The 112253-nt window shown below is 68.2% G+C and carries 100 protein-coding genes and 3 tRNA genes (2 of these 103 only partly in view); 55 read left to right on the top strand and 48 right to left on the bottom strand.

What is annotated here, in order from left to right; genetic code table 11:
- Positions 1-848: the 3' portion of a multicopper oxidase family protein gene (locus BOQ54_RS09075; RefSeq protein ID WP_186437971.1), read on the top strand. The gene continues 568 nt to the left of window position 1, outside the view; only the last 848 of its 1416 coding nucleotides appear in the window; its start codon lies beyond the left edge, outside the window; its stop codon occupies positions 846-848.
- A 43-nt stretch (positions 849-891) separates the two neighbouring features.
- Here BOQ54_RS09075 and BOQ54_RS09070 read toward each other — a convergent pair whose 3' ends face one another.
- A complete protein-coding gene (locus tag BOQ54_RS09070) occupies positions 892-2379 on the bottom strand; it encodes a bifunctional ADP-dependent NAD(P)H-hydrate dehydratase/NAD(P)H-hydrate epimerase (RefSeq protein ID WP_071923748.1) in 1488 nt (495 codons plus the stop codon).
- A gap of 205 nt (positions 2380-2584) precedes the next feature.
- Here BOQ54_RS09070 and BOQ54_RS09065 point away from each other — a divergent pair, with 205 nt between their 5' ends.
- The 3 genes from BOQ54_RS09065 to BOQ54_RS09055 all read left to right on the top strand — a co-directional run bounded on the left by BOQ54_RS09065 (position 2585) and on the right by BOQ54_RS09055 (position 6624).
- Complete coding sequence (locus tag BOQ54_RS09065; protein ID WP_019403288.1) at positions 2585-2923, top strand: P-II family nitrogen regulator; 339 nt, start codon at positions 2585-2587, stop codon at positions 2921-2923.
- Between the two features lie 58 nt (positions 2924-2981).
- On the top strand, positions 2982-4391 hold the full coding sequence (glnA, locus tag BOQ54_RS09060; protein ID WP_055458360.1) for a type I glutamate--ammonia ligase: 1410 nt from the start codon (positions 2982-2984) through the stop codon (positions 4389-4391).
- A gap of 244 nt (positions 4392-4635) precedes the next feature.
- Positions 4636-6624, top strand: coding sequence for a PhoX family protein (locus BOQ54_RS09055; protein ID WP_071923747.1), 1989 nt, complete (start codon positions 4636-4638; stop codon positions 6622-6624).
- Positions 6625-6693: 69 nt separating this feature from the next.
- On the opposite strand, the gene BOQ54_RS09050 is transcribed toward BOQ54_RS09055, so the two are convergent.
- The 5 genes from BOQ54_RS09050 to BOQ54_RS09030 all read right to left on the bottom strand — a co-directional run bounded on the left by BOQ54_RS09050 (position 6694) and on the right by BOQ54_RS09030 (position 12473).
- Complete coding sequence (locus tag BOQ54_RS09050; RefSeq protein WP_055458361.1) at positions 6694-7764, bottom strand: BMP family ABC transporter substrate-binding protein; 1071 nt, start codon at positions 7762-7764, stop codon at positions 6694-6696.
- Between the two features lie 105 nt (positions 7765-7869).
- Entirely contained in the window at positions 7870-8787 is a 918-nt protein-coding gene (locus BOQ54_RS09045) for an ABC transporter permease (protein WP_071923746.1), read from the bottom strand.
- Positions 8784-9878: an ABC transporter permease gene (locus BOQ54_RS09040; RefSeq protein WP_055458363.1), complete on the bottom strand. Its 1095-nt coding sequence runs from the start codon at positions 9876-9878 to the stop codon at positions 8784-8786. The genes BOQ54_RS09045 and BOQ54_RS09040 overlap by 4 nt, the downstream gene beginning before the upstream one ends.
- Positions 9868-11376, bottom strand: a complete 1509-nt coding sequence (locus tag BOQ54_RS09035; RefSeq protein WP_071924456.1) for an ABC transporter ATP-binding protein — start codon at positions 11374-11376, stop codon at positions 9868-9870. Before BOQ54_RS09035 ends, BOQ54_RS09040 begins: the two co-directional genes overlap by 11 nt.
- A 125-nt stretch (positions 11377-11501) precedes the next feature.
- Positions 11502-12473 carry a quinone oxidoreductase family protein gene (locus BOQ54_RS09030; protein WP_071924455.1) on the bottom strand — a complete coding sequence of 324 codons (972 nt, stop codon included), beginning with the start codon at positions 12471-12473 and terminating at the stop codon, positions 11502-11504.
- Positions 12474-12589: 116 nt separating this feature from the next.
- Here BOQ54_RS09030 and BOQ54_RS09025 point away from each other — a divergent pair, with 116 nt between their 5' ends.
- Positions 12590-14320, top strand: a complete 1731-nt coding sequence (locus tag BOQ54_RS09025) for a SulP family inorganic anion transporter (protein ID WP_071923745.1) — start codon at positions 12590-12592, stop codon at positions 14318-14320.
- Here BOQ54_RS09025 and BOQ54_RS09020 read toward each other — a convergent pair whose 3' ends face one another.
- Complete coding sequence (locus BOQ54_RS09020) at positions 14321-15061, bottom strand: TerC family protein (RefSeq protein ID WP_071924454.1); 741 nt, start codon at positions 15059-15061, stop codon at positions 14321-14323. It lies immediately after the preceding gene.
- A 172-nt stretch (positions 15062-15233) separates the two neighbouring features.
- Between BOQ54_RS09020 and BOQ54_RS09015 the strand changes: the two genes are divergently transcribed.
- Positions 15234-16469, top strand: a complete 1236-nt coding sequence (locus BOQ54_RS09015; RefSeq protein ID WP_071923744.1) for a UbiH/UbiF family hydroxylase — start codon at positions 15234-15236, stop codon at positions 16467-16469.
- Here the strand turns inward: BOQ54_RS09015 and BOQ54_RS09010 are convergent.
- Positions 16461-17570 (bottom strand): CaiB/BaiF CoA transferase family protein, encoded by a 1110-nt coding sequence (locus tag BOQ54_RS09010; protein ID WP_071923743.1) that lies wholly within the window; start codon positions 17568-17570, stop codon positions 16461-16463. The genes BOQ54_RS09015 and BOQ54_RS09010 overlap by 9 nt on opposite strands.
- Positions 17571-17580: 10 nt before the next feature.
- Positions 17581-18555: an AEC family transporter gene (locus BOQ54_RS09005; RefSeq protein WP_063186250.1), complete on the bottom strand. Its 975-nt coding sequence runs from the start codon at positions 18553-18555 to the stop codon at positions 17581-17583.
- A 247-nt stretch (positions 18556-18802) separates the two neighbouring features.
- Here BOQ54_RS09005 and BOQ54_RS09000 point away from each other — a divergent pair, with 247 nt between their 5' ends.
- Both BOQ54_RS09000 and hspQ read left to right on the top strand, forming a co-directional pair.
- The gene (locus BOQ54_RS09000) at positions 18803-19846 is read left to right on the top strand and encodes an HpcH/HpaI aldolase/citrate lyase family protein (protein WP_071923742.1); all 1044 of its coding nucleotides are present in this window, start codon (positions 18803-18805) and stop codon (positions 19844-19846) included.
- Positions 19847-19942: 96 nt separating this feature from the next.
- Positions 19943-20272, top strand: a complete 330-nt coding sequence (hspQ, locus tag BOQ54_RS08995; protein ID WP_055458369.1) for a heat shock protein HspQ — start codon at positions 19943-19945, stop codon at positions 20270-20272.
- Positions 20273-20366: 94 nt separating this feature from the next.
- Here hspQ and BOQ54_RS08990 read toward each other — a convergent pair whose 3' ends face one another.
- On the bottom strand, positions 20367-21101 hold the full coding sequence (locus BOQ54_RS08990; RefSeq protein ID WP_055458370.1) for an invasion associated locus B family protein: 735 nt from the start codon (positions 21099-21101) through the stop codon (positions 20367-20369).
- A gap of 135 nt (positions 21102-21236) precedes the next feature.
- On the opposite strand from BOQ54_RS08990, the gene BOQ54_RS19730 reads away from it, so the two are divergent.
- The 8 genes from BOQ54_RS19730 to BOQ54_RS08955 all read left to right on the top strand — a co-directional run bounded on the left by BOQ54_RS19730 (position 21237) and on the right by BOQ54_RS08955 (position 28623).
- Complete coding sequence (locus BOQ54_RS19730) at positions 21237-21431, top strand: hypothetical protein (RefSeq protein ID WP_141659657.1); 195 nt, start codon at positions 21237-21239, stop codon at positions 21429-21431.
- A 13-nt stretch (positions 21432-21444) separates the two neighbouring features.
- Entirely contained in the window at positions 21445-22707 is a 1263-nt protein-coding gene (locus BOQ54_RS08985) for an AMP-binding protein (RefSeq protein WP_055458371.1), read from the top strand.
- Positions 22708-22733: 26 nt separating this feature from the next.
- Complete coding sequence (locus BOQ54_RS08980) at positions 22734-23381, top strand: DsbA family oxidoreductase (protein ID WP_063186244.1); 648 nt, start codon at positions 22734-22736, stop codon at positions 23379-23381.
- 6 nt (positions 23382-23387) lie between these two features.
- Positions 23388-24878 carry a xylulokinase gene (locus BOQ54_RS08975; protein WP_071923741.1) on the top strand — a complete coding sequence of 497 codons (1491 nt, stop codon included), beginning with the start codon at positions 23388-23390 and terminating at the stop codon, positions 24876-24878.
- Positions 24879-25076: 198 nt separating this feature from the next.
- Positions 25077-26018, top strand: a complete 942-nt coding sequence (locus tag BOQ54_RS08970; RefSeq protein ID WP_071923740.1) for an ABC transporter permease — start codon at positions 25077-25079, stop codon at positions 26016-26018.
- Positions 26019-26074: 56 nt separating this feature from the next.
- Positions 26075-27019, top strand: a complete 945-nt coding sequence (locus tag BOQ54_RS08965) for a sugar ABC transporter substrate-binding protein (RefSeq protein ID WP_063186237.1) — start codon at positions 26075-26077, stop codon at positions 27017-27019.
- Between the two features lie 61 nt (positions 27020-27080).
- Positions 27081-27827 carry an ATP-binding cassette domain-containing protein gene (locus BOQ54_RS08960; RefSeq protein ID WP_071923739.1) on the top strand — a complete coding sequence of 249 codons (747 nt, stop codon included), beginning with the start codon at positions 27081-27083 and terminating at the stop codon, positions 27825-27827.
- A 136-nt stretch (positions 27828-27963) separates the two neighbouring features.
- Positions 27964-28623: a GntR family transcriptional regulator gene (locus BOQ54_RS08955; protein WP_063186233.1), complete on the top strand. Its 660-nt coding sequence runs from the start codon at positions 27964-27966 to the stop codon at positions 28621-28623.
- A gap of 31 nt (positions 28624-28654) precedes the next feature.
- Here the strand turns inward: BOQ54_RS08955 and BOQ54_RS08950 are convergent, their stop codons facing one another.
- Complete coding sequence (locus BOQ54_RS08950) at positions 28655-29815, bottom strand: pyridoxal phosphate-dependent aminotransferase (RefSeq protein ID WP_063186231.1); 1161 nt, start codon at positions 29813-29815, stop codon at positions 28655-28657.
- Between the two features lie 241 nt (positions 29816-30056).
- Between BOQ54_RS08950 and BOQ54_RS08945 the strand changes: the two genes are divergently transcribed.
- The 6 genes from BOQ54_RS08945 to BOQ54_RS08920 all read left to right on the top strand — a co-directional run bounded on the left by BOQ54_RS08945 (position 30057) and on the right by BOQ54_RS08920 (position 34586).
- On the top strand, positions 30057-30836 hold the full coding sequence (locus BOQ54_RS08945) for a DsbA family protein (protein ID WP_055458379.1): 780 nt from the start codon (positions 30057-30059) through the stop codon (positions 30834-30836).
- A gap of 136 nt (positions 30837-30972) precedes the next feature.
- Entirely contained in the window at positions 30973-31431 is a 459-nt protein-coding gene (gene aroQ, locus BOQ54_RS08940) for a type II 3-dehydroquinate dehydratase (RefSeq protein ID WP_055458380.1), read from the top strand.
- A gap of 19 nt (positions 31432-31450) precedes the next feature.
- Positions 31451-31936: an acetyl-CoA carboxylase biotin carboxyl carrier protein gene (gene accB, locus BOQ54_RS08935; RefSeq protein ID WP_055458381.1), complete on the top strand. Its 486-nt coding sequence runs from the start codon at positions 31451-31453 to the stop codon at positions 31934-31936.
- A 10-nt stretch (positions 31937-31946) separates the two neighbouring features.
- Complete coding sequence (gene accC, locus BOQ54_RS08930; RefSeq protein WP_055458382.1) at positions 31947-33329, top strand: acetyl-CoA carboxylase biotin carboxylase subunit; 1383 nt, start codon at positions 31947-31949, stop codon at positions 33327-33329.
- Positions 33330-33368: 39 nt separating this feature from the next.
- Positions 33369-33444, top strand: a tRNA-Lys gene (locus BOQ54_RS08925).
- Positions 33445-33476: 32 nt separating this feature from the next.
- Complete coding sequence (locus BOQ54_RS08920; protein ID WP_245316176.1) at positions 33477-34586, top strand: hypothetical protein; 1110 nt, start codon at positions 33477-33479, stop codon at positions 34584-34586.
- A 6-nt stretch (positions 34587-34592) separates the two neighbouring features.
- Here the strand turns inward: BOQ54_RS08920 and tgt are convergent, their stop codons facing one another.
- The 5 genes from tgt to coaD form a co-directional block, all read right to left on the bottom strand.
- Positions 34593-35732 (bottom strand): tRNA guanosine(34) transglycosylase Tgt, encoded by a 1140-nt coding sequence (gene tgt, locus BOQ54_RS08915; RefSeq protein ID WP_055458383.1) that lies wholly within the window; start codon positions 35730-35732, stop codon positions 34593-34595.
- Positions 35729-36826 carry a tRNA preQ1(34) S-adenosylmethionine ribosyltransferase-isomerase QueA gene (gene queA, locus BOQ54_RS08910; RefSeq protein WP_071923738.1) on the bottom strand — a complete coding sequence of 366 codons (1098 nt, stop codon included), beginning with the start codon at positions 36824-36826 and terminating at the stop codon, positions 35729-35731. Before queA ends, tgt begins: the two co-directional genes overlap by 4 nt.
- 229 nt (positions 36827-37055) lie before the next feature.
- Entirely contained in the window at positions 37056-37526 is a 471-nt protein-coding gene (locus BOQ54_RS08905; protein WP_055458385.1) for a peptidylprolyl isomerase, read from the bottom strand.
- Positions 37527-37593: 67 nt separating this feature from the next.
- Positions 37594-38160: a peptidylprolyl isomerase gene (locus BOQ54_RS08900; RefSeq protein WP_096335193.1), complete on the bottom strand. Its 567-nt coding sequence runs from the start codon at positions 38158-38160 to the stop codon at positions 37594-37596.
- A 24-nt stretch (positions 38161-38184) separates the two neighbouring features.
- Positions 38185-38688, bottom strand: coding sequence for a pantetheine-phosphate adenylyltransferase (coaD, locus tag BOQ54_RS08895; RefSeq protein ID WP_063186222.1), 504 nt, complete (start codon positions 38686-38688; stop codon positions 38185-38187).
- An 81-nt stretch (positions 38689-38769) separates the two neighbouring features.
- On the opposite strand from coaD, the gene BOQ54_RS08890 reads away from it, so the two are divergent.
- The 3 genes from BOQ54_RS08890 to BOQ54_RS19505 all read left to right on the top strand — a co-directional run bounded on the left by BOQ54_RS08890 (position 38770) and on the right by BOQ54_RS19505 (position 41632).
- On the top strand, positions 38770-39651 hold the full coding sequence (locus BOQ54_RS08890) for a polyphosphate kinase 2 family protein (protein ID WP_055458386.1): 882 nt from the start codon (positions 38770-38772) through the stop codon (positions 39649-39651).
- A 367-nt stretch (positions 39652-40018) separates the two neighbouring features.
- Positions 40019-40789, top strand: coding sequence for a hypothetical protein (locus tag BOQ54_RS08885; protein WP_145979751.1), 771 nt, complete (start codon positions 40019-40021; stop codon positions 40787-40789).
- A 76-nt stretch (positions 40790-40865) separates the two neighbouring features.
- Positions 40866-41632, top strand: a protein-coding gene (locus BOQ54_RS19505; RefSeq protein WP_145979701.1) for an IS5 family transposase whose coding sequence is annotated in 2 segments (ribosomal slippage) — positions 40866-41190 and positions 41190-41632 — 768 coding nt in all. Because the reading frame shifts where the segments join, the coding sequence is not laid out codon by codon here.
- Between the two features lie 105 nt (positions 41633-41737).
- Here BOQ54_RS19505 and gyrA read toward each other — a convergent pair.
- Positions 41738-44491 carry a DNA gyrase subunit A gene (gyrA, locus tag BOQ54_RS08870; RefSeq protein WP_055458388.1) on the bottom strand — a complete coding sequence of 918 codons (2754 nt, stop codon included), beginning with the start codon at positions 44489-44491 and terminating at the stop codon, positions 41738-41740.
- 279 nt (positions 44492-44770) lie between these two features.
- Between gyrA and BOQ54_RS08865 the strand changes: the two genes are divergently transcribed.
- Positions 44771-45403 carry a MarC family protein gene (locus BOQ54_RS08865; RefSeq protein ID WP_055458389.1) on the top strand — a complete coding sequence of 211 codons (633 nt, stop codon included), beginning with the start codon at positions 44771-44773 and terminating at the stop codon, positions 45401-45403.
- A 70-nt stretch (positions 45404-45473) separates the two neighbouring features.
- Positions 45474-45623 (top strand): hypothetical protein, encoded by a 150-nt coding sequence (locus BOQ54_RS20040; protein WP_096335192.1) that lies wholly within the window; start codon positions 45474-45476, stop codon positions 45621-45623.
- A 365-nt stretch (positions 45624-45988) separates the two neighbouring features.
- Here the strand turns inward: BOQ54_RS20040 and BOQ54_RS08860 are convergent, their stop codons facing one another.
- Positions 45989-46666 carry a ceramidase domain-containing protein gene (locus BOQ54_RS08860; protein ID WP_055458390.1) on the bottom strand — a complete coding sequence of 226 codons (678 nt, stop codon included), beginning with the start codon at positions 46664-46666 and terminating at the stop codon, positions 45989-45991.
- A 97-nt stretch (positions 46667-46763) separates the two neighbouring features.
- On the opposite strand from BOQ54_RS08860, the gene xth reads away from it, so the two are divergent.
- Positions 46764-47546, top strand: a complete 783-nt coding sequence (xth, locus tag BOQ54_RS08855) for an exodeoxyribonuclease III (protein WP_055458391.1) — start codon at positions 46764-46766, stop codon at positions 47544-47546.
- A gap of 10 nt (positions 47547-47556) precedes the next feature.
- Here xth and BOQ54_RS08850 read toward each other — a convergent pair whose 3' ends face one another.
- Positions 47557-48351, bottom strand: coding sequence for a FecR family protein (locus BOQ54_RS08850; RefSeq protein ID WP_071923736.1), 795 nt, complete (start codon positions 48349-48351; stop codon positions 47557-47559).
- 122 nt (positions 48352-48473) lie between these two features.
- On the opposite strand from BOQ54_RS08850, the gene BOQ54_RS08845 reads away from it, so the two are divergent.
- Positions 48474-50621 (top strand): CHASE2 domain-containing protein, encoded by a 2148-nt coding sequence (locus BOQ54_RS08845; protein WP_071923735.1) that lies wholly within the window; start codon positions 48474-48476, stop codon positions 50619-50621.
- Positions 50622-50635: 14 nt separating this feature from the next.
- Here the strand turns inward: BOQ54_RS08845 and BOQ54_RS08840 are convergent, their stop codons facing one another.
- From BOQ54_RS08840 to BOQ54_RS08810, 7 genes are all read right to left on the bottom strand, one after another.
- Positions 50636-51466, bottom strand: a complete 831-nt coding sequence (locus BOQ54_RS08840; protein WP_071923734.1) for a tetratricopeptide repeat protein — start codon at positions 51464-51466, stop codon at positions 50636-50638.
- Entirely contained in the window at positions 51453-53183 is a 1731-nt protein-coding gene (ilvD, locus tag BOQ54_RS08835; protein ID WP_071923733.1) for a dihydroxy-acid dehydratase, read from the bottom strand. Before ilvD ends, BOQ54_RS08840 begins: the two co-directional genes overlap by 14 nt.
- A 291-nt stretch (positions 53184-53474) precedes the next feature.
- Positions 53475-56180 carry a valine--tRNA ligase gene (locus tag BOQ54_RS08830; RefSeq protein ID WP_071923732.1) on the bottom strand — a complete coding sequence of 902 codons (2706 nt, stop codon included), beginning with the start codon at positions 56178-56180 and terminating at the stop codon, positions 53475-53477.
- Positions 56181-56308: 128 nt separating this feature from the next.
- The gene (locus tag BOQ54_RS08825) at positions 56309-57016 is read right to left on the bottom strand and encodes a PopZ family protein (protein ID WP_055458397.1); all 708 of its coding nucleotides are present in this window, start codon (positions 57014-57016) and stop codon (positions 56309-56311) included.
- A 142-nt stretch (positions 57017-57158) separates the two neighbouring features.
- The gene (locus tag BOQ54_RS08820) at positions 57159-58643 is read right to left on the bottom strand and encodes a TolC family outer membrane protein (RefSeq protein WP_245316175.1); all 1485 of its coding nucleotides are present in this window, start codon (positions 58641-58643) and stop codon (positions 57159-57161) included.
- A gap of 101 nt (positions 58644-58744) precedes the next feature.
- The gene (locus BOQ54_RS08815) at positions 58745-59410 is read right to left on the bottom strand and encodes a protein-L-isoaspartate O-methyltransferase family protein (RefSeq protein WP_071923731.1); all 666 of its coding nucleotides are present in this window, start codon (positions 59408-59410) and stop codon (positions 58745-58747) included.
- Positions 59411-59511: 101 nt separating this feature from the next.
- Positions 59512-59585: transfer RNA gene (locus tag BOQ54_RS08810), tRNA-Cys, on the bottom strand.
- 141 nt (positions 59586-59726) lie between these two features.
- On the opposite strand from BOQ54_RS08810, the gene BOQ54_RS08805 reads away from it, so the two are divergent.
- A tRNA-Asn gene (locus tag BOQ54_RS08805) sits at positions 59727-59802 on the top strand.
- A 255-nt stretch (positions 59803-60057) separates the two neighbouring features.
- On the opposite strand, the gene BOQ54_RS08800 is transcribed toward BOQ54_RS08805, so the two are convergent.
- The 3 genes from BOQ54_RS08800 to BOQ54_RS08790 are packed head-to-tail and all read right to left on the bottom strand — an operon-like array spanning position 60058 to position 64463.
- Positions 60058-61275, bottom strand: coding sequence for an acetate/propionate family kinase (locus BOQ54_RS08800; RefSeq protein WP_071923730.1), 1218 nt, complete (start codon positions 61273-61275; stop codon positions 60058-60060).
- On the bottom strand, positions 61272-62672 hold the full coding sequence (locus BOQ54_RS08795; protein ID WP_071923729.1) for a bifunctional enoyl-CoA hydratase/phosphate acetyltransferase: 1401 nt from the start codon (positions 62670-62672) through the stop codon (positions 61272-61274). The genes BOQ54_RS08800 and BOQ54_RS08795 overlap by 4 nt, the downstream gene beginning before the upstream one ends.
- A gap of 6 nt (positions 62673-62678) precedes the next feature.
- Positions 62679-64463: a PHA/PHB synthase family protein gene (locus BOQ54_RS08790; RefSeq protein ID WP_071923728.1), complete on the bottom strand. Its 1785-nt coding sequence runs from the start codon at positions 64461-64463 to the stop codon at positions 62679-62681.
- 253 nt (positions 64464-64716) lie between these two features.
- Here BOQ54_RS08790 and BOQ54_RS08785 point away from each other — a divergent pair, with 253 nt between their 5' ends.
- Positions 64717-65739: a zinc-dependent alcohol dehydrogenase gene (locus tag BOQ54_RS08785; RefSeq protein WP_055458402.1), complete on the top strand. Its 1023-nt coding sequence runs from the start codon at positions 64717-64719 to the stop codon at positions 65737-65739.
- A 54-nt stretch (positions 65740-65793) separates the two neighbouring features.
- Here the strand turns inward: BOQ54_RS08785 and BOQ54_RS08780 are convergent, their stop codons facing one another.
- From BOQ54_RS08780 to BOQ54_RS08770, 3 genes are read right to left on the bottom strand one after another with little or no spacing between them, the layout of a single operon-like run.
- Positions 65794-66963 carry an ABC transporter permease gene (locus BOQ54_RS08780; RefSeq protein WP_071923727.1) on the bottom strand — a complete coding sequence of 390 codons (1170 nt, stop codon included), beginning with the start codon at positions 66961-66963 and terminating at the stop codon, positions 65794-65796.
- 1 nt (position 66964) lies between these two features.
- Complete coding sequence (gene rbbA / locus BOQ54_RS08775) at positions 66965-69733, bottom strand: ribosome-associated ATPase/putative transporter RbbA (RefSeq protein ID WP_071923726.1); 2769 nt, start codon at positions 69731-69733, stop codon at positions 66965-66967.
- 17 nt (positions 69734-69750) lie between these two features.
- Positions 69751-70794 (bottom strand): HlyD family secretion protein, encoded by a 1044-nt coding sequence (locus BOQ54_RS08770; protein ID WP_063186193.1) that lies wholly within the window; start codon positions 70792-70794, stop codon positions 69751-69753.
- A 326-nt stretch (positions 70795-71120) separates the two neighbouring features.
- On the opposite strand from BOQ54_RS08770, the gene BOQ54_RS08765 reads away from it, so the two are divergent.
- Positions 71121-71837 carry an alanyl-tRNA editing protein gene (locus BOQ54_RS08765; protein ID WP_071923725.1) on the top strand — a complete coding sequence of 239 codons (717 nt, stop codon included), beginning with the start codon at positions 71121-71123 and terminating at the stop codon, positions 71835-71837.
- A gap of 28 nt (positions 71838-71865) precedes the next feature.
- The gene (sseA, locus tag BOQ54_RS08760) at positions 71866-72726 is read left to right on the top strand and encodes a 3-mercaptopyruvate sulfurtransferase (RefSeq protein ID WP_071923724.1); all 861 of its coding nucleotides are present in this window, start codon (positions 71866-71868) and stop codon (positions 72724-72726) included.
- Between the two features lie 26 nt (positions 72727-72752).
- On the opposite strand, the gene BOQ54_RS20035 is transcribed toward sseA, so the two are convergent.
- Positions 72753-73955 carry a hypothetical protein gene (locus BOQ54_RS20035; RefSeq protein ID WP_071923723.1) on the bottom strand — a complete coding sequence of 401 codons (1203 nt, stop codon included), beginning with the start codon at positions 73953-73955 and terminating at the stop codon, positions 72753-72755.
- A gap of 285 nt (positions 73956-74240) precedes the next feature.
- Here BOQ54_RS20035 and BOQ54_RS08750 point away from each other — a divergent pair, with 285 nt between their 5' ends.
- Positions 74241-74840 (top strand): superoxide dismutase, encoded by a 600-nt coding sequence (locus BOQ54_RS08750; RefSeq protein ID WP_055458507.1) that lies wholly within the window; start codon positions 74241-74243, stop codon positions 74838-74840.
- Positions 74841-74901: 61 nt separating this feature from the next.
- On the opposite strand, the gene BOQ54_RS08745 is transcribed toward BOQ54_RS08750, so the two are convergent.
- Positions 74902-75243 (bottom strand): hypothetical protein, encoded by a 342-nt coding sequence (locus tag BOQ54_RS08745; RefSeq protein WP_071923722.1) that lies wholly within the window; start codon positions 75241-75243, stop codon positions 74902-74904.
- Between the two features lie 179 nt (positions 75244-75422).
- Here BOQ54_RS08745 and BOQ54_RS08740 point away from each other — a divergent pair, with 179 nt between their 5' ends.
- Positions 75423-75941, top strand: a complete 519-nt coding sequence (locus BOQ54_RS08740) for a DUF3828 domain-containing protein (protein WP_245316173.1) — start codon at positions 75423-75425, stop codon at positions 75939-75941.
- Positions 75942-76197: 256 nt separating this feature from the next.
- Positions 76198-77724, top strand: coding sequence for a murein biosynthesis integral membrane protein MurJ (gene murJ / locus BOQ54_RS08735; RefSeq protein ID WP_071923721.1), 1527 nt, complete (start codon positions 76198-76200; stop codon positions 77722-77724).
- A gap of 4 nt (positions 77725-77728) precedes the next feature.
- Here the strand turns inward: murJ and BOQ54_RS08730 are convergent, their stop codons facing one another.
- On the bottom strand, positions 77729-78460 hold the full coding sequence (locus BOQ54_RS08730; protein ID WP_055458508.1) for a DUF1194 domain-containing protein: 732 nt from the start codon (positions 78458-78460) through the stop codon (positions 77729-77731).
- Between the two features lie 68 nt (positions 78461-78528).
- Entirely contained in the window at positions 78529-79422 is an 894-nt protein-coding gene (locus BOQ54_RS08725; protein WP_083585944.1) for a branched-chain amino acid aminotransferase, read from the bottom strand.
- Between the two features lie 174 nt (positions 79423-79596).
- Here BOQ54_RS08725 and BOQ54_RS08720 point away from each other — a divergent pair, with 174 nt between their 5' ends.
- A complete protein-coding gene (locus tag BOQ54_RS08720) occupies positions 79597-80274 on the top strand; it encodes a haloacid dehalogenase type II (RefSeq protein ID WP_071923720.1) in 678 nt (225 codons plus the stop codon).
- Positions 80275-80604: 330 nt separating this feature from the next.
- On the opposite strand, the gene BOQ54_RS08715 is transcribed toward BOQ54_RS08720, so the two are convergent.
- Positions 80605-81987: a dipeptidase gene (locus BOQ54_RS08715; protein ID WP_071923719.1), complete on the bottom strand. Its 1383-nt coding sequence runs from the start codon at positions 81985-81987 to the stop codon at positions 80605-80607.
- Positions 81988-82048: 61 nt separating this feature from the next.
- A complete protein-coding gene (locus BOQ54_RS08710; protein WP_071923718.1) occupies positions 82049-83590 on the bottom strand; it encodes a helicase HerA-like domain-containing protein in 1542 nt (513 codons plus the stop codon).
- Positions 83591-83805: 215 nt separating this feature from the next.
- On the opposite strand from BOQ54_RS08710, the gene BOQ54_RS08705 reads away from it, so the two are divergent.
- The 6 genes from BOQ54_RS08705 (at position 83806) to scpA (ending at position 90214) form a co-directional block, all read left to right on the top strand.
- The gene (locus BOQ54_RS08705; protein WP_055458510.1) at positions 83806-84189 is read left to right on the top strand and encodes a DUF2267 domain-containing protein; all 384 of its coding nucleotides are present in this window, start codon (positions 83806-83808) and stop codon (positions 84187-84189) included.
- A gap of 108 nt (positions 84190-84297) precedes the next feature.
- Positions 84298-85134: a dihydropteroate synthase gene (gene folP, locus BOQ54_RS08700; RefSeq protein ID WP_071923717.1), complete on the top strand. Its 837-nt coding sequence runs from the start codon at positions 84298-84300 to the stop codon at positions 85132-85134.
- A complete protein-coding gene (folB, locus tag BOQ54_RS08695; RefSeq protein ID WP_055458415.1) occupies positions 85131-85499 on the top strand; it encodes a dihydroneopterin aldolase in 369 nt (122 codons plus the stop codon). The genes folP and folB overlap by 4 nt, the downstream gene beginning before the upstream one ends.
- Entirely contained in the window at positions 85492-86013 is a 522-nt protein-coding gene (folK, locus tag BOQ54_RS08690) for a 2-amino-4-hydroxy-6-hydroxymethyldihydropteridine diphosphokinase (RefSeq protein ID WP_071923716.1), read from the top strand. Before folB ends, folK begins: the two co-directional genes overlap by 8 nt.
- 134 nt (positions 86014-86147) lie before the next feature.
- The gene (locus BOQ54_RS08685; protein WP_071924450.1) at positions 86148-88055 is read left to right on the top strand and encodes a methylmalonyl-CoA mutase subunit beta; all 1908 of its coding nucleotides are present in this window, start codon (positions 86148-86150) and stop codon (positions 88053-88055) included.
- Positions 88052-90214 carry a methylmalonyl-CoA mutase gene (scpA, locus tag BOQ54_RS08680; protein WP_071923715.1) on the top strand — a complete coding sequence of 721 codons (2163 nt, stop codon included), beginning with the start codon at positions 88052-88054 and terminating at the stop codon, positions 90212-90214. Before BOQ54_RS08685 ends, scpA begins: the two co-directional genes overlap by 4 nt.
- 184 nt (positions 90215-90398) lie before the next feature.
- Here the strand turns inward: scpA and BOQ54_RS08675 are convergent, their stop codons facing one another.
- The 4 genes from BOQ54_RS08675 to BOQ54_RS08660 form a co-directional block, all read right to left on the bottom strand.
- A complete protein-coding gene (locus BOQ54_RS08675; protein ID WP_145979750.1) occupies positions 90399-90851 on the bottom strand; it encodes a hypothetical protein in 453 nt (150 codons plus the stop codon).
- A gap of 183 nt (positions 90852-91034) precedes the next feature.
- On the bottom strand, positions 91035-91268 hold the full coding sequence (locus tag BOQ54_RS08670) for a helix-turn-helix domain-containing protein (protein ID WP_055458419.1): 234 nt from the start codon (positions 91266-91268) through the stop codon (positions 91035-91037).
- Positions 91269-91276: 8 nt separating this feature from the next.
- Positions 91277-91789: a DUF2975 domain-containing protein gene (locus BOQ54_RS08665; protein WP_186437970.1), complete on the bottom strand. Its 513-nt coding sequence runs from the start codon at positions 91787-91789 to the stop codon at positions 91277-91279.
- 67 nt (positions 91790-91856) lie between these two features.
- Positions 91857-92678: a lysophospholipid acyltransferase family protein gene (locus tag BOQ54_RS08660; protein ID WP_071923712.1), complete on the bottom strand. Its 822-nt coding sequence runs from the start codon at positions 92676-92678 to the stop codon at positions 91857-91859.
- A gap of 219 nt (positions 92679-92897) precedes the next feature.
- Between BOQ54_RS08660 and BOQ54_RS08655 the strand changes: the two genes are divergently transcribed.
- Entirely contained in the window at positions 92898-93638 is a 741-nt protein-coding gene (locus tag BOQ54_RS08655; protein ID WP_071924449.1) for a DUF3750 domain-containing protein, read from the top strand.
- Positions 93639-93650: 12 nt separating this feature from the next.
- Here BOQ54_RS08655 and BOQ54_RS08650 read toward each other — a convergent pair whose 3' ends face one another.
- Positions 93651-94688, bottom strand: coding sequence for an alpha/beta hydrolase (locus BOQ54_RS08650; RefSeq protein ID WP_071923711.1), 1038 nt, complete (start codon positions 94686-94688; stop codon positions 93651-93653).
- A 177-nt stretch (positions 94689-94865) separates the two neighbouring features.
- On the opposite strand from BOQ54_RS08650, the gene meaB reads away from it, so the two are divergent.
- The 3 genes from meaB to BOQ54_RS08635 are packed head-to-tail and all read left to right on the top strand — an operon-like array spanning position 94866 to position 98002.
- Positions 94866-95855, top strand: a complete 990-nt coding sequence (gene meaB / locus BOQ54_RS08645) for a methylmalonyl Co-A mutase-associated GTPase MeaB (RefSeq protein WP_071923710.1) — start codon at positions 94866-94868, stop codon at positions 95853-95855.
- A 14-nt stretch (positions 95856-95869) separates the two neighbouring features.
- Positions 95870-96574, top strand: coding sequence for a hypothetical protein (locus tag BOQ54_RS08640; RefSeq protein WP_055458425.1), 705 nt, complete (start codon positions 95870-95872; stop codon positions 96572-96574).
- 60 nt (positions 96575-96634) lie between these two features.
- Positions 96635-98002 carry a TIGR03808 family TAT-translocated repetitive protein gene (locus BOQ54_RS08635; RefSeq protein ID WP_055458426.1) on the top strand — a complete coding sequence of 456 codons (1368 nt, stop codon included), beginning with the start codon at positions 96635-96637 and terminating at the stop codon, positions 98000-98002.
- Between the two features lie 4 nt (positions 98003-98006).
- On the opposite strand, the gene BOQ54_RS08630 is transcribed toward BOQ54_RS08635, so the two are convergent.
- A complete protein-coding gene (locus BOQ54_RS08630; RefSeq protein WP_071924448.1) occupies positions 98007-99017 on the bottom strand; it encodes an asparaginase in 1011 nt (336 codons plus the stop codon).
- Between the two features lie 130 nt (positions 99018-99147).
- Here BOQ54_RS08630 and BOQ54_RS08625 point away from each other — a divergent pair, with 130 nt between their 5' ends.
- Both BOQ54_RS08625 and BOQ54_RS08620 read left to right on the top strand, forming a co-directional pair.
- Positions 99148-100482 carry a UDP-glucose dehydrogenase family protein gene (locus tag BOQ54_RS08625; RefSeq protein ID WP_071923709.1) on the top strand — a complete coding sequence of 445 codons (1335 nt, stop codon included), beginning with the start codon at positions 99148-99150 and terminating at the stop codon, positions 100480-100482.
- Between the two features lie 82 nt (positions 100483-100564).
- Entirely contained in the window at positions 100565-100915 is a 351-nt protein-coding gene (locus BOQ54_RS08620) for a GFA family protein (RefSeq protein WP_055458428.1), read from the top strand.
- Between the two features lie 170 nt (positions 100916-101085).
- Here BOQ54_RS08620 and argE read toward each other — a convergent pair whose 3' ends face one another.
- Together argE and BOQ54_RS08610 are read right to left on the bottom strand one after the other, a co-directional pair.
- Positions 101086-102255, bottom strand: a complete 1170-nt coding sequence (argE, locus tag BOQ54_RS08615) for an acetylornithine deacetylase (protein WP_071923708.1) — start codon at positions 102253-102255, stop codon at positions 101086-101088.
- Between the two features lie 20 nt (positions 102256-102275).
- Positions 102276-103217 (bottom strand): LysR family transcriptional regulator, encoded by a 942-nt coding sequence (locus BOQ54_RS08610; protein WP_055458430.1) that lies wholly within the window; start codon positions 103215-103217, stop codon positions 102276-102278.
- A gap of 155 nt (positions 103218-103372) precedes the next feature.
- On the opposite strand from BOQ54_RS08610, the gene BOQ54_RS08605 reads away from it, so the two are divergent.
- The 6 genes from BOQ54_RS08605 to BOQ54_RS08580 all read left to right on the top strand — a co-directional run bounded on the left by BOQ54_RS08605 (position 103373) and on the right by BOQ54_RS08580 (position 109707).
- Positions 103373-104986 (top strand): ABC transporter substrate-binding protein, encoded by a 1614-nt coding sequence (locus BOQ54_RS08605; protein ID WP_082831542.1) that lies wholly within the window; start codon positions 103373-103375, stop codon positions 104984-104986.
- An 87-nt stretch (positions 104987-105073) separates the two neighbouring features.
- Positions 105074-106051 carry an ABC transporter permease gene (locus BOQ54_RS08600; RefSeq protein WP_019401280.1) on the top strand — a complete coding sequence of 326 codons (978 nt, stop codon included), beginning with the start codon at positions 105074-105076 and terminating at the stop codon, positions 106049-106051.
- A complete protein-coding gene (locus tag BOQ54_RS08595; protein WP_055458431.1) occupies positions 106048-106977 on the top strand; it encodes an ABC transporter permease in 930 nt (309 codons plus the stop codon). Before BOQ54_RS08600 ends, BOQ54_RS08595 begins: the two co-directional genes overlap by 4 nt.
- Positions 106974-107957: an ABC transporter ATP-binding protein gene (locus BOQ54_RS08590; protein WP_071923707.1), complete on the top strand. Its 984-nt coding sequence runs from the start codon at positions 106974-106976 to the stop codon at positions 107955-107957. The genes BOQ54_RS08595 and BOQ54_RS08590 overlap by 4 nt, the downstream gene beginning before the upstream one ends.
- Positions 107954-108958 carry an ABC transporter ATP-binding protein gene (locus BOQ54_RS08585; RefSeq protein WP_096335330.1) on the top strand — a complete coding sequence of 335 codons (1005 nt, stop codon included), beginning with the start codon at positions 107954-107956 and terminating at the stop codon, positions 108956-108958. The genes BOQ54_RS08590 and BOQ54_RS08585 overlap by 4 nt, the downstream gene beginning before the upstream one ends.
- Positions 108955-109707, top strand: coding sequence for an FkbM family methyltransferase (locus BOQ54_RS08580; RefSeq protein WP_071923706.1), 753 nt, complete (start codon positions 108955-108957; stop codon positions 109705-109707). The genes BOQ54_RS08585 and BOQ54_RS08580 overlap by 4 nt, the downstream gene beginning before the upstream one ends.
- On the opposite strand, the gene BOQ54_RS08575 is transcribed toward BOQ54_RS08580, so the two are convergent.
- Complete coding sequence (locus BOQ54_RS08575) at positions 109697-111439, bottom strand: adenylate/guanylate cyclase domain-containing protein (RefSeq protein WP_083585939.1); 1743 nt, start codon at positions 111437-111439, stop codon at positions 109697-109699. The two genes, BOQ54_RS08580 and BOQ54_RS08575, sit on opposite strands and share 11 nt — an antisense overlap.
- Positions 111436-112253: the 3' portion of an adenylate/guanylate cyclase domain-containing protein gene (locus BOQ54_RS08570; RefSeq protein ID WP_083585938.1), read on the bottom strand. 583 nt of this gene lie beyond the right edge of the window; the window shows 818 of its 1401 coding nt (coding positions 584-1401); the start codon falls outside the window, past its right edge — the gene reads right to left on this strand; its stop codon occupies positions 111436-111438. Before BOQ54_RS08570 ends, BOQ54_RS08575 begins: the two co-directional genes overlap by 4 nt.

Genomic DNA, 112253 nt, shown 5'->3' with positions numbered 1-112253 from the left:
TCGAGAAGAGCGGCGCCCTGCGGGCGAGCTTCGGCACCGCGCAGGACGCGGGGCTCGCCGGCCGGCTCGGCAACTGGCTGACGGTGAACGGCGTGACGCCGCCGCAGGCGGTAAGGCTGCCGCAGCGCGGCCGTGCGCGGCTGCGCCTCGTCAATGCCGCGAACGCGCGCATCTTCACGCTGCGCTTCGACGCCATGGAGGCGGAGGTCATCGCCGTCGACAGCATCGCCGTCGAGCCCTTCGCTCCGGCCCGCGCGATGCTGACGCTGCTGCCCGGCGGGCGCCTCGACGTCGTCGTCACGCCGGGCGAAGGCGCGACCGTCAGCGGCCTGTTCGGCACGTCGACGGTGCCGCTCGTCACGTTCGCGGCGACCGGTGCCCCGTCGCCGCATGCCGATGAACCGCGGCCGGCATTGGCGGCACCGGATCTGCCGGCCGCCATCGACCTTGCCGCCGCCCTGCGCGCGGAGGCGGTGATCGGCGGCGGCCTCGACCCGAACCGGCCGGCGACCGATGCCGATGTCACGCGCCTCTGGCAGGTCAACGGCGCCGCCTTTACAGACCAGCGCGAGCCGCTGCTGCGCGTGCCGCGCGGCAAGCCAGCCGTGCTGGCCTTCACCAACCAGACCGCCTTCGTGCAGGCCCTGCACATCCACGGGCACCATGTGCGGCTGCTGCATCCGCTCGACGACGGCTGGGAGCCCTACTGGCTCGACACGTTCGCCGTGCCGCCCGGGCGCACGGTGCGGATCGCCTTCGTCGCCGACAATCCGGGCCGCTGGCTGATCGGCTCGGCCATCCTCGACCGGCTGCCGGCCGGCCTCGCCACCTGGTACGAGGTGACGTGAGGCGGTGATTCAAGAAGCCATCCCTTCCCGCTGAAAACGAAGGCTAATCCAGCAACGTCCGCCACACCTGCGGCAGCATCTCCGGCAGGTCCTCGGCGATGAGGCCCGGCCCGAAGGCAGCGGCCGCCGCTCCGTGCATCCACACGCCGGCGCAGGCGGCCACGAAGGTCGGCATCTCCTGAGCCATGAGGCCGCCGATGATGCCGGCGAGCACGTCGCCCGTCCCGGCCGTCGCGAGCCAAGGCGGTGCGTTTTCGTTGATGGCGGCGCGTCCGTCCGGCGCGGCGATGACCGTGTCGGGGCCCTTGAGCACGACAACGGCCCCGCTCGCCGCGGCGGCGGCCCGGGCCCGCTCCAGCTTGGATCGCGCCTGCGCGACACCCCCGGCCTCCCCGAACAGCCTTGCGAACTCGCCCTCGTGCGGCGTCAGCACGACGCCAGCCGGCGCAGCGGAGGTCACCACCTGCCACAGGCCGGCGAGATTGTTCGAAAAGCTCGTCAGCGCATCCGCATCGAGCACGAGGTGCCGGCGCGCGGCGGCGGCCACCTCGACCATACGGCGCGTCTCCTCGCCAATGCCCAGCGCCGGACCGAGAACGAGCGCCGAGAAGCGCGCATCTGTCAGCAGGTCGGCGAGCTGTTCGGCACCATCGACGGCGCGCACCATGATGGCGGTCAGATGCCCCGCATTGATGGCGACGGCCGCCGGCGGCGAGGCGACGGTCACGAGCCCGGCCCCGGCCCTCAGGCCGGCTCGCGCGGCAAGGCGCGCCGCGCCCGTCCGCGCCGGCCCGCCGGAGGCGACGACGAGATGGCCGCGCTTGTATTTATGACCCGCCGCATCCGGGCGCGGCAGCTTGTCCCGCCAGAGGCCGGGAGCGTTCGCGGCCGTCCGCACATCGAGCGCGGCCACCGTCGCGTCGGCGATGCCGATGTCCGCAACATGCACGCGGCCACAATGTTCGCGTCCCGGCAGCAGCAGATGGCCGGGCTTGCGCCGGGCGAAAGTCACCGTCTCGTCAGCCCTGACGGCGCAGCCCCGCACGGTGCCGGTGTCGCCGTCGATGCCGGAGGGCACGTCGACCGCGACGACCTGGGCGCTGGCGGCATTCACTGCCGCGATCACCGCATCGAGCGGCGCGGCGATATCGCGCGCGAGCCCGGCGCCGAAGATGGCGTCGACGATGATATCGACACCGTCGGCACGCCAGCCCGCGAGCGGCAGGACCTCGCCTTGCCAGCCGCGGGCCGCCTCGGCGGCGTCACCCGTCAGCCGGTCCGGCGGCACGAGGGCGTGGACGGCCACATCGTGGCCCGCCGCCGCGAGCAGGCGCGCGACGACGAAGCCGTCGCCGCCATTGTTGCCGGGCCCGCAGAGAACGGCGATGCGCTGGGGTCCTGCCACCCCGGCGAGCACCCGCTCGGCCACCGCCTGCCCCGCCCGTTCCATCAGCACGATGCCCGGCGTGCCACCGGCTATGGTGCGCCCATCCGCCGCAGCCATCTCGGCGCAGGTCATGAGCTCAAGCATCGGGCATTCTGCCGCTGCGATGGCAGCCCCCTCGCCGGGGTCGATGAAAAAAGTAGCATCTGCACAATTTTTAGCCTCCAAATGTCGTCTGGCTGCAACATTGCGTGGCAGGGAGCGGCCAATTCCCCGTGGCAGGCCGATCGGCTTTGATGGTAAGAGCCACACGAGCTGTTTGCACTGACTGATCCTGCGGAGGCTGCACGGCATGAAGAAGATCGAAGCGATCATCAAACCCTTCAAGCTCGACGAGGTGAAGGAGGCGCTTCAGGACGTCGGCCTGCAGGGTATCACCGTCATCGAAGCCAAGGGTTTCGGCCGCCAGAAGGGCCATACCGAGCTCTACCGCGGGGCGGAATACGTCGTCGACTTTCTGCCCAAGGTGAAGATCGAGATCGTTCTTGCCGACGAGATGGTCGACCGGGCGGTCGAGGCCATCCGCAAGGCGGCCCAGACGGGCCGGATCGGAGATGGCAAGATTTTTGTATCCACGGTCGAGGAGGTCATCCGCATCCGCACCGGCGAGACCGGCACGGACGCGATTTGATCCGACCTACGCCACCCCACGGGCCGCAGACGGCCAGTTCCACTAGAGGATGATAATGATGAAGAGCGCTAAGGACGTGCTCAAGCTGATCAAGGACGAAGACATCAAGTATGTCGACTTCCGCTTTACCGATCCGCGTGGCAAGTGGCAGCACGTCACCTTCGATGTGTCGATGATCGACGAAGACATCTTCGCCGAAGGCACGATGTTCGACGGCTCTTCGATCGCCGGCTGGAAGGCCATCAACGAATCCGACATGCTCCTCATGCCGGACCCGGCCACCGCCACCGTCGACCCATTCTTCTCGGCCGCGACGCTCTCCATCGTCTGCGACGTTCTCGAGCCGACCACGGGCGAGGCCTACAACCGCGACCCGCGCGGCATCGCCAAGAAGGCCGAGGCCTTCCTGCAGTCGACCGGCATCGGCGACACGATCTATGTCGGCCCCGAGGCGGAGTTCTTCGTCTTCGACGACGTCAAGTTCACGGCCACCCCTTATAACACGGGCTTCAAGCTCGATGCGGCGGAGCTGCCGATCAACGGCGACACGGACTATGAGGGCGGCAACCTCGGCCACCGCATCCCGACGAAGGGCGGCTACTTTCCCGTGCCGCCGCTCGATTCCGGACAGGACATGCGTGGCGAGATGCTCGCGGCCATGGCTGCCATGGGCGTCAAGGTCGAGAAGCACCACCATGAGGTCGCCTCGGCCCAGCACGAGCTCGGCATGAAGTTCGACACGCTGACGCTGATGGCCGACCAGATGCAGGTCTACAAGTACTGCATCCACAACGTGGCCCAGAGCTACGGCAAGTCGGCCACTTTCATGCCGAAGCCGGTCTATGGCGACAACGGCTCGGGCATGCACGTGCACCAGTCGATCTGGAAGGGCGGCAAGCCGCTGTTCGCCGGCAACAAGTATGCCGACCTCAGCCAGGAATGCCTGTGGTACATCGGCGGCATCATCAAGCACGCCAAGGCCATCAACGCCTTCACCAACCCGTCGACCAACTCCTACAAGCGTCTGGTCCCGGGCTTCGAGGCGCCGGTGCTGCTCGCCTACTCCTCGCGCAACCGCTCGGCCTCCTGCCGCATTCCGTGGACGAACTCGCCGAAGGCCAAGCGCGTCGAGGTGCGTTTCCCCGACCCGACGGCGAACCCCTACCTCGGTTTCGCGGCCCTGCTCATGGCCGGCCTCGACGGCATCCTGAACAAGATCGACCCCGGCTCGGCGATGGACAAGGATCTCTACGACCTGCCGCCGCGCGAGCTGAAGAAGATCCCGACCGTCTGCGCCAGCCTGCGCGAGGCCCTGCAGTCCCTCGACAAGGACCGCGCCTTCCTCAAGGCCGGCGGCGTGTTCAGCGACGACTTCATCGACGCCTATATCGAACTCAAGATGCAGGACGTCATCCGCTTCGAGCACACGCCGCACCCGGTCGAGTTCGACATGTACTACTCGGTCTGATGCAGCGCGGGGGGCCCTTCCGGCCGCCCGCACCGGAATATGGCAGCCGGGGTCTTCGGGCCCCGGCTGTTTCGTTTCAGGGTCCTTCTCCACCGTGGCCTGGGTCTCGCAGGCGCCATGGCCGATGGAGAAACGTCGTCTGCGGGCGTCGTCGGTTACAGTCGATCGCGGGACGTAGTGTCATCCGTCGGACATGCCCCGGCCCTAACTGTGAGCGGCTGATTTTCCATCGGGGGATCCCAGGATGACCGACGCTGAGCTGACTCGCTCCCAGGCTTACGAGGAATCAGAGAACCTCGGCCGCAACACGAGCGACAATCCCAGCATGGGCGAGATCATCGCCCGGCGCTTCAGCCGCCGCGACCTGATGCGCGGGGCGCTGGCCGTCACCGCCATTTCGGCCACCGTCTCGCCGCTGGCGCTCGCCACGGCCGAAAAGGCGCGCGCCGAGACCGACGCATCGGCCTTCCGCTTCAAGGAGCCGGCGGCGGGTGTCGACGAGCGGCATCATGTCGCCGAGGGCCATGACGCCGACATCCTCATCCGCTGGGGCGACCCCGTGCTGCCCGGCGCGCCGGCGTTCGATCCGAAGAGCCAGAGCGCCGAGGCGCAGGCCGGGCAGTTCGGCTACAATAACGACTTCCTCGGCTACATCCCCCTGCCCGGCGCCGCCGACCCGTCGGCGCACGGCCTCCTCGTCGTGAACCACGAATACACCAACGAGGAGCTGATGTTTCCGGGCATCCCGCCCCAGCACACCAAGGACGTCCGTTTCAAGGACATGACGAAGGCGCTCGTCGACATCGAGATGATGGCGCACGGCGGCTCGGTCATCGAAGTCCGCAAGGTGAACGGCAAGTGGCAGGTGGTGCCGGATTCGAAATATGCGCGCCGCATTACCGCCGAGACGGAAATGGAGATCACCGGCCCGGCCGCCGGCGCCGAGCGCATGAAGACCTCCTACGATGCCGAGGGGCGCAAGGTGCGCGGCATGCTCAACAACTGCGCCGGCGGCATCACGCCCTGGGGCACGTGGCTGACGTGCGAGGAGAACTTCAACGGCTACTTCTGGGGCAAGGCCGACGGCCACCCCGAGGAGGCGGCGCTGAAGCGCTACGGCGTGCCCGGCAATTCCTACAACTGGGGCCAGCACTACGACCGCTTCGACCTCGCCAAGGAGCCGAACGAATCGAACCGCTTCGGCTGGGTGGTGGAGATCGACCCGCTCGACCCCACCTCGGTGCCGAAGAAGCGCACGGCCATGGGCCGCTTCAAGCACGAGGGCGCGGCGAACATCGTCAACAAGGACCGACGCTTCGTCGTCTACCAGGGCGACGACGAGCGCTTCGACTACGTCTACAAGTTCGTCACCGAAGGCCGGGTCGATCCGGCCGACCGCGCCGCCAACATGGACCTGCTCGACAGGGGCACGCTGCATGTCGCCCGCTATGACGCCGACGGCACTGGCGAATGGCTGCCGCTCGTCTTCGGCGAGGGGCCGCTGACGGCGGCAAACGGCTTTGCCAGCCAGGCCGATGTCGTCATCGAGGCGCGCCGCGCCGCCGATCTCCTCGGCGCCACCAAGATGGACCGGCCGGAGGACGTCGAGGCCAATCCGCAGACCGACAAGGTCTATGTGATGCTGACCAACAACGCGCGCCGCAAGGCCGAACAGGTCGACGCCGCCAATCCGCGCGCCAACAACGAGTTCGGCCACATCATCGAGATGCTGCCGGAGGGCGGCGATCATGCGGCGCGCAAGTTCACCTGGGAAATCCTCGTCAAATGCGGCGACCCCTCGATCGCCGACGTCGGCGCCACATTCTCCTCGGCGACGAGCAAGGACGGCTGGTTCGGCATGCCGGACAACTGCGCCATCGACAGCGAGGGGCGCCTGTGGGTGTCGACGGACGGCATGTCCGAAAAGAGCACCGGCCGCACCGACGGGCTTTTCGCTCTCGACACGGAAGGCGCGGCGCGCGGCACCTCCAAGCTGTTCTTCCGTTGCCCGGCGGGTGCGGAGCTCTGCGGCCCCATGCCGACGCCGGACCTCACCACCTTCTTTGTCGCCGTGCAGCACCCCGGCGACGATGGCAAGGACTGGTCGGCCTTCGGCCGCATCTCGACCTTCGACGATCCGGCGACGCGGTGGCCGGATTTCCAGGACGGCATGCCGCCTCGCCCGTCGATTGTCGCCATCACGAAGCGGGGCGGCGGCAAGATCGCCGGCTGAGTGCTCCGTTAAGACGCAAACGGCCGGCGCCTTTGCGCCGGCCGTTCCGCCTGCAGTCCCGGCCGCCGTCTACTGCGGCAGCTTGTCCTCGATACCCTTCACATAGAAATTCATGCCGAGCACCTGCTCGTCTGATAGAGCCGCGCCACCCTTGCACTCCACCTCGCTGCCGTCCTGCCTGAATACGGGGCACTTGAAAGGATTGAGCTTGCCGGAACGGATCGCCTCCTCCGTCTCCTCGGCCATCTTCTTCACATCATCCGGCATGTTGGTGTAGGGTGCCATCTTCACCATGCCGCTGTCGAGGCCACCCCAGGTGTCCTCGGACTTCCAGGTGCCGTCGAGCACGGCCTTGGTGCGGGCGACGTAATAGTCGTTCCAGTTGTCGACGATCGCGGTCAGCTGCGTCTTGGGCGCGAAGCGAATCATGTCCGACGCCTGGCCGAAGCCGAAATGGCCGCGCGCCTCGGCCGCCTGCAGGGGCGCCGGGCTGTCGGTGTGCTGGGCCATCACGTCGACGCCCTGGTCGAGCAGCGCCTTGGCGGCGTCCGCCTCCTTGCCCGGATCATACCAGGAATTGGCCCAGACCACCTTGATCTTGATGTCCGGCCGCACCGACTGGGCGCCGAGGAAATAGGCGTTGATGCCGGCGACGACCTCGGGGATCGGATAGGCGCCGACATAGCCGATGACGCCCGTCTTCGACATCCTGGCCGCGATCTGGCCGATGACATAGCGGCCCTCATGGAACTTCGCCGCATAGGTGGACACATTGTCGGCGCGCTTGATGCCGGTGGCGTGCTCGAACTTCACGCCCGGATATTTCTTCGCCACCTTGAGCGTCGGCTCCATGTAGCCGAAGGAGGTGGTGAAGATGAGCTTGTGGCCGGTGCGGGCGAGCTGCTCGATGGCGCGCTCTGAATCGGCCTCCGGCACGCTCTCGACGTAGCTCGTCTCGACCTTGTCGCCGAGCGCCTTCTCGATGGCCTTGCGGCCGACATCGTGCTGGTAGCTCCAGCCGTGGTCACCGACCGGCCCCACATAGATGAAGCCGACCTTGAGCTTGTCCTGCGCGCTGGCAGCGCCGGCAACGAGCGCCATGGCCGCCGTCGCCAGAAGATGGGTGAATAGACGCTTCATCGTGGGTCCCTGTCACTCGAATGGGGGCTGGTCTTGTCCGCCCGCAGGACGCCGCCCCCTGCGACGTCCCCTCTCCGGCACGGCGGGACGGACGAACTTAGCAAGCTACCGGTCCGGCACGAAAGGTGCGCCGAGCGAACCCGGGGCACCGGTGTCACGCCGCCGGCCGAGCGAGAGGACGACGAGCGCGACGATCGTCGCAAGATAAGGCAAGGCTGACAGCGCCTGGGACGGGATGCCGATCGCCGCCGCCTGCGCATGGAGCTGCAGCACCGTCGCCGCCCCGAAGAGATAGGCGCCGAAGAAGGTCCAGCCGGGCCGCCAAACCGCAAAGACGACGAGCGCGACCGCGATCCAGCCGCGCCCGGAGGTCATGCCCGGCGACCAGAAGCGCGTATAGACGAGCGAGAGATAGGCCCCCGCGAGGCCCGCGCAGGCGCCGCCGAAGAGGATGGCGACGAAGCGCACGCGCAGCACCGGCAGGCCGAGAGAATGGGCCGAGGTCTGGTTCTCGCCCACCGCCCGCAGCAACAGGCCCTTGCGGGTGTGGAACAGGAACCAGCCGACGCCGAGACAAAGCAGGAGCGAGGCGTAGACGAAGGCATCCTGGCCGAAGAACAGACGCCCAACGAGAGGCAGGTCCGAGAGCCCCGGGATGTGGAGATGCGTGATGGGATCGCGCCGGGCGCCGATGAAGGGCGCGCCGATGAGCCCGGACAGGCCGAGGCCAAAGATGGTCAGCGCCAGGCCTGAGGCGACCTGATTGGCGGCGAGGCCGAGCACGGCGAAGGCGAAGAGCGCCGCCGTCAGCCCCCCGGCAAGAATGCCACAGAGGACGCCAAGAAGGGTCGAATCGAACAGGATGGCGCCAGCAAAGCCGCAGGCGGCGCCCATCGCCATCATACCCTCGACACCCAGGTTGAGAACGCCGGCCCGCTCGGTGACCAGCTCCCCGAGGGCGGCGATGAGGAGCGGCGTCGATGCCGTGACGATGGTGAGCAGAATGGCTTCGACAATGCTCATGCCGCTCTCCCTGCCGCCTGTGCCGGCGTGCCGCGCACGAGCCGCACACGGTAGGTGACGAGCGCGTCGGCCCCCAGGACACAGAACAGCAGGATGCCCTGGAAGGTGCGCGTCAGGTCGAATGGCAGGCGCAGCGTGATCTGCGCCGCCTCGCCGCCGATGAAGGTCAGCGCCATGACGAGGCCGGCGAGCAGGATGCCGAAGGGATTGAGGCGCCCGAGGAAGGCGACGATGATCGCCGTGAAGCCGTAGCCCGGCGAGATCGAGGGCTTCAGCTGACCGATCTGGCCCGCGACCTCGACGATGCCGGCGAGCCCGGCGAGGCCGCCGGAAATGGCGAAGACGATGAAGGTCGTGCGCGGCTCGCTGAAGCCGGAAAAGCGTGCGGCGCGAGGCGCTTCGCCCGTGACCCTGAGGCGATAGCCGAAGATGGTGTGCCCCATCACGACAAAGGCGACGATGACGGCGACGAGCGCCATGAGGATGCCGACATGCAGACGCCCGCCGTCCGTGAGGAAGGGCAGCGTCGCCGCCTCGTCGAAGGTGACGGATTGGGGGAAGTTGAAGCCCTTGGGATCGCGCCAGGGCCCGCGCACCAGATAATCGAGGATCAACTCGGCCACGTAGACGAGCATCAGGCTGGTCAGAATCTCGCTGACGCCGAAGCGGGCGCGCAGGAAGGCGGGCACGCCCGCCCAGGCCATGCCGCCGAGCGTGCCGAGCAGCAGCATGGCCGGCAGCACCCAGGCGCCCGCGGCTGTTCCGTGCGTGGCGAGCGCGACGGTGCTGCCGCAAATGGCGCCGACCACGAACTGTCCCTCGGCGCCGATGTTCCACAGGTTGGCCCGGAAGCAGAAGGACAGGCCGATGGCGATGAGCACGAGCGGTGTCGCCTTCACGACCATCTCCTGCAGCGCCCATGGGTCGGACAAGGGCTGCAGCACATAAACGTCGAGCGCGGCGAGCGGCGAGCGGCCCATGGCCGCAATGACGATACCGCCGAGGAGAAAGGCGGCAGCCAGCGCAAGCACGGGCGCAAGGAGCCGCGCGATGGCCGAGGGCGCCGTGCGTTGTTGCAGCTCAATGCGCAAGGACGGTCCCCTTCGGTGCCGCAGCGCCCGCCATCAGCAGGCCGACCGTCTCGCGGGTGAGGTCGCCCGTCGCCTCCGGCGCGCTCAGTTCACCGGCGTGGATGACGGCGATGCGGTCGGCGATCTCGAACAATTCGTCGAGGTCCTGGCTGATGACGAGGACGGCGCTGCCGCTGCGGGCAAGATCGACCAACGCTTGGCGGATGAGCGCGGCGGCGCCAGCATCCACGCCCCACGTGGGCTGATTGACGACGAGCACGCCCGGCTCGCGCAAGATCTCGCGGCCGACGACGAATTTTTGCAGATTGCCGCCGGAAAGGGTACGAGCGCGCGGGTCCGCACCCTCCTTGCGCACGTCGAAGGTCTCGATGATGCGCGTCGCCAGTGCCCGCGTCGCGTCGGCGAGCACGAAGCCGCGCGAGACGAGGCCGCCGGTGCCGTGGCGTGAAAGCAAGGTGTTCTCCGCGAGGCGGTGGTCCGGCACCGCACCGTGGCCGAGCCGCTCCTCCGGCACGAAGGCGGCGCCCAGCCGCCGCCGCTCGGTTACGCCGAGATGCCCGACGGGCTTACCATCGATGGTGACAACGTCCGGTGCAGCGGCGAGACGTTCGCCGGAGAGTGCGGCGAAAAGCTCCCCCTGGCCGTTGCCGGCAACCCCAGCGATGCCGAGGACCTCGCCCGCCCGCACGACGAGATCGATGTCCCGCAGCGCCTGGCCATGCGCCTTCTCAGGCGCGAGCGAGAGGCCGCGCACGACGAGCCGCGGGGCGCCGTCGGCGGCGGCACGGCCGGCGACCACGTCGTGCAGCGCCGCGCCCACCATCAGGCCCGCAATCTCACGGGCGCTGACGGCGCGCGGGTCGATGGTAGCGACGACGCGGCCGGCACGCAGGATCGTGGCCGAAGAGCACAGCCGTCGCACCTCCTCGAGGCGATGCGAGATATAAAGGATAGCGCAGCCCCTCGCGGCCAGGCGTTCGAGCGTCACGAAAAGCCGGTCTGCCTCCTGCGGCGTCAACACGGAGGTCGGCTCGTCGAGCACGATCAGCCGCGGGTCCTGCAGCAGGCAGCGGATGATCTCGATACGCTGGCGCTCGCCTGCCGAGAGCGTCCACACCGGCCGGTCGAGGTCGACGGACAGGCCGTACTGGCCCGACACGTCCCGCGCCTTCGCGGCAACCTCGGCGAGCGACAGGTCGGGCGGCATGGCGGCGGCGATGTTCTCCGCCACCGTCAGGTTCTCGAACAGCGAGAAATGCTGGAAGACCATGCCGATGCCGAGCGCGCGAGCCTCCTGCGGCCCGGCAAGGCGCACCGGCTCGCCCCGCCAGCGGATCTCGCCCTGCGTCGGCTCAAGCAGTCCGTAGAGGATCTTGACGAGCGTCGACTTGCCCGCACCGTTCTCGCCGAGCAGGGCATGAATCTCGCCCGCCCGGATGGCGAGATCGATATGATCGTTGGCGACGAGCGAGCCGAAGATCTTGGTGATGCCGTGCATGGCGATGAGCGGCGGCCCCGTCTCATCCGCGCCCGCGCCCGCTGCTGCGTCCAACTCCGTCACGCCGCCCCGCCCCGTGTCTCGCCCCGCCCGCCGAGGCAGGATCCGTGCCAATGAAAGGTTGCTCAGGGCAGCAGCACCGTCGACCCGGTCGTCTGCCGCGCCTCGAGGCGGCGGTGCGCCTCGGCTGCCTCGGCGAGCGGCATGCGGGCGTGGATCGGGATCTTGACGACACCGCTCTCGACCACATGGAAGAGATCGTTGCTCATCTCGACCACGTCCTCGTGCGTGGCCAGATGCGTGAACAGCGTCGGCCGGGTTGCGAAGAGCGAGCCCTTCTGCGCCAGGAGCAGAATGTCGAAGGCCTCGACGGGTCCCGAGGCGGAGCCGAAGCTGACAAAATAGCCGAAGCGGCGAAGACAGTCGAGCGAACCCGGGAAGGTGGCCTTGCCGACGCCGTCATAGACGACGTGGCACCCCTCGCCGCCCGTGATCTCCTTCACGCGGGCGACGAAGTCTTCCCTGCGGTAGTCGATGACGTGGTCGCAGCCATTGTGCCGTGCGAGCTCGGCCTTGTCCGGCGAGCCGACGGTGCCGATGACGGTGGCGCCAAGATGCTTCGCCCATTGGGTCAGGATGAGGCCGACGCCGCCCGCGGCTGCGTGGACGAGGATGGTGTGGCCAGCCTCGACGCGGAAGGTGCGGCGCAGCAGATATTGCGCCGTCAGGCCCTTCAGCATCATGGCCGCGCCCGTCTCGAAGTCGATGGCGCCGGGCAGGTGTACCAGGAATTGGGCCGGCACGATCCGCTCTTCGGCATAGGAGCCGAGCGTAGCAGCGTAGGCCACCCGGTCGCCGGGAGCGAAATCGCCGACGCCCTCGCCCACCGCCACAACCTCGCCGGCTCCTTCGTTGCCGGGCGTGAACGGCAGGCCCGGCGGCTTGTAGGCGCCGGTGCGGAAATAGACATCGATCAAATTGAGGCCGACTGCCATGTTGCGGACGCGGACCTCGCCGGGACCCGGCTGGCCGATGTCGACATCCTCATAGACCAGCACCTCTGGCCCGCCGTGGCGGTGAATGCGGATTGCTTTCACGGCTTCCATCCCTCGTGTTGCATTGCATGTTAGATATGCAATGCCGTCGTAGGCAATGCGGCTCCGGGTTTATATACTACAAATACATTTTGTAATTTGCGTCAGGATCAAACCCCATGCTTCAGCAGGCAAAGACGTCACCGAGACCTTCGCCGAAGCCGTCTCCCAGCCTGCGGGACCTGTTCACGCCCAAGCTCGTCACCGTCCTGCGCGAGGGCTATGGCCTGCCGCAGCTGCGCGCCGACGCGCTGGCGGGCCTGACCGTCGCCATCGTCGCCCTACCCCTGTCGATGGCGATTGCCATCGCCTGCGGGGTGAGCCCGGACAAGGGCCTCGCCACCGCCATCATCGGCGGCTTTCTCATCTCCGCCTTCGGTGGCAGCCGCTTTCAGATCGGCGGCCCGGCCGGCGCCTTCATCGTGCTCGTGGCCGCCACCATCGAGCGCCACGGCTATGACGGCTTCCTGCTCGCCACGATGATCGCCGGCCTCGTACTCGTCCTCATCGGCTTTCTTCGGCTCGGGACCTACATCAAGTACATCCCGCATCCGGTGACGGTCGGTTTCAGCGCCGGCATCGCCGTCATCATCCTGGCGAGCCAGTTCAAGGAGCTCCTCGGCCTGACGCTGGCCGGGCCCGAGCCTGCGGCCCTCCTGCCGAAGGTCGAGGCGCTGTGGCAGGTGCGCGAGACGGCGAACGGGGCGACCATCGCCCTCGCCGTCGCCTCGATCGGCCTCATCATCCTCGTGCGCCGCATCGATGCGCGGCTGCCGGCCTTCCTCATCGTGGTGCTTGCGGCCACCCTCGCCTCCTGGGCCTTCGGCCTGCCGGTCGAGACCATCGGCTCGCGCTTCGGCGAGGTGCCGCGCGGCCTGCCGGCACCGAGCATGCCGGCCCTGTCGCTCGACAAGGTGCTCACCGTCCTGCCGGATGCGCTGGCGCTCGCGCTGCTCGGCGGCATCGAATCGCTCCTGTCGGCGGTGGTCGCCGACGGCATGACGGGGCGGCGCCACCGCTCGAACTGCGAGCTCGTCGCGCAGGGGCTCGCCAATATCGCGTCTCCGCTTTTCGGCGGCCTGACTGCGACGGGCACCATCGCCCGCACGGCAACGAACGTCCGCGCCGGCGCCATCGGGCCCGTTTCCGGCATGCTACACGCGCTCTTCCTGCTCGTCTTCATGCTGGTGGCGGCGCCACTCGCGGCCTATGTGCCGCTGGCCGCGCTCGGGGCTGTGCTCGCCGTGGTCGCCTGGAACATGGCCGAGCGGCACGCCTTCGCGTCGATCCTCACGCGCTCGCGCGGCGAGGCCGCGGTGCTGCTCGCCACCTTCCTCCTCACCGTCTTCCGCGATCTGACAGAAGGCATCGCCGTCGGCGTCGTGCTCGGCAGCTTTCTCTTCATGCACCGCATGGGCGAGCTCGTCGCCGTGGAGCGGCACGCCTCGCTCGGCATGGAGGACGAGGCGGATGCGCCGGCCGGCGCGCGGGAGGCCTACGACAGCGGCCGCGTCGCCGATCCGGACATCGTCGTCTACGGCATCGCCGGTCCGCTCTTCTTCGGCGCCGCCGGCAATGTCGGCGCCATCCTCGAGCGCATCGGCAGCCGCCCCAAGGCGCTGGTGCTCGACCTGTCGGAGGTGCCCTTCGCCGATTCGACGGCGGCCCGCGCGCTCCTGTCGATCGCTCAGGAGACGACGCGGCGCGGGGCCCGGCTCTATATCGCCGGCGCGAGCTCCTCCGTCAGGAGGGTGTTGGCGCATGAGGGGCTGAAGGTGCCGCTCGTGCGCTATGCCGCCAGCGTTGCGGCGGCGCGCGACGCGGCGAGCCGGGCGCTCGCCACGCTCTGATCAGGCCTCCCCGCGCCCCCCAGCGTGCTTGCGCCGCTTGCGGCCGGCCATGACGTTGATCGCCTCGACCGCAGCGGCGAAGGCCATGGCCGAATAGATGTAGCCGCGCGGGATATGGATCTCGCCGCCCTCGGCCACCAGCGACACGCCGATGAGGATGAGGAAGGCCAGTGCCAGCATCTTCGTGGTGGGGTGGTGGGCGATGAAGCGGCTGACGGGCCCGGAGGCCGCATACATTACCGCCATGGCGATGACGACGGCGATGATCATGATCGATACGTCTTGGGCCATGCCGATGGCCGTGACGATGGAATCGACCGAGAAGACGAGATCGATGACCGTGATCTGCGCGACGGCCGCCGTGAAGGCGCCCGGTGCCGCACCGCGCCGCTCGCTCTCGCCCGGCCCCTCCATCTCGGCGTGAATTTCGTGTGTCGCCTTGGCGATCAGGAACGCCCCGCCGACGATGAGGATGATGTCGCGCCAAGAGAAGCCATTGCCGAAAATGGTGAAGACCGGCTCCGTCAGGCGCATGATGGCCGTGAGCGCAAAAAGCAGCAAAACACGAAAGACGAGCGCGAGCAGGAGGCCGATGCGGCGGGCCCGCTCCGCCTGGTCGCGCGGCAGCTTCGATACCAGCACGGAGATGAACACGACATTATCGATGCCTAGCACGATCTCCATGGCCGAGAGCGTGACGAGCGCGGCCCAGCCGGCGGGATTGGCCACCCATTCGAACATGCAGGAAAGCTCCGTCTCGAATCGCTCGGTCCGGCAGGAAAGCATGGCCCGGAAGCCGCGACAATCCGGCCATTGTGGCATGCGGTAGCCGGCCTCTGGCATCCGCGCCCAGCTTGCGGTAGCTCAGAGGTCGACGTGCGGCGCAAGGCGCGGCCGAGTTGGAGGACATGCGATGGCGAAGCGGAAAGTCCCGGCGGCGGACGCCGATGTCATCGTCGTCGGGCCCGGCCCAGCCGGCCTCGCCCTCGCCATCGCACTGGCTCAGGAAGGCCTCCGCACCACGCTCGTCGGGGAGGTGCGCACGGCGCGCGACGGGCGCACGGTGGCGCTGCTCGATGCCTCCATCCGCCTGCTCGATGCCATCGGCGCCTGGCACGGCCTGCAGATGCAGGCGGCCCCCATGGCGCACATGCGCCTCATCGATGCGACGGACAACCTCTTCCGCCCGCCGCCGGTGACCTTCAACGCCGGCGAGATCGGCCTCGACGCCTTCGGCTACAACATCGAGAACGCGACATTGGTCGCGGGCCTTGCTACCCTCGCGGACAATACGCGGGGCCTCGCGCGCGTGGCTGCGTCCGCCACTGCCTTCACGGCCGGCGCCGACTTCGCCGAAGCGAGCCTGGACGACGGCCGCATCCTCCGAGCGCCCCTCGTCGTGGCGGCCGACGGACGCAACTCGCGCATGCGGGCCGACGCGGGCATCGACATCCGCGAATGGTCCTACCCGCAGACGGCGCTGACAGCGATCCTCGCGCACAGCCGCGACCACCGCGACACGTCGACGGAGTTCCACACCCGCTCGGGGCCCTTCACGCTGGTGCCGCTGCCGGGGCTACGCTCCAGCCTCGTGTGGGTATGCAGCCCTGAGCAGGCGGAGACGCTCGCGGCGCGTGACGACGAAAGCTTCGCGCTTGCCGTCGAGCGGCAGGCGCGGTCCATGCTCGGGCGTATGCGCGTCGAGGGCGGACGCGGGCGCGTGCCGATGAGCGGCCTTTCGGTCGCGCGTTTCACCGCCGATCGCATCGCCGTCGCCGGCGAGGCGGCCCACGTCTTTCCGCCCATCGGCGCACAGGGCCTCAATCTCGGCATGCGCGACGTCGCCAACCTGCGCGATGCCGTGGTCGATGCGCGCACGCGCGGCCTCGACATCGGCAGCCCGGAAGCCCTCGGAGCCTACGAACGCGGCCGGCGGCTCGACGTGCGCCTCAGGACGACGGGCGTCGACGCGCTGAACCGGACGCTGCTCGCGCATTTTCTCCCGGCCGACCTCCTGCGCGGGGCCGGCCTCATCGCGCTCGATCTCATCGGGCCGCTGCGCCGCTTCGTCATGCGCGAGGGGCTCGCCCCGCACGCGCGACTGCCGCGGCTGATGTCCCGCGCCGGGGCCGCCGACCCGCTATTGTGACCCGGGCTCGAGCGCCGGCACCGGGCGCGCCTCGCCGCGGGCGCGGCGCAGCTGCGGGTCGATGGGCACGGCGGCGAGCGGAATGCGGCTGCCGTCGGGCGTCGCCGCGGTCGCTCCCATGAGCCCGCGAGCCGTGAAATGCGGGTCGCGCACCGCCTCGTCGAGACTGGCCACCACCGTGCAGCAGCAGTCGAGCGGGGTGAGGCGCCGGCGCCACTCGTCCGCGTCCTGCGCAGCGATACGTTCAGTGATCGCCGCACGCGTCGCCGCCGGATCGCGCCGGTCGTCCCGGAGGGCCTCCGGCAGGTCGAGCGCACCGCAGAAGGTGTCCCAAAACTTCTGCTCCAGCGCCCCCACGGCGAGGAAGCGCCCGTCGCGGGTGGCATAGAGGCCGTAGCGCGGCGAGCCGCCGGCAAGGACATTCTCCCCCGCTCCCGGGAAACGGCCGGTGGCGTGGCCCTGGGCGAGGCCATACCAGGCGAAGGTGAACATCGCGTCGCTCATGGCGATGTCGAGGTGCATGCCCTCGCCGGTGAGGTCGCGCCGGCGCAGGGCAAGAAGGATGTTGAGCACCGCCGGCAGCGAGCCGCCGCCGATGTCGGCCGCCAGCATCGGCGGCACCGTCGGGCTCCGCGTCGTGCCGGGGCTGAGCGACAGGAGCCCCGCCACGGCGGCATAGTTGAGGTCGTGGCCCGCCTCCTGCGCCCGCGGCCCCTCCTGCCCGAAGCCGGTGATGGAGCAGTAGACGAGGCGCGGGTTGATGACCTTCAGCGCCTCGTAGCCGAGGCCGAGCTTCGCCATGACGCCCGGGCGGAACTGCTCGACGAGAATATCCGCCCGCTCGACGAGGGGGCGCAGCGCCGCCCGCTGGTCCGGGTTCTTCAGGTCGAGGGCGATGCTGCGCTTGCCGGCGTTGAGGACGGCGAAGGGCGCCGAAGTCTCGCCGAGCTGCGGCGGGAAGTGCCGCATGTCGTCGCCCTGCGGCTTTTCCACCTTGATCACCTCGGCCCCGGCCTCGGCGAGCATAAGGGTCGCCAGCGGCCCCGGTAGCAGGGTCGAGAAATCGAGGACGACGAGGCCCTCGAGCGGCAGATGCGCCATGAATTACCCCTCACGACGGAAACAGATCGTGAGGCATCCTGCCCGTCTTGATGAGCCAGAGAAAGCCCGTCAGCGTCACCATGGAGGCGACGGTGCCGACGAGGATGGCCGCCGAGGCGCGTTCCAGGCCGATGCGATACTGCGTCGACAACACGAAGATATTGAGGGCCGGCGGCAGCGCCGCCATCAGCACCGCCGCGTAGACCCAGACGGGATCGAAATCGCCGAAGGCCGATAGAACCACCCAGACCAGCAGCGGATGGATGATGAGCTTGACGAAGACATGGGCCGGCACCTCGAGCGGCAGGCGCCCCAGCGGCCTGAGCGCCACCGTCACCCCGAGGATGAAGAGCGCGCACGGCGCGGCCGCCCCGGCGAGCCAGGTCACCATCTTATCGGCAAAGTCGGGCAGCGTGAGCCTGAAATAGCTCGCCGCGACGCCGGCGGCGGTGGCGAGGTTGAACGGGTGCGTCACCACCCGCCAGACCACGGCCCGCGTCGTCTCGGCGAAGCTGCGCTTGTCGGCGCCGCCGATGGTCATCAGGAACGGCACGAGCGTGAAGAGCAGGATGTTGTCGAAGACGAAGATCAGCGCCACCGGCGCGCTGGCCCCGCTGCCGAGGGCGGCGAGTACGAGCGGCGGCCCCATGTAGCCAATGTTGGAATAGGCGCCCGCGAGCCCGCGCAGGGTCGCCTGCGAGATGTCGCCGCGCGACGTCGCCATTCCCGTCGAGAACGAGATCGCAAAGGCGCTGAAGGTGCACAGGGTCGTCGCCGCGATGAAGGGCCAGTTGGCGAGTTCCTCGATCGGCGTGTTGACGATGAGCCGGTAGAACAGCGGCGGCAGCGCGACGTAGATGAGGAAGAACTGCATCCACGCGAGCCCGCCCTCGGGAATATGCACCCGCTTGCCGCAGTAGAAGCCGAGCGCGATGAGCCCGAAGAAGGGCGCAACGAGGCTGATCAGCGCGGCAAGGTCCGTCATCGAGGGCTCCCGGCGGGCGGCGTGGCGCCCGCGGCTCAAGGCATAACGTGCGGGGCCGGCAGCACAACCGCCGCAAGCGCAGGGGCCCCATGCACGGAAAGCCCCGCGCAACAGCATGCCCGGCGTGTGGAGCGCCTGGTCAGCCGTTGTCCCTTCGCCCTCCGGCCAATGGACGACGCGGCGCAACTGGTGTCTATTGCACTGCAGCATGAATGCCGGGAACCGGCGATCCGAGGGTGGAGACGACATGAAACTGCCGCGCAACTTCTATCGCCCGCTGGCGCTCGGCGCGCCGCAGCCCTTCCGGGAGCTGCCGACGCGGCTCGAGCGGATGATCCATTTCATCCCGCCGCACATCGAGAAGGTGCGCGCCAAGGTGGCCGATATCGTCGGCGAGGTGGACGTGCTGCTCGGCAATCTAGAGGATGCCATCCCCGCCGATGCCAAGGAGGCCGCACGCGCCGGCTTCATCGAAATGGCCGAAGGCTGCGATTTCGGGACGACGGGCCTGTGGGTGCGCATCAACGCCCTCAACAGCCCCTGGATGCTCGACGACGTCATGGCCATCGTCGCGGCCGTGGGGCACAAGCTCGACGTCGTGATGCTGCCGAAGGTGGAAGGCCCGTGGGACATCCACTACCTCGACCAGTTGCTCGCCCAGCTCGAGGCGCGGCACGGCATCGGCCGGCCCATCCTGATCCACGCGATCCTGGAGACGGCGGAAGGCGTCAAGAATGTCGACGACATCGCCGCTGCCTCCCCGCGCCTCCACGGCATGAGTCTCGGCCCGGCGGACCTTGCCGCCTCCCGCGGCATGAAGACCACGCGCGTCGGCGGCGGCCATCCGGACTATCGGGTGCTTGCGGACCGCAGCGCGGAGGGCATCGAGCGGGCCAGCGCCCAGCAGGACCCCTGGCACTACACCATCGCCCGCATGGTCGATGCCTGCCAGGCCAACGGGCTCAAGGCCTTCTACGGCCCCTTCGGCGACTTTTCAGACGAGGCGGCCTGCGAGAGCCAGTTCCGCAACGCCTTCCTGCTCGGCTGCGCGGGGGCATGGTCGCTGCACCCGTCGCAGATCGCCATCGCCAAGCGGGTGTTCAGCCCCGATGCGAAAGAAGTCGCCTTCGCGCAGCGCATCCTCGAGGCGATGCCGGACGGCACCGGCGCCGTGATGATCGACGGCAAGATGCAGGACGACGCCACCTGGAAGCAGGCCAAGGTGATCGTCGATCTCGCGCGTGCGGTCGCCGACAAGGACCCGGACCGGCGTGCGCTCTACAATTTGTGAAAAAACCGCAATGCTGCCGAAAGTTAGCTATTGTTGCACCGCGTTGACGGCGCCTGCCCCCCTCTATATGTCCTAGGAGACGGGACAGAAAGCACCATGAAGACGCGTTCAGCAAAGTTCGGCATCGGCCAGGTCGTGCGGCACCGGATCTATCCCTTCCGAGGCGTGGTCTTCGATGTCGACCCGACCTTCGACAATACCGAGGAATGGTGGCTCGCCATTCCCGAGGGGCAGCGTCCGGCCAAGGACCAGCCCTTCTATCACCTGTTCGCCGAGAACGACGAGACGGAATACATCGCCTACGTTTCGGAGCAGAACCTGGAGCCCGACCACTCGCAGGAGCCGATACGCCATCCGCAGGTCGATGAGATCTTCGAGCGCACGGCCGAAGGCAATTACCGGGTGCGGCACGGTTTCGACAATTAGGCCGACGCGTTTCCGCCCTCAAAGTCCAGACATAGGCCAAATGAAAAGGCGCCGGGAGACCGGCGCCTTTGTCTTGTGCGATCCGAGCGAGGCCTTACTGAGCCGGCTTCTGCCCGTTGGCCGGGGCGGCGCCGCTGGCGCCGGCCGCACCCTGCTGCTGCTCGAGACGCTTGCGCAGTTCCTCGGAGCGCTTCTGGAGCTCTTCCTGCAGCTTGCGCTGCTGCTCTTCGAGCACCTTCGGGTCGATCGGCGCGCCGTCATAGGCCTTGGTGAAGCCCGCGAGCGGAATGGCGAAGGTCACTTCGTTCGCCATCTGATTCTGCACGCTGACGTTGAGCGTGTTGCCCTTCTTCATCTGGCCGATGAAGTCGTCCTTCACCTGCGCTTCGGCGAAGCAGCCGTTGGGGAAGCAGATGGCGTACTGGCCGGGGGTCGCCTGGTTCTGGTCGACAGTAAAGCGCACACCCGGGCGCAAAAGCAGGCCGAGCGGCATCAGGAAGCGCACGATGCGCGTCGGGTCGCCCTTGACCTCATAAACCGCCACGGCCAGGACCGGCTGGCCCTGGTCGGACACGAAGTCGCGTGTCGTGTAGCAGACTTCCTTGTTGGCTGCTTGGTCCCGGCCGCAGACCTTCGTCCAGTCGGTCTGGGACGGCTCTGGCTTGACCTGCACGATCGTCGGCCCCTGCTGCTGTTGCTGGGGCTGCTGCGGCGCCGGCTGTTGCTGTGCATGGGCAAGACCCGGCAGAAGGCCAGTCGCTGCGGCTGCGACGACCGCAACCATCGCGAGCGGCGTGCGCTTCGCCGCGGTGTTCGTCATGAGGCCCATTAGAATTCCTCTTTCACGGTTCGACGGGCGCGGCGCCCGTTGGACTGGCTCGGTGGCGGAACGATCTCCGCTGCGGCCGGCGAAACGACCATCACGCGAGGAGACGCTGCATTCCGCGCCGAATGAGGCGATTGAATGACACGACTCGCGCACTCCTTTATCGTGTTCCGCCGCCGGGCGCCAGCAGGCTGGAAGGCGCTCTACGGACCTGAACGCGAGACAGGACACCGGCCGGTGACCTTTCGTTGGCAACAACCGGCCAAGATGCGCATGATGGAGCGCGCGATTCGTAGAAGGGAAACAAGGCTGGGTGACGGCAACACGCAGTGAAGCGCAGGAGCGAGTGGCTGCCCTCGATGACGAGATCTGGGCGCGCCTCAGCCTGACCCGTCTCCTCACCGGCTCGGCCCGCCGCTCGCCGGAGCGGCCGGCGTTCGCCTCCCTGCCCTCGGCGGAGCCGGTCGCGAGCCTGCTCGGCGCGGAGATGCGCCTCGCGCAAGCTGACACGATGTCGGCACGGCTCGCCACCGTTCTCGGCAACGTGCGGCTCGATCCAAAGGCCGCCGTCGGCATTCTGATGCCGTCCGGGCCGGAGGCATGTATCGCCATTCTCGCCACGATGCGCGCGGGTTTCTGCCCCACGCTGCTGCCGCTCGGCTGGGATGCGCCGCCCCTCGCCCAGGCCTGCGAGGCCGCCGGCGTCCAGGCGCTGCTCACCATCGGCAGGCTCGCCGGCATGCGGCCGGCTGACATGGCGCGGCACATTGCGGCGCGCTATTTCGGCCTGCGCTTCATCGCAGCCTTCGGCGACAAGGTGCCGGATGGCGTCGTCGCCCTCGACACGGTGCTGGCGGAGACGGAGGACCCGGTGCCTGCCCCGGCTGCGGCTTCACCCGGCGTCATCACCTTCAACCGTCCCGATCGGCCAACGCCCCTGTTGCGTAGCGAGGCCTCGCTGATCGCGAGCGCCTTGCCTTTCGTCCTCGCGGCGAAGCTGGGTGCGGGCCAGCAGATCATCTCACTGCTGGCGCCGGACGATCTCGCCGGCCTCAGCTGCGGCCTCGCCGCTGCGCTCATCAGCGGCGCGCCGCTGATCATGCAGGCGCTGTTCGACAGCCGCCCGCTCGCGGACCGGCTGGTCGCCGATCCGCAGGCGCTCCTCGTCGCGCCTGCTTGGCTCGAGCAGCCCTTGGCCGCAAGCGGCCTCTTGCGCGACCGGCGCCGGCGGGTCGCCTTCGTCCATCAGGTGCCGTTCCGTGCCGAGCCGTCCGATGCCGCCGGCGAAGCCCACATCGTCGATGTCCTCGACATCGGCGAGTTCGCACTTCTGTGCGCCGTGCGCGGCGGCAATGGCCAGCCGACCCTCATGCTCGGCCCGCAGCCGGCCCCCATGATGAACGGCCAGCCGCTGCTCGATACCCGACGCGGCATCGGCGGCCACCTCGAGGTGCGCGGCGGCGCGACCGAAATTGCGCCCGTCGGGCGGTTCGAGTGGCCGGGCGGTGCGCCCCTCGCCGACGGCTGGCGGCGCCTGCCCTACCGGGTCGACAGCCTCGACGCGCGCATTCTCGCCATCTCCGAAGCAGCGGAGCCGCCGGCCGCCTGAGCGGCCATCGCCGGAAAGGACAAGCCATGGCCGCGCCCTCCGCCAGCCTCGTCATCGACGTCGTCTCCGACGTGGTCTGCCCATGGTGCTTTATCGGCAAGCGGCGGCTCGCGGCGGCGCTGGCGCAGCGCCCGGATATCGCCGTGACCGTCAACTGGCGCCCGTTCCAGCTCGACCCGACAATCCCCTCAGGCGGCATCGACCGGAAGGATTATCTCAGGCGGAAGTTCGGCGACGACGAACGCATCGCCGCCCTGCATGACAACGTTCGCGCCGCCGCCGCGGACACGGGCATCGCCTTCCGCTTCGAGGCGATCGAGCGTTCGCCCAACACGCTCGACGCGCACCGACTGATCCGCTGGGCCCAGCCGCTCGGCCACCAGGACGCGGTCGTCGAACGCCTGTTCTCGGACTATTTCCTCGCCGGCCGCGACATCGGCGACCACGCCGTCCTCACGGAGGCCGCGGCGAGCGGCGGCCTCGATCCGGCGGAAGTCACCGCAAGGCTCGCGACGGAGGAGGACAAGGACGCGGTGCGGGAGGAGATCGCGACCGCCGCGCGGCTCGGCATCTCCGGCGTGCCGTTCTTCATCTTCGACGGGCGCTACGGGGTCTCCGGCGCCCAGGCTCCGGAAACGCTCGTCGAGGTCATCGACAAAACCCTCGCGGGCTGAGCCGCGATGCCCCTCGTCCTCGCCTGCGACATCGGCGGCTCGCATTTCCGTCTCGCCCTCGTCGACGAAGCCGGCGCCATCCGGCAGGACGTCACCCTCGCCTCGCCGGGCGAGCACGAGGACGGCGGTGGCGTTGCGCCTGAGGCCTGGTGGGACCTTTTCGCCGCGGCGGCCGAGCAGCTCGCGCGCGCGGCGCCGGAAGCCTTCGCCGGCGCGGCGGCCGTCGCCGTGTGCGGCATCACGCGCACGCAGGTCTTCCTAGACGGGGCCGGGGCGCCCGTCCACGCCGCCATCACGTGGCGGGACGCGCGCGCGGCCGAGATCGCGGAGGAGCTGCGCACGCGCCTCGATGCCGTCCATCCCGAGACGACGCACGTCAACGCCTTCCACCCGCTCGCCCGACTCGCCTGGCTGCAGCGTTATGCGCCGTCGGCCTACGGCCGCCTGGCGCACGTCGTCGACCCAAAGGATTTCATCAATGCCCGCCTGACCGGCATCGTGGCGAGCGATGCCATTTCCGCCGCGCGCCTCACTGCCTGTGCCGCAAATGCGGGCACGGCGAGCCTGTTCGCGGGCGCCGGCATCAGCGATGCGGTCCTGCCGCCGCTCCTGCCGCCGGGTGCGACGGTCGGCACGATCCGCGAGGATGCCAGCGGGGCGCTCGCCCGGCTCGCGGGACGGCCTGTCGTCTGCGGCTCGCACGATACGTGGGCGGCGGTCGTCGGCCTCGGCGCCATGCGGCCGGGCTTCGCCTACAACATCTCCGGCACCACCGAGGTGCTCGGCCTGATGAGCCCGGCGGACCGGACGGCCGAGGGGCTCCTGACGATCGACTGGGGCGACGGCCTCAACCAGATCGGCGGCCCCGGCCAGAATGGTGCCGACACGGCACGCTGGCTGGCGGAGCTGCTGGCCGGCTGGCGCGGCGAGGACGCCGATGTGCCCGCGGTGTTCGAGACGCTGCTTGCCCGGCCGCGGGATCGGGCGCCGGTGCTTTTCCTGCCCTTCCTGCAGGGCGAGCGAACGCCCTACTGGAACCCGGCCATGCGCGGCGCCTTCCTCGGCCTCAACCGCCGCCACGGGGCGGGCGACCTCGCCTGGGCGCTGATCGAGGGCATCGCCTTGCTCAACCGCGAGGTCCTGGCCCGTGCGGAGGCGGCGGCCGGCATCACCTGCAGCGAGATCCGCTTCGGCGGCGGCGCAGCGGCCAACCGGCTGTGGGCGCAGGTGAAGGCGGACGTCTGCGACCGGCCCGTGGTCGTCGGCGCGGCGGGCGAGCCCGGCCTCGTCGGCGCCGCCGCCCTCGCCCAGGTCGCCGCGGGCACCTATCCCGATCTTGCCGCGGCGCAGGCGGGCATGGCCCGGCCCGCCCGTCGCCACGTGCCGCGCGGCGACCGGCGCCCGTTCTATGACGCGCTCCATGCGCAGTTCCGGCGCGCCGTGCCGATGCTGGCGCCGCTGACGGCGGACCTCGCGCATCTCGAAACGCCGACGTAACGCCGGCTGGCCACACAATTCATGCGCGCGGCGCACACAATTCGTGCCCTTTCTGCTTGCGGGGCATCCCCAGTCTGCTAACGATGCCCGCTCCGCCAGCCTCAGCGCCCGCCGAGCCGCCGTCCGCCGAATGTCTCCCGCCTTCGCGCCCCTTCCCCGCCGCCGCCTTGCCGGCATCGCCCGCGCGATCGACCGCTGATGCGCTCCTTCCTCGAAACCTACGGCACCGCTTTCGCCGGCCTCACGCTCACGCTGTTCTTCGTCGCCTTTGCGCCAAGTTTCGCGGCGCCGATCAACCTTCTCAACGTGCTCAAGGAGACGAGCTTCCTCGCGATCCTCGCCATCGGCTTCACGCTGGCGCTGATCACGTCCGAGCTCGACCTGTCGGTGGCGGAGGTGGCGAGCCTCGCCGCGGTGGTGACGGGCGCATTGATCCAGGCTGGCCAGTCACCGCTCCTCGCCGTCGCGGCCGGCCTCGCGGTCGCCTTTGGCGCCGGTCTCTTCAACGGCATCGCCGTCACGCGGCTCAAGGTGCCCTCGCTCATCGCCACGCTCGGCACCGCGGCGATCGCCAAGGGCTTCGCTTTCATGATCACCCAAGGCGTCGCCTTCGTCGGGCGCTGGCCGGCGGAGTTCACGGGCATCGCGCGCGGCAGCATGCTCGGCGTCCCCAACCTCGTGATCTGGCTCGCCCTCGTCGCCGGCGGGGCACTGTTCCTCGTCAAATGCACGCGCACGGGCGTGCACATGACGGCGACGGGCGAAGCGGACGAGGCGGCCCGGCTCGCCGGCATCGCGACCGGGCGCATGAAACGCCTCGGTCTTGCCTTCTCGGGCCTTCTCGCCGGCGTCACCGCCGTGTTGCTCACGGCGAGCCTGTCCTCGGCCGCGCCGAACATGGCGGGGGACTATTTCCTCTATGCCATCGCCGCGGTGCTCCTCGGCATGACCATGTTCGAGCCGGGCCGGGCCAACGTGCCGGGCACGCTCGTGGCCGCGCTTACGCTCAAGGTTCTGGGCAACGGGCTCGTGCTGATGGGCGCCGCCTATTACGTCCAGGATATCGTGCTCGGGCTCATCATCATCGTTTCCGTTGCACTGTCTGCCACGGCGCTGAAGAAAGCTGCGTTTAAGCTGTAGGATCTTTGCGCCAAGATCAACTGATCGCAGATCGATCGGGGCTGGGGAGAGGAACCATGAAGAAGACGTCGCTCATCGCCGCCGCAGCCGGGGCGCTGCTGGCATTGTCCGCCAATGCCGCCATGGCTTTCGAGCTCGGCATCGTCGCCTTCCAGATGTCGTCGGAGACGCATGCGCGCGTCGCCAACGCCGCGGCGGAGGCCGCCAAGGCGAAGGGCTGGAACGTCACCCTGCTCAATTCCGAAGGCGCGCTGCCGAAACATGCCGAGCAGCTCGATGCGCTGATCGCGCGGAAGGTGGACGCCATCGTCATCGCCATGGGCAAGCCCGTGGAGGCGGACGCGCAGCTCGAAGCCGCCAGCAAGGCGGGCGTGCCCGTCATCACCGTCATGGCCGGCACGAGCCCGCACACGCTGATGGACGTGCAGGTGAACGAATATAAGGTCGGTGCCGACGCGGCGCTCTACCTGCTCGGCCAGATCGGCTACCGCGGCAACATTCTCACCCAGCGGTTCGAGGGCAATGTCGGCACGCGCATCCGCGGCAAGGTGCTCGACGTCGTCCTGTCCGAGAACACGGCGGTCAAGGAAATCGGCAAGCACAGCATGGCCCGCACGCAGAGCTGGCGCGACGACGTACGCAACGGCATGCAGGCGCTGCTCCTCAAGAACCAGGGCCAGATCAACGGCATCTGGGCCTCCTTCGACGGGCAGGCCTACATCATTGACGACCTGATGCAGGCCCAGGGCCTCAAGAAGGGCGACATTGTGCTCGTCTCCATCGATGGCGGGCCCGAGACCTACCGCCGCATCGCCGATCCGGAGAGCATGCTGATGGCGACCGTCGCCATTCCTTTCGAGGGCATGGGCCGCTCCGCCGTCGAGGCGATCGACACCATCGTCGTCAAGAAGCAGCCGAAGGACACGGTGACGGCGGGCCCCTATCTCTTCACCGACGCAACGCTCGTGGACGCCACGAACGTCAAGGAATTCATCAAGTAGGTCCGCAAGATGACCCACGCGGCCGCGACGCCGGCCGCGCCCCACCCAAACGGCAAGAACCATGGCGCCCGTCCTTTCCCTGCGCGGCATCGAGAAGTCCTACGGCGCGGTCGCCGCGCTCAAGGGCATCGACCTCGACATCGGACGGGGCGAAGTGCTCGCCATCTGCGGCGACAACGGCGCCGGCAAGTCCTCGCTGGTGCGCATCATCTCCGGCGCGCAGGAACCGTCCGCCGGCGCCATGATGCTCGACGGCAGGACGGTCAGCTTCCGCTCGCCGCAGGATGCGCTGGCGAAGGGCATCGCCACGATCTACCAGGACCTCGCCCTCGCCCCGCGCCTGTCGATCGTCCAGAACGTCTTCATGGGGGCGGAGCTGACGCGCCCGGTGCTGCCCTTCGTCCATATCCTGGACAAGCGACGCATGGAGGACCTGGCCAAGGGCTATCTCGGCCGCCTTTCGGTCGCGGTCGAGGACATGCACAGGCCGGTCGAGCGTCTGTCCGGCGGCCAGCGCCAGGCGGTCGCCATCTCGCGCGCTCTGCACTGGGACGCACAGGTCGTCATCATGGACGAGCCGACAGCCGCCCTCGGCGTAAAGGAAACGGCGCTGGTGCTCGACCTCATCCGCAAGCTCAATGCCGAAGGCCGCACCGTTGTGCTCATCAGCCACAACATGGCGGACGTGACCGCGGTCGCAACGCGGGTCGCCATCCTCAAGAGCGGCCGCAAGGTCATCGACCGGCCCGTCGCCGGGCTCGACGCCGACGGCCTCGCCCACATGGTCATGACCGGCAAGGAAAGCTGATATATCGATCCGGCGCGATCATGCATTCTTTGAGGTATTTTTGGCTGCAATCCAGCACAGACTGACGCGCCCGCGCCAATCCTGAATGCTATCTGAACAACCATTGGCAGCTTTTCGACGGCTGAATGGTGAATATATGCAGACCAACGAATCAAGTACAATTGCAGAGACCGACTCAAGCCTTTCATGCCTCGCACATCGCGCCGTTTCGGAGATGATTTATCAACATCGCCTGAAGGGTGGCGAGATCATCGTCGAGGCGCGCATCGCCGACATGCTTGGCATTTCACGCACGCCGCTCAGAGAGGCATTACAGCGTCTCGAGGGCGAGGGACTGGTGGCCAAGGCCTCCAACCGGTCGTTCGTCGTTCGCCAAGTGGATCTCATCGAATACCTCCAGAGCCTGAAGGTGCTCGAGTTCCTGGAGCCAGAGGCCGCCACCCTGTCGATCGGGCGCGTGCATCACGGGGCACTGCGTAGCGTCCGTGCGGAAATCGAGAGTGCCAGGGCGGAGCGCAAGGTCCCCCCGGATACGGTCCTGCACATCGACGAGGCCGTGCACGGCCTTTATACGGACCATTGCGGAAACAGCGCCCTGCGGCAGACGATCCGATCGCTGCGCATCGCCACGCGCCTGTTCGGCGAGATGCGCTGGAACGGCCGGCGCGAGAAATCCTTTGGCGACCATCTCGCCATCGTCGACGCGCTCGAAGCCGAGGATGTCAAACGCGCGCGCCGCGCGGTTCAGCAGCACATCCGGACACTGCACCGGCACGGCCTGTCGCTGATGAGCTGACCGCCACGAGCGCCAACGGCGGGCGAAGCCCCTAGCGCAACCAGGCGCGCAGCCTCGCCACCGTCTGGCGGCAATCCTCCATTGAACCGGCGAAGGAGAAACGGACGAAGCGCGCGCCCCTGTCCGGGTCGAAATCGAGCCCCGGCGTCGCCGCGACGCCCGTCTCATCCAGCATCCGGCGGCAGAAGGCGAGCGAATCGTTCGTGAAGCGCGCAACGTCGCGATAGATGTAGAACGCCCCGTCGACGGGCGGCCCCTCGCCGAGGCCGATCGCCGCCAGTTCCTGGAGCAGGAAGGCGCGATTGGCCGCATAGCCGGCCTTGATCGCCTCGAGTTCCTCCACAGCGTCGAAGGCAGCCTCGGCCGCCACCTGGCTCAGATAGGGCGGCGAGATGTAGAGGTTCTGCGCCAGCGTCTCGACCGGGCGCACGAGGGCATGAGGCACCACGAGCCAGCCGATGCGCCAGCCCGTCATGCAGTAATATTTGGAGAACGAGTTGACGATCAGGGCGTCGTCTTGGACGGCAAGCGCCGTTTCGGCCGGCGCGTCGTAGGTCAGCCCGTGATAGATCTCGTCGGAGATGAACCAGATGCCGGAGCGCCTGCAGGTCTCGGCGAGCCGGGCGAGCGCCTCGCGCCCCATCATGGTGCCCGAAGGGTTGGCCGGGCTCATCACCAGCGCACCGGCGAGCGGCGCCTCCCGGTGTGCCCGCTCCACCGCCTCGGCCGTCATCACCCAGCCGCTTGCGGCATCGACGGCGATGTCGACCGGCTCGATGCCGAGCGCGGCGAAGATGTTGCGATAGGCGGGATAGCCGGGTGCCGTGATGGCAACGCGCGCGCCTGGCTCGAACAGGGCAAGAAAGGCGAGCACGAAGCCCGCCGAAGAGCCGGTCGTCGCGACGACGCGCTCGGGCGCCACATCGACGCCATAGGCGTCGCGGTAGTGCCGGGCGATGCGCTCGCGCAGGGATGGCAGCCCGAGTGCCTCCGTGTAGCCGACCTGCCCGATGTCGAGCGCCGCGCGCGCGGCCTCCCGCACGCGACGCGGCGCCGGCGCGGACGGCTGCCCGACCTCCATATGCACCACGTCCCCGCCGGCGCGTTCCTTCGTCCTGGCGGCGGCGAGTACGTCCATGGCGAGGAACGACGACACGCGACTGAGACGGGCGGGCAAGGGAGGGAGCGGCATGAACAGGTTCTCGGATCAGGTCTCCCGCGGGATTAACCGCCCGCCGGGCCGATGGCAACGCCGCGGCCGGCATCGCGGCGCTCGCTGACGGAGGCTGCCTGCGGCCGTTTGCCCCCCGCCAGTCCCGATGCCCCAGAAATGACGCGGTGTTGGCGCACTGACGCGCTGGTGAATTGATCTTGGCGTCCTTCCGTGCTCCCTGAGCCGGAAAAGCTGCTCCATCCCGGTTCAGGAATCCAACATGATCGCTCTTCGCTCGTTCGCTCCCGTCCTCCTCGCCTGCGGGCTCGCCACCAGCCTCACGGCCTTCGGAGCCTCGGCGCAGTCGGACACCATTTCCACTCAGGATCGGGCGGGTATCGAGAAAATCATCCGCGAGTATCTCATCCAGAACCCGGAGGTCCTGCAGGAGGCGTTGGTCGAGCTCGAGCGCCGGCAGCAGCAGGCGCAGGAGGATGCGCAAAAGCAGGCGCTCGCCAGCCATTCCGAGGCGCTGACGCAGTCGCCGCACGGCATCGTCGTCGGCAATCCCGAGGGCGACGTCACGCTTGTCGAGTTCTTTGACTACAACTGCGGCTACTGCAAGCGGGCCGTAGGCGATGTCGTGGCCCTGACGAAGGCGGACCCCAAGCTGCGCGTCGTCCTGCGCGACCTGCCGATCCTCGGGGCCGATTCGGTCGATGCTTCCGTTGTCGCCCTCGCCGTCCGGGAGCAGCTCGACGGCGACAAGTACTTCGAGTTCCACACCCGTCTCATGAACTCGCGTGGCCGGGTGGGCAAGGATCGGGCGATGGCCGTCGCCAAAGAGATGGGCCTCGACCTCGCGCGCCTGCAGAAGGACATGGAGTCGCCGAAGATCCGCGAGGCGCTGGCCGAGACGCTGGAACTTGGCGATAAGCTGTCTCTGACCGGCACTCCCGCCTTCGTCATCGGCGATGCGATCATCCCTGGCGCGGTCGGCGCCGAACCGATCAAGCAGCGCATCGCAGCCATGCGCACGTGCGGCAAGAGCGAGTGCTGAGCACGGCGTCGCAAAGCAGCGTGCGCCGCGAGGCGGCTTTCGCGCGCAAAGTCTTCCTTTCCCACGCGCTTCGCGCTAAGAGGGCCGGGTTCGCGCGCCGTCCCGGCCGCGTCGTCCGCCACGGCATAGAGAGCCCATGGTCGCCGTTCACATCATCAACGGTCCCAATCTCAACCTTCTTGGCGTTCGCGAGCCACAGACCTACGGCTCCCTGACGCTGGCCGCGATCGAGCAGCGCCTGGTCGAACTCGGCGCTCGCCTCGGCGCTGATGTCACCTGCCGGCAGTCGAATGTCGAGGGCGAACTCGTCGAATTCATCCACGAGGCGGGCCTTGCCGGCGCCGGCATCGTGCTCAATGCCGCGGCCTATACCCACACCTCCATTGCCCTGCGCGATGCCATCAAGGCTGTCGATGCGGTGGCGATCGAGGTCCACCTGTCGAACGTGCACGCCCGAGAGGCCTTTCGACATCACTCCACCATCGCGCCCGTCTGCGCCGGCGTCATCTGCGGCTTCGGCCCGGTGAGCTACGAGCTCGCGCTTGATGCCATCGTGCGCATCCTGAGGCAGCGCCACGGTGCCGATGGCAACTGATCGAACGGACATTCAGACGATGGCCACCGCAAAACAGAACCCGATCGACCCGAGCCTCGTGCGCGAGCTCGCGCAGCTGATCGCCGACACCGATCTCTCCGAGATTGAGGTGGAAAAGGGCGATCTGCGCATCCGCGTCGCACGCCACCTGACGGCGAACGTGTCCGTTCCCGTGGCTGCCGCCCCGGTCGCTGCCGTCGCCCACAATCCCGCTCCGGCACCGGTCGCCGCCCCGCCGGCGCCGCCGGCCGGCAAGCCGGGCGCCGATCACCCCGGCGCCGTCACCTCGCCGATGGTCGGCACCGCCTATCGCCGCCCCTCGCCGGAGGCGAAGCCCTTCGTGGAGGTGGGTGCGCGCGTCGAGGCCGGCGACAAGCTGCTCCTCGTCGAGGCCATGAAGACCTTCAACGACATCCTGGCGCCACGCTCCGGCACGGTCACGGCGATCCTGGTCGAGGACGGGCAGCCGGTGGAGTATGGCGAGCCGCTCCTCGTCATCGAGTGAGGCTCTCCGCATGTTCGACAAGGTCCTCATCGCCAATCGCGGCGAAATCGCCCTGCGCATCCTTCGGGCCTGCAAGGAGCTCGGCATCGCCACTGTCGCCGTCCATTCGACAGCCGACGCCGATGCCATGCATGTGCGCCTCGCCGACGAGAGCGTGTGCATCGGCCCGCCCACCGCGCGCGACAGCTATCTCAACATGCCGGCGCTCATCTCGGCCTGCGAGATCACGGGCGCCGATGCGGTCCATCCCGGCTACGGCTTTCTGTCCGAGAACGCCCGCTTCGCCGAGATGCTGAGCGACCACAACATCACCTTCATCGGCCCCAAGGCCGAACACATCCGGCTTATGGGCGACAAGATCGAGGCCAAGCGCACGGCAAAGCGCCTCGGCATTCCCTGCGTGCCGGGCTCGGAGGGCGGCATCAGCGACGACGACGAGGCCCGGCGCGTCGCGGCCGAGATCGGCTTTCCCGTCCTCATCAAGGCGGCGGCCGGTGGCGGCGGGCGCGGCATGAAGGTGGCCCGCAACGCCGATGAGCTGCCGCACGCCTTGCAGACCGCGCGCGCGGAGGCGAAGGCGGCCTTTGGCGACGATGCCGTCTATATCGAGAAATATCTCGAGAAGCCGCGACACATCGAGCTGCAGGTGCTCGGTGACGGCCAGGGCGGCGCCATCCACCTCGGCGAGCGCGATTGCTCGCTGCAGCGGCGGCACCAGAAGGTGTGGGAGGAAGGTCCCTCGCCCGCCCTCAACCGCGCCGAGCGCGACCGGATCGGGTCCATCGTCGCCGACGCGATGAAGAAGCTCGGCTATCTCGGGGCTGGCACGGTCGAGTTTCTCTACGAGAACGGCGAGTTCTACTTCATCGAGATGAACACCCGTATCCAAGTGGAGCATCCGGTGACGGAGATGATCACCGGCATCGATCTCGTGATCGAGCAGATTCGCATCGCCGCCGGCCATCCCCTGTCCATCCGCCAAGAGGATGTGCAGATCGAGGGTCATGCCATCGAGTGCCGCATCAATGCCGAACATCCGGCGACCTTCCGTCCCTCGCCCGGCACGATCACCTATTATCATCCGCCCGGTGGCCTCGGCGTGCGCGTTGATTCGGCGGTCTACCAGGGCTACCGCATTCCGCCGCATTACGATTCGCTCGTCGGCAAGCTGATCGTGCACGGCCGCTCGCGCAACGAGTGCCTGATGCGCCTGCGCCGCGCGCTCGACGAGTTCGTCGTCGACGGCATCGACACGACGCTGCCGCTGTTCCGCACGCTGGTGCGCAACCAGGACATCCAGAACGGGCTTTACGACATCCACTGGCTCGAGGGCTTCCTGCGCAGCGGTGGACTCGATCTCGAAAGCTCCGCAGCACAGGGCCAAGGTGGTTGACCGCCCCCGGCGTTCCCCGTATCTGAGGCGGACCAGAGCGAGCGCGTAGCTCAGCCGGTAGAGCAACTGACTTTTAATCAGTAGGTCCTGGGTTCGAGCCCCAGCGCGCTCACCACCGCCAAGTCCCTGACCGGCAAGGGATTGCAGATGACATCAGGCGCAGGCATGCCGCCGGACAGGCCCGGCGGCCCCAAGGACGAGACGGTCGCGAGGCGCTTCAGCCTCACCTTCGTCCTCGCCACGCTCGCGTTCGCCGCGCTGACCTATGGCGTCATCGCCGGCTTCGATCCCTACGGCGTCAGGCGCGGCGCGGGCGAGCCGGGTCCGCTCATGGACATCAACCAGCGCTACGTCTATCCGCAAATCGTGCGCAGCGGACGTTATTCCTCCGCCGTCTTCGGGACTTCGACCGTACGTCTCCTCGATCCGCAGCGGCTCGATAAGCTCCTCGGCGGGCGCTTCGCCAATCTTGCGATGAATGCCGCCACGCCATGGGAACAGATGCAGATCGCCGACCTGTTCCTGCGCCATACGCCGGCGCCGGGGACGCTCGTCTTCGGCATCGACGCGCCCTGGTGCGACCGCGACGCCGACAGCGAGGCCAAGCGCCTGACGCCCCGCCCCTTCCCGCCCTGGCTCTACGACGACGACCGGCTCAACGACTGGGCCCATCTCTTCAATTCCAAGAATCTCGAGATCGCCCTGCGGGTGGCAGCCTATCGGCTCGGCCTCATGGACGAGCGCATCCGCGGCGACGGCTACGAGGTCTTCGTGCCGCCGGAGGACACCTACGACCTTTCCCGCGCGCGCATGCACATCTGGCAGGGGCATGCCCCCGAGGCCGTGACATCCGTCGTGCCCGCCGAGACGGTGAGCGAGGCGGAGCGTAAGAGCTGGCGCTTTCCGGCGCTCGCATGGCTCGATGCCATGCTCGCACGCGCACCGGCCACGACGCGCAAGATGATCCTGCTGCCGCCGGTGCATGTCGCCGTGCAGCCGCGACCAGGCAGCAAGGCCGTCATGCACGAGGAGGCCTGCAAGGCCATGCTTGCCGAGATTGCCCAGCGCCACGGCGCGCTGCTCCTCGATTTCCGCCGATCGTCGCCCGTGACGCGTGAGGACAGCAACTACTGGGATCCGATGCACTATCGCATCGGCATCGCGCGGCGCATCGAGGAGACGCTGGCGGCAGCCATGGGCGGGACGACGGAGGCTGACGACGGCTTCTTCGTTACCCCCGGCTCGCCCGTCTGGTGAGGCGGCTCAGGCGGTGGCGTCCCCGCCCTTCTCGCCGCGCGCCCAGGCTGCCTTCGTCTCGGCGATGAAGTCGTCGAGACGGTCGTCCGCAATGGCGCGGCGCAGGCCGGACATGAGATCCTGATAATAGGCGAGATTGTTCCACGTCAGCAGCATCATGCCGAGGATCTCGCCCGCCTTGACGAGGTGGTGCAGATACGCGCGGCTGTAGGTGTTCGAGGCCGGGCACTTGGAATCGGGGTCGAGCGGCCGTGAATCCTCGGCATGGCAGGCATTGCGCAGATTGATGCGGCCGAAGCGGGTATAGGCGAGGCCGTGCCGGCCAGCCCGCGTGGGCATGACGCAGTCGAACATGTCGATGCCGCGACGCACGGCTTCGACGATATCGTCCGGTGTACCGACGCCCATGAGATAGCGCGGCTTGCCGGCCGGGAGATGAGGCATCACGGTCTCGATCATGGCGAGCATGACAGGCTGCGGTTCGCCCACAGCAAGGCCGCCGATGGCATAGCCGTCGAGCCCCATGTCGACGAGTTCGCGCGCGCTCTCGATGCGCAGACGCGGGACCTCGCCGCCCTGCACGATGCCGAACAACGCCCGCTCGGGCTGCGTGCCGAAGGCGACCTTGCAGCGCTCGGCCCAGCGCAGGGAGAGGCGCATCGCCTTCTCCGCCACTGCCTCCTCGCACGGCAGCTTCACGCATTCGTCGAGCTGCATCTGGATGTCGGAGCCGAGCAGGCCCTGGATCTCGATGGAGCGTTCGGGCGTGAGAACATGCGTCGACCCGTCGAGATGGGACTGGAAGGTGACGCCGTTCTCATCGATCTTGCGCAGCTGTGCCAGCGACATGACCTGGAAACCACCGGAATCCGTCAGGATCGGATAGGGCCAGTTCATGAACTTGTGCAGGCCGCCGAGCGCGGCCACCCGCTCGGCCCCCGGACGGAGCATGAGGTGATAGGTGTTGCCGAGGACGACGTCCGCCCCCAGCGCCTTCACCTGGTCGGGATACATGGCCTTGACGGTGGCTGCCGTGCCCACGGGCATGAAGGCCGGTGTGCGGATGACACCCCGCGGCATGCGGATCTCGCCTGTTCGGGCGGAGCCGCTCGTCTTGCCGGGGGTGAAGGTGAAGGAAACGGTCATGCTGGCGGCTCCGGCGCGCGGAAGAGCAGACTGGCATCGCCATAGGAATAGAAGCGATAGCCCGCCGCGATGGCGTGGGCATAAGCCGCCTTCATCGTCTCCATGCCGGCGAAGGCACAGACCAGCATGAAGAGCGTCGAGCGCGGCAGGTGGAAGTTGGTCATCAGCATATCGACGGCGCGAAAGCGATAGCCCGGCGTGATGAAGATCGACGTGTCCCCGCGCCATGCCTCGAAGGTACCGTCCGGGCGCACGGCGCTTTCGAGCAGGCGCAGGGCCGTCGTGCCGACGGCAACGATACGCCGCCCCTCGGCGCGCGCGGCATTCAGCGCGGCAGCCGTCGCGTCGTCGATGGTGCCCCATTCGGCGTGCATGCGATGATCGCGCGTATCTTCAGCCTTGACCGGCAGGAAGGTACCGGCGCCGACGTGCAACGTCACGAAGCGCCGCGCGATGCCGCGCGTATCGAGCGCGCAGAAAAGCTCGTCCGTGAAGTGGAGGCCCGCGGTCGGCGCAGCGACGGCGCCGTCGTGGCGAGCGTAGATGGTCTGGTAATCCCTGAGGTCTGCGGCATCGTCAGGCCGCTTCGAGGCGATGTAGGGCGGCAGCGGCACATGGCCGAGGCGGGCAATCGCCTCGTCGAGCGCCGGCCCCGAGAAGGCAAAGCGCAGCAGCACCTCGCCACCGTCGCTCTTCTCTTCTACCTCCGCATCGAGGGCGGCGAGCAGGCAGGCCATGCTCTCGCCCTCCTCGCCGAAGCGGATGCGGTCGCCTACCTTGAGGCGCTTGCCGGGGCGGGCAAAGGCGCGCCAGAGATCGGCGCCCTCGCGCTTGTGAAGCGTCACCTCGACGTGGGACACGGCCTCGCCGCGCACGCGGATGCCGGCAAGACGCGCCGGGATGACGCGAGTGTCGTTGAGGACGAGCACATCGCCCGGCGCCAGCAAATCCGGCAGTTCGCGTACGATCCGATCCGCGAGCAGCCTTTCTCCATCGGGACGCACCACGAGCATGCGCGCGCTGTCGCGCGGGCTCGCCGGCCGCAGGGCGATGCTCTCATCGGGCAGTTCGAAGTCGAACAGATCGACGCGCAACGGTTCTTCCTGGGTGAAACGAAGGTTCTTCGCGGCAGGACTTAAGCGGTGAGGGGCAGGCTTGCCAGTGCATCGTTTGACATTCGGCGGCGGTCCTACTCGCGGAGCCTGGCATGAAGGCCGCATCATGCTTGCGGCTGTCGCGGACATCCACGCGTCGAAGCCCGGCTACGACGCGGCTCTTGCCTGGAGCCAAATGGCTCGCCCCTTGGCTCCAGGCTTCAGGACGTCACGCTGCGTCGGCCACGACACGCATCGAGACGATGCTGTCGGGGTCACGCACGGGCTCGCCGCGCTTCAGCTGGTCGACGTTCTCCATGCCTTCGACGACCTTGCCCCAGACGGTGTACTGCCGGTCGAGGAAGCGCGCGTCGTCGAAGCAGATGAAGAACTGCGAGTTGGCGGAGTTGGGATTCTGGGTACGGGCCATCGAGCAGGTGCCGCGCACGTGCGGCTCCGCGTTGAACTCGGCCTTCAGGTCCGGCAGGTCCGAGCCGCCGGTGCCGGTGCCGTGCGGGCAACCGACCTGGGCCATGAAGCCGTCGATGACGCGGTGGAAGACGATGCCGTCATAGAAGCCGGCCCGCGCCAACTCCTTGATACGTGCCACGTGGTTCGGCGCGAGATCCGGCCGCAGCGCGATGACGACGCGGCCCTTCGTGGTCTCCATGACGATGGTGTTTTCGGGATCGGTCGTCATCTCTTGTCTCCTGGTTGAACGAGCCGTGAATCGCCCCGGTCCGGCATCCGGGTCTGCAGGGCGCCTTTCACTTGGCGTCTGCGGCGACCTGCATGCGGACGATCTTGTCCGGGTTGTCGACCGCGCCGTTGCGGGCCTTGCTGCCCTTCTTGATCTTGTCGACCACATCCATGCCCGAGACAACCTCGCCGAAGACGGTGTACTGGCCGTTGAGGAAGGACGCATCGTCGAAGCAGATGAAGAACTGCGAGTTGGCAGAGTTTGGATCCTGCGCCCGCGCCATGCCGAGCGTGCCGCGCTTGAAGGGGGCGTTGGAGAACTCGGCCGGCAGGTCCGGCAACTGCGAGCCGCCGGTGCCGGTGCCCGTCGGGTCGCCGGTCTGAGCCATGAAGCCGTCAATGACGCGGTGGAAGACGATGCCGTCATAGAAGCCGGCCCGCGTCAGCTTCTTGATCTGCTCAACGTGCATCGGCGCGAGATCTGGCCTGAGGCGGATGGTGACGCGCCCGTCCTTGGTGTCGAGATAGATCGTGTTCTCGGGGTCGAGCTTCGCCTGCGCCATGGCCGGCGTCACGAGCGCGGGCGCGACGATGAGGGACATGAAGGCGGCAAGCGCGAGCAGCAAACGCGGCATGAGGCTCTCCTGATCCGGGCCGGCTCAGCCGCCGGCGAAACGTCTTTGAAGGCGGGCGGCCACCCGGTGAGGCACGAAACGCGAGACATCGCCGCCCATCGCCGCGATCTGCCGCACGAGCGTGGCGGTGATGGGGCGCACGATGGGAGACGCCGGCAGGAAAACGGTCTGCACGTCTGGCGCCAGGACCTCGTTCATGCCCGCCATCTGCATCTCGTAATCGAGATCGGTGCCGTCGCGCAGCCCGCGGATGAGCAGGCTGGCGCCGTTGCGGCGCGCTGCCTCCACCACGAGATCGGAGAAGGTGACGACGGCGAGTTCGGCTCCCTGTTCCTGCGCCAGCGGCCCGCACTCTTCCTCCAGCATCTCAGCCCGTTCCTCGGCGCGGAAGAGCGGCGTCTTGCCCGGATGGACGCCGATGGCAATGACCAGCCTGTCGACGAGGCGGCAGGCATTGCGCACGACATCGAGATGCCCGTTGGTGACGGGATCGAACGAGCCGGCATAGAGAGCGGTGCGTACGGACATGGAATCTCCCTGGCGGCGCCCTGCGCTGGATAAACCGGCCGGGCCCGTTATCCTAGTCCTTTCCTGCTGCGGGAGTCGCCCATGCCGGACATCGACGCCTTCCTTGCCCCCTTCCGCATCACCGACGGAAGCAAGTTCCGACTGTCGAAACACGACCCGCGCGACACCAACGGCTTCGACATCAGCAAGGCCGCAGCCAAGGCAAAGCTCGACGAGGGCATCTCCCACATGCGCGAGATGCAGGAAAAGCTCTTCGCCCAGAACGAATGGTCAATCCTGCTCATCTTTCAGGCGATGGACGCCGCCGGCAAGGACGGGGCGATCAAGCATGTGATGTCCGGCATCAACCCGCAGGGTTGCCAGGTGCATCCGTTCAAGGCTCCCTCCGACGAGGAACTCGACCATGATTTCCTGTGGCGCACCACCTGCCGGCTGCCGGAGCGCGGCCGCATCGGCATCTTCAACCGCTCGTACTACGAAGAGGTGCTGGTGGTGCGCGTTCACCCGGAGATCCTCGCGCGGCAACGACTGCCGACGCGCCTCGTCACTGGGTCCATCTGGGATGAGCGGCTGAAGGACATCCGCCTGTTCGAGGACTACCTGTCGCGCAACGGCACGAAGGTTCTGAAGTTCTTCCTCAACGTCTCCAAGGAAGAGCAGAAGAAGCGACTCATCGCCCGCATCGACGACCCGTCCAAGAACTGGAAATTCGACGTGAAGGATGTCGACGAGCGCCAACACTGGGACGCCTACATGCAGGCCTACGAGGCCGCCATCCGCGCCACGGCGACCGAGCAGGCGCCATGGTACGTGGTGCCGGCCGACGACAAGTGGTTCACCCGCGTCACCGTCATGGCCGCCATCATCAGCGAGATGCGCAAGCTCGACCTCGCCTTCCCGCTCGTCTCGGCGGCTACCCGCGAGAAGCTCGCCGGCATCCGCAAGGCCCTCGACAACGATTGAGACTCCCCCGCCTTCGGCTCCGACGGAAAGGACCAGTCCATCGGCGGGCAATGCCAGCGCCGCACAGGCGGACGCCTGCCCGGCACAGCGACCAGATGGAAGCTCAAACAAGGCGCGGCATCGCGCATTCAGTTTTCACACGGTCGAATGGTTCCTGATCGCTCCCGCTCGGCTACCATTCAAGCCGGGGCCGCGCATTATTCAATATCAAATTCCCCGCATCAATTAACAAATGAGATTATGTGAGAATGATATGATACATAACAATTTTAAATATTCAAACCATTACAGACACATCACACCAGGAACACTCCCAGAAGAAGCAAAAGCATGGTCGGAAACAAGCCAAGCGGCTTCGTCCCCGGCGATGTCGGCAGCGAATGGCCGAACTCAGAACGACCTGTTCACCAGCGCCGTGGCCGCGCCGGGCAGAGCCAAGCGCAATGGCGACGGGGACGCTGCGGCCTACGTCCCGATAAATTACTGGGCGGCCGCGCATGATGCCAGCACGGCATTGGAAACCAATCGATTGACGTCCTGTTCCGCCCTGGTGGTCCTCACGGACCGGCAGCCCGCCGGCATCTACGCGAACCGCACGATGGTCCATTTGAACGGCAGCAGCTTGAACAATCGCCTGAACGGAGGCGTCGACGGCTACAAGCTGGTGGACGATCTCGCCAGGCAGGTCAACGAGGCCGGTGGGGGAAAGATCATCTGGGCTTCCGGTCCCGACAATCGCAATACGAGCATCCTGACCGCACTGGGGCAGGAAGGACGCAACGGAAAAGGATATCCGCTCGCAGAGCTCATGCTCAATCCGAAGGTCACGACGGATATCGTCAGCACAAACGAAATAACTGTTTCGCCGGATGGCTCATACACGCTCGGAGAACTCGGCACCGGAAAGCTGGACGCCGCTGACTTCCTGAGCATTCTCAGGGAGGAATCGGCCCAGAATGGCCTCGAGATTGCAGGCTATACCCCGCGGACGAAAACCGATTCCGTCGCTTCGGACGGCCGGGCCATAGCGGACGAAACAAATGCTTCGGCAGAACTGGCCGAAGACGCAGCAGACGCTCCGGCACTGCTCCAGGATCTGGAGGACATCGGAGAACTGGGACGGCTGTTCGAGGTCTAGGCCGTAAACCCATAAACGGCTCTGGGTTCCCTGACGGTGGCGATTGTGATTCAAGCTCCTTTTCGGGAGCTTTGCGATGGGCCGCTACGATCTGACGGATTTCGAATGGGAGGCGATCCGGCCTCACCTTCCCAACAAGTCGCGGGGCGTGCCTCGCGTGGATGACCGGCGGGTTCTCAATGGCATCTTCTGGTGCCTGCGCTCCGGCGCGCCGTGGGCGGACATGCCGGCGCGCTACGGGCCGCCGACCACGATCTACAACCGCTTCAACCGATGGCGGAAGGCGGGCGTCTGGGATCGGCTCATGGACGCGATCACAAGGGCTTACGATGGTGACGTGCAGATGATCGACACCTCTGTCGTCCGCGTCCACCAGCACGGGGCGACGGCAAAAAGGGGGGTGTCGATCGATGTCTGGGTCGCTCCCGAGGCGGGCTCACGACCAAGCTCCACGCGCTCGTCGACAGCCGAGGCAGGCCGATCCTCCTCAAGCTCACGGCAGGCCAAGCCAGCGACCTCGCGAGTGCCAAAGACCTGATCGGGCATCTCGCGCCGGGCTCAATGCTGCTGGCCGACAAGGGATACGACGCCAACGACCTGCGCGCTGCCGTCGCCGAGCGGAACGCATGGGCGAACATCCCGCCCAAGCGCAACCGCAAGGACCCGATCTGCTTCTCCAGGCACCTCTACAAGGCGCGCAACCTCGTCGAGCGCTTCTTCAACAAGATCAAACACTTCCGCCGTATCGCCACCCGCTTCGACAAGACCGCGGAAAACTTCCTCGCCGCCGTGAAGCTCGCGTCCATCCGCATCTGGCTACGCGGTTATGAGTCTACGGCCTAGGCAGGCAGGGGGCGGCACACCCCTTTCCCTTGCACACATTCCGTTGCATGCCTGTCCCTGCCTGCAGCGTCGAGCCCTCGCCCCCGCTGCAGGCATTGACGCATATCACGCCTCGGTCGAGGCCTCCCCGCCATCGCCCCCATCCTCGCTCTCGTCGCTGATGCCTTCAACGGAGACAACGCGCTCGTCCTCGGCCGTGTTGAAGACGATGACGCCCTGGCTGGAGCGGCCGACGATGCGAATGCCGTCGACCGGGCAGCGGATGAGCTGGCCGCCGTCGGTCACCAGCATGATCTGGTCGCTCGCCTCGACGGGGAAGGACGCCACCAGCGATCCGTTGCGACCGTTGACGGCCATCGCCACGATGCCCTTGCCGCCGCGGCCGGTGACCCGGTACTCGTAGGCCGATGAACGCTTGCCGTAGCCGTTCTCCGAGATCGTGAGAATGAACTGCTCGGCCGCGCCCATGAGCGCATAGCGCTCCTGCGACAAGGCGCTGTCGGCCGAGCCCTCCTCCACATCCAGCTCTTCCTCCGCGCCGTCACCGTTGGCCGCGCGGCGGGCGGCATTGGCGAGCTTGAGATAGGCCGCGCGCTCGTCCGCCGTCGCATCCATATGGCGCAGGATGGCGAGCGAGATGACCTTGTCCCCATCGCCGAGCGAGATACCGCGCACGCCGGTCGAATCGCGGCCCTTGAAGACGCGCACCTCCGGCACCGGGAAGCGAATGCACTGGCCGAGCGCCGTCGTCAGCAGCACGTCGTCATGCTCGGTGCAGATTTGCACATCGACGATGGAATCCCCCTCGTCAAGCTTCATGGCGATCTTGCCGGCGCGGTTCACCTGCACGAAGTCGGACAGCTTGTTGCGCCTGACGTTGCCGCGCGCCGTGGCGAACATCACGTCGAGCGACGCCCAGTTCGCCTCGTCCTCCGGCAGGGGCATGATGGTGGTGATGCGCTCGCCCTCGTCGAGCGGCAGCATGTTGATGAGCGCCTTGCCGCGGGCGTTCGGCGCCGCAAGCGGCAGGCGCCACACCTTCTCCTTGTAGACCTGGCCATGCGAGGAGAAGAAGAGCACTGGCGTGTGCGTGCTGGCGACAAAAAGGCGCGAGACGAAATCCTCGTCGCGCGTCTGCATGCCGCTGCGGCCCTTGCCGCCGCGCCGCTGGGCCCGGTAGGTCGTCAGCGGCACGCGCTTGATGTAGCCGGCATGGCTGACGGTGACGACCATGTCCTCGCGCTGGATGAGATCCTCGTCCTCTACATCCGCCGCCCAGTCGAGGATCTCGGTCTTGCGCGGGGTGGCGAAGGCATCGCGCACGGCGGCGAGTTCGTCCTTCACGATGCCCATGATGCGCGCGCGCGAGCGCAGGATGTCGAGATAGTCGCTGATCTCCTCGGCGAGCTTGTTGAGCTCGTCGGCGATCTCGTCGCGGCCGAGGGCCGTCAGGCGCTGCAGGCGCAGGTCGAGGATGGCACGCGCCTGCGTCTCCGACAGGCGATAGGTGCCGTTCTCGCTCACCCGGTGGCGCGGATCGTCGATAAGGGCGATGAGCGGCGCGACGTCGCCGGCCGGCCAGTCGCGCGCCATCAGCGCCTCGCGCGCCGAGTTCGGGTCCGGCGCCGTGCGGATGAGGTGGATGACCTCGTCGATATTGGCGACGGCAATGGCAAGACCCGCCAACACGTGGGCGCGATCGCGCGCCTTGTTGAGCAGGAACTTTGTGCGGCGGGAGACCACCTCCTCACGGAAATCGACAAAGGCGACGATCATGTCGCGCAGCGTCATCACCTCCGGCCGGCCGCCGTTCAACGCCACCATGTTGGCGCCGAAGCTCGTCTGCATGGGCGTGTAGCGGTAGAGCTGGTTGAGGACGACGTCCGCCACCGCATCGCGCTTCAGTTCGATGACGATGCGCATGCCGTCGCGGTCGGATTCGTCGCGCAGGTCCGAAATGCCTTCGATGCGCTTCTCGCGTACCAGATCGGCGATCTTCTCGATCAGCGCCGCCTTGTTCACCTGGTACGGAATTTCCGTGACGACGATTGCCTCGCGGTCCTTGCGCACCTCCTCCACCACGCTCCGGGCACGCATGATGATGGAGCCGCGCCCGGTCGTGTAGGCCGCTCGGATGCCCGAGCGGCCGAGGATCGTCGCCGCGGTCGGGAAGTCCGGGCCGGGCACGATCTCGATCAGATCCTCGTCGGTGATCTCGGGCCGGTCGATATAGGCGACACAGGCATCGACCACCTCGCCGAGATTATGCGGCGGGATGTTGGTGGCCATGCCGACGGCGATGCCGCCGGCGCCGTTGACGAGCAGGTTCGGGAAACGCGCCGGCAGAACCGACGGCTCCTGCTCCGTATTGTCGTAGTTGTCGTTGAAATCGACCGTGTCCTTGTCGATATCCTCGATCAGGGACATTGCCGCCCTGGCAAGCCGCGATTCGGTATAGCGCATAGCCGCCGGCGGGTCGCCGTCCACCGAGCCGAAGTTGCCCTGCCCGTCGACGAGCGGCAGGCGCATGGAGAAATCCTGCGCCATGCGCACGAGGGCGTCGTAGATCGACTGGTCGCCGTGCGGGTGATACTTACCGATCACGTCACCGACGATGCGGGCCGATTTTCGGTAGGGCTTGTCCGGCGTGTAGCCGTTCTCGTGCATCGAGAAGAGGATGCGCCGGTGCACGGGCTTGAGGCCGTCGCGCACATCCGGCAGGGCACGGCTCACGATCACGCTCATGGCGTAATCGAGGTAGCTGCGCTTCATTTCATCGATGATGGAGACCGGCTTGATATCGCCGCCGGGCGGCTCGCGGTCGCTGCCGCCGTTCTCGATGTCGTCTTGATCCGCCAAGGTGCACGTCCGCAGTGAATGCTCCGCCGGCGGGGATGTCGCGGCGGAATGAGTCTCATTGGGTCTAGCCCATACGGCCCCAAAATGCCATAGGCGAAAGCGCCGCGCCCCGTAACTGATCCACGATCAGAATCAGCCACTTAGTTGTGGTTTTGGATGTTTCTGCGACGCCGGCCGGCGCAAGTCTCGAAGCACGGTGGCGCAGGAGCGCCAACTGCCTTGCGCAAGCCTCGGCGGCGACGGCACAATCGCGCGTGAAAAGCGGCAGAATGCGGGGGCATCGTGCAGGAATTCATCTCATCGGCACTCGTCACGCTGCTCGTCACGCTCGATCCGCCGGGTCTTGCACCGATCTTCCTCAGCCTCACGCGTGGCATGACGGCGGCGGAGAGCCGGCGCGTCGCCGTGCGCGCCTGCATCATCGCCTTCGGCATCATGGCCTTCTTCGGCCTCGGCGGCGATTTCCTCCTGCAGGCGCTCGGCATCGGCCTGCCGGCCTTCCGCATCGCCGGGGGACTGCTGCTGTTCTGGATCGCCTTCGAGATGGTTTTCGAGCTGAGGACGGCGCGAAAGGCGGCGACGGCCGAGACGGCGATCACCGAGGACCATATCCGTAACGTGGCGGCCTTCCCGCTCGCCATACCCCTGCTCGCCGGCCCGGGCGCCATCACCGCCACGATTCTCATCGCCGGCCAGGCGGGCGGCGAGCCGGTGCGGCTCGTTCTGCTGCTCGCCATGATTGCCGCGGTACTGGCGCTCTGCCTCGTCGTCTTCCATCTCGCCAAGAGCATAGCGCGGCTGCTCGGCACGACGGGCAACATCGTGCTCACGCGCCTGCTCGGCGTTATCCTTGCCGCCCTCGCGGTCCAGTTCGTCATCGACGGCATCAAGGCGGTCGCTGCGACCGGCTGACGACCCAGGCGGAACAAATGCGGCTGAGGCCCCGTTGTCGTCCCGGACATGCAAGGGACGGGGGTGTATCATGCCATCACGAAGCCTGCTTTATCTTCTCGTCGGCGCGCTGGGCGTCGTCGTCATCGTTCTCGGCTATCGCCTCTACGAGGAAGAGCGCAAGCCCGACGGGGTGGAGATCAGCATCGGTCAGCACGGTGTGTCGATCGAGAAGAACTGAATGGGGCGGACAGCCCGCTGCGCCGCTCGCCCCGTCGACGTGGGGGCAAAGTGGAAGGCTCGAGTGGGAGACGGCACATGAGAGACAGCGTCAAGGCAGCAATCCTTTGTCTCGGCATGGGTCTCGGTCTGGGCTTGGGCGCGTCGGCCGGGGCCATGCCCCTCGCGCCATCCGCTGACGGCGCGAGAGCAGCCCAACGGACGGAAGGGCCCGTTACCTCCGTCCGCTGGGTGTGCAACCGCTGGGGTGACTGCTTCTGGCGGCCGGGCCCACCGCCGCGCGGCCGTGTGGTCTGCCGCTGGCGCTGGCGCGACACACCGTGGGGGCCGCGCCGCGTGCGCGTCTGCACGAGGCGCTGGTAGCGCTCAGGCCGGCCTCGGCAGCGCCACCCGCAGCAGCAGGAACAAAACGAGCCCGTTGGCGAGGTGCCACACGAAATGGGTGCCGAGGGGCAACGCGCCACAAACGAGCGTATCGATGCTGCGGAAGGTCAGCGAGACGACGAAGAGGCCGCCGATGCCGACGAGCGCACGTCCGACGGCCGGCTTGCAGCGCCATACGAGGGCCCCGACGACGATCATCGCGGCGGCGGCCGGCAGATAGCCGGCCGATCCGTTGAGCGGATCGTAGCCGAACTGCGCGCGGGCGAAATCGAGCCACAATCCTGGCACCATCATCGACAATCCCTGAAACAGCGCCGTGACGGCGAGCGCCGCCCACAGCGGCAGCTCAAGGTAGCGCCGCATGGCGAGGAAGAAATAGACGATGATGAACAGTGCGATGGGCACGACATCGGCGAGTGCCGCCCAGCGCGTCGCGACCGTGTGGAAGAGGAAGGAGCCGACGCCTACGGCAAAGGCCAGCACGATCAGGACCGCCACCAGCCAGTCCCGCCGCGGCGCCCGCAGCCAGATCAGGCCCGCCGCGATGGCCGCGAGGATGAAGGCGCCGTTCGTCAGCGCATTGACGGGTTCGGACCAGAAGCTCGGATCGATGCGCTCGCAATAGGCATCGATCGGTTGATGCCAGGACGACCGATCCATCCCCCACCCCTCGCCTTCGCGTGATTGCGGTGCCGTCCCTCCCGTGTCACATCTCCATGACGATGAGGCAACACCCCTTCGCCGGAGCCGACACGCCATGCGGATCGCCACCTGGAACGTCAATTCCGTCAAGCAGCGGCTGGAGCATCTGCTGCGCTTCCTGAAGGAGGAGGCGCCGGACGTCGTCTGCCTGCAGGAGCTGAAGTGCCAGGAGGACGCCTTCCCGCGGCTCGAGCTCGACGGCACCGGCTATAACATCGCGCTGTGCGGGCAGAAGAGCTTCAACGGCGTCGCCATCCTCTCCAAGCGGCCGCTGGAGGACATCCGCCTGCGCCTGCCTGGTGACGACGATGACGGTCAGGCGCGCTTCGTCGAGGCGCTCGTGCCGGGCAAGAAGGGCGCGGCGCGCATCGCCGCGATCTACCTGCCGAACGGCAATCCCGCGCCGTCCGAGAAATACAGCTACAAGCTCGCCTGGATGGACCGGCTCCATGCCCACGCCCGGACCCGGCTCGCCGAAGAGGAGCCCTTCGTAATCGCGGGCGACTTCAACGTCATCCCCGAGCCGAAGGATGCAGCCCGGCCGGAGCTGTGGGTGAACGACGCGCTGTTCCTGCCGCAAACGCGGGAGAAGTTCCGCGGCCTCCTCAACCTCGGTCTCTACGACGCCCTGCGCTCCACCACCGATGCCACGGGCCTCTATACCTTTTGGGACTACCAGGCGGGGGCGTGGCAGAAGAACAATGGCATCCGCATCGACCACCTGCTCCTGTCGCCGCAGGCGGCCGACCGGCTCCGGAGCGTCACGATCGTCAAGCGCACGCGCGCCTGGGACAAGCCGTCCGACCACGTGCCCGTCATGGCCGAATTCGATCTGTGAACGCCATGGCTCACGGCCCGTTGTTTCCCGGTACGCCGCCTCCTTGATTGCCACCGCCCTGGCCGCCGCGGTTGCCGCCCTGTGAGGAGCCTCCATCACCCGGCGAGGCGGGGCCGTTGCGGTCGAGCCATTCGATCGGCTGCCTTGACGGCACCTCTTCCACCTGCCGGCAGAGGGCCCGGTTGCTGCTCCGCAGGCAGGCCTCGAAGAAGTCGAAGGTGTTCGCCGTGCCGGGCACCGGCCCGACGAGGCCGGTCCGCGTGACGACGACGACGTCTGCGGGACGCACCATGTCGACACAGCGGCCCGCGAGCGTGCAAACCTCGACCGCTCCCGTCTGCAGCACCACCGTGACGCGGGCGGCCTCGACAAGAAGATCGAAGACTGTGCCACGTACGCCGATGGTCGCGATCGGCGTGCGGATCTCGTACGCGCCGGAGGGCGAGGCGCCGCTCACCCAGCGGAAGGCGCCGCGGGTGGCGCGCACCACGGCTTCAGTTGCCGTCCGGTCGGGATTGAAGACGAAGCGGTCGAGCGTGACGACGGCATTGGCCGTCATCATCAAGTGCGTCTCGTCGCGGAAGACGAGGCGAGCCGCGCTGTCCCGGCCGGTGCGGATGATCTCGTCGGCGAAGACGTCCGAACCGACGGTGACGGTCCGCACCCGCCCGTTGAGGCTGCCCGACACCTGGCGCTCGGCGATCACGGCCGCGCCGATGTCCGTCTCGGCCGCTGCGGGCCCGCAGAGCGCCGTCAGGAAGCCGGCAGCCAGTGCCGCCACCGTGGCAATCGTGCACCTTGCCATCGCGCGCCCCTCTTTGCTTGACGAGAGTATAACTTGCAACGCAGCCAGTGCACGAGGAAGGGGCGCGATTTGCCTTGCGCACCGGCGATTGCGACAGTCTCTCCTGCAGACGGAGACGACCCATGCAGGACAGCGGCCCGACGCCGACGACACCGACGGACCGACGCCGATGGGCACGCCGCCACCTGCAGCCCGGCGGCTGGATCGCCGTGCTCGTTCCGGTTGCCGTCACTGCCGCGCTCATCCTCTGGGCGCCCATGCCGGTGCGCGCCGTGCGCGACATCACATTCGACAGCTACCAGCGCCTGTCGCCGCGTCCCTACGACCCCACCCTGCCCGTTCGCATCGTCGATATCGACGACGAGAGCCTTGCCCGACTGGGCCAGTGGCCCTGGCCGCGGGCGCGCCTCGCCGCGATCGTCGACCGGCTGCGGGCGGCCGGTGCCGCCGCCGTCGCCTTCGACATCCTCTTGTCGGAGCCGGAGCGAACCAACGGGCCGGACGGCGACGAGCGGCTGGCCGAGGCCGTCGCCTCAGCCCCTGTCATCATGAGCCTCTCCCTGACGAACGCCCCTGGTGAGATGCCCCTCGCGCCGAAAGCGGGCTTTGCCACGGCAGGCGACGATCCCCTGAAATTCGTGCCGCGCTTCTCGGGCGTCATTCCCTCTCTGCCGCTCTTCACCGAACCGGCAGCCGGCCTCGGGGCGCTCAACTGGGTGCCGGATCGCGACCTCGTCGTGCGGCGCGTGCCGACGCTCATGGCGCTCGGCGATGCGCTGGTGCCGGGCCTGGCAAGCGAGGCGCTGCGTGTCGCGCAAGGGGCATCGACCATCCTCGTGCGCGCCTCGAATGCGAGCGGCGAAACCGCTTTCGGACGTCCGACGGGGATCGCGGCCGTGCGCATCGGCGAGGTCACGATCGCCACAGAGGCGGACGGGGCGCTGCGCATTCACTATGCCGGCACGCGAGACGAGCGTCGCCTCCCGGCCTGGCGCCTGCTGGACGGCTCCGCCGATACGGCCGCGCTTTCCGGCGCCATCGTCCTCGTCGGCGCGAGCGCCGCCGCCCTTGCCGACGTGCGCGCGACGCCGCTCGAGGCGGCGGTGCCCGGCGTCGATATCCACGCGGAATTCCTCGAGCACGTGCTGTCGGATGCCCGCCTGATGCGGCCGGATTATGCGCCGGGCGTCGAGGTGGCCGGGCTTCTTGCCCTCAGCGCCCTTGCCGTGGCACTTGCCCTGCGGGTGCGGCCCCTTGTCAGCGCCCCCGCCTTCCTTGGCCTCGCGGCGGCCGTGGGCGCGGCAAGCTGGCTCGCCTTCTCGCGCGCGGCGATGCTCATCGATCCAATCTGGCCGCTGGCCGGCACGGCGGCGTCTTTCGCCAGTGCCATCGCCATCGCCCTGCGTCGCACTGAGGCGGAGCGGCGGTGGATCCGCCAAGCCTTCGCGCGCTATCTGTCACCGGAGGTCGTGGCGGTGCTGTCGCGCGAACCAGGGCGCCTGGCGCTCGGCGGCGAAACCCGGCCGATAACCGTTCTCTTCGCCGACATTCGCGGCTTCACCAGTCGTGCCGAGTGGCTCGACGCGCGGGACGTCGTCGCCTTCCTCAATACCGTGCACACGCCGCTGACCGACGAGGTGATGCGCCACGGCGGCACCATCGACAAGTTCCTCGGCGACGGCCTCATGGCCTTCTGGAACGCACCGCTCGACGTGCCCGACCACGTGGCGAAGGCGCTCGCGGCCGCACTCGCCATGCAAGCGGCCATTGGCCGGCTTGCGCCAGCTCTGGCGCAGGAGGGTTTGCCGCCGCTTGCCGTGGGCATCGGCATCCACACCGGTCCGGCCTGCGTCGGCAACCTCGGCTCGCTGCATCGCTTCGACTATTCCGCCGTGGGCGATACGGTAAATGCTGCCGCGCGCATCGAGCAGGCGAGCAAAATCTACGGGGAGCCAATCCTCGCCTCGGGAGCGGTCGTCGCCGCGGCGCCCGCCTTCGGCTTCCTCCTCGTCGACGAGGTGCGCCTGCGCGGCCGCGGCGAGGCGACGCGGCTTTATACGCTCGTGTGCGGGCCCGACCAGCGGGACGCCGGATTCGACGATTTCCGCCGGCAACACGACTGTGCCATCGAGGCCGCAATCGGGAGGCGGCCATCAGCACGAGAGCTTCTGGACGAGGTATCGCGAAACTCCCGCGGGGCTGACCGGGCGCCGCTATACGCCTTCCACCGGGCGCGACTCGCGGAGAACGAGTCGGTGTCGAAAGGCTGAATCAGCTGAGGTTTTTAGCGGTGTTTGCTGAGATACTGCTGCATGTAGGCGAGCGCCGCCTGCCGGTCGCTTTCGCTCGCGGAAGAGAAGGCCTTGTCATGCAGATCGATGATCCAGCTGTCCTTTTGCGGATCGGCTGCCTCGCGGGCCATCGTCAGCCACATCAGGCCGCGGGCACCTTGCCGCGGCACGCCGTCGCCGAGGATGAGCAAGTTGCCGAGTAGCGCCTGGGCGGCGTGATGCCCCTTCTCCGCGGACAGGTGCAGCCAGCGCGCTGCCTGGCGGCTGTCCTTCTCGACGCCGAGCCCCTCGAGATAGAGGCGTGCAAGACCATACTGCGCATCCGGATCGCCGTAGTAGGAGGCAGCATAGTAGAACATGTCCACCGCGCGGCTGACGTCGCGCTTGACGTAGCTGCCGGATATGCCTTCAAGAAAATAGCCGCCGAGCGCGACGAAGGCGCTGGAGACGAAGCGCGCATTGGCCGAAGCCGGGCTCTCGTCCGCATATTGGTCGGCGATCTTCGAGAAATACTCGAAGGCCTTGAGATCGTCGTGGCCGACGCCGTCACCCTCGGCATACATGCGGCCGAGCTTCCACAGCGCCATGGTATGGCCCTGGGTTGCCGCATATTCGAGCGCGCGCACGGCGCCCACCTTGTCGCCGGCGTTGTAGTCGCGGATGCCGATCTTGAAGGCGTCGCGCACCGACTTGAAGGCATCGGTGGGCGAGGCGCCGATCACCGGGGCGGCGGCGGAGCGCGGGCCGTCGAGCGCCAGGGCCGCCGGCATGGCGGCAAAGACGAGGGCGCCGAGCCCGCAGGCGAGTACTCTACTGGTCAGCATAGCAGTGCTTTTCTTCGAAGGCGCCGGGATGGGTCACGGCGCCGCCGCGCGCCGGCCCAACCGTCTGCGCATATTTCCAGAGTGCCCCCGAGCCATAATCCGTCTCGCGCGGGGTCCAGACGGCGCGCCGACGCGCCATCTCAGCCTCGGACAGCCGCACATCCAGCCTGCCGGCCACGGCATCGATCTCGATGATGTCGCCGTCGCGCAGCAAGGCGATCGGTCCGCCAACAGCCGCCTCCGGCCCGACATGGCCGATGCACAGGCCTCGCGTCGCGCCGGAGAAACGTCCGTCCGTGATAAGCGCCACCTTGTCGCCCATGCCCTGCCCGTAGAGGGCCGCCGTCGTGGCCAGCATCTCACGCATGCCGGGGCCGCCGCGCGGCCCTTCGTAGCGGATGACGAGCACGTCCCCTTCTTCGTAGGCGCGGTTCGTCACCGCTTCGAAGCAGGCCTCCTCGCTGTCGAAACATCGGGCGGGTCCGGCAAATTCGAGGCTGTCCTCGTCCATGCCCGCCACCTTCACGATGGCGCCATCCGGCGCGAGATTGCCGCGGAGGCAGACCACGCCGCCCGTCGGCGACAGCGGCTTGTCGGCGGGACGCACCACGTCCTGCTCATCGTTCCAGCGCACGGAAGCGAGGTTTTCCGCGATCGTGCGACCCGTGACGGTCATGCAGTCGCCATGAAGGAAACCGTGGTCGAGCAGCGTCTTCATCAGGAGCGGAATGCCGCCGATCTCGAACATGTCCTTGGCGACATAACGCCCGCCGGGCTTGAGATCGGCGATATAGGGCGTGCGGCGGAAGATCTCGGCAACGTCGAAGAGGTCGAACCCGATGCCCGCCTCATGGGCGATAGCCGGCAGATGCAGTGCCGCATTGGTGGAGCCGCCCGAGGCGGCCACCACGGTCGCTGCATTCTCCAGCGCCTTCCGCGTGACGATATCGCGCGGGCGGATCTGCCGGGCGACGAGTTCCATCACCATCTCGCCCGCCGTCATGCAGAAGCGGTCGCGGATCTCGTAGGGCGCCGGTGCACCTGCCGAATAAGGCAGCGCGAGGCCAATGGCCTCCGAGACGGTTGCCATGGTGTTGGCGGTGAACTGCGCGCCGCAGGCTCCGGCCGAAGGACAGGCCACCTGCTCCAGCTCGGCAAGGTCGTCGTCCGAGATGCCGCCGACGGAATGGCGGCCCACGGCTTCGAAGACATCCTGCACGGTGACGGGTTTTCCCCGAAAGTGGCCGGGCAGGATGGAGCCGCCGTAGATAAAGATCGAGGGAACGTTGAGGCGCACCATGGCCATCATCATGCCGGGCAACGACTTGTCGCAGCCGGCGAGGCCGACGAGCGCGTCATAGCAGTGGCCGCGCATGGTGAGCTCGACCGAGTCGGCGATGACCTCGCGCGACACGAGCGAGGACTTCATGCCCTGGTGGCCCATGGCGATGCCGTCGGTGACGGTGATGGTGCAGAACTCGCGCGGCGTGCCGCCGGCGGACGCGACACCCTTCTTCACCGCCTGGGCCTGGCGCATCAGGGCGATGTTGCAGGGAGCCGCCTCGTTCCAGCAGCTGGCGACGCCGACGAAAGGCTGGTGGATCTGCCGCTCTGTCAGACCCATCGCATAATAATAGGAGCGATGGGGCGCACGCGCCGGCCCCTCCGTCACGTGACGGCTGGGCAGCTTCGCCTTGTTGAAGACGCGCGCGTCCATATGGCAACGCACTCCCTGTTCGCCCTGCCCCTTGCGAGGCAATTCTTTCCCAGAAGCCTGCGGCGATGCCAAGAGGCACCCACGAGCCCAATCCTCCCGGCAATTGCTTGCCGGAACCTTGGACCCCGCAGCCAAACCGCAGCGCTTTCAAGGATTTGCTGTGCGTAAAGAGGTGCGACTCGTTTATGGCGGCTTCGCGGCAGCCGCAGCGCCAGGGCCGCGCCGATCGTCGATCGTCACGGCCTGTTGCGCTGAAGTCACATAAAATTGAGAGGAAATTAACCTTAATCGCTATGCGAGGCGTGCGAGCGCTTCGCGGATCTTGCCCTGGCGCAGTAGAGCGCCTTCCCGGCGCTCCTTCTGCTCCTCCACGACCTCTTCCGGGGCGCGGGCGACGAAGTCCGCATTGGCGAGCTTGGCGTCGATGCGGGCAATGTCCGCATCGAGCTTGCCGAGTTCCCTCTCGAGGCGAATACGCTCGGCAGCGAGATCGACGAGGCCGGCGAGCGGCAGGGCCGCCACCTCGCCGCGGACGATGAGCTGGATGCTGCCCCCGGGCACAGCTTCGGCATAGCTGATGTCGCCCAGCCGGGCGAGACGGCGCAGCACATCTTCCCAGCGTGCGACGCGCGCCCGGGTCTCGGCGGAGGCACCAACGAAGACGAGCGGCACCTGCGCCCCGGCCGGCACGTTCGTCTCTGCCCGGGCGGAGCGGATGTCGGACACGAGGTCGATGATCCAGCCGATCTCGGCCTCCGCCTCGGCATCGCCCGCCACCCTGGTCGCAGGCCACGGCGCGAGCGCCAGAATCGTCTCCCGCGCGGGCCCCTCTTCGCCCTTGATGGCCCATAGCTCCTCGGTGAGGAAGGGCATGAAGGGGTGCAGCAGCTTGCAGATCTCGTCGAGGACGAAGGCGATCGTCGCCCGCGTTTCGTCCTTGGCGGGGCCGTCCTCGCCCTGCAGCACAGGCTTGGCGAGCTCGAGATACCAGTCGCAGAAGAGATTCCAGACGAAGCGGTAGGCCGCGCCGGCCGCCTCGTTGAACTTGAACGCCTCGAGCGCCGCCGTGACCGCGCCTGCGGCCGCCCCGCACTCGCCGACGATCCAGCGGTTGAGCGTCAGCGTCGCCTTGTCCGGCGCGAAATCCGCCACGCGCACGCAGCCGTTCATCTCGGCAAAGCGCGCCGCATTCCAGATCTTGGTCGCGAAATTGCGATATCCTTCAACCCGTTGCGTCGAAAGCTTGATGTCGCGCCCCTGCGCGGCCATGGCGGCGAGCGTGAAGCGCAGGGCATCGGCGCCGTATTTCTCGACGAGGTCGAGCGGGTCGATGACGTTGCCCTTCGACTTCGACATCTTCGCGCCCTTCTCGTCGCGGACGAGGGCGTGGATGTAGACGTCGCGGAAGGGCACGTCGTCCATGAAATGGATGCCCATCATCATCATCCGGGCGACCCAGAAGAAGATGATGTCGAAGCCGGTGACGAGCGTGCTGGTCGGATAATAGCGGGCGAGCTCCGGCGTCTTTTCCGGCCAGCCGAGCGTCGAGAACGGCCACAGCGCGGAGGAGAACCAGGTGTCGAGCACATCCTCGTCCCGGGTGAGCGACACTTCGCTGCCGTAATGGCGGGCCGCGGCGGACCTTGCCTCGTCCTCACCCGCGGCGACGAAGACATGGCCATCCGGCCCGTACCACGCCGGGATCTGGTGCCCCCACCAGAGCTGACGCGAGATGCACCACGGCTCGATGTTCTCGAGCCACTGGAAGTAGGTCTTCTCCCATGTCTCGGGCACGAAACGCGTCTTGCCGGCGCGCACCGCGGCGAGCGCCTTCTCGGCGAGCGGCTTGACATCGAGATACCACTGGTCCGTCAGCCAGGGCTCGATGACGACGCCGGAGCGGTCGCCGTGTGGCACCATGTGGGTGTGCGGCTCGATCGCCGCGAGAAGCTCCCGCTCCTCCAGCATGGCGACGATGCGCTTGCGCGCCTCGAAACGGTCGAGCCCATGGAGTGCGAGCACCGCGTCGAGATCGGCGCCGGCCACGGCGCCCTCAAGGAAAGCTTCGTTATCGCGCACCGTGATTTCGGCCTCCGGGCCAAGCACGTTGACGAGCCGGAGGCCATGGCGCTTGCCGACATCGAAGTCGTTGAAATCGTGCGCCGGCGTGATCTTGACTGCACCGGTGCCCTTATCCGGATCGGAATAGGCATCGGCGACGATCGGGATGCGCCGGCCGACGAGCGGCAGCACGACATTCCGGCCGATGAGATCGCGATAGCGCTCGTCCTCGGGATGGACCGCGACCGCGGTGTCGCCGAGCATGGTCTCCGGCCGGGTTGTGGCGACGGTGATGAAGCGTCCCGCCTCGCCCTCGACCGGATAGCGGATGTGCCAGAGATGACCCTTGACCTCGACCTGCTGCACCTCGAGATCCGAGATGGCGGTAAGGAAGCGCGGATCCCAGTTGACGAGGCGCTTGTCCTTGTAAATCAGGCCCTCGGAATGGAGGGTGACGAAGACCTTTACGACGGCCTGCGACAGCCCCTCGTCCATCGTGAAACGCTCGCGCGACCAGTCGCACGAGGCCCCGAGGCGCTTCAGCTGGTTGATGATGGCGCCGCCGGACTGTTCCTTCCACGCCCAGACGCGCTCAATGAAGCGCTCCCGCCCCAGGTCCCGGCGAGACGGCTCCTGCCGCTCCATGAGCTGGCGCTCGACCACCATCTGCGTAGCAATGCCGGCATGATCCATGCCCGGCTGCCACAGCACGTCCTTGCCACGCATGCGCTCGAAGCGGCAGAGCACATCCTGCAGCGTGTTGTTGAGCGCATGCCCCATGTGCAGCGAGCCGGTGACGTTCGGCGGAGGAATGACGATGCAATAGGGCGGCGCGCCGGCGCGATCCGCACGCCCGGCGCGAAACGCCCCTTCCTTCTCCCACAAGGCGGAAATCCGCGCCTCGACGGCGCCCGGCTCGAAAGTCTTGTCCATCACCCAAACCATTTGCGCACGCCGGCAGGGGCCGGCGCGGGGAACCGACTGGTAGAAAGCGAAGCGACAGGCATAAGTCAATCGCGGACCAGGTTGATCCGGCGATCAGACTGCGCGTGTCGCAACAAGACTCAGCGGCGGCCGCCGCGTGCCACGCGCTCGATCTCCTGCCGCACGAGGCGCTCGACGATGGCCGGAAGATTGTCGTCGAGCCAAGCCTTGAGCATGGGACGCAGCATATCGCGCACAAGGTCCTCCAGCGTGCGCGCACCCTGACCGGAAACGTTGGACGTCAGAGCCTCGAACGAGGAGGCGACGCGGGCGCCGGTCTGTGGCGAGAGCAACTCGTCCCTCGCCTCGCGCTGGGCAGATGCGGGCTCCGGCTGTCGCGGCGGCAGCGCAGCTGAAAGCGACGCGACCAGCGACGGCATAGCCTCCTCGGCAACGCTGCGCTCGATGGCGGCGCGGGAGAAGCCTTCGCGGCCGGCCGGCGCGTTCAGGGGCGTCGCATGCGGTGCGGGCCCGGGAGCCGGCGGGCGCACCGCGGCGCCAGACTCTTCGGCGGCAACAGGCCTGCGCGGCGTCTCCGGCAGGAAGGGTTCACCCCGGTGCATCCGCTCATGAGCGGCGGCCTCACGGCGCAAGCTATCGGCACGGGCGCCGTCGGGACGGCCGGCATCCTGACGGGGGATGCGTTCTTCCGCCACCGGCAGCCGGGGAGCCGGCGCCGCCGCGGACTGGTCCTCCGTGATGATGCGCCGGATGGACGCGAGAATCTCGTCCATCGTCGGCTCGGGCGTCTTCGCAGGGTCCTGCAGCTTGGGGCTCGCCGAATTCATGCGTCGCACCGATCAATTGTCGGACGCGGGAATCACGTCCGTCCGCCTCAGCCGAGTATTTCACGCAGAAAGGGCGAGGCAAGCGCCCCGCCCGAAAGACCACAGGATTTAGCGGCATTCCGGCCGCAAAATACCACCTCTGCTACTTGCCGCTCGGCGTGTCGAGACCGATCCACTTGTCCTTGACCTGCTCGAAGTGGATCTTCGGATCATAGGTCGCGACCCTGAGGCCCAGCGTGGGCGCCGCCAGGCGACCGACGGCCGAGAGCACGCCATAGGATGCAACGATGCGGTCTCGCTGGGCCGTGACCAGCTCGACGCGAGAATTGAGCAATGCCTGCTGGGCGTTGAGCACGTCGAGCGTCGTGCGCTGGCCGACCTTGGCCTCCTCGCGGACGCCCTCAAGCGCGACTTGGTTGGCTTCCACCTGCGCCTGCGCCGCCGTGATCTGCTGCTTGGCAGCCTCCAGCTGTGACCAGGTGGCGATGACCTGCTGGCGCACCTGGTCGCGGATCAGATCGACCTGGATGCGCGCCTGACCGGCGGTCTCCTTGGCCTGCCGGGTCTGCGCATAGACGACGCCACCCTCATAGATGGGAACGTTGAGCGTGCCGATGATGGAGGCGCTCGTGCGCCGGTCGCCAGAAATGGTCTGGTCCCAGCTCTGCGACACGCCCGCCGAAACCCGGAAATCGGGCAGCAGTTGCGCTTCCGTCGCCTTTACCTGCAACTCGGCCGTATCGACGCTGTGTTGCGCGGCGGCGATCGCCGGGTGGCGCTGCAACCCGAGTGCGACCGCCTGATCCACCGTCTTGGGCAGGTACTTCTCGGCCGAAATGCCCGGCCCGAGCTGCTTGGGCTCAACGCCGATCACCTGCCGGTAAGTCGCGATGCTGGACCTGAGATTGGCCTGGGCCACGCTCTGCTGGGCGCGCCCGGCAGCGAGCGCCGCCTCGGCCTGGGCGACGTCCGTGCGCGTCACCTCGCCCACGTCAAAGCGGTCCTTCGTCTGGCGCAGTTGCTCCTGCAGCACCTCGACGTTGTTGGTCTGCAGGTTGTAGACGGCGGTGTCGCGCAGCACGTTCATATAGGCGATGACGCCTTCGAGGAGCACGCTCTGCTCGGTGTTGCGAAGCGTCTCGCGCGCACCGAAGACCTGCGATTCCGACGCGCGCACCGTGTTGAGCGTGCGGCCGCTGTCGAAGATCATCTGCTGCACCTCGATACCGATGGTGCGGCGGAACAGATCGTCATTGGACCCGCCGACGTTGGGTGTGCGCGAATTCAACGCCACGGCGCCAATGGTGCCCTGCGCGGTGATGGTGGGGCGCCAGCCGCCCTTGGCGCGGGGCACGTTCTCGTCGGTGATGCGCACCTGCGCACGCTGGACGTTCAGAGACGGGTTGTTCTCGTATGCCTTCGCGAGCGCGCCGGCCATCGTCTCGGCCTGCGCAGCAGCGCAGGACGCGAGGATGGTGCCGGACAGTGCCGCAAGCTTCAGCCACTTCGCCCCGGTGGTCTTCGAATGTCGAATCACGGCCACCTTCCCGTCATGTCGAGGCCTAAAAAGCACCTCAGAATCCTTCTTCGAACGTGCCAGCCCCTGCGAACGCTCGGCGGCGAGCATACAGCCCGGATCCGGCAGCGAGAACCGCTGACGCGAACGATCGCGCCAACTTTTCTGGTTGTGCCGCAAAAATGCGACACAGCGTATAACCTTGAAGACAATCAAAACTGGAAGGACGGCGCGCGCCGCAACCCCTCGATCACCGGCGCTGCGGCATCGAACAGCCGACGGCTACCCACCGCCTCGCCAGCACGCTGGAAGAGCACGACCCGGCCAGCCCCTTCCGAGGCATCGACCGCGGCGAGCCTTCCGCCGTCGGCGAGCTGGGCGAGCAATTCGTCGGGAACGGTCTCATAGGCCCCGTTCACGAGAATCAGGTCATAGGGCGCGCCCGCTGCATAACCCTCGGCGACCGGTCCGACCTGGACCGTGACGTCGCAGCCGAGATCGGACAGGATGGCCTTCGCACGCTCTGCCAGAGCCGGATCCGCCTCGAGCATGACAACATCGCCCCCCAGACGCTCCATGACAGCGCTCGCGTAGCCCGTGCCGCCGGCCACATCGAGGATGCGGTTGCCCGGCACGATGTCGAGAGCCTGGATCATCCGGGCGAGCACCATGGGCGGCAGCATGACACGCGCCGTCCCGTCGGCGAATCGCGCCAGCGTGATGGCTCGGTCGGAATAGGCGGTAGCTTCCGCGGCGGCCGGCACAAAACGCTCGCGCGGCACCTCCTCAAGGACGCTCAGCAAGGCATGGTCCACCACGTCGAAGGTTCTGACCTGGCAGTCCACCATGGTGCGGCGGGCTTGGGCGAAATCGAGCATCGGGGGGACCTTTCAGGATCGCTGCCGGCAGGACACCCCGGGCAGCGTTCCCGCTGGCATCGGGCCGGCGGGTTCGATCCCGAAAGCGGTATCGCCGGATATGGAGGCCTCGCCCGGAATCGAACCGGGGTGCAAGGATTTGCAGTCCTCTGCGTAACCACTCCGCCACGAGGCCTCGCCGCGGGTTCATACCAAAGGCGCGGGCCCTTCCGCAACATCCGTTTTGGGGTGCCCCTCCCCCTCGATCCACAGCCTGGTGACGGGCACGAAAAGGGGTTGCAGGAGCGTCTGTCATGATATAGTCAACCGGCCGTGATCCCCGATAGCTCAGTCGGTAGAGCGTTCGACTGTTAATCGAATGGTCGCAGGTTCGAGTCCTGCTCGGGGAGCCACCTTCTTCCTCCCAAAATCGTTGTTACGCTTCAGATTGCCCCGTCCGCGCTCGGACATTGGCGCCGCAAGCGCCAATGAGGTGCCAATCCACGCAAGATCGAACGAGAACGCTGCGGACCTTGGTGAAGCGCTGCCGCCAGTTGGCGGCTTTCATCAAGGATCTTGCCGTCTGCCAGCTTCCTGGCCGTCCCAAACAGTGACCTCCGGAACGGCCGGTTGGGCCGACCCTCCGACGGGCAGGAGCGCTCCGGACCTCAGACTCGAAGCAGACCGTGGCCTGCCGGTCCTCCACGGTCGGCATCGCCGACCACAGCCAGCGTCTCATCCGCAATCACCTGCTCCTCGTCGGTCGGGATGACGTAGGCGGCGATGCGGCTGTCTTCCGTGCTGATGCGCGGGGCGTTGGCGGCATTGGCGCCCGCATCGAGCGTGAGGCCGAGCCAGCCCAGCCGCGCGCAGACCTCGGCACGGATGCGCGGCTGATTCTCGCCGATGCCCGCGGTGAAGACGACACCGTCGAGGCCGCCGAGCGTCACGGCGAGGCGCGCGATCTCGCCCGCGATGCGGAAGCAGAAGAGCGTGATCGCCTCCTCGGCCCGCACATCCCGGCTATCGAGGAGAACGCGGCTGTCGGGGCTGATGCCGGAGACGCCGAGAAGACCCGAGCGATGGTACAGAAGGTCCTCGACGGCGGCGAGCGGCATGGCCTTCTGCCCCATGAGGTGAAGGAGAACGCCGGGGTCGAGCGCGCCGCAGCGCGTCGCCATGGGAATCCCGTCGAGCGTCGAGAAGCCCATGCTCGTGTCCCGGCTCACGCCGCCCTCGAGCGCACACAGGCTGGCGCCGCTGCCGAGATGGGCGACAACGACCTTGCCGGCCGCCGTCTCAGGCGCACGGCGGGCGAGTTCGCCGGCAATGAACTGGTAGGACAAGCCATGGAAGCCATAGCGCCTGATTCCCTCGTCGTGCAGCGCGCGCGGCAGGGCGAAACGGCGCACGATATCGTCCTGGCTCTGGTGAAAGGCGGTGTCGAAACTGGCACACAGCGGCAGCGTGGGCCGCAGGTGCCGGATGCCGCGGATGATGCGCAGGCTCTGCGGCTGGTGCAGCGGCGCCAGAACCGTCAATTCGTCGAGCTTGCCGACGACATCGTCGTCGATAAGGACCGGCCCGGTGAAGGTGCCGCCGCCGTGCACCACCCGGATGCCCGCCGCCCTCACCCGCTCGAGGTCGACGTGCTGGCCGACGAGACCGAAAGTCTCGGCCAGAAGACCCCGCACGTCCTCGGCCGGCGCCGCGAGTGCCGTTTCGAAGGGCAGCGGCACCTCGTCGAGCCGGAACATCGGCGGCGCGCGGCGCAGGTCGATGACGCCCCGGGCGATGCGCCGCGCCCTCCCCGCGCCGGCCTCGAACAGGCCGATCTTGATCGTGGACGAGCCGGCGTTGAAGGTGACGAGAAGATCGCCCGTCATGCACCCACCCCCGGCGGGCGACGGGGCGCCGCAGCGAGTCTTGCCAGTGCTGCCGAGGCGATCCGCGCCGAGAGAGGATCGGCCCGGCTGGTGAGGACGATCGGCACGCGGGCGCCGAGGACGAGCCCGGCGGCCGTCGCGCCGGCAAAGTAGATGAGCTGCTTGGCCAGCATGTTGCCGGCCTCGAGGTCCGGCACCAGCAGGATGTCGGCCCGGCCGGCGACGGGCGAGACGATGCCCTTCGTGCGTGCGGCATCGGGGCTGATGGCATTATCGAAGGCAAGCGGCCCGTCGACGCGCGCGCCGGTGATCTGGCCGCGGGCCGCCATCACGGTCAGGGCTGCTGCGTCGAGCGTCGACGGCATCCTGGGGTTGACCGTCTCGACGGCGGCGAGCACGGCGACAAGCGGCTCCTCCATGCCAAGGATGCGCAGAAGATCGACCGCGTTCTGACAGATGTCCCGCTTGTGGTCGAGCGTCGGCTGGATGTTGACGGCCGCGTCGGTGACGATGAGCGGCTTGTCGTAGGCCGGCACGTCCATGGCATAGACGTGGCTGATACGGCGCTCGGTCCTGAGGCCGGAAGACGGTGCCACGACCGCGCCGAGCAACTCGTCCGTATGCAGGCTGCCCTTGACGAGAACGGACACCGCGCCGGCGACGGCGAGCTCCACCGCGCGCTCCGCAGCCGCGTGGCTGTGGGGGACGGTTTCGATCGTGATGCCGTCGAGCGATACCTGCGCCGCGTCGGCCGTGGCACGGATCTTCGCTTCCGGCCCGATCAGGAGCGGCTCCAACAGGCCCTCGTCCCGCACCTCGACCGCCGCCTGCATGGCGGCGACGGAGCAGGGATGCACGATGGCCGCGCGGACCTGCGGCGCCTTGCGGGCCTTTGCCACAAACTCTTCGTAGCGGTCATGCCGTCGCAGCGAGACGTCGGGCAGGCGTTTGCGCGGCCATTCGATGCGCCGCTCCGGCGCGATCACCGTCGCGACGCCGCTCAGGACCTCCTCACCCCGCTGGTTGGTACAGACGGTGTCGAGAAGGACGATGCGCTTCTCGGGGCGCTTCTCCCGCACGCTCGCCCGTGCGGTGATGGTGTCGCCTGGGGTGACCGGCTTCAGGAACTTCAGCTCCTGCCCGAGATAGATCGTGCCCGGGCCGGGAAGTTCCGTGCCGAGCACGGCCGAGACCAGCGCCGCCGTCCACATGCCGTGCGCGACGACGTGGCCGAACCTGTCGGTCGCTGCGAAGGCGGCATCGAGATGGGCCGGGTTGACGTCGCCCGAGACGGCCGCGAACAGCTCGATGTCGTCACGGCCGACGACACGCACCAGCGAGGCGCCGTCGCCGGGGCGCAGCTCCTCGAAAGTGCGGTTGCGCAGGAAATCGCTCATGCCGCATCACCTCTGGAAGATGTAGGTGCCCGGGGCATCGGCGAGGGGCGGATAGCCCTTGCGCGGTGCCCCCATCGCCGGCGGCGCGACCCGCTCGCCCGCCGACCGCTCCGCGAGCCAGGCCGCCCAGTCCGTCCACCAGGAGCCCTCCTTCACCGTCGCCGCCGCCAGCCATTCGTCCGGGCCGAGATAGAGGGCGGAGGCCTCCTTGAGGCCGGTGCGGAAGGTGCGGCCGACATGCCCCGGCTCGCTGACGATCCCCGCATTATGGCCGCCGCTCGTCAGGACGAAGGTGATGTCCGTGTCGCAGAGCTGATGCACCTTGTAGACCGAGCGCCACGGCGCCACGTGGTCGCGCTCCGTGCCGACGACGAACATCGGCACGCGGATGTTCTGCAGGGCCGCCGGGCGTCCCTCGACCATGAAGCGGCCGCTCGCCAGTTCGTTGTCGATGTAGAGGCGCTGCAGATATTCGGCGTGCATGCGATAGGGCATGCGGGTCGTGTCGGCGTTCCAGGCCATGATGTCGAACATCGGCGCCCGCTCGCCCATCAGATATTCGCGAATATGCCGCGACCAGACGAGGTCGTTGGTGCGCAGCAGCTGGAAGGCGCCCGCCATCTGGTCGGCGGAGAGATAGCCCCTGTTCCACATCATGCTCTCGAGGAAGTGCATCTGGCTGTGGTCGATGAAGAGCGCCAGTTCGCCCGGCTCGGTGAAATCCGTCTGCGCGGCAAGAAGCGTCATCGAGGCGAGGCGATCGTCGCCAGCATGGGCCATGGCCGCCGCCGCGATCGCCAGGAGCGTGCCGCCGAGGCAATAGCCGACCGCGTTGACCTTCACATCCGGCAGGATGGCATTGATGGCGTCGAGCGCCGCCATCGCCCCCATCCGCCGGTAGTCGTCCATCGACAGATCGCGGTCCGTGGCGTCGGGATTGCGCCAGGAGATGCAGAAGACTGTATGGCCCTGCCCGACGAGATAGCGGACGAGCGAGTTCTGCGGCGAAAGGTCAAGGATGTAGTACTTCATGATCCACGCCGGTACGATCAGCACCGGCTCGGCCAGCACCGCCTTTGTCGCCGGCGCATACTGGATGAGCTCGATCAGATGGTTGCGGAAGACCACCTTGCCCGGCGTGACCGCGACGTCGCGGCCCGGCTGGAAGGCGTCCGCGCCCACGGGAAGCTGTCCGGTCGCCTGCCGGGTGACATCCTCAAGAAAGTTCGAGAAGCCTTCGAGATAATTGGCGCCGGCGGTCTGGATCGTCTTCTCCAGCACCTCCGGGTTCAGCAGCGGGAAGTTCGATGGCGAGAACACGTCGAGGAGCTGCCGCACGGCGAAGGAGACGACCTCCTCGTGGTGCGGGCTCACGCCGGGCACCTCGCGGGTGACGTTGTGCCACCATTGCTGCTGCAGCAGGAAGGCCTGGGCCCATAGGCTGAACGGCGGCTTGCGCCAGCCCTCGGCGCGGAAGCGATGATCGCCGGGCAGCGGCTCGATGCAGGGCGGCGTGTCGGGCCGGGCTGCCGCGGCGGCGATATGGGCGGCGATGCGCCCGGTCTTGCGCACCGCCTTGTCGATGAGCTCCAGCCGCTTGCCCGGCGCCGCGGCGAGATGGATCGACCAGTCGAACAGGGCAAGCGCCAGCGAGGTCGGCGAGATTCCGCCGGTTATCGCTCCTGTCAGCGCCTCGCGCATGCGGTCCAGGGCGCGGTAGCCCTCCAGTCCCAGGCTTTCGTCGCGACACGTGTGTGCCGTCGAGATCCGGGGGTGACGGGGATCGTTCATCTCGCGTTCCTCTGTCCAGCCCGACCGCAGGCCTTCACGTCGGGCATGTCCGCGCTGCGTCGCACAATGGCACGCCGGGCAACCCCACCGTTTGATCTCGCACAAAGCAGACCCCGGCCGTGCCGACGCATGATCGCGGCTCTCAGACATGATCCGCTTCAATGTGACGACAACCCGGAAGCCGCCGCGATCGTTCTCGAGGCCGCGGCCTCGCCCGCCTCTCACCCGCAGGGTTCAACCGAAGGAGTGTGCCATGCCCAAGATGAAAGCCGCCATAGCGCGGGTGTTCGGCGAGCCTCTCGCCATCGAGGAATGGACGGTGCCGGAGCCGCGGCCGGACCAGATCCTCGTCAAGATCGCGGCGACGGGCGTCTGCCACACCGACCTGCACGCGGTGAAGGGCGACTGGCCGGTCAAGCCGACGCTTCCGTTCATTCCTGGCCACGAGGGCGTGGGCACGGTTGCCGCTGTGGGGCGCGACGTGAAGCGCGTGAAGGAGGGCGACCGTGTCGGCGTGCCCTGGCTGCACACGGCCTGCGGCTACTGCCCCCATTGCCGCACCGGCTGGGAGACGCTATGCGGCAGCCAGCAGAACACCGGCTATTCCGTCAACGGCAGCTTCGCCGAATATGCCCTCGCTGACCCGAACTACGTCGGCCGGCTGCCTGAAAACCTCGCCTGGGGACCGGCCGCGCCGGTGCTCTGCGCCGGGGTTACCGTCTACAAGGGCCTCAAGGAGACGGAGGTGAAGCCCGGCGAATGGGTGGCGATCTCCGGCATCGGCGGGCTCGGCCACATGGCCGTGCAATATGCGCGCGCCATGGGCATGCATGTCGCCGCCATCGACGTGCATCCCGACAAGCTGGAACTCGCCAGGTCGCTGGGCGCGGAGATTGCCATCGACGCCCGCGAGCGCGACCCTGTTTCGGAGCTGCAGCAGCGCATCGGCGGCGTGCATGGTGTCCTCGTGACGGCGGTGTCGCCCGCTGCCTTCGAGCAGGCTTTCGGCGTGCTGCGTCCGCACGGCACGATGGCCCTCGTCGGCCTGCCGCCGGGCCGTTTCGCGATGCCGATCTTCGACACGGTGCTGAAGCGCATCACGGTACGCGGCTCCATCGTCGGCACGCGCCAGGACCTCGAGGAGGCGCTTGCCTTCGCCGGCGACGGCGCCGTCGCGGCCCATTTTTCCTGGGACCGGCTCGACAACATCAACGACGTCTTCGAGCGCATGGAAGCCGGCGCCATCGACGGCCGGGTCGTCCTCGACCTCGCCTGAGCCCTTCGGCGGCGATGATCTCCGTCGCCGCCCCTCATCCGCCTAGGCCGCCATTCAACCGGCGTTGAAGATAACCTTGCGGAAGCGGCCGAGCGAGACGGCGAAATAGGCGACACCGATGGCGGCGAGCGCCAGCATCTGCGGCAACACGATTTTGAGCCCCGCCCCGCGATAGAGCACGGCCTGCGAAAAGGCGACGAAATGCGTCGCCGGTGAAATCTGCATCACATGCTGCAGCCACTCCGGCATGCTCTCCATCGGGGTCGTCGAGCCCGACAGGAGGTTGAGCACGATGAGCACCGGGATGGCGAGCAGTCCGAACTGGGCCATTGAGGTCGAGAAGGTGGCGATCAGGATGCCGAGCGCCGCGACCGAGAACTGGTAGAGCACCGCCCCTGAAAGAAAGAGCAGGATCGATCCGGCGATGGGCACGGCGAGCAGCCACTCAACCACGACGACGAGCGAGACGAAGGCCGCCGCCACGATGACGAGGCCATTCGCCAGGATCTTGGCGAGCATGATCTCGACAGGCGTCACCGGCATGACGAGCAGGTGCTCGACGGTACCGTGCTCGCGCTCGCGGATCAGCGCGGCCCCGGTCAGGATGACGGACAGCATGGTGATGTTGTTGATCACCTGCATCACCGAGGTGAACCAGGACGAGGTCAGGTTTGGATTGAACATCGCCCGCACGACGACGTTGACCGGCAGGATGGCGCTGCCCTCCCGCCGCTGCAGGAAGGCGATGATCTCGTTCGTCAGGATGTTCTGCACGTAGACGGCGCCGTTGCCCGCCTGGGTCATGGCCGTCGCATCGACATTGACCTGCAGCTCGGGATGGCGCCCGGCGAGGAGATCCGCCTCGAAGCGCGGCGGAATGACGAGCACGAAGACGAAGCGCCCCGCATCCATGGCCGCGTCGATGTTGCCGGCGCCGATTTCGACCGGCGTCTTGAACAGGGGCGGCAGGAAGGCATCCTGCAGTCGGCGCGACAAGGACGAGCGGTCCTCGTCGACGACCGCGATGGCCATGTTCTCCGCCTCCGTCTTCGCGCCCGTCGCCACCGAGTAGATGGCGAAGGTGAAGGTGTAGAGGATGAGCGCGACGAGGACCGGGTCGGCCCGGATGCTGCGCAATTCCTTCACCGCCAGGCGCAGGACATTGGCGACATGGCCGCCGATGCCGCGCGCCGACAGGCGATGCCGTTTCGATTGCCCGCTCATCTCACGGCTCCTGCTTGGCGAGCGCGACCTGCGACGCGACGATGAAGCCGATGCCGAACAGCGCCAGCATGACGAGGTTGGGCCACAGGTCGGCGAAGCCGAGGCTCTTGGTGAAGGTGCCGACGCTCACCGGCTGGTACCACGCCGCCGGAAAGGCGAGTCCGATGAAGCGGGCGCTACCCGACAGCGAGGAAACCGGCACGAGAAGGCCGGAGAAGTTGACCGCAGGGATGATGGCGATGATCGAGGTGGCGAAGACCGCCGCGACCTGGGTGCGCGTGAAGCACGAGACGAAGAGGCCGAAGCCGGTCGTCGCCAGGATGTAGAGCAGGGTCGCGAAAAACAGCGCCGGCAACGAGCCCTTCACCGGCACCCCGAACAGCAGCAACGCGAGCGCAAGCAGCGAGACGAAGCTCACGGCCGCGATGACGACATAGGGCAGCTGCTTGCCGACGAGAAACTCGAACCTGGTGACCGGCGTTGCGCGGAAATTGGCGATGGAGCCGGTCTCCTTCTCGCGCACCACGCCGACCGCCGTCATGATCGCTGGAATCAGCACGAGCATCAGCATGATGACGCTCGGCACGATGGCATAGATGCTCCTGAAGGCCTGGTTGTAGCGAAAGCGCGTCTCGATATCGGCCGGCAGGACGCCGACGGAACCGCCGCCGCGCTCGTGCGCCTGCGTCTCCAGATATTGCAGCGCCAGCCCGGTCACGTAGCCGCGCGTCGTCTCGGCCCGGAAGGGCATGGCGCCGTCGAGCCACACGCCAACCTCGGGCTGCCGGCCGGAGACGAGGTCGCGCCCGAAGCCGGCGGGGATCTCGATGGCGAGCTTGAGCTCGCCGCTCTTCAGGCGGTCCACCACCTCGGCGGCATTGGCGATCGGCGCCCGCTCGTCGAAATAGCGGGAGCCGGAGAAGCTTTCGAGCAGTTGCCGGCTTTCCAGCGACCGGTCCTGGTCGAGGGCCGCGAAGGTGAGCTTCTCGACGTCGAAGGAGATGCCGTAGCCGAAGGTGATCATGAGGATGATCGGGCCGAGCAGTGCGAAGGCGAGGCGAATGGGGTCGCGCATCAGTTCCATCGTCTCGCGCCGCGCATAGGCCCAAAGCCGGCGCAGGTCGAAGGAGCGCGCGGCCTGCGCCTGTCCCATGGCCGTCGGCAGCGCGACCGGCGCCTCCTGCGCATCCTCGGCCGACAGGTCGATGCCCGCCGCCTCGGCAAGGCAGGCGACATAGGCCTCTTCGATGTCGCCGCCGTGCCGCGCTGCCAGTTCCCGCGGCGTGCCCACGTCGAGCACCTTGCCCGCATGCATCAGCGAGATGCGGTCGCAGCGCTCGGCCTCGTTCATGAAATGGGTAGAGATGAAGATCGTCACGCCCTCGTCACGAGACAAGCCGACGAGGAAGCGCCAGAAGGCGTCGCGCGCCACCGGGTCGACGCCCGACGTCGGCTCGTCGAGGATCAGCATCTCCGGCCCGTGGATCACCGCGACGGCGAGCTGCAGGCGCTGGCGGATGCCGAGCGGCAGGCTTTCGGGGCGCTCGTCCGCGACATCGGCCAGGTCGAAACGCTGCAGCATCTCGTCGACCCGCGGCGCGACCCTGTCGGCCGGGAGGTGGAAGAGATGGGCGTGCAGCTCGAGGTTCTGCCGCACGGTCAATTCGCCGTAGAGCGAGAAGGACTGGGACATGTAGCCGACGCGCCGGCGCGTCTCGAGATCGCGTGCATCAAGCGTTTCGCCGAACAGCCTGGCCCAGCCCTCGCTCGCCGGCAGCAGGCCGGTCAGCATCTTCATCGTCGTCGACTTGCCGCAGCCATTGGAGCCGAGGAAGCCGAAGATCTCCCCGCGCGCGATGCGGAAGCTGACATTGTCGACGGCCGTGAAGTCGCCGAAGCGGCAGGTCAGGCCCTCCGCCTCGATGGCCGGCGGGCCGTCGCTGGCGACGCGCGGGCGCACGGCGACCGGCTCGTGCTGGCGGCGCTTCTCCTCGGGCAGGAGGGCGATGAAGGCGGCTTCGAGCGTGTCCGTCCCCGCCCGCGCGCGCACCTCGTCCGGCGAGCCGGTGGCGATCACCTTGCCGTCGTCGATGGCGGCGAGCCAGTCGAAGCGCTCCGCCTCCTCCATATAGGCGGTGGCAACGATGACGCTCATGCCCGGCCGGCGCTGCCTGATGCGCTCGATGAGGTCCCAGAACTGGCGCCGCGACAGCGGATCGACGCCGGTCGTCGGCTCGTCGAGGATGATGAGGTCGGGATCGTGGATGAGCGCACAGCACAGGCTGAGCTTCTGCTTCATGCCGCCCGACAGCTTGCCGGCCGGCCGGTCGGGAAACGGGTCGAGCCCGGTCGCTTTCAGGAGCTCGGCGATGCGCGTCTCGCGCTCGCCGGCGCCCTGCCCGAAGAGGCGGCCGAAGAAGTCGAGATTCTCGTAGACCGAAAGGGTCGGATAGAGATTGCGGCCGAGCCCCTGGGGCATGTAGGCGATACGCGCGCCGCTCGCCCTGCGGTGCCCGGCATCGGCCATGTCGCCGCCGAGCACCCTCACCTCCCCCTCCTGAATCCTGCGCACCCCGGCAGCGAGCGCGAGCAGCGTCGACTTGCCGACCCCGTCGGGGCCGATCAGCCCGGCCATGCAGCCGGCGGGAACGGACAGCGAGACGCCGTCGAGGGCGTGCACCTTGCCATAGCGATGGGTGACGCCGCGCAGGGTGACGACGGCATCCGCGCCGGTGACGGCCGGGGCTGCAGAAGGGCAGGCGATATCCATGAAGGCTACCGCTGGGCTCAGTCCGGCAGCCGGATGGCGAGGTCCGTCGGCCAGCCGGCATCCTTGACGGTGCGGACGAAGCCGATGCCGCGCACGCCCGTCTTCACCTGCGGCTCGTATTGCCTGAGCAGGTTGGGATCGATGCGGATCTTGACGCGGAACATCAGCTTCTCGCGTTCGTCTGCCGTCTCGACGGCCTTGGGCGTGAATTGCGCATCGGCCGCGACGAAGGAGACCCGCGCCGGCACCACATAATGCGGGATGGGATCGAGGATGATGCGCGCCTCGTCGCCGAGAACGACCCTGCCGGCGTCGCGCGCAGGCAGGAAGATGGTCATATAGACGTCCGCAAGGTCGAGCAGCGTGACGATGCGCGCGCCGGCGGCCACCACCTCGCCGCCGCGCGCCAGCTTGTATTGCACGCGCCCGCGCCGGGGCGCCTTCAGCACCATGTCGGCGACAACCGTCTCGAGCCGAGCCACATCCGCCTTCGCCGCCTCGATGGCGGCGGCGGCCTGGTCGCGCGAGGCCTGGGCGGCGTTGAGCGCGGCATCGGCCGCCTTCATCTGGCTGCGCCGCTGGTCGAGCCGCTCCTGCGAGAAATGGCCCTTGGTGAAGAGCTCCTCGGCCCTGTCGAGCTCGGCCTTCGCGAGCAGACGGTCGCTCTCGCGCTGGGCGATCAAGGCCTCGGCCTCGGCCTTCGCCTTGACGGCCCGCAGCACCTGCGCCTCGGCGCCGCGCAACTGGGCCCGGTATTCGGAATCATCCATGCGGGCGATGACGGTGCCGGCATCGACCATGTCGCCCTCCTCGACGAGAACCTCGGCGAGGCGGCCGGCATATTTGGCCGAGACGTCGACCTGCTCGGCCTCGATACGGCCGTTGGCTCTGGCGATGCCCTCCGGCAGGCTGTTGCGGCGCAGGCGGTTGAACAGCGTCTCGAGGGTTCCCTGCGCCTGCGCAACCCCGGCACCGAAGACCGCTTCGCCGGGCGGCAGCCAGCCGGGCGTCGCCAGAAACACCACGAGCAGCGCAAGACAACAGGGACGGGGCAGGCTCATCCGAAACCTCCTGAAGGCCCACTGTCGGTGAACTCGCCTCGGCAGCTTCTGCTGCCAAAGGCCGCGATTCCAGCCGGCGTCACCGGCCGAGTGTCGTCCTAGGCTCCGGCACTCGCTGCGGCCTTGATGCAGATCATGGCCCGGCGACGGCATGCCAATCAATGTTCCTTCATTCCTGCCGCAGCCCACATGTCCGGCCTGCAGCGGGCCGCGAGCGCTTCGCCCCCAGCCTTGCATGGCTCGGAGGCGCAGCACTGCCCCCGACGGGCTTGCAGCGGCCAGGGCCCCCGCCTACGGTCGCGCAACCTGTTCTGCGGAGGCGCGCGATGAGCAAGACGACCCTTCTGTTCCGGGACGATCCCTATGCCAAAACGGCCGAGGCGACCGTCGTCGGCCTCTCCGACGATGGCGGCATCATCCTCGACCGCACCATCTTCTATGCACAGGGCGGCGGCCAGCCCGGCGACATCGGCTGGATGATGCTGCCCGGCGGCCAGGAGATCGCCATCGCCAATGCCGTCTACGGCCCCGACCGGTCGACGATCGCGCATGTGCCGGCGGCCGAGGGGCGTCTCCCCGCCATCGGCGACACCGTCGGCCTGCGCCTCGACTGGGACGTCCGCCATGCGCGCATGCGCGTGCACACCGCGCTGCACCTGCTCTCGGTCGCCCTGCCCTTTCCCGTCACCGGCGGCGCCATCGGCGACGGCGAGGGCCGGCTCGACTTCGATATCCCCGATGCCGGCCTCGACAAGGACGAGATCGGCGTCAAGCTCAACGAGATGATCGCGCAGGATGCGCCGGTGAGCGAGCGCTGGATCACGGACGAGGAGCTCCTCGCCAATCCGGGCCTCGTCAAGACCATGTCCGTCAAGCCGCCGATGGGCTCGGGCACCGTGCGGCTCGTCGAGATCGCGGGGCTCGACCTGCAGCCCTGCGGCGGCACGCATGTGAAGAGCACCGGCGAGATCGGCGCGGTCGCCATCACCGCCATCGAGAAGAAGGGCCGGCAGAACCGGCGCGTGCGCATCGCGCTCGCCTGATCACGGCCGTAACGCAGAGGACCAGGCCATGAGCGAGACCAAGCTGCCTTCGGCCCATTTCGTTTCTACCGCTTGGCTCGCCGAGCATCTCGGCGCGCCGGACATCGCCATCGTCGATGCCTCCTGGTATCTGCCGACGGACAACCGCGACGGCGCCGCCGAATATCGCGCCGCGCACATCCCCGGCGCGGTCCATTTCGACATCGAGGCGATCCGCGACGAGAGCACCGACCTGCCGCACATGATGCCGACGGCGGAACGGTTCGCGGACGCCGTCGGCGCGCTCGGCATCGGCGACGGCATGCGGATCGTGGTCTACGACGGCGCGGGGCTGCTCGCCGCGGCGCGTGTGTGGTGGATGTTCCGGGCCTTCGGCGCGCAGGACGTGAAGATCCTCGACGGCGGCTTCCCGAAGTGGCTGGCCGAGCGTCGCCCCGTCGACGCGGAGCCTGTGCAGCCACCGCGGCAGACGTTCAACGCGCGGGCGCCGCAGGGTGTCGCCCATATCGAGGACGTGCGTGCCGCCCTTCACGAGCGCTCGGCCCAGATCGTCGACGCCCGTTCGCCGGAACGCTTCCGCGGCGAGGCGCCGGAGCCTCGCCCGGGCGTGCGCCCGGGCCGCATGCCCGGCAGTTTCAACGTGCCGCATGCCCGCCTCGTCGAGCAGGGAAGGCTGAAGGCGCCGGAAGATATCCGGCCCGTGTTCGAGGCCGCCGGCGTCAGCCTCGACCGGCCGGTCATCACCAGCTGCGGCTCGGGTGTTTCGGCGGCGATCCTGTGGCTCGCGCTCGACGCCCTGGGCAGGCCGCCCGCCGCGCTCTACGACGGCTCATGGGCGGAATGGGGCAGCCGGGCCGATTGCCCGGTCGTGACCGGGCCGGCCGACTGAGCGGCCCCGAAGGGAACGATGGCCCGTCAATCGTCCTTGGGTGCCGACCGGCCCGACAACTGCAACTGCCCACCCTCTCCGGTGGCGATATAGGTCTTCAATTCGTCGAGCGAGGCGAACTTGAAGACGCCGCGGCCCGTCTCGGCCTCGATGGAACCGTCGGAGTACATCACATAAAGATTGCCGCCGGCGCTGTAGGTGCCGACGACGGTCGGCGCCGCCGGGGCGGCGTCGGCCTCCTGCTCCGCAGGCGCGGGCTCCCCGGCTTCGTCATGCTCCGCCGGGGCCTCCTCGGCGCGGTCCGTTGCGGGCCCGTCTTCAGACGGTTCCGGCGTTGCCCCGTCAGCGGCCAGTGCAGAAGAAGGTTCACGTCCCTGTTGTTGCCAGGGGGCTGCAGGCGCCTCGAAGCCCTTCACGTCGCCCCGGTCCTCCGTGCGACGCAGCCAGGACGGGAGTTGGGGCAGTGTTTCCTCACCCTTCGGGGCGGGCTCCGGCTCGGCCTCCGCTTCGGGTTCCTCCGACACCTGGGGCGCCGTGCCGAAGGTCGACAGGCGGGGCTCTTCCTTCTGCTGTTCGCCAGCCTCCTGCGATTCGGTCCCGGCCGTCCGAGGCTCCGTGACAAAGAAATCCCGCGAGAAGTCGAAGCGGGCGAACGGATCATCCAGCTTGCCGCTGCGCGGGGGCTGGGCCGACACCTCCTCTGCCGATGCAAGCTGGTCCGGGGCTGGGGCGGAGACCGGCTCCTCCCGCTCTTCCGGCTCTTCCCGTTCTTCCTCAGCTGCCGGACGATCCTCGAATCGGCGCGAGGGGAACGGTCGCATCGTCTCGAAGCCCGGCTCCTCGGCCGCCTCCCTCTCCCGCGTCTCCTCCTCCGCCCATGCCTTTCCCCCGAGGGTCGGCGCGGCCGTACCGGCGGCGGCGGAGGGTGCTATCGGCACGCCGGGGACGACGACAGGACGAAAATCCGCCCCGTCGTCGAATGGCTGCTCGGCCGCCCGGCCCAGCGACGACTCGCGGGCCGGAAGGAACTCGAGGCCCCCAGCGAGGCGGCGCAGGTCGCGCATCAGAAGCGCAATGGCCGCCAGAACGAAGCCGGCGGCGGCGAAGACACTGCCGGCGATCACCATCGACCATCCGCGCTCGAGCACGATGACTTCGGCACCGGCCATCACCGCGTAGAAACCGCCGGCGACGAGAACACCTGCAACGACGAGGATTACGGCAACCATCACACGACAACTTTCATTTCAGTCTACGCCATACTTCTTCGGCGCACAGTAAAGCCTTGCGCTCATGCTGCCAACTCGTGGCGCTCTGCGCAGCGCGCGCTTGCCCCGTGCGCCGACCGTCCCTAAGTAGACCGGGTGGGCTCTTCCACGGCTACCCGCACCCCACGGGAGGCCAGCATGACCGTCGACCGCTGAGGCAATTCGTCGACGGCTGTGGTCCTGGCCTGCGGCGCGTCCACCGGCACGCGTCCCGGATTCCTCGATGCGGAAGCAAAGGAGATAACGATGTCCTTCACCCTCCCCGATCTTCCCTATGCCTACGACGCCCTCCAGCCGTACATGTCCAAGGAGACGCTGGAGTATCACCACGACAAGCACCACAAGGCCTATGTCGACAACGGCAACAAGCTGCTCGAGGGCACGGACCTCGCCGGCAAATCGGTGGAGGAAGTCGTCGTCGGCTCTTTCGGCAAGAATCAGGGCCTCTTCAACAATGCCGGCCAGCACTACAACCACATCCACTTCTGGAAGTGGATGAAGCCGAACGGCGGCGGCGCCATCCCCGGCAACCTCGAGAAGAAGATCATCGAGGATCTCGGCTCCGTCGAGAAGATGAAGGAAGATTTTGCCCAGGCGGGCGCCACGCAGTTCGGCTCCGGCTGGTGCTGGCTCGCCGTCAAGGACGGCAAGATCATCGTCATGAAGACGCCGAACGGCGAAAACCCGCTGGTGCACGGCGCCAAGCCGATTCTCGGCTGCGACGTGTGGGAACATTCCTATTACATCGACTATCGCAACCGTCGCCCCGACTATCTCAAGGCGTTCATCGAGAATCTCGTGAACTGGGAATACGTGACGGAGATGTACGAGGCAGCCACCCGCTGAGGGATGCGCCGATTCGCATCGCGAACGGGGCCCGTCGGGCCCCGTTTTCCTTATGGGGAACTTAATAGGGATCGCTCGCCTCGATGATCTCCTGGCCCATCAGGACGCATTCGCCGGGGATCTGCGCATAGATGAGGCGCATGCGGTAATCGGCCTTGTAGACCGCGCCGGGCACTTCGACGACGTCGAAACGGCCCTTGCCCCGCAGCGCCTTGATCGTGCCGAGCGACTTCACGCGGTCGGCGAAGACCGCGGCGCGATCGTCACCTTCGGTATGGAACTTCAGCAGTTTCAGCGCCTGCCCGGCGGCAGCGGTGGCACAGGCCGGCTCCTCGGCCACCGTCGGGGATGCGAAGATGAGGAGCGCCGCGCAGGCGGCCAACCTGATTCGTGTTCTCGCCATGGGGTGAGTCCCGTTGAGTTTTTTCGCGGACCGGCATTCATCGAAAAGCAGCCGACCGCTCCCGTCATGGCTAGGCGCATGGCCGCCCGGCTTCAAGGCCGAAAGGAAAGAATGCCGTTGCAGCGCGCGGCCGTTGCGGCATGATCGCGGCGCATTCTCACCCCGAACGGATATCCAGCATGAATATGGTCGGTCTCAGCCGGCGCACCTTCCTCGCGGCGGTGGCCCTCGTCTCCTCCGCCCCAGCCATGGCCGCAGCCGGTGAGCCGGACACCGTCGTCAGGGCGATCTACGACCGCGCCGCCCAGGGCCAGGGCGACGAGGGCGGCATGTTCCTCTTCGACGAAGCCGTGCGGCGCAGGAACTTCTCGAGCGCGCTCGACGCCTTGTGGCGCAAGGCCGAAGCGATTGCCGAAGCGAACGACGAGCCGGTGCTCGACTTCGATCCCGTCACCAATTCGCAGGACCCGGACGTGAAGTCCTTCACCGTGGCGAGCGAGGCGCGGACGGATGCCACCGCCCTCCTCGCGGTGACGCTCACGGGCCGCTTCACGGAGCGCGCGCAGGCGGCCGATGCGGTGGTGCGCTATGTCCTTATCCTGGAGGACGGCAGCTGGAGGATCGACGACCTGCGCGGCAGCGTCGACGGCGAGGCATGGTCCCTCAGGGCGATCCTGAAGCAGAGGACAGGCGAGTAGCCGCCCGCCCCTGGAGAGTGAATCTTTCCCGCTTTTCTGCCACGATCGAAACCGATAAGAGCGGCCCTGGCCGCACCGCTCGTCCGACGGGTGCGCCAGGCCACGCCGGCAGGTGCCTGTCGACCGTTTCCCTCGCGTCCCTTTCCGGAATTCAGCTGATGTCGCTCGGCCTCTTCGGGGAACATGTCGGCACCACGCCCGCCGGGGCGGAGTATCGGCCGGGCGCGGCGGCCGTCCTGCGCGACGAGCGGCGCTTATGCTGAAGAAGCTCCTGTCCGTCGGCGGCTTCACGCTGCTCTCGCGCCTCACCGGCTTTGCCCGCGACGTCGTTTTCGCTGCGGTGATGGGTGCCGGCCTCGTCGCCGATGCCTTCTTCGTGGCGCTCCGGCTGCCGAACCACTTCCGCGCCATCTTCGGCGAGGGGGCCTTCAACGCCGCCTTCATTCCCGCCTATGCGCGCATTCTGACCACGGACGGTGCGGAGGCCGCCCGCCGCTTCGCCGACCGGGTGTTCTCGCTGCTCACGCTCGTGCAGCTCGCGCTGCTCGCCGCGGCGCTCGCCCTCATGCCGCAGTTCATCGACCTGATGGCGCCGGGCTTCCGGGACGAGCCGGCGAAGTTTGAGCTGACGGTGACGCTGACGCGCATCACCTTTCCCTACCTCCTCTTCATCACGCTGGTGACGCTCGTCTCGGGCGTGCTCAACGCCGCCGACCGCTTCGCCGCCGCGGCCGGGGCGCCTATCCTCCTCAACCTGTCGCTCATCGTGGCGATGGGCCTCGCCTTCCTCTTCCCGACGGCCGGCCATGCCGCCGCCTGGGGCGTTGCGGCCGCGGGCGTGCTGGAGCTTGCGCTCGTCTGCTGGGACGCAAGGCGCGCCGGCCTCGCGCCGCGCTTTGCCGTGCCGCGCTTCGATGCCGACATGGTCGCCTTCTTCAAGGTGCTCGGGCCGGCCGTCATCGGCTCGGCCGGCGTGCAGATCGCCATGTTCGCCGACACCATCATCGCCGCCATGCTGCCGACCGGCGCGATCTCCTCGCTCTATTATGCCGACCGCCTCTACCAGCTGCCAGTCGGCGTCGTCGGCATCGCCGCCGGCACCGTCCTGCTGCCGGAGATGAGCCGGCGCATCGCCGCGGGGGACGTCGCGGGCGCGCACGGCGCGCAGAACCGGGCCGCCATCTTTACCCTCGTGCTCGCCGCCCCCTGCGCCGTCGCCTTCCTCGCGGTGCCCGACCTCATCATGCAGGCGCTGTTCGGCCGCGGCGCCTTCACCGCCGAGGATGCCGCGGCGGCGGGCGCCGTGCTCGCCGCCTATGCCACCGGCCTGCCGGCTGTGGTCCTCATCCGCTCCGCGGTGGCAAGCTTCTATTCCCGCGCCGATACGACGACGCCGGTCATCGCGTCCTTGTCGGCCGTCGCCGTCAACGTGGCGCTGAAATTTCTCCTCGTTGGCTCGATGGCGGCGCCAGGCCTCGCCCTTGCCACCGCGGTCGGCGCCTGGGTCAACGTGCTCCTGCTCTTCGTGCTGGCGAAGCGCCGCGAATGGGCGGCGCCGAGCCGCGAGCTGGGCTGCGCCATTGTCGCCATCACCATCGCCTGCGCCGTGCTCGGCCTTGCGGCGCTCGCGGCCGAGCGCTGGGGCGATGGCCTCTTGCCTGCCACCCTGCCCTGGCGACCTCAGGTGCTGATCTTCCTCGTCGCGACAGCCGGCGCGCTCGCCTATGGCGCGACGCTGCTGGCCGGGATCAGGCTGATGCGCGTGCCGCTGCGGCGCGTCTAGAATGTCACGGCACCGCCTGCAGGGTGGCGTGGCGCGTCGCGCCGCCACTGTCGGCGATCTCGGCGACGAGCTTGCGCCGGGCCGCGACGGCGAAGGGGCGCGTTTCGTCGGCGATCTCGACAAAGGCGCCGGGCCCACCGATCAGCTGCTCACCGTAATAGGTTTCCAGCGACATGCCGCCCGGCCCACCTGGGCGCCCGCCCGGCCGGCGGATGGCGAGGGCATTGATGGTGAAGCCCTTCGCCAGGGCCTCCGCCCGGGCCTCGGCCAGCGGCCGGCCGCCGATGTTGGGGCCGTCGCCCGAGACGTCGATGACCTTGCGCATGCCCGAAAAGCCGCTCTCCTCGACGAGGCGCACGGAATAGTCGATGGCGTTGGAGATCGAGTTGTAGCCATAGGCGCCGCGCGGGCGCGTGCGCAGCTTGTGCGCGAAGGCCTCGGCGGTCGCCGGATCGCGGATGACCTGCCAGTCGACGACGGTCACCTGCGATTGCGGGCCACCCCATTCCACATAGGCGACGGCGATGGCGCCGATGAGGCCGCTGCCGATGGCGGCAAGGACGTCGTTGCTCGTCAGCGCGCTCGCCCAGCCCTCGCGCTGCAGGGTGAGTTCGTCGTCGTCGATGGAGCCCGAGCCGTCGGCCGCCAGCACCAGCTCGAGATCGACCTCCTCGGCTCGCGCCGGGACGGAAACGAGCGCGATGAGAAGAAACGACAGGCCCGCCAAGATCCGCATGTCCACCTCCGGCATCCCCGGCGCGGAAGCCTAGGGATGCGGAGGGAATGCGTCACTTCAGGATGACGTTATCCGCCGACCTTCTCGCCGGCATGGGCGAAGGCCCAGTAGAGCTCGCGCGCCTGGCGGTAGAAGGGGCCGGGCTGCAGTTCGCGCTCGTCGATCCTGAGCACGGGCATGACCTTGGAATAGTTGCCCGAGAGGAAGATCTCGTCCGCATCCACGAAATCGTCGTAGCGCAGCGTCGTCTCGTGCACCGTCACGCCCGCCTCGCGCAGCAGCCTGATGACGCGCTGCCGCGTGATGCCGTTGAGGAAGGTGCCGTTGGGCGCCGGCGTCAGCACCTCGCCGTCGCGCGCCATGAAGACGTTCGTGGTGGCGGTCTCGGCGACATTGCCGAGCATGTCGAGCACGAGGGCGTTGTCGAAGCCCTTGCGCTTCGCCTCGAGGACGGCGCGGGCGTTGTTGGGATAGAGGCAGCCGGCCTTGGCGTCGGTCGGCATCGTCTCCAGCGTCGGGCGGCGGTAGCTCGCCTTGGTCAGCGTGATGCCGCCGGGCTTGGGCATGGGCGCCACGAAGAGGCAGAGGCAGAAACGGGTCGACTCAGGATCGGGCGCGATCACCGCCGGCCCGTCCGCCTCGGCCCAGTACATGGGCTTGACGTAGAGCTCGGCGCCCGGCCCGAACTTGCGCGCGCCCTCCCGCGCGAGCTCGACAATCGCCTCGGGTTCCATGGTCGGTTTCAGCCCGAGCGTCTTGGCCGAGCGGTTGACGCGCGCGGCATGGCTGTCGATGTCCGGCATCACGCCCTCGAAGACCCGAGCGCCGTCGAAAACGGAGGTGCCCTGCCAGAAGGCGTGGCTGCGCGGCCCCATGAGCGGCGGGTTGCCCTCATGCCAGCCGCCATCGAACCAGGTCCATGTCTCGCTATACCAAGGCCGAGATTGCCCGGACATCATCATGCTCCAATACGTCAGTGTTCTTGTCCCATCGAACGCCCCGTCCGGCGCGCCGTCAATGGTGCGCGGGCTCATCGTCCAATGAATATCGCTGAAGCGTCCACCACGCTTGCGTGATGTGGCCGCGGGGCGCCATCCTGCCGGCCTGTCACCCATGAAAGCGCAGGGGGAACGCGCATGGCTCTTCTCGATGAGGCGGCGCCGGGCGCGGGCGTCGTCGTTTTCGACGCCTACGGCACGCTGTTCGACGTGCATGCCGCGGTGGCGCGGCATGCCGGGGCAATCGGCCCGGATGCCTCGGCGCTGTCGGATGTCTGGCGCGCCAAACAGCTCGAATATTCCTGGGTGCTGTCGCTCTATGGCGACTTCCGGGATTTCTGGCAACTCACGCGCGAGGCGCTCGACCATGCGCTCGCGCGTTTTCCGTCCGTCGACCGCGCCATCGCTGACAAGCTCCTTGGCGCCTACCGCGTGCTCGACGCCTATGAGGAGGTGCCGGCCGTACTCGCCGCCCTCAAGGCCGGCGGGCTTGCAACGGCGATCCTCTCCAACGGCGAAAGGTCGATGCTTGCCGATGCCGTCGCCTCGGCCGGCATCGGCGAGCATCTCGATGCGGTCCTGTCCGTCGACGAGGTGCGCGTGTTCAAGACGAGCCCCACAGCCTATGCGCTCGTGACGCGCCGGTTCGGCATCGAGCCGGCGCAGGCCGTCTTCGTCTCGAGCAACCGCTGGGACGTGGCGGGCGCCGCGCGCTTCGGCTTCCGAGCCGTCTGGGTCAACCGCGCCGGCGCGCCGGACGAATATGCCGACCAGCGCCCCGTCGCCATCGTCCGCGACCTGAACGGGCTGGTGTAGCGTGGGGTCGTGAAGCACCGTCTCTCCGGCCCGTCTGCCGGCCATCGACGCCATTGAACACGCACCAGTTCCAAGGCGCCGGCGGGACACACGACGTTTAAATGACCTTCCGACCATTTCCACCGTCATGCCCGCGCTTGTCGCGGGCATCCACGCCGCGAAGCCTGCGCGAGATCGAAAGGCGTGGATGGCCGCGACAGGCGCGACCAGGACGGGCGGGAAGGTTGTGCCGTTCTTCCAACGGTCCCGCGCGCCGCTCCGACAGCTGCGGGACAGGCACGGGCATGACGGTGGAAGCGGCGGTGCCCCTTCCCTGTCGCGCCAGCTGCCCTATTGCGCCAGTTCGGCGAGGATGCGCGCCCAGGAGCGGATGCCCTTGTGGAAGCTCGTCATGTCGTATTTCTCGTTGGGCGAATGCACGCGGTCGTCGTCGAGGCCGAAGCCGACGAGGAGCGAATCGACGCCGAGCGTGCGCTTGAAGTCGCCGACGACGGGGATCGAGCCGCCCGAGCCGATGGTGACGGGCTCCCTGCCCCATTCCGCGGCGAGCGCCTTGCGCGCCTTGTTGAGCACCGGACCGTCATAGGGCAGCGCGACGGCGCGCGAGCCCTTGTGGGCGATGAACTCCACCGAGCAATCCCCGGGCAGCTGCCGGCGCACGAAATCGCGGAAGGAATCGCGGATCGCGTCGGGGTTCTGGTCGCCGACGAGGCGGAAGGAGATCTTGGCCCGCGCCTCGGCGGCGATGACGGTCTTGGTGCCCTCGCCCGTATAGCCGCCGATGATGCCGTTGACGTCGCAGGTGGGGCGGGACTGGATCTGCTCGATGAGGAGCCGCCCCTTCTCGCCCGCCGGATATTTGAGGCCGACACCGCCAAGAAATTCCTCGGCCGTGAGGTTCAGCGCCTTCCACTGCTCAATCACCTCCGGCGGCGTCTCGGCGACGCCCTCGTAGAAGCCCGGCACGGTGACCCGGCCGTCCGCATCGTGCAGCGAGGCGATGATGCGGGCGAGCACGCGGATCGGGTTCTGCGCCGCGCCACCGAAGAGGCCCGAATGGAGGTCACGGTCGGCCGCGCGCACGGTCAGCTCTTCATAGAGCATGCCGCGCAGCGAGGCGGTGATCGCCGGCGTCTCGCGGTCCCACATGCCCGTGTCGCAGACGAGGGCGACGTCGCAGGCAAGCTCCTCCTTCGTCGCCTCGACAAAGGCCGGCAGGTTGCGGGAGCCGTCCTCCTCCTCGCCTTCGAGCAGGACGGTGATGCCGACCGGCAGCGAGCCGGTGACCGCCTTCCACGCCCGGCAGGCCTCGATGAAGGTCATCACCTGGCCCTTGTCGTCGCAGGCGCCGCGCGCCACGATGATCTTGCGCCCGCCCGGCAGTTCGGCGAGGCGCGGCTCGAAGGGCGGCGTCTCCCAGAGGTCGAGCGGATCGACCGGCTGCACGTCGTAGTGGCCGTAGAACAGGACATGCGGCGCGCCCTCGCGTCGCTGGTGGGCGAGCACCACCGGGTGGCCCGGCGTTTCGCGCAAGCCCGCCGCGAAGCCGAGACCCTCGAGGTCGGCAGCGAGCCATTCGGCCGCCTTGCGGCACTCCTCCTTGTAGGCCGGGTCGGTCGAGATGGAGGGAATGCGCAGGAGGCCGAAGAGGCGGTTGAGTGAGGCGCCGAGATCCTCGTCGATCCTTGCGAGTACCTGGTCGAGATGCGACATCGATGCCCTCCACGGCGAAGGCGGCCCGATGGGCCGCCTGGAATGTTGGAACGAAAGGTGCTCAGCGCTTGGTCATGGAGCCAAGGATGCCGCGCAGGATGGCGCGGCCGAGCTGGGTGCCGATGGTGCGCGCGGCTGAGGAGGCCACGTTCGTGATCACCCGCTCCGTGACGGTGACGGTCCGGCGTCCGCCCCTGCCGGCTGGCTGGCCACCGCCGAGAATGCCGCCGAGCGTGTCGAGCACACCGCCCTCGCTGCCGGCGCCGGCCTGCTGCGGCGCCTGCTTGGCGGCCGCGGCCTCGGCGGCACGCTGCGCCAGGATCTCATAGGCCGATTCCCGATCAACCGCGTTATCGTAGCGGCCCTTGAGCGGGCTTGCCGCGATCAGTCGCTCGCGTTCCTGCTGCGTCAACGGGCCGACGCGGGCCGAGGGCGGCGCAATCAGAGTGCGCTCCACCACGGAGGGGGCGCCCTTGCCTTCGAGCACCGACACCAGCGCCTCACCGACGCCGAGCTCGATGATGGCCTTCTCCGTGTCGAAGGCGGGGTTCTGGCGGAAGGTGCCGGCTGCAGCGCGCACGGCGCGCTGATCGCGCGGGGTGAAGGCGCGCAGGGCGTGCTGGATGCGGTTGCCGAGCTGGGCGAGCACCGTCTCCGGCACGTCGAGCGGGTTCTGCGTGACGAAATAGACGCCGACGCCCTTCGAGCGGATGAGTCGCACCACCCGCTCCACCGCCTCCACCAGCGCCTTCGGCGCGTCGGAGAACAGCATGTGAGCCTCGTCGAAGAAGAAGACGAGCTTGGGCTTGTCGAGGTCCCCCACCTCCGGCAGTTGCTCGAACAGCTCCGACAGCAGCCACAAAAGGAAGGTGGCGTAGAGCCGTGGGTTGTTCATCAACTTTTCGGCGGCCAGGATGTTGATGACGCCGCGCCCGTCCCGGTCGATCCGCATCAGGTCGGAGATGGCGAGCGCCGGCTCACCGAAGAAGAAGTCTCCCTTCTGGTTCTCCAGCACGAGGAGCTGGCGCTGGATGGCGCCAACGGACTGGGTCGAGACATTGCCGTATTGCGCCGACAGCGCGCTCGCGTTTTCCGCCACATGGGCGAGGATGGCGCGCAGGTCCTTCAGGTCAAGCAGCAGCAGGCCCTGCTCGTCCGCGACGCGGAAAGCGATGTTGAGCACGCCCTCCTGCGTGTCGTTGAGGTCGAGCAGCCGGGCGAGCAGCAGCGGCCCCATCTCCGAGACCGTGGCCCGGACCGGATGGCCGCTCTCGCCGAAGAGGTCCCAGAAGGTGACGGGGAAGCTGTCCGCGGCATAGGTGACGCCGATGTCGGCGGCGCGCTTGACAAAGGGCTCCTTGCCCTCGCCCATGGCGGCGACACCGGACAGGTCGCCCTTGATGTCGGCGGCGAAGACCGGCACGCCGGCATTGGAGAAGCCCTCGGCGAGCACCTGCAGCGTCACCGTCTTGCCGGTGCCGGTCGCGCCGGTCACGAGGCCGTGGCGATTGGCGAGTCGCAGCAGCAGCTCCTCGTATCTGGGAGTGTCCTTGTGAGCATCGCCGGTGGCCTTGCCGATGAGAATGGTGCCTTCTTCCGCCATGGATCGTGCCATCCCTCGCGTCTCGTCCATCGGCGCCTGCGACGCCGATTCAGCTTATAGGAGATCGGGCGCTGCCTTTCCACAACGGGAGCGCCGACCGCACGGCGAAATGCGCCCTGACCGCGCGCTCCGGAATGGTTTCGATATGAACTATCTGCTTGCTTTTCGCGACAGCGGCGCAAAAGATGCCCCACCTTCCGACACAGGAGCCCATGATGGACGAACTCGTCGCACGCATAGCTGAAAAGGTTGGTCTCGACGCGGCAACGGCGCGCAAGGCCATCGCAATCGTCCTCAACTTCCTGCTCAAGGAAGGCCCGGAGACGGAGGTGCGCCAGCTCATCGCCGCCCTGCCCGGCGCCGAGGCCGCGATGGCCGAAGCCAGCGGCAACGGCAAGGGCGGCCTTGCCGGCATGGTTGGCGGCCTGATGGGCGGCGGCATCATGGCACTCGGCGGCCAGCTGACATCGGCGGGTCTGTCCATGGGGCAGATGCAGGCCCTCGGCCGCGAGCTCTTCGCCTATGGCCGCGAGAAGGCGGGCGAGGACGTTATGGGGCCCATCGTCGGCGCCGTGCCCGGCCTGTCACAATTCGTGTGAAGCTTCGAGCGCGCGCCCCGGCGCGGGTTGCGTCGGCGGCGCGCGCAAAACCATCGCAACAGCTGCAGACGGCTTGACAGGCGGCCGCCACGGCGTCACGCAGCGGGCATGACAGAAGCGCTCAGCCGCCGGCAGCTCGCCGGCGTTCCCCTCGTCGGTCGCCCGCGTATCATGGGCATCGTCAACGTCACGCCCGATTCCTTCTATGACGGCGGGCGCCTGCCGACGGTGGATGCGGCGCTCATGCATTGCCGCGCGCTCGCCGAGGAGGGGGCGGACTTCATCGACATCGGTGCCGAATCGAGCCGGCCGGGCCACACTCCCATCAGCGCGACGGAAGAGCTGGCGCGGCTGATGCCGGTACTCCGGCGCTTCGTCGCCGAGAACGCAACGCCCGTCTCCGTGGACACGACAAAGGCAGCGGTCGCGGCCGCGGCCGTCGCCGCCGGCGCGCGCATCATCAACGACATCTGGGGCCTGCAAGGCGACCCGGACATGGCCCGCGTTGCGGCCGAGCACGGCGTGCCCGTCATAGCCATGCACAATCGGCCTGGGGCCGATGCGGCGATCGACATCCTCGCCGACATGCGGGACTTCTTCGCGCGCACGCTCGACATCGCCGCCCGGGCCGGCATCGCACGCACCGACATCGTGCTCGACCCCGGCATCGGCTTCGGCAAGACACCGCAACAGAACCTTGTCGTGCTGCGCCACCTTGCCGAGCTGCGCGACCATTTCGGCCTGCCGATGCTCGTCGGAGCCTCGCGCAAATCCTTCATCGGCCATATCGTGAGCACGGTACCGGACGAGCGCCTGCCCGGCACACTGGCCGCCCATGTCATCGCAGCGGCTGCGGGCTGCGAGATCGTGCGGGTGCACGACGTCGTCGCCCATGTGCAGGCGCTGAGCGTCGCCGATGCCATAGCCAAGGCCCAGTCATCATGAGTGATCGCATCACCGTCCGCGGCCTCGCCCTGCGTGGCACCCACGGCGTCATGCCCGAGGAACGGGTGCTGGGGCAGCCCTTCATCCTGCACCTGACGGCCGAGCTGCCGCTCGCCGCGGCGCAGCGCTCCGACAGGCTCGAGGACACGCTCAATTATGCCGAGATGGTCGAGGTGGCCCGCGCGGCTTTCTCCAGCCGGCATTTCGACCTGATCGAAGCCGCCGCCGGCGCTGTCGCCGATGCCATCATGGCGCGGTTCCCGCGCATTGAGCGGCTCGAGGTCACCATCGAGAAGCCACATGCGCCGATCGATGCCATCTTCGAGACCGTCGCCGTCACCATCGGGCGCACGCGCCATGACTAGCGCCGTCCCCCAGCGCGCGACCCCGGTCGAGGCCATCCTCGGGCTCGGCTCGAATATCGGCGACCTGCGCGTGCAGATCGACTGCGCGGTGGCCGCCCTGCATGCGACGCCCGGCGTGCGCGTGATCCGCCATTCCGCCTATTATCGCACGGCCCCGTGGGGCGAGACGAACCAGCCGTCATTCCTAAACATCTGCATCGCCATTGAGACCACGCTCGACCCGCGCACCCTTCTCGAAACGGCCCTCCGGATCGAGCAGGAGGCCGGCCGCGTGCGGCGCGAGCGCTGGGGGCCGCGTATCATCGACATCGACATCCTGTTTTATGGCGACGAGGTGATCGACGAGCCGCATCTGCACGTTCCGCACCCCTATATCGGCGAGCGGGCCTTCGTTCTCGCCCCCCTCGTCGACATCGCGCCCGAGCGGATGATCGGGAGCCGCAGCGTGCGCGAGGCGGCAGCGGCCATCGACATGACCGGCATCGAGCGGCTGGACTGGGAAGTCCATCTCTGAGGGCGATCGCTCGGCCGTTCCGCATCTGCCCAGGCGGTATGGGCATCGATGCGACCAAGGAAGGGTGGTGAGGCGGCATCGCCCGTGGCAATCTCGGCGCCGTTCCATCGCTTCGCACGAGGCCGCAACGCGTGATCGAAGACCTTGAGCTCGCTGCTGCATTTCCCCAGGCCACCCGCGACGACTGGCTCGCCCAGGTCGAACGCGCCCTGAAGGGAGCGGATTTCGAGAAGAAGCTCGTTTTCCGCAGCCGCGAAGGCATCGTCGTCCAGCCTCTCTATGGAAAGGCCGAAGCTGCGCCACCGCCCCTCGGGCGGGCCGAGGCCGGACCATGGCAGGTCTTGCAGCGCATCGAGCATCCCGACCCCACCGAGGCCAACCGGCTGGCGCTCGCCGATCTCGAAGGAGGGGCGAGCGGGCTCGTGCTCGCTCTCGCCGGCTCGGCAACGGCACGCGGCTTCGGCTTGACGCTGGCGGATGCCGATTCTCTGGCCGCCGCGCTATCGGGCGTCCTGCTCGAACTTGTGCGCATCCGGCTCGAGACGGCGCCATTCGACGGCCGCCGCGTCGCCACCATCGTCGCCGAACACGCGGCGCGGCGCGGCCTGCCGGCCTCCGGCCTCGATATCGACTTCGGCCTCGACCCAGTCGGCGACTTCGCGCGTACCGGCCGCCTGCCGCTCCCCTGGCCGGAACTCGCGAAACGGCTGACCGGCACGGTCGCGGACCTCAGCACCAAGGGCTTTGCCCGCGGCCTCCTGCGTGTCGATACGCGCGCCTGGCACGAGGCCGGCGCCGGGCCGGCGCAGGAGCTCGCGGCCGCGCTCGCGACCGGCGTCCTCTATCTGCGCGTGCTGGAAGAGGCCGGCATCGCCCCGGAAGAGGCAGCCCCGCTCCTCTCCTTCCTCATGCCGGCGGATGCGGACGCCTTCTTCACCCTCGCCAAGTTCCGCGCCTTGCGGCGCCTGTGGGCGCGGATCGAGAACGTCTGCGGCCTCGCGTCGCGGCCGATCCGCCTCGATGCCGAGACCGCCTGGCGCATGGCGACGAAGCGCGATCCCTGGGTCAACATGCTGCGGGCGACGGTCGCCACCTTCTCCGGCGCTCTCGGCGGTGCGGACGGCATCACGGTGCTGCCCTTCACGGCCGCGCTCGGCCTGCCCGATGGCTTCGCCCGGCGCATGGCCCGCAACACCCAACTCATCCTCGCCGAGGAATCGAACCTGTGGCGCGTCACCGACCCCGCCGCCGGATCCGGCGCCTTCGAGGCGCTGACCGAGGCGCTGTGCGAAAGGGCCTGGGGCCTGTTCCAGACCATCGAGCGTGAGGGCGGCATTCTCGCCAGCCTCTCCGCCGGCCACGAGCAGGCGCGCATCGCCGAAACACGCGAAAAGGCCAGACGCGACATCGCCACGCGCAAGGCGCCGATCACCGGCACGAGCGAATTCCCGCATCTCGGCGAGGCGCCGGTCGCCGTCCTCATGCCGGCGCCGGACGAGGTCGGTCCTGCCCTGTCCGCAGACGCGGCCCTGTTGGCCGAGCCGCTGCCGTCGATGCGGGACGCGGAACCGTTCGAGGCGCTGCGCGACGCGAGCGATGATACGCTTGTCCGCTGCGGCCATCGCCCGTCCATCTTCCTCGCCAATCTGGGACCGCTTGCCGCCTTCACCGCGCGGTCGACCTTCGCCCGCAACTTCTTCGAGGCCGGCGGCATCGCGGCGCTGACGAACGACGGCTTTGCCGGATCGCGGGGCACGACCGACATCGCAGCCCTCGCCGCCGCCTTCGCCGGATCTGGCGCCGCCATCGCCTGCCTGTGCGGCACGGACGAGGCCTACGAGACGGAGGGGGAAGCGGCGGCTGCCGCCCTCAAGGGGGCCGGTGCCACAGCCATCTGGCTCGCCGGCCGTCCGGCCGAGCCGCTCGCCGCGCGATTGGCCGGCGCCGGCGTCGAGGACTATATTTTCATGGGCTGCGATGCGCTCGCCCTGCTTACCAAGGCACAGGCAGCGGCCACGCCGGCTCGGAAAGGGATGTCATGACGCGGATCCCGGACTTTGCGAACGTTCCCTTCGCCGACATGCCGCCCGGTACGGCCGGTGCCGCGGGAGAGCCGTGGCTGACGCCCGAGGGCATCCTGGTCAAGCCGCACTACGGCGAGCCAGACCGCAAGGGACTGGACTTCCTCGACACCTTCCCCGGGCTGCCACCCTATTTGCGCGGCCCCTATCCTACCATGTACGTCAACCAGCCGTGGACCGTGCGCCAGTATGCCGGCTTCTCCACGGCCGAGGATTCCAACGCCTTCTACCGGCGCAACCTCGCCGCCGGGCAGAAGGGCCTGTCCGTGGCCTTCGACCTCGCCACCCACCGCGGCTATGACAGCGACCACCCGCGCGTCGCTGGCGACGTCGGCATGGCCGGGGTCGCCATCGATTCCATCTACGACATGCGCACGCTGTTCGCGGGCATCCCGCTCGACGAGATGAGCGTGTCGATGACCATGAACGGCGCCGTGCTGCCGGTGCTGGCGCTCTACATCGTCGCGGCCGAGGAACAGGGAGTGCCGCCCGAGAAGCTCGCGGGCACCATCCAGAACGACATCCTCAAGGAATTCATGGTGCGCAACACCTACATCTACCCGCCCAGGGGGTCGATGCGCATCATCTCGGACATCTTCGCCTTCACCTCGGCGCATATGCCGAAGTTCAACTCCATCTCCATCTCCGGCTACCACATGCAGGAGGCGGGGGCGACGCAGGATCTCGAGCTCGCCTACACGCTCGCCGACGGCGTCGAATATATCCGCGCCGGCCTCGCGGCCGGGCTCACCATCGACCAGTTCGGGCCGCGGCTCAGCTTCTTCTGGGCCATCGGCATGAACTTCTTCATGGAGGTGGCGAAGCTGCGGGCCGCGCGCCTCCTGTGGGCGAAGCTCGTCAAGGGCTTCTCGCCAAAGAACGACAAGTCGCTGGCACTCAGGACCCATTGCCAGACCTCCGGCTGGTCGCTGACGGCGCAGGACGTGTTCAACAACGTCACGCGCACGGCTATCGAGGCCATGGCGGCGACGCAGGGGCACACCCAGTCGCTGCACACCAACGCCCTCGACGAGGCGCTCGCGCTGCCGACGGACTTTTCCGCCCGCATCGCGCGCAACACCCAGCTCTTCCTGCAGCAGGAGAGCGGCACGACGCGGATCATCGACCCGTGGGGCGGCTCCTACTACGTGGAGCGGCTGACGGGCGAGCTCGCCGCGCGGGCCTGGGCCCACATCCGCGAGGTGGAGGAGCTCGGCGGCATGGCGAAGGCCATCGAGGCCGGCATCCCCAAGCTGCGCATCGAGGAGGCGGCGGCGCGGACGCAGGCACGCATCGATTCCGGCCAGCAGGCCGTCATCGGCGTCAACCGCTTCCGCCCGGACGACGAGCCGCCGATCGAGGTGCTGAAAGTCGACAATTCGGCCGTGCGCGCGGCGCAGATCGACAAGCTCAAGCGCCTGCGGGCCGAGCGCGACGCCCCGGCGGTGGAGGCGGCGCTCGCGGCCCTGACGAAGGCCGCCGACACCGGCGAGGGCAACCTGCTCGCCCTTGCCGTCGATGCCGCCCGGGCCAAGGCGACGGTCGGCGAGATTTCCGCGGCACTGGAGAAGGTCTGGGGCCGCCACCGGGCGGAGATCAAGGCCATCTCCGGCGTCTACAAACGGGAGGTCGGCGCGATGAGCGATGCCGTCGAGCGTGTTCTCGCCCTCGTGGAAGCTTTCGAGCATGACGACGGCCGCCGGCCCCGCATCCTCGTCGCCAAGATGGGCCAGGACGGGCACGACCGCGGCCAGAAGGTGATCGCCTCGGCCTTCGCCGACCTCGGCTTCGACGTCGATATCGGCCCCCTGTTCGCGACCCCGGCGGAGGCTGCCCGCCAGGCTGTGGAGAACGACGTGCACATCGTCGGCGTCTCCTCCCTCGCCGCCGGGCACCTGACGCTGGTGCCGGAGCTGAAGGCGGAACTCGAGAAGCAGGGCCGGCCGGACATCATGATCGTCGTCGGCGGCGTCGTGCCGCCGCAGGACTACGAGGCCGTGACCAAGGCCGGCGCCTCGGCCATCTTCCCGCCGGGCACGGTGATCGCCGAAGCGGCCGAGAAGCTCATCAGGGAGCTCAACCGCCGCCTCGGCTACGAGCCGAAGCAGGCCGCAGAGTAGCGGGCACGATCCACCGGGCCGGCGATCGCGGCAATGGCGTCATCGGGTGCAGCTTCAAGCTAGCGGCTCAGGTCCTCGCAGTGGCCGGCCCTCGTGCCGGACGACATCGCCAGACGCCATCAATGTATCCTGGAGCTGGGAGCGGTCGGGAAGACCCGACGTGGCCCGGCTGGCTGTGCCGCCCCTACATTCCCGCCGGGTGATGCGCATAAGAGTAGAGCCGGTATTTCGCATGCTCGCCTGTGCCCATGCCGCCGACGGTCGTGAGGGCCTCGAGCATGACGCGCAGGGTGGCGAGACCGAGCCCTCGCAACCCGGTTTGCCGTGCGACGCCGGCGGCGATGGTCACGCCGCCGACATGGGGCTGCCCCGTCTTGCCTCCGCCGGCTTCAGGCGGACCCAGCGTGTCCGGCACCGGGCCGTAGGACAGGCATTCGCCGTTGCCGTCGCAGGCGCGGAACCAGAGGCCCGGGTGCCGCGCCTCCAGGGCGGCGAAGGCCGGTGAAGGAGAGAGCGCGAGGCGCCCTTCCATATCGCGTGCCAAGGCCGCGCGAACTGCGGCGGCGACCAGCGCCTCATCCTGCGGCGCCGACCGCTCCATGGCGATAGCAAATGCGCCGAGGGCGACCAGGCTCAATACCGCAGCCGGCCAGCCAAGGGCACCGAGCCTGCCTCGCCGGACGGCACGCCCGGTGGCATCGGCCGCTCGCCTCTCACGGATCATGGCATGCACCTCCCCAAGTCGGGATCGCAGAAACGCTCCCGTCAACCTAGGGCGAATAACATGTTTGTCAATTAATTTTTCTCGATAAACATGAAATCAATCATCGTCGATCGGCTGAGGACAGCCGTCATCCACGAATGCGAGAATGTCGCCCGGCTGGCAGTCGAGATGCCGGCAGAGCGCGTCGAGCGTCGAGAAGCGGATGGCGCGGGCCTTGCCGGTCTTGAGCACGGAGAGGTTCTGGATCGAGATGCCGACGGCAGCCGCCAGATCGCCGAGGCGCATCTTGCGCTTTGCGAGCATGACATCGAGGTTGACAATGATCGCCATTGCCCGGCTCACACCGTCAGGCTCAGTTCGTCCTGCATGCGGCAGGCCATGCCCATGATGCGGCCGAGCAGGATGACGACGAGCCCGATGAACAGTTCGCCGAGATGAAGCTGGTAGACGAGCGGCACCTCGGTGAGCCGCTCGGTGAAATAGAGGACGAGGCCCGCCGCCAGGAATGCGACCTGGTCGGCCAGGGAATAGGCGACGAGGAGGACACCCATGCGGTGGATGCGCACCACCGCCGGCGCCGTGAACACCTCTCCGCCTGCATAGAGCAGCAGCAGCTGGTGCAGTTCCCGCAGCATCAAGCCGAGGAGCAGCGGCGCAATGCTGGTCAGCAAGACAAAGGCGATCTTGCTGGAAAGCTGCAACTGGCTCGCATCCGCCGGACCACCCGGCAATTCAGGATCGCCATGCATGGTCGCCACCGTCGCAATGGCGATCCATGCGAGAGGCACGAGCCATTGCAGGACTGCGGTGACCAACGACAGGCGCCGGCTGTAGATTTGAACCGTAGGCATCACCCATTCCCATATGGTGACAATGTCTGCAGACGCTAGTCCGGACGGGCTTCGGCAGCAATCAGATTTATCGATAAACATGAAACGCGCGCCGTGATAGTCCGGTTGCAGCCTCCTGTTCCCCCGCCGTGCCCTGAATGAGACCGGCGCCCGGATCACGATGGCCGATCGCGCCGTAAGCCGCCGCGATGGCGTCATCAAGCGCGGCTTCGAGCCGGCCGCGCAGATCCTCGCAATGGCCGGCCGTCGCGTCGGACGGAACCAGCACCGGCTCGCCGATGACGATGGCACCGCGACCGAAGGGGAGCGGGATGCTCGCCCGATCCCAGTTGGCGAGGTCGATGCGCCGGCTGGTCACCGCCACAAGCGGGTAGATCGGCCGGCCGGAATGCAGCGCGAGACGGATGATGCCGGGCCCGCAGATACGGGCGCGCTTCGGCACGTCCGCGGTCAGGGCGACACTGGTGCCGTCGGCGAGCACCCGCAGCATGGCGCGGAAAGCAAACGCGCCACGCTTACGCCGCGCCTGCCGCGGGTCTTCCGCCCCAGATCCGTGGATGACGGTGAGGCCGAGGCGCGCGCAGACAGCGCCGATAAGAGCCCCGTCCCGATGGGTGGAGACGAGTGCCGCCACCGGCCGCTCGTCCATGCGGGCAGCGAATGAGAGCAGCTGCTGGCCATGCCACATGGCGAAGATGGCAGCGCCGTCTGGTTGCCGGCCCCGTCGCACACCGAAACGGGTCGTGCGCGCCACGAGGCGCAGATAGCCCGCAAGGGCGAAGCTGCCCGCCCGGATGGCGAGTGGCGGGTTGAAGCGATCTTCAGAAGGCGTCTCGCAGGCGGAAGGCGCGCCGTCGGCGGCGCGATGCGGAGAGGCACCGGACATCATGAAAACACCCTGTCGGTTGCACCGGCCCGAGCCCTGTCTACCCGGACCCAGGCGCACCGCTGTCTGCGGCAGATGCATTACGGCGACCTGACGCGCGGGGAGCTCCGCCGGACGCCGGGCAGCGTGGCCCTTTTTCGCCTCACGCTCGCGGAACGACGGTGCGTCCCCTCGCCGTCCCGTGAATTGACAGCTCCCGCGGCAGTCGGCATCCGGTTGTTCATGCGTCTCATGCGCCTTGCCCTCGCGGCCTTCGTGCTCGTCTTCCTGCTGCCGCTCGGCGCGCATGCGCTCATTTGGATGACCCACGAACATCCCCAATCCTGGAGCCGCGCCGACTGGACGAGCAGCGGCCTCCTGCCGGCGCCGATAGCCGACAGCCCGGCCGTCATCCACATCTACGCGGCCCGCACCGGGCGCTGGAAAGGCGCCGTGGCGCACCACACCTGGCTCGTCGTCAAGGAGGCGGGCGCCGCGCCCTACGAGCGCTACGACAAGGTGGGCTGGGGCTCGCCCGTCAGGCGCGACGGCTGGGCGGCGGACGGGCGCTGGTACGGCAACATGCCCGAGCTCGTCGCGGCCATCGAAGGCGAGGCGGCAGCGGCATTGCTGCCCGCCGTGCGGGCGGCGATCGCCGACTATCCCTTTCGCGAGCAGGGCCACTACCGCGTCTGGCCGGGGCCGAACTCGAACAGCTTCGTCGCCCATGTCATCGCGCGCGTGCCGCAGCTCGGGGTCGCCCTGCCGCCGACGGCGCTCGGCAAGGACTACCATGTCGAGATGGTCTATGCCGGCTTCGCCCCGAGCGGCACGGGCTTCCAGTTCGCCCTCGGCGGCCTCTTCGGCATCACCCTAGCCTGGGTCGAGGGCCTCGAGATCAACCTTTTCGGACTTGTCGCCGGGCTCGACCTGCGCCAGCCCGCGCTGAAACTGCCCGGCTTCGGCCGGCTGGCGCTCGTCTGAGCGACTTCACGATCAATCCCAGGTCCGGCGCTCCACGGCCCGCTTGATCACGCCGCGCACGTCCTTGTTCGTCAGGAACAGATCGTGCCTGATGATGCCCCAGCCATAGTCCGAGGCATCGGCAATCTTGACGCCGAGCGGCTCCAGCACGGCCCGGTCGGCGGCGCCGACGCGCGAGACCCCGCCGGCAAGACGGCTCGAGACGGCGAGCGCCCGGTCGTTGACGCTGGAAATCACCGTGATGTGCTTCGCCAGCGGGCCGATGCGCTGCACGCCGGTTGCAAAGAGATCGACGTCGATGTCGGGCGAAGCCAAGACGATCGCGCCAAAGCGCGCGGCAACGTCCGCGCTGCCGCTCACTGCCCAGAGCTGGCGGAGTGTCTCCAGCGTCAGGAGCGTGCCCATGCTGTGCGCGACGATGTGGACGCGGCCGACCATGGCGTTGCGCACCAGTGCCTCGAGCAGATCCTGGAAGGCGTCGCGCGACCACAACGCGCTCTCGCGGTCGTAGCCGTAGTCGAGCAGCCCCTCCTTCGACGGCCAGGAGAAGCTGACCGTCGCCCCGGAAAAGCCGATGGTGCGCGTCAGTTCCGCCGCGTCGATCGCGGCACGCTCGAAGCTCTGGTTGTAGCCGTGAACATAGACCAGCACGTCGCGTCCACCCGCCTCCAGCGTCAGCGCGGCGACGGGATCATTGTTGCCCAGGGCCTCGACGGCGTTGATGCGCCAGTCGCCCGAAAGCGTCGAGCCGATGCGGCCGAAGAATGTCTCTGGCGGCGGATCGAACCGCACGGCGACGGCGCGCGTGCCGCCGGCTCGGGCGGAACCGAACCAAGGCCGCTCGCTCGCCCCGTTCACCGGCGCGCGTGTCGTCACGGCATAGACGACAGGGCCGCCGCGCGCGCCCATCGGCGACGATCCGAGGGCGGACGCCGGCGCGCTGTCACCGTCAAAAGCGCCGATGGCGCTGGAACAGCCGGCGAGCGTGGCGGCGCCGGCATTGACGAGCGCGAGGCGCAGCAGGACGCGGCGGGACAAACGATGGGGCATGAACGGGCTTCGGTTGCCGGGCTTCTGGGACGGGTCCCTTTTGGCGTTCGATTGTGGGCGAAGATAGGGCAAAAGGTGGCAAAGGCCGGTCTGCGACGGTTCGCCCGGCCCCGCAGAGTTCCGTTTGCGGAATTCACCCCACCCCGATGCGCGAATCTGTGGCAACTATAGCGTGACATGACACGCCTCGACCGTTCAGCTTTGCCCGATCTCGCCGCACGCCTCGCCAGGGGCGAGCGCGCGGCGCTGGCGCGCGCCATCACGCTCGTCGAATCGCGCCGCGGCGACCATCAGGCGCTGGCGCGCGAGCTCATCCAGACGGTGCTGCCGCGCACCGGCGGGGCCGTGCGCGTCGGTATCACGGGCGTGCCGGGCGTCGGCAAGTCGACCACCATCGACACCCTCGGCTCCAATCTGACGGCGGCGGGCCACAAGGTGGCGGTGCTCGCGGTGGACCCTTCCTCGCAGCGCAGCGGCGGTTCGATCCTCGGCGACAAGACGCGCATGGCGCGGCTCGCCATTGACGAGAACGCCTTCATCCGCCCATCGCCCTCCTCCGGCACGCTCGGCGGGGTGGCGGCGAAGACGCGCGAGACGATGCTCCTGTGCGAAGCGGCGGGCTTCGACGTCATTCTCGTCGAGACGGTGGGCGTCGGCCAGTCGGAAACGGCGGTGGCCGACCTCACGGATTTCTTCCTCGTGCTGATGCTGCCGGGCGCGGGCGACGAACTGCAGGGCATCAAGAAGGGCATCGTCGAGATGGCGGACATGATTGCCGTCAACAAGGCCGATGGCGAGGGTGCGACTCGCGCCAAGGCCGCGGCGGCCGACTATCGCGCCGCCCTGCACATTCTCGCGCCCGCGAGCCCGACCTGGTCGCCGCCCGTCATCACCATCTCCGGCCTTGCCAACGTCGGCCTCGACGTCCTCTGGGAGAAGGTCGTCGACCACCGGGAGCGCATGACGGCGACGGGCGAACTGCAGCAGAAGCGACGCGCGCAGGAGGTGAAGTGGATGTGGGCCATGGTGGAGGATCGGCTGCATGCGCGGTTGCGGGCCGATCCGCAGGTGCGCAAGCGCGTGCCGGCGCTCGAGGCTGAGGTCGCGGCGGGAAAGCTCGCGGCGACAGTGGCGGCCGACGAGATCGCGTCCGTGCTAGGGCTTTGACGGGCCAACACCAGATGGTTAAACGGAACAAGCGCTGCGACATTCTCATCACCGGCTTCGGGCCCTTCCCGCGTGTGCCGGTCAATCCCACGGCGGTGCTCGCCGAGCGCGTCGGCGGCAGCCGGCGCCTCGCCCGGCTCGGCATCAGGGCGGAGCACCACGTCTTCCGAACGCGCTACGCCATCCTGGACAAGGCTTTGCCGACCCGGCTGGCCGCCGCGCGGCCGCGGGCGGTCCTGATGCTCGGCGTCGCCACCCGCGCCCGCCACGTGCGGGTGGAAACGCGCGCGGTCAACAAGGCCAACAGGACGGCCCCCGACGCCTCGGGCAAGACCCATCGCGGGGCGGCGCTTGCGAAGGGCGCTCCGTTGGTGCGCCGCTCGCCGGCCCCGCTCGCACGCCTGAAGGTGGCGATGGCGGGCACGGGCATGCCGGTCCGCCGCTCCATCGACGCCGGCCGCTATCTGTGCAACGCCAGCTATTTCACCGCGCTCGGCCAGCTTGAAGATAAGCGCCCGTCGATCCCGGTCGTCTTCATCCACGTGCCGATGCCGAGTGCCTGGGCGAGCAGCCCGACGCCTCGCCCGACGCGCAAGGATTCGCCGCAGACAGGCGCACCGGCAAAGGTCCGGCGCCCCACCCTCGCCGCCATGGCCCGCGCCCTCGAGACAGCCGCCATCGTTCTCGTCCGGGAAAGCGCCCGCCGGCAAATGTCCTGATCCGGGACAAGGCAGCCGGCACGGATCTTGTGTCCATGGCCTTCTAAAAGGACACTGCCCATGGACGAAAGCCGCCGCCTCATCCTGATGACCGCCGCCCTCGCCGGCGCCGCGCCGCTCGCGGCGGGCTCCGCGATCGGCCGCGAGGCTGACGGCATGGCCGCTGCCCTCGGCATTTCGGCGCTCCCGTTCGGCCTGCGGCCCAATACGGAAGAGGACCAGTCCGCCCGGCTCGCTGCGGCGCTTGCGGAGGCGGCCCGGCGGAGCGCGCCGCTCCTTGTCCCTCCGGGGCGCTACCGCATCGCCGCGGTGGCGCTGCCCGACGGCGCGCGGCTCGTCGGCGCGCCCGGCCTCACCACCTTCGTCCATGCCGGCAGCGGGCCGATGCTCACGGCGCGGAACGCCCAGTCCATCGCCCTTTACGGACTGCGCCTCGACGGGCTGTCCCGCCCGCTGCCCGATCGCGCCGGCCTCGTGACGCTCGCGGGCGTGCGCGAGGTCGAGATCGACGGCTGCCGCTTCGAGAAGGCCGGTGGCATCGCGCTTCATCTGGCGGGTTGCGGCGGCCGCGTCACGGGGTCTGCGTTTTCGGAGGCAAGCCATTCGGCCCTGTTCTCCATTGATGCGACCGGTCTCTCGATCACCGCCAACACGGTCACCCGCTGCGGCAGCAACGGCATCCAGGTCTGGCGTTCGGAGAAGGGAGACGACGGCACTGTCGTTGCCGGCAACCGGATCTCGCACATCGCAGCCGATGCCGGCGGCACGGGCGAATACGGCAACGGCATCAGCATCTTCCGGGCTGGCGGCGTCCTCGTGAGCGGCAACACCGTGCGCGACTGCGCCCTGTCCGCGATCCGCAACAATTCGGGCTCCGCCTGCCAGATCATCGGCAACAACTGCGCGCGTCTCGGCGAGACGGCGCTGTGGGCCGAATTCGCCTTCGAAGGTACGATCATCGCCAACAACGTGGTCGAGGAGGCGATGAGCGGCATCTCCATGACCAACCTCGACCACGGCGGCCGTCTTTCGGTGTGCAGCGGCAACCTGCTGCGCGGCCTGCGCCACCGCCCCCGCTCCTATGATGGCGTGCTCGCCGGCGGCACCGGCATTCACGTCGAGGCCGAGGCGAGCGTCACCGGCAATGTCATCGAGGATGCGGAGGACAAGGGCATCAGCGTCGGCTGGTCCTGGGCGATGCGCAACATCGCCGTGACCGGCAATGTCATACGCAACGCGCGGACCGGCATCCGCGTCAGCCTCGTGCCGAAGGAGCGCAGCGCCGTGATCTCGGGCAACGTCATCTCCGGCGCCCGCGAGGGTGCCGTTGTCGGCTACGAATACGACAAGGCCGTCACGGGTGATCTGACGGCCCGCCCGGATGCGCGGGCAACCGGCATCGTGGTGACCGGAAATGCCGTCGCCTGACGCGTCAGCCGCTGGCGAGCGCCGCCGCCGGCCGCATGGTGCCGACGAGGCGGCCGTTCCAGTTGCGCATCTGCGGGCGCGACAGCGCGGCAACGGCCTCCGCCTCCTGCGCGGACAGCGGCAGGAAGCGCTCGACGAGGGCCGCCATGGCCACCTCGGCCGCCCGCGCTGCCCCATCGTCGCACTTGAGAGCGATGCCGAGGCCGAGCTCCGGAAAGGTGGCGCAATAGACGCCTTCCGCCCCGACCTTCACGAAGGCCCGCGCGCCGAGCGCCTCCATGAGGATGGTGTCGAAGCGGCCGGTGCCGGCCACCATGAAGGGGTGGGCCGCGACAGCCGCCCTGAGGCGGGCGAAGGCGGCGGCCCGCTCCCGCGTGAGGCCGGTCCCGGTGCCGATGCGGGCAAAGGCCCGGGCGAGCGCCCGCAGCGGCACGGCATAGGTCGGAATGGAGCAGCCGTCCGTGCCGCGCAGTTCGTCCCTGTGCGCAAAGCCCGTCAGCGCCTCCATCGCCGCCTTGACCTCCCGCTGCAGCGCGTGGCCGGGCTCGATGTAGCCAGCGGGATCGACATCCATGGCGCAGGCGGCGCAGATGAAGCCGGCATGCTTGCCGGAACAGTTGTTGTGCAGGACCGTCGGCTCGGCCCCGGTGCGGGCGAGCGCGCGCGCCGCTTCCTGCCCCATGGGCCAGTGGGCGCCGCATTCAAGGCAGGCTGGCTCGCGCCCCGCGCGGGCGAGCATGCGCGCCGCCGTCTCGGCATGCCGCGGCTCCCCGGAATGAGAGGCGCAGGCGAGCGACAGTTCGTCGTCCGTCAGGCCATAGCGGTCGGCCGCGCCGCTCTCGATGAGCGGCAGCGCCTGGATGACCTTGACCGCAGAGCGCGGAAAGACCGGCCGGTCCACATCGCCGAGTACGAGCACCTCCGCTCCGTCGGCATCGACCACGGCGAGCGCGCCGTGGTGAACCGATTCCACGACATCGCCACGCGTGACCTCGACCAGGACAGGATCCGTCATCATGCCTTCTCCGTTTGGCGCTCTTTTGCGCAGCGACCGGGCCCCTGTCAAACTGCGGGGTTCCTTGCCCCTCGCCCGCCGACGCTTTAAAGCCCTCGGCGATCCTCCGCTCCACCATCAGGGTGTCTCGATGCGCGTCGCAATGATCGGTTCCGGCTATGTCGGCCTCGTCTCCGGTGCCTGTTTCGCCGATTTCGGCCATGTCGTGACCTGCGTTGACAAGGATCCGGCCAAGATCGAGGCCCTGACTCGGGGCGACATCCCGATCTTCGAGCCGGGGCTCGACGATCTCGTCGCCACCAATGTCAAGGAAGGGCGCCTGTCTTTCGCCACCGATCTGACGGAAGCCGTGCGCTCGGCAGACGCCGTCTTCATCGCGGTCGGAACGCCCTCGCGGCGGGGCGACGGCCACGCCGACCTCTCCTACGTCTACCAGGCGGCGCGCGATATCGCGAAGGTCATGGACGGCTATACCGTGATCGTCACCAAATCGACCGTGCCTGTCGGCACGGGCGACGAGGTGGAGCGCATCGTGCGCGAGACGCGGCCGGACGCCGATTTCGCCGTGGTTTCCAATCCGGAATTCCTGCGCGAGGGCGCGGCCATCGCCGATTTCAAGCGGCCCGACCGCATCGTCATCGGCACCGACGACGAGCGCGCCCGCAGGGTGATGGCCGAGGTCTACCGCCCGCTCTACCTCAACCAGGCGCCGATCCTCTACACCGGCCGGCGCACGGCGGAACTGACGAAGTACGCCGCCAACGCCTTCCTCGCCACCAAGATCACATTCATCAACGAGATCGCGGATCTGTGCGAGAAGGTGGGCGCCAACGTGCAGGAAGTGGCGCGCGGCATCGGCCTCGACAACCGCATCGGCGGCAAGTTCCTGCATGCCGGGCCGGGTTATGGCGGCTCGTGCTTCCCAAAGGATACGCTCGCCCTCATCAAGACGGCTCAGGACGCGGGTTCGCCCATGCGAATCGTCGAGACGGTCGCCGCCGTCAACGACCAGCGCAAGCGCGCCATGGCGCGCAAGGTGATCGCAGCCTGCGGCGGATCGGTGCGCGGCAAGACGGTGGCCGTCCTCGGCCTCACCTTCAAACCCAACACGGACGACATGCGCGAGGCGCCGGCCTTGTCGATCATCACCGCGCTGCAGGATGGCGGGGCGAAGATCCGCGCCTATGATCCGGAGGGTATGGAGCAGGCCCAGAGCCTGCTCGAGCACGTCACCTATTGCGACAATGCCTACGACTGCGTCGAAGGCGCGGATGCGCTCGTCATCGTCACTGAATGGAACGCCTTCCGCGCCCTCGATCTCGACCGGGTCAAGGGGCAGATGAAGGCGCCGGTCGTCGTCGACCTGCGCAACATCTACCGCGCCGACGAGATGGCCCGCCGCGGCTTCCTCTACGTCAGCGTCGGACGACCCGACGGAGCCGCGGATGCCGACGGGCTGATGTGACGGCGGCCTCCTCACGCCTTGCGATCTTCGCCATGGGTGGCATAGTCGCGCCCTGACGATCGGACAGCTGGCAGGAGCGAGAATGCAGACCTATCAAGGCGGATGCCATTGCGGCACGGTGCGCTACGAGGCGACCACGGATCTCGAGACCGTCATCTCCTGCAACTGCTCGCATTGCAGCAAGCGCGGCCTGTTGCCGACCTTCGTCACGCCGGACCGCTTCAGGCTCCTGTCCGGCGAGGATGCGCTCGAGGACTACCAGTTCAACCGCAAGGTCATCCACCACCTGCGCTGCCGCCACTGCGGCATCGAATCCTTCGCGCGCGGCAAGGCTCCCGACGGCAGCGAAATGATCGCCGTCAACGCGCGCTGCCTCGACGGGATCGATATCGACAGCCTGAAGCTGACGCCGTTCAACGGGCGGGATGCCTGAACCTCCGCAAAGGCCCGCGAGCTGCTGGGGATCGGGGGTCTCAGACGAGGGGCGACCTCGCCATGGCCGGGCTCGTTCCGGCCATCCACGCATTTGATGCTGCTCAGCTTTCCGGACATGGATGCCCGCGACAGACGCGGGCATGACCGTTATGAAAGCGGGGCTCGCCCTCAATGCGCCTCGGCGCAATGGGCGATGAGCCGGTCGATGAAGGCGCCGCAGGCTTCGAGCTGGGCAACCTCGATGTACTCGTCGGGTTTGTGCGCCTCGCCGATGGAGCCGGGCCCGATGACCACGGAGGGCACCCCGGCGACCGCCTGGAAGAGGCCGGCTTCCGTGCCGTAGGCCACCTTGCCGTGCTCGTTGCGCCCCGCGAGGCGCTTGGCGAGCGTCACGACCGCGTCGCCCGGCGCCGTGTCGAGTCCCGGAAAGCCGGCGAAGACGTCGAAATCGAAGCCGCTTTGCGGGTCGACGGCCTGCATGGCCGGCTCCAGCTCGCGCCGCGCATAGGCCTCGATCTCCGCAACGACGGTATCGGGATCGTCGGCACCGATGGCGCGGATCTCGAAGACGATCTGGCTCTCGTCAGGGACGATGTTGAGTGCCGTCCCGCCCGTGAAAATGCCGACATGGGCGGTCGTGTAGGGCACGTCGTAAAGCGCGTCGCGGGCGCCGCTGGTCGCGAAGCGGTCGGCGATGGTGCGGATGTGGGCGACGAGCCGGGCGCCCCACTCCACCGCATTGACGCCCTGTGGCGCGAGCGAGGAATGGCAACCCTTGCCGCGCACGCGCACCTTGAGACTGCGCTTGCCCTTGTGGCCGATGACCACGTTCATCGCGGTCGGCTCGCCGACGAAGCAGCCCAGCGGCTTGACCTCCGCCTTCGCCAGCTTCTCGACGATGCCGCGCACGCCGACGCAGCCCACCTCCTCGTCGTAGGAGAAGGCCAGATGGATGGGCCGGGCAAGCGCGGCCGCCTTCATGGCAGGCACGCGCGACAGGCAGGCGGCAAGAAAGCCCTTCATGTCGCAGGCGCCGCGGCCATAGGCCCGTCCATCGCGCAGGACCAGGTTGAAGGGATCATCCGTCCACTCCTGTCCGTCCACGGGCACGACGTCGGTATGTCCCGAGAGGATGTAGCCCGCCCGGTCCGCCGGCCCGATGGTGGCCCAGAGGTTGGCCTTGGCGCGCGTCGCGTCGTAGATGCGCTCGCTCGCGATGCCGTGGGAGGCGAGATAGTTCTCGACCCAGGCGATGAGGTCGAGGTTGGAGTTGCGGCTCGTCGTGTCGAAGGCGACGAGGCTGGCGAGGATCTCGGTGATCGCGGGACTGGACATCATGAACTCCGACGGGGGCCGCCTCAGCGCAGGGCGACCGTGAAGGGATCGTCCGGCTGCTCGGCGCGGACGAGATCGACGAAGCGGCGGGCGGCCGACGGAGCGGCGCCCGTCGCGGGCAGGAGGAAGGCCATCTCGTAGGTGATTTCCGGCAGGAACGGCCTGTAGACGAAGCTCGGGTCGTCTGTCAGGGACATGGGGAAGGGATTGAGCACCGAGATGCCCGCCCTGCTGCGCACCATCTCCATCACGAAGGTCGAGGTCGTCGCCTCCGCGACGATGTTCGGCTCGATGCCGACATCGGCAAAAGCCCTGTCGAACAGCGCTCGCGCCGCGAAACGCCGGGTGACGACGATGAGCGGTTCGCTGCCGATGTCGATTGGACGCACGACGGGAAGCCGCGCGAGGCGGTGATCCGGCCACATGATGCACTTGGCCTTAGAGCGGCGGAACGGCTCAGCCCGGACCCCGAGATGGGCCACCGGCGTCTCCAGCATGCCGATCCCCACATCGACGCTGCCGGCCGCCACCGCCGCAAGGACGTCACCGCCACGGCCGATCTCGACGACGACGCGCGTCTCGGGCTCCGCGGCCACGAAACGGGCGAGAAGCGGCGCCAGGAAATGATGCGCCACGGTCGGCGCAGCGGAGATGCGCAGGAGGCTCTGCGCCCGCGGCGCCCGCGGCCAGTTCTCGAGCCGGGCGAGGCCGGCGAGGATCGGCGCCGCCTCCGCCTCCAAGGCGAGCGCATCGGCCGTCGGCACGAGGCGACCGCCGTCGCGCGAGAACAGCACCCGCCCGACCCGTTCCTCGAGCGCGGCCACGGCGCGCGAGACGGCAGGCTGGGAAATGCCGAGGCGCTGGCCGGCCGCGGTCGTCTTGCCGGTGGCGATCAGCGCGTGAAGCACTTCGAGCTCGCGCAGGCTCGGTCGCGATGATCGGCTTTCGCTATCCTCGGACGGCATAGTTCTATGCAATCTCGTTATTCTTTTTGGCGGTGACAATGCCAAGAATGAATAATAGCATCGGGCCCCAGATGAGCAAGCCACGTCGGCGGGGTGCTGCCGCTCCCCGCGCATTTTCGTTATCGTGGTGCGCATCCACCCAGAGGAGAATGGGAATGAAAAAACTGAAACCCGCAGCCTATGCCCTGCTGCCGCTTGCCGTCGCCATGGCGCAGCCGGCTGCCGCGCAGGACACGAAAGAGCTGAAGGTCGGCGTTGCCTCCGAGGCGACCTCCATCGACCCGCACTTCCACAACGTCGGCCAGAACAATGCCCTGCGCCGCCACATCTTCGAATCCCTGATCACCACCGACGCCAACCAGAAGCTGCTGCCGGCGCTCGCCGAGGAATGGAAGGCAGTCGACGACACGACGTGGGAAATCAAGCTGCGCCCGAATGTCAAGTTCTCGAACGGTGAGGCCTTCACGGCACGGGACTATGTCTACACCATGTGCCGGGTGCCGCTGGTCGAGAACTCGCCCTCGTCGTTCACGGTGTTCACACGCGGCATCGAATCGATCGAGACGCCGGATCCGCTGACCATCCGCGTCAAGACCACGACACCGCAGCCGCTCTTCCCCAACAACATGACCACGCTCGGCATCCTCTCCGCCGCCGTCTTCGGGGCGGGCGACGTCAAGTACGGCAAGGACGGCTGCGAGAACATGGGCACGCCGCCGAAGTCGTCGGACTTCAACGACCCGGCGAAGGCCATCGGCACCGGCCCCTACAAGCTGAAGGAATATACGCGCGGCACGCATATCATCCTCGAGGCCAACGAGGGCTACTGGGGCGAGAAGCCCGTATGGCAGCGCGTCGTCATGCGGCCGATCACCAGTGCCGGCCCGCGCGTCGCGGCCCTGCTCGCCGGCGACGTCGACATGATCGAGAACCCGCCGATCCAGGACTTCGACAAGATCAAGGGTGCCGGTTTCACCCTCGTCGAGGGCCTGTCGAACCGGATCATCTATATCCATCTCGACCAGTTCGAGGACAAGACGCCGGGCGTGAAGGGCACGGACAAGAACCCCTTCAAGGACAAGCGCGTGCGCGAGGCCCTGTCGAAGGCCATCAACCGCGAGGCCATCGTCGAGCGCATCATGGGCGGCGTCGCCAAACCCGCCGGTGAACTGCTGCCCTACCCGCTCTTCGGCACGACGAAGGATGCAAAGCCCGTCGCCTACGATCCCGAGGCGTCGAAGAAGCTGCTCGCCGAGGCCGGCTACCCGAACGGCTTCGAACTGACCATCGGCACGCCGAACGACCGCTACATCAACGACGAGAAGGTGGCCCAAGCCGTGGCGCAGATGTTCACGCGCGTCGGCATCAAGACCAATATCGACGCCATGACGGCCTCGACCTTCTTCTCGCGCCGCAACAAGCACGAGTTCTCGGCCTATCTCGCCGGCTGGGGCGCGGATTCGGGCGAGATGTCCAACTCCCTCAACGCCCTCGTCGTGACGCCGAACAAGGAGACCGGCGGCGGTCACACCAACCGCGGCCGCTATTCCAACAAGGAGGTCGACGACCTTGTGATGGAGGCGCAGCGCACCATCGACGACGCCAAGCGCGAGGAGCTGCTGCAGAAGGCGTCCAAGATCGCCATGGACGACTACGCCCTCCTGCCGCTGCACTTCGAGGTGACGCCCTGGGCGTTCAAGAAGACGCTGAGCTACACGCCGCGCGTCGACCAGTATACGCTGGTGACCGAGGTCAAGCCGGCGCAGTAACAGCGGCCGTACGAGGCTGATGACCGGACCCGACCGGCGAGCCATCGCTTGCCGGCCGGGTACCGCTTTTTTGCAAGGTCAACGACAATGCTCGTCTACGTCATCCGACGCCTGGGCCAGGCGGCACTCGTACTGGCCGTCATGGCGACGCTCGTCTTCATCGCTGTCTATGCGGTGGGCGACCCTGTCGCGATCCTCGCGAGCCCCCAGGCGGACCAGCAGGAGCTGGAGGCGATCACGCAGCGCCTTGGCCTCGACAGGCCGCTCTACGAGCAATACGGTCTCTTCGTCTGGAATGCCCTGCACGGCGACCTCGGCCGCTCCTTCGTCTACAACGAGCCGGCGCTGACGCTGATCCTCAACCGCCTGCCGGCGACGCTGGAATTGGCGCTGACGGCCCTTGTCATCGCTGTCTTCATCGGCATCCCGCTCGGCCTCTATGCCGGCCTCAAACCGCAGTCGCTCGGCGGCCATTCCATCATGGCCGGCTCGATCCTCGGCTTCAGCCTGCCGAATTTCTGGCAGGGGCTGATGCTGGTGCTCCTCTTCTCCGTCATGCTCGGCTGGTTCCCGGCCGGCGGGCGCGGCACGACGCGCGAGCTCCTCGGCGTGCCCGTGAGTTTCCTCACCCTCGACGGGCTTTCCCACCTCATCCTGCCGGCGCTCAACCTCGCCCTCTACAAGATGGCGCTCGTCATCCGCCTCACCCGCGCCGGCACGCGCGAGGTGATGCTGCAGGATTACATCCGCTTCGCCCGCGCCAAGGGCCTGTCCCAGTCGCGCGTCATCGGTGTGCACGTCTTGAAGAACATCCTCATCCCCGTCGTCACGGTGCTCGGCCTCGAGCTCGGCTCGATGATCGCCTTCGCCGTCGTCACCGAAACGGTCTTCGCTTATCCCGGCATCGGCAAGCTGCTCATCGATTCCATCGGGCGGCTCGACCGGCCGGTGATCGTCGCCTACCTCATGCTCACCGTCGTGATGTTCGTGATCATCAACCTCATCGTCGATCTCATCTACGCCGCCATCGACCCGCGCGTGCGCCTCGAGGAGGCCAAGGCATGAGCGAACAGGCCGCCACCCCCGCGCCCGCAGCCGCCGCCCGCCCGACCGACAAGGGCGAGAGCCTGCTGCTGCGCCACGTCGCCGCCTTCTTCGAGAGCCCGCTCGCCGTCATCGGCCTTGCCGGCCTCGTTGTGTTGGTCATCCTGGCGCTCGCGGCGTCCTTCATCGCGCCGCAGAACCCCTACGATCTCGCGCAGCTCGACATCATGGACGGCACCCTGCCGCCGGGATCGGAGAGCCTTGCCGGCTACACCTACTGGCTCGGCACGGACGAGCAGGGCCGCGACCTGCTGTCGGCCATCCTCTACGGCCTCAGGATCTCGCTCGGCGTCGGCGCCATTTCCGTCGTCATCGCCTGCGCCGTCGGCGCCTCTGTCGGCGTCATCGCCGCCTATGCCGGCGGGCGCATCGACAATTTCGTCATGCGCGTCGTCGATCTGCAGCTCTCCTTCCCGGCCATCCTCGTCGCCCTTGTGCTGCTCGCCGTCTTCGGGCGCGGCGTCGACAAGGTGATCATCGCCCTGGTCATCGTGCAGTGGGCCTATTACGCGCGCACGGTGCGCGGCTCGGCCCTCGTCGAGCGGCGGCGCGACTATATCGAGGCGGCGCGCTGCCTCGCCCTGCCGAAGAACCGCATCGTCTTCCGCCATCTCCTGCCCAACTGCCTGCCGCCGCTGATCGTGGTGGCGACGGTGCAGGTGGCTCATGCGATCGCGCTCGAATCCACCTTGTCGTTTCTCGGCGTCGGCGTGCCGGTGACGGAGCCATCGCTCGGCATGCTCATCGCCAAGGGCTACGACTATCTTCTGTCCGGCAAGTACTGGATCTCGACCTTCCCCGGCATCGCCCTTGTTGCCGCCATCGTCGCCATCAACCTCGTCGGCGACCGGCTGCGCGATGTCCTGAACCCGAGGTTGTCGCGATGAGCGAACCCGTCCTTTCCGTCCGCGACCTCGTCGTGGAATTCACGGCCCGCGAGGGGGTGCTCACCGCCGTCAACGGCGTCAGCTTCGACGTCCATGCCGGCGAGGTGCTCGGGCTCGTCGGCGAATCCGGCTCCGGCAAATCGGTCACTGGCCTTGCCGTGCTCGGCCTCATCGACCCGCCGGGGCGCATCGCCTCGGGCGCCATCCTTCTCAACGGCGAAGACCTGACGAAGAAGAGCGAGGCCGAGCTGCGCCGCCTGCGCGGCCGCAACATCGCGATGATCTTCCAGGACCCGATGACGACGCTGAACCCGGTCCTGCGCGTCGACACGCAGATGATCGAGGCCATCCGCGCCCATGAGAAGGTGTCGGAGCGGGCCGCGCGGGATCGCGCCCGCGACGCACTCGCCAAGGTCGGCATCCCCTCACCCGAGGAGCGGCTCGTCTCCTATCCGCACCAGTTCTCCGGCGGCATGCGCCAGCGCGTCGCCATCGCCATCGCGCTGCTGCACCGCCCGGCCGTCCTCGTCGCCGACGAGCCGACGACGGCGCTCGACGTCACCATCCAGGCGCAGATCCTATCCGAGGTGCAGCAGCTCGCTGCCGAGAGCGGCACGGCGCTGGTCTGGATCACGCACGACCTGTCCGTCGTCGCCGGCCTCGCCGACCGCGTTGCCGTGATGTACGCCGGGCGCATCGTCGAGGAGGGCCGCGTCGCCGACGTGCTCGAGCGGCCCGCCCATCCCTATACCAACGGCCTCATCGGCTCCGTGCCGAGCCGCAACAGGCGCGGCGAACCGCTGGCGCAGATCCCCGGCATAACGCCCTCCCTCGCCAGCCTGCCGCCCGGATGCGCCTTCGCGCCGCGGTGCCCGCGGGCGGACGCCGTCTGCAAGGCCCCGCCCGGTGTGACGCATACCGGCGGCGCCCGCGCCTTCCGCTGCTTCCATCCCCTCATTCCCGTGGAGGCCGCCGCGTGACCGCCGCCCCCATCCTCGCACTCGACGGCGTCTCCAAGCGCTTCGTCCGGAAGCTCGACGCAGCCGAGAAGATTGCCAACCTCTTCGGCGCGCGGCGCCATGAGCAGGTGGTGCATGCCGTCGACGGCATCGACCTGACCATCGCGCCGGGCGAGGTCGTCGGCCTCGTCGGCGAATCCGGCTGCGGCAAGTCCACGCTCGGGCGCGTCGTCGCCGGCATCCTCGAGCCGAGCGCCGGCAGCGTCTCCTACGAGGGGCAGGACGTGGCGAAGCTCACGGGCGCGGCGCGGCGCAAGGTGGACCTCGCGGTTCAGATGGTCTTCCAGGATCCGATGGCATCGCTCAACCCGCGCCTGCGCGTCATCGACATCATCGGCGAGGCACCGGTGGTGCACGGCCTCGTCTCGCGCGCCGAGGTCGAGGACTACGTCTGCGACGTGATGACCCGCGTCGGCCTCGACCCCGCCACGCGCCGGCGCTATCCGCACCAGTTCTCGGGCGGCCAGCGAGCGCGTATCGGCATCGCCCGTGCGCTCGCAGTGAAGCCCAAGGTCATCGTCTGCGATGAATCGACCGCGGCGCTCGACGTGTCGATCCAGGCGCAGGTGCTCAACCTCTTCATGAAGCTCAGGGAGGAACTCTCCCTCACCTATCTCTTCGTCAGCCACGACCTCGGCGTCGTGGAGCACATCGCCGACCGGGTCGCGGTGATGTATCTCGGCCGCATCGTCGAGCTCGCACCGGCAGAGGAGCTGTTCCGCGCGCCGAACCATCCGTATACGCGGGCGCTGCTCGAGGAGGTGCCGCGGCTCGAGCCGAAGAAGAAGACCTTCTCGGCGCTGAAGGGCGAGCTGCCCTCGCCGTTGTCGCCGCCAAGCGGCTGCCATTTCCACCCGCGCTGCCCCTATGCCTTCGACCGCTGCCGCACGGAGCGGCCGGCGCTCAAGGCCATCGGGCCGGGGCGCGTGTCCGCCTGCCATCTCAACGACAAGGCGGCGTGAAGGTGACGACAGGGCGCAGCGTCGTGCTCGGCGACCGGCGCATCGCGCTCGCCGACGACCAGCCCACCTTCTGGGAACGCGTCGCTGCCGACGCCTGGGAACCCGGCACCCGCCGCCTCATCGACACGCTCGTCGACGCCTCGACGCTCTTCGTCGACCTCGGCGCCTGGGTCGGGCCGACGACGCTGCAGGCGGCGGCGCGCGGCGCGCGCGTGGTGGCGGTCGAGGCCGATCCCGCCGCGCTCGACCAGCTCGGCCGCAACCTCGCCGCCAATCCCGGGCTGGCCGCGCGAGTCACGGTGGTGCCGAAGGCGATCCATCCGGACGGTGGGACCGTCACCTTCGGTGCCCGACGCAAGCCCGGCAATTCCATGTCGAGCCTGCTGCTCGCCGGCGCCGATACCACCTGGCAGGCCGAGGCCCTGACACCTGCCGCGCTCGCGGAGCGGCTGCCGGCCTCCCCCCGCCGCGTCATCAAGATCGACCTCGAAGGGGCCGAGTACGCGCTCCTGCCGGCCATCGCCCCCCTCGTGGCGCACGCGAACGTCGCCGTCATCGCCTCCTTCCACCCGCGCGTGCTCGCGGAGAGCGGCGAAACCGAGGTTGCCGGCGCGACGCGCCGGGCGCTCGCCGCCTTCGCCGGCTGGCGCGCCCACAGGGTGACGGAAGCCGGCGCCGCGACCGAGGCGCAGGATGCCGCCGGCATCGACGCCGTGGCGCATGACGAGTGGCTCTTCGTCAGATCGTGACGGTGAGGATATCGCCGATCGTCTCGCGGCGGTCGGCGATCCAGACGGCGATGGTCTCGCTGCGGCCGCGCACCACGACATGACGGAAGTCGCCGCCCGGGCATTCGATGCCGGCGGCCTTCAGCGTGTCCTCCGACGTGACGAGCAGGCAACGGAACTCCTTCGTCATCTCCTCAAGCCGGCTCGCCGTGTTGACGGTATCGCCCAAAGCTGTCAGCTCGCGCTCGCCGCCGCGGCGCATGCCGCCGACGCGGCCGAGCACGGCCGGGCCGGTGTGGATGCCGAGCCCCATGCGCAGCGGCGTCGGCACGAGGCCGGCGAATTCGGCATTGAGATCTTCCAGCGCTGCCAGCATCTCGCCGGCCGAGGCAAGCGCGGCGCGGGCGCCGGCGTCGCGCTCCGGCCGGGTGCCGAAGAGGGCCATGATGCCGTCGCCGAGGAACTTGTCGACGGTGCCGCCGTGCCGCTCGATGACCGCGGTCATCGCCTCGAAATAGGAATTGAGCAGGAAGACGGTGTCGTAGGGATACATCTCCTCCGCGAGCGAGGTGAAGCCGCGCAGGTCGGCGAAGAGCACTGTGATGCGCCGCTCGACGCCCCAGCGATAGGGATCGTGCTGGCCGGCGTCGGCGCCCTCGGCCGGCACCAGAAGATGGACGCCGAGATCGGCCGTGGGCCTGAGCTGGCAGGCGAGGCGCACGTCGGGCGGCGCGTCGATGCGGGCCAGCACCGTCTCCTCCAGGGTGCCGCGCGGCGGCAGCGTCTCGCCGCCGGCGGTGACGAGGACACGGCAGGTGGTGCAGCGCCCGCGCCCGCCGCAGATCGAGACATGCGGCACGCCGTTCATTCGGCTGATCTCAAGCAAGGTTGGGCCGGGCCTTGCCCGCACCAGCCGCCCGCCGCCGTAGCTGATCCTGACCTTGGCCCTGAGGCGCGTCGCCACGCGCACGGCGATGAGGCCGAGCCCCACGGCACCCAGGAAGGCGAAGACCAGGTGGTTCCCGGCCTCTGCCAGCCAGCCCGCCAAGGCGGCGGTCTCCCCATTCGGCCAGCGTGGCACCTCTCTGCCGTGATCGAGCAGCTCCAGCCGGCGGGCGGCCTCGATCCAGCCGGCGAGCGCGAGCAAGGGCAACGCCGTGGCGATGGAAAGGAGCCACGGCGCCGCCGCCGGGAACCACGCCTTCGGCCGCAGCCAGTGGTAGAGGCCGATCGAGGCATGGCCCCAGACGATGACGACGAGCAGCGACTGGCTGACGGCCGCCTCCGGCCACAGCCGCCGCAGCACCGGCTCGTAGAAGTCGTCCACGCCGGCGGCAACATGCATGCCACGGGTACCGAGAATGTGCCCCACGAGCAGCACCGGGATGGCGAAGCCGAGGCCGATCTGCAGGGCGTCGTTCACCGGCATGCGCCAGGTGCGCCGACGGAAGAGCGCCCTGACGCCGAGGGCGATATGTACGGCAAAGGCGCCGTAGAGCAGGATGGTGCCCGGTGGTGATCGCCAGAGCGCCCAGCGCCACGTCTGCACGACGTCCATCACCGCGATGCTGACGAGCCCGAGGGCGTGGTTGAGGAAGTGCAGGAGGACGAAGGCGAAGAGGACGAGCCCGGAGGCCAGGCGCAGACGCGCGAGCGACGGCAGCAGGCGCCACCCGCCTCCCCGGCCCCTCCCCGTGCCCCGCTCCACACCCTTGCCGGAGCTATCGCCCCTTGCAACCTCGGTCGCGGTCACGCGTTTCCCTCCGCAGCGGCGCGATCCATGACGGCGAGATCGACCGGCCCCGCCACGCCCTCGACCGCAACGCCCGGTACCAGCCGGAAGGCAGCCGCCGCCGCGAAGCCCTCGGCCTCGGCCCTGGCGAGCGTCGCCGCATCCGTGACCGCGCACGTGCAGCCGATCTTGTTGTGCTTCTCGAGCTTGGCGGCCAGGTTCACGGGCTCGCCGATCACGGTGTACTCCAGCCGGCCATCGTTGCCGACGGTACCGAACAGGACGCGGCCGGAGACCACCGCAAAGCCGACGTCGACCTTGCGCCCGCCGGCCGCGGCGAAGGCATGGCTGAAGCGCGCCGCCTCGTCGGCCAGGGCGAGGACCGCCCGCAGCGCATCGGCCGTCGGGGTCGGCGAGACACCCGTGCAGCCGAAGGTGGCCAGGATGCCGTCGCCGAGGAACTTGTCGATCGCCCCGCCATGCGAGGCGATGATCGCGCCCATGCGCTGCTGGTAGGCGATGAGCAGGCGCATCACCTCGTCCGGCGGATGATCGGCGACGAAACGGGTGAAGCCGCGGATGTCGGCGACGAGCACCGCCGCCTCGACCATCTCGCCGCGCCCGGGGGCGAGCCCGTCGCCGCTCGTGATGCGCCGGGCAACCGTGGGGTCGAAGAAACGAGACAGCTCCGCCGTGGCGGAGAGGCCGAGCGCCGCCGTCAGCAACTGGCGGCGACCGCGCGCAATGGCGATGGCGAGGACGCCGGTGAAGAGGAGGATGGTGACGATCTTCTCCACCTCGGCGCCGACGAGGATGCTGTTCGAGGTCATATAGG

Source organism: Chelatococcus daeguensis (assembly GCF_001887265.1).
In the GTDB taxonomy this organism is placed as follows: domain Bacteria; phylum Pseudomonadota; class Alphaproteobacteria; order Rhizobiales; family Beijerinckiaceae; genus Chelatococcus_A; species Chelatococcus_A sambhunathii.
This window is presented reverse-complemented; position numbering and strand designations above follow the sequence as displayed.

Excerpts from the sequence above, each read along its gene's own strand:
- BOQ54_RS09070 (WP_071923748.1), bottom strand. The coding sequence starts at position 2,379 with ATGCTTGAGCTCATGACCTGCGCCGAGATGGCTGCGGCGGATGGGCGC.
- BOQ54_RS09065 (WP_019403288.1), top strand. The coding sequence starts at position 2,585 with ATGAAGAAGATCGAAGCGATCATCAAACCCTTCAAGCTCGACGAGGTG.
- glnA (WP_055458360.1), top strand. The coding sequence starts at position 2,982 with ATGAAGAGCGCTAAGGACGTGCTCAAGCTGATCAAGGACGAAGACATC.
- BOQ54_RS09055 (WP_071923747.1), top strand. The coding sequence starts at position 4,636 with ATGACCGACGCTGAGCTGACTCGCTCCCAGGCTTACGAGGAATCAGAG.
- BOQ54_RS09050 (WP_055458361.1), bottom strand. The coding sequence starts at position 7,764 with ATGAAGCGTCTATTCACCCATCTTCTGGCGACGGCGGCCATGGCGCTC.
- BOQ54_RS09045 (WP_071923746.1), bottom strand. The coding sequence starts at position 8,787 with ATGAGCATTGTCGAAGCCATTCTGCTCACCATCGTCACGGCATCGACG.
- BOQ54_RS09035 (WP_071924456.1), bottom strand. The coding sequence starts at position 11,376 with ATGCACGGCATCACCAAGATCTTCGGCTCGCTCGTCGCCAACGATCAT.
- BOQ54_RS09025 (WP_071923745.1), top strand. The coding sequence starts at position 12,590 with ATGCTTCAGCAGGCAAAGACGTCACCGAGACCTTCGCCGAAGCCGTCT.
- BOQ54_RS09020 (WP_071924454.1), bottom strand. The coding sequence starts at position 15,061 with ATGTTCGAATGGGTGGCCAATCCCGCCGGCTGGGCCGCGCTCGTCACG.
- BOQ54_RS09015 (WP_071923744.1), top strand. The coding sequence starts at position 15,234 with ATGGCGAAGCGGAAAGTCCCGGCGGCGGACGCCGATGTCATCGTCGTC.
- BOQ54_RS09010 (WP_071923743.1), bottom strand. The coding sequence starts at position 17,570 with ATGGCGCATCTGCCGCTCGAGGGCCTCGTCGTCCTCGATTTCTCGACC.
- BOQ54_RS09005 (WP_063186250.1), bottom strand. The coding sequence starts at position 18,555 with ATGACGGACCTTGCCGCGCTGATCAGCCTCGTTGCGCCCTTCTTCGGG.
- BOQ54_RS09000 (WP_071923742.1), top strand. The coding sequence starts at position 18,803 with ATGAAACTGCCGCGCAACTTCTATCGCCCGCTGGCGCTCGGCGCGCCG.
- hspQ (WP_055458369.1), top strand. The coding sequence starts at position 19,943 with ATGAAGACGCGTTCAGCAAAGTTCGGCATCGGCCAGGTCGTGCGGCAC.
- BOQ54_RS08990 (WP_055458370.1), bottom strand. The coding sequence starts at position 21,101 with ATGGGCCTCATGACGAACACCGCGGCGAAGCGCACGCCGCTCGCGATG.
- BOQ54_RS19730 (WP_141659657.1), top strand. The coding sequence starts at position 21,237 with ATGACACGACTCGCGCACTCCTTTATCGTGTTCCGCCGCCGGGCGCCA.
- BOQ54_RS08980 (WP_063186244.1), top strand. The coding sequence starts at position 22,734 with ATGGCCGCGCCCTCCGCCAGCCTCGTCATCGACGTCGTCTCCGACGTG.
- BOQ54_RS08975 (WP_071923741.1), top strand. The coding sequence starts at position 23,388 with ATGCCCCTCGTCCTCGCCTGCGACATCGGCGGCTCGCATTTCCGTCTC.
- BOQ54_RS08970 (WP_071923740.1), top strand. The coding sequence starts at position 25,077 with ATGCGCTCCTTCCTCGAAACCTACGGCACCGCTTTCGCCGGCCTCACG.
- BOQ54_RS08965 (WP_063186237.1), top strand. The coding sequence starts at position 26,075 with ATGAAGAAGACGTCGCTCATCGCCGCCGCAGCCGGGGCGCTGCTGGCA.
- BOQ54_RS08960 (WP_071923739.1), top strand. The coding sequence starts at position 27,081 with ATGGCGCCCGTCCTTTCCCTGCGCGGCATCGAGAAGTCCTACGGCGCG.
- BOQ54_RS08955 (WP_063186233.1), top strand. The coding sequence starts at position 27,964 with ATGCAGACCAACGAATCAAGTACAATTGCAGAGACCGACTCAAGCCTT.
- BOQ54_RS08950 (WP_063186231.1), bottom strand. The coding sequence starts at position 29,815 with ATGCCGCTCCCTCCCTTGCCCGCCCGTCTCAGTCGCGTGTCGTCGTTC.
- BOQ54_RS08945 (WP_055458379.1), top strand. The coding sequence starts at position 30,057 with ATGATCGCTCTTCGCTCGTTCGCTCCCGTCCTCCTCGCCTGCGGGCTC.
- aroQ (WP_055458380.1), top strand. The coding sequence starts at position 30,973 with ATGGTCGCCGTTCACATCATCAACGGTCCCAATCTCAACCTTCTTGGC.
- accB (WP_055458381.1), top strand. The coding sequence starts at position 31,451 with ATGGCCACCGCAAAACAGAACCCGATCGACCCGAGCCTCGTGCGCGAG.
- accC (WP_055458382.1), top strand. The coding sequence starts at position 31,947 with ATGTTCGACAAGGTCCTCATCGCCAATCGCGGCGAAATCGCCCTGCGC.
- BOQ54_RS08920 (WP_245316176.1), top strand. The coding sequence starts at position 33,477 with ATGACATCAGGCGCAGGCATGCCGCCGGACAGGCCCGGCGGCCCCAAG.
- tgt (WP_055458383.1), bottom strand. The coding sequence starts at position 35,732 with ATGACCGTTTCCTTCACCTTCACCCCCGGCAAGACGAGCGGCTCCGCC.
- BOQ54_RS08905 (WP_055458385.1), bottom strand. The coding sequence starts at position 37,526 with ATGACGACCGATCCCGAAAACACCATCGTCATGGAGACCACGAAGGGC.
- BOQ54_RS08900 (WP_096335193.1), bottom strand. The coding sequence starts at position 38,160 with ATGCCGCGTTTGCTGCTCGCGCTTGCCGCCTTCATGTCCCTCATCGTC.
- coaD (WP_063186222.1), bottom strand. The coding sequence starts at position 38,688 with ATGTCCGTACGCACCGCTCTCTATGCCGGCTCGTTCGATCCCGTCACC.
- BOQ54_RS08890 (WP_055458386.1), top strand. The coding sequence starts at position 38,770 with ATGCCGGACATCGACGCCTTCCTTGCCCCCTTCCGCATCACCGACGGA.
- BOQ54_RS08885 (WP_145979751.1), top strand. The coding sequence starts at position 40,019 with ATGTCGGCAGCGAATGGCCGAACTCAGAACGACCTGTTCACCAGCGCC.
- BOQ54_RS20040 (WP_096335192.1), top strand. The coding sequence starts at position 45,474 with ATGCCATCACGAAGCCTGCTTTATCTTCTCGTCGGCGCGCTGGGCGTC.
- BOQ54_RS08860 (WP_055458390.1), bottom strand. The coding sequence starts at position 46,666 with ATGGATCGGTCGTCCTGGCATCAACCGATCGATGCCTATTGCGAGCGC.
- xth (WP_055458391.1), top strand. The coding sequence starts at position 46,764 with ATGCGGATCGCCACCTGGAACGTCAATTCCGTCAAGCAGCGGCTGGAG.
- BOQ54_RS08850 (WP_071923736.1), bottom strand. The coding sequence starts at position 48,351 with ATGGCAAGGTGCACGATTGCCACGGTGGCGGCACTGGCTGCCGGCTTC.
- BOQ54_RS08845 (WP_071923735.1), top strand. The coding sequence starts at position 48,474 with ATGCAGGACAGCGGCCCGACGCCGACGACACCGACGGACCGACGCCGA.
- BOQ54_RS08840 (WP_071923734.1), bottom strand. The coding sequence starts at position 51,466 with ATGCTGACCAGTAGAGTACTCGCCTGCGGGCTCGGCGCCCTCGTCTTT.
- ilvD (WP_071923733.1), bottom strand. The coding sequence starts at position 53,183 with ATGGACGCGCGCGTCTTCAACAAGGCGAAGCTGCCCAGCCGTCACGTG.
- BOQ54_RS08825 (WP_055458397.1), bottom strand. The coding sequence starts at position 57,016 with ATGAATTCGGCGAGCCCCAAGCTGCAGGACCCTGCGAAGACGCCCGAG.
- BOQ54_RS08820 (WP_245316175.1), bottom strand. The coding sequence starts at position 58,643 with ATGCTCGCCGCCGAGCGTTCGCAGGGGCTGGCACGTTCGAAGAAGGAT.
- BOQ54_RS08815 (WP_071923731.1), bottom strand. The coding sequence starts at position 59,410 with ATGCTCGATTTCGCCCAAGCCCGCCGCACCATGGTGGACTGCCAGGTC.
- BOQ54_RS08800 (WP_071923730.1), bottom strand. The coding sequence starts at position 61,275 with ATGACGGGCGATCTTCTCGTCACCTTCAACGCCGGCTCGTCCACGATC.
- BOQ54_RS08795 (WP_071923729.1), bottom strand. The coding sequence starts at position 62,672 with ATGAGCGATTTCCTGCGCAACCGCACTTTCGAGGAGCTGCGCCCCGGC.
- BOQ54_RS08790 (WP_071923728.1), bottom strand. The coding sequence starts at position 64,463 with ATGAACGATCCCCGTCACCCCCGGATCTCGACGGCACACACGTGTCGC.
- BOQ54_RS08785 (WP_055458402.1), top strand. The coding sequence starts at position 64,717 with ATGCCCAAGATGAAAGCCGCCATAGCGCGGGTGTTCGGCGAGCCTCTC.
- BOQ54_RS08780 (WP_071923727.1), bottom strand. The coding sequence starts at position 66,963 with ATGAGCGGGCAATCGAAACGGCATCGCCTGTCGGCGCGCGGCATCGGC.
- rbbA (WP_071923726.1), bottom strand. The coding sequence starts at position 69,733 with ATGGATATCGCCTGCCCTTCTGCAGCCCCGGCCGTCACCGGCGCGGAT.
- BOQ54_RS08770 (WP_063186193.1), bottom strand. The coding sequence starts at position 70,794 with ATGAGCCTGCCCCGTCCCTGTTGTCTTGCGCTGCTCGTGGTGTTTCTG.
- BOQ54_RS08765 (WP_071923725.1), top strand. The coding sequence starts at position 71,121 with ATGAGCAAGACGACCCTTCTGTTCCGGGACGATCCCTATGCCAAAACG.
- sseA (WP_071923724.1), top strand. The coding sequence starts at position 71,866 with ATGAGCGAGACCAAGCTGCCTTCGGCCCATTTCGTTTCTACCGCTTGG.
- BOQ54_RS20035 (WP_071923723.1), bottom strand. The coding sequence starts at position 73,955 with ATGGTTGCCGTAATCCTCGTCGTTGCAGGTGTTCTCGTCGCCGGCGGT.
- BOQ54_RS08750 (WP_055458507.1), top strand. The coding sequence starts at position 74,241 with ATGTCCTTCACCCTCCCCGATCTTCCCTATGCCTACGACGCCCTCCAG.
- BOQ54_RS08745 (WP_071923722.1), bottom strand. The coding sequence starts at position 75,243 with ATGGCGAGAACACGAATCAGGTTGGCCGCCTGCGCGGCGCTCCTCATC.
- BOQ54_RS08740 (WP_245316173.1), top strand. The coding sequence starts at position 75,423 with ATGAATATGGTCGGTCTCAGCCGGCGCACCTTCCTCGCGGCGGTGGCC.
- murJ (WP_071923721.1), top strand. The coding sequence starts at position 76,198 with ATGCTGAAGAAGCTCCTGTCCGTCGGCGGCTTCACGCTGCTCTCGCGC.
- BOQ54_RS08730 (WP_055458508.1), bottom strand. The coding sequence starts at position 78,460 with ATGCGGATCTTGGCGGGCCTGTCGTTTCTTCTCATCGCGCTCGTTTCC.
- BOQ54_RS08725 (WP_083585944.1), bottom strand. The coding sequence starts at position 79,422 with ATGATGATGTCCGGGCAATCTCGGCCTTGGTATAGCGAGACATGGACC.
- BOQ54_RS08720 (WP_071923720.1), top strand. The coding sequence starts at position 79,597 with ATGGCTCTTCTCGATGAGGCGGCGCCGGGCGCGGGCGTCGTCGTTTTC.
- BOQ54_RS08715 (WP_071923719.1), bottom strand. The coding sequence starts at position 81,987 with ATGTCGCATCTCGACCAGGTACTCGCAAGGATCGACGAGGATCTCGGC.
- BOQ54_RS08710 (WP_071923718.1), bottom strand. The coding sequence starts at position 83,590 with ATGGCGGAAGAAGGCACCATTCTCATCGGCAAGGCCACCGGCGATGCT.
- BOQ54_RS08705 (WP_055458510.1), top strand. The coding sequence starts at position 83,806 with ATGGACGAACTCGTCGCACGCATAGCTGAAAAGGTTGGTCTCGACGCG.
- folP (WP_071923717.1), top strand. The coding sequence starts at position 84,298 with ATGACAGAAGCGCTCAGCCGCCGGCAGCTCGCCGGCGTTCCCCTCGTC.
- folB (WP_055458415.1), top strand. The coding sequence starts at position 85,131 with ATGAGTGATCGCATCACCGTCCGCGGCCTCGCCCTGCGTGGCACCCAC.
- folK (WP_071923716.1), top strand. The coding sequence starts at position 85,492 with ATGACTAGCGCCGTCCCCCAGCGCGCGACCCCGGTCGAGGCCATCCTC.
- scpA (WP_071923715.1), top strand. The coding sequence starts at position 88,052 with ATGACGCGGATCCCGGACTTTGCGAACGTTCCCTTCGCCGACATGCCG.
- BOQ54_RS08670 (WP_055458419.1), bottom strand. The coding sequence starts at position 91,268 with ATGGCGATCATTGTCAACCTCGATGTCATGCTCGCAAAGCGCAAGATG.
- BOQ54_RS08665 (WP_186437970.1), bottom strand. The coding sequence starts at position 91,789 with ATGCCTACGGTTCAAATCTACAGCCGGCGCCTGTCGTTGGTCACCGCA.
- BOQ54_RS08660 (WP_071923712.1), bottom strand. The coding sequence starts at position 92,678 with ATGATGTCCGGTGCCTCTCCGCATCGCGCCGCCGACGGCGCGCCTTCC.
- BOQ54_RS08655 (WP_071924449.1), top strand. The coding sequence starts at position 92,898 with ATGCGTCTCATGCGCCTTGCCCTCGCGGCCTTCGTGCTCGTCTTCCTG.
- BOQ54_RS08650 (WP_071923711.1), bottom strand. The coding sequence starts at position 94,688 with ATGCCCCATCGTTTGTCCCGCCGCGTCCTGCTGCGCCTCGCGCTCGTC.
- meaB (WP_071923710.1), top strand. The coding sequence starts at position 94,866 with ATGACACGCCTCGACCGTTCAGCTTTGCCCGATCTCGCCGCACGCCTC.
- BOQ54_RS08640 (WP_055458425.1), top strand. The coding sequence starts at position 95,870 with ATGGTTAAACGGAACAAGCGCTGCGACATTCTCATCACCGGCTTCGGG.
- BOQ54_RS08635 (WP_055458426.1), top strand. The coding sequence starts at position 96,635 with ATGGACGAAAGCCGCCGCCTCATCCTGATGACCGCCGCCCTCGCCGGC.
- BOQ54_RS08630 (WP_071924448.1), bottom strand. The coding sequence starts at position 99,017 with ATGACGGATCCTGTCCTGGTCGAGGTCACGCGTGGCGATGTCGTGGAA.
- BOQ54_RS08625 (WP_071923709.1), top strand. The coding sequence starts at position 99,148 with ATGCGCGTCGCAATGATCGGTTCCGGCTATGTCGGCCTCGTCTCCGGT.
- BOQ54_RS08620 (WP_055458428.1), top strand. The coding sequence starts at position 100,565 with ATGCAGACCTATCAAGGCGGATGCCATTGCGGCACGGTGCGCTACGAG.
- argE (WP_071923708.1), bottom strand. The coding sequence starts at position 102,255 with ATGATGTCCAGTCCCGCGATCACCGAGATCCTCGCCAGCCTCGTCGCC.
- BOQ54_RS08610 (WP_055458430.1), bottom strand. The coding sequence starts at position 103,217 with ATGCCGTCCGAGGATAGCGAAAGCCGATCATCGCGACCGAGCCTGCGC.
- BOQ54_RS08605 (WP_082831542.1), top strand. The coding sequence starts at position 103,373 with ATGAAAAAACTGAAACCCGCAGCCTATGCCCTGCTGCCGCTTGCCGTC.
- BOQ54_RS08600 (WP_019401280.1), top strand. The coding sequence starts at position 105,074 with ATGCTCGTCTACGTCATCCGACGCCTGGGCCAGGCGGCACTCGTACTG.
- BOQ54_RS08595 (WP_055458431.1), top strand. The coding sequence starts at position 106,048 with ATGAGCGAACAGGCCGCCACCCCCGCGCCCGCAGCCGCCGCCCGCCCG.
- BOQ54_RS08590 (WP_071923707.1), top strand. The coding sequence starts at position 106,974 with ATGAGCGAACCCGTCCTTTCCGTCCGCGACCTCGTCGTGGAATTCACG.